We start from the raw sequence: 115343 nt of genomic DNA on the forward strand, positions 1-115343 counted from the left end.
CAAATTGCAAACGGAATCTATCTCCATCCGCATGAACTGCCTGCTATTGGTTTGGGAAGCCAAATTATTTATAACTAACGGGAGGACTTATGGAAGGGAAAAATAAGAAGAACAGACCGGTGTCTTGGTTTTGGCGCTGGTTTTTAAATAATCAAGTGGTCACAGCTTTACTTGTTGTATTGTTAATATTGCTGATCGTCTTTTTATTTACAAAAGTTTCTTATTTGTTTGCACCGATCTGGCAATTTTTAGCAATCGTAGGACTACCTATCATTCTAGCAGGCATCTTGTATTACTTGATGAATCCAGTAGTTGATTACTTTGAGAAGCGAAAAGTACCAAGGCTCTATAGTATCATTGGGCTGTTTGTTTTGGTCGTTGCATTAATCGTATGGGGAAGCGTAGTGATCATACCTAAGATCCAGGAACAAACAGTCAGCTTTATCAGTAACTTTCCTCAATACGTTGATACGATCGATAATAAATTGACCGAGATCTTGAGAGACCCGCTGTTCAACCAATTTCGAGAACAGTTGGAAACAGCAGGTGATAAGTTCATGAATTCAGCAGGTGATATGATCCAAGACATATCTAAGAGTACAGTTCAGAGTCTTGGGAGTTTTGTTGGTGCGGTAGCGACTATTTTAGTAGCTTTGCTGACGATGCCGTTTATCTTATTTTATTTATTGAAAGATGGTAAGCGATTAGCCCCTTATTTCGTCAAGTTTTTACCAACACGCATGCAAAAACCGACGTTGAATGTGCTGAGTGAAATGAATAGTCAAGTTTCCTCATATATAAGAGGGCAATTAACTGTGGCTTTTGCTGTGGCAATCATGTTTATGATTGGTTTTGCAATCATTGGTTTAGAATATGCTGTCACGTTGGGAATCATTGCAGGGTTCTTGAATCTGATCCCATACTTAGGCTCATTTTTAGCAATGATTCCAGCCATCTTTTTAGCTATTGTGGCAGGTCCATTCATGATCATCAAGGTACTGATCGTTTTTGCAGTAGAACAGACAATAGAAGGACGCTTGATCTCTCCGTTAGTATTGGGAAATCAGTTAGCAATTCATCCAGTAACGATCTTATTAGTTTTGCTGACGTCAGGGAAATTGTTCGGGATCGTTGGTGTGATCTTGGGGATTCCTGTTTATGCAGCAGCTAAAGTAGTGATCACTCATGTTTTTGAATGGTATACAACGATTTCTTCTCTTTATGAAGAAAATCCGTTGAAAAAGCAGAAAGAATAACAAAAAGAGACAGAGGAAAATATCCAAAGCACAAATGTTGCTTTGAAGATTTTTCCCTCTGTCTCTTTTATATACATTTACCTCAATTTTAAAATGATTTACCTAAAGCAGCAGCTTTATCTAATGCATTTTGCATCAACTCATCTGCACGGTCAGGGTCATAATCGATTCCTTCGATGAATAGTTGATCTACTTGATCGATGCCTACAAAGTTCAAAATACCTTTTACATATTGAGAGGCAAAGTCTTGTCCGTTGTATACACCGCCGTTAGATTGGATGTGCAGTGCTTTTTTACCTGTCACTAATCCTTCTGGCCCGTTTTCTGTATAGCGGAACGTTTTTCCAGCTACATTGACAGTATCGAACCAAGCTTTTAATTTTGTTGGGATATTTAGATTCCATAAGGCGTTTGCGATAACGATTTTATCAGCAGCAAGGAACTGCTCAGTCAATTCATTGAAACGAGCGATTTTTTGTTGTTGACTTTCTGATAAGGAAGTGAATTCTGCACCAGCACGTAATGCTTCCCAACCTGATAATAATTCTTCATCGATTTCTGGAATATCATCGCGATAAAGTTCCAAAACAGTCACTTCATCATCTGGATGATTTTCTTTATAACTTGTTAAAAAAGACGTTAATGCCTTAACTGTACGTGATTCTTCTGCAGTTAGGGGATGACCTTTGACTACTAAAACAGATGCCATATGCTTACCTTCTCCTTTTATTGCTATGATTGTTATAACTATGACTAACAAAATCAGTTTACTCGAAAAAGAAAAGGCTATCAAGTCATATTGATAAGGTTGAAGAATAAATAACTAAAAAAACAGGATATAAAAGAGGCTGTGACACGACTTTTGTCACAGCCCCCTTTGAATCTAACAAGCAATGTTCAAGCAACGCTTGACTGAAGAGCTTCCATCCCACCAATGATATAAACAGCACGAAATCCGCTAGCAGTAAGTTGATCGGCTAATGCTTCTGATCGTCTGCCTGTGTAGCTTAGAATATAATAAAGTTTTTTTGGATCTAGATTTTTTAATTGTCTTGGCAAGATAGCAGCGGGGATAGAAAGCGAGTGGCTTAAGTGTTTTTTTGTGTAATCTAAAGTATTTCTTGTATCTAAAACGATGCTGTCAGCATCGAGAGGCAATTTATTGAAGTCTTGGACACTAATTGATTGGGCCATTTATCTCATCCTTTGTTTAGTATGTGGCTATTTTAATGGGCAGCTCTCATTAATTCAAATGGAAGGATTCCTCTTATCATTTTTTTAATGTATCGGATAATAATGAAAAAAACTATGCAAATGTCTTGCAAAACAGGTGGGAGGTGTTATAATGACATAGCGTCATATGACAATGTGTCATCTTAGAAGAAAGGAGGATCCATATGCCGACACAGACATTTTTCCATTTGCCGAAAGAAAAACAAAAAAGGTTAATTGAAGCGGCGAGAATCGAGTTTTCTAGAGTACCTTTGAAAGAAGCCTCGATTGCTAATATCGTCAAATTAGCGGATATCCCTAGAGGCAGTTTCTATCAGTATTTTGAAGATAAAGAGGATCTTTATTTTTATTACTTTGAGACAATGAGACGTGACAGCTCTAAAGATATGTTGCAACTAATGAAAGAATCCGATGGTGATCTATTCAAAGGATTCGAATCCTATTTTTCTAAAATGATTTATGAGATTTTGGAAGGTGAGAATGCTTCTTTTTATCGTAACTTGTTTATGAACATGGATTACCGTGCCTCAAGAAAAGTCGCTCCTCATACGAGTCGCCAAAAAACGCCTCATGATCCACATAAAGAACACAAACAAGATGCAAAAGAGTTGCTTGAATTGATTGATCGGACGAAGTTGAAAGTAAAAAATGATCATGAATTGGAGTTACTGATCCAATTAGTCATGAATACTGTATTTACAACAATTGCGCATTCGTATCGCTTATTTTCAACATCCGAAGATTACTCAGCAGAGCAAGCAATCAGTGAATTCAATTTGAAACTTTCTTGGCTGAAAAACGGAGTATATAAATAGAAAGAAGGGAACTAGATGCTAAAAATCGTAAAACGGATCTCCTTGACTTCAGCAATTGCAGCTGCAGTTTTCATGGTGATCCAAGTACTGGCAGATTTATATTTGCCTACACTTACCTCCAATATCATTGATAAAGGGGTAGCGCAAGGAGATGTCGATTATATTTGGCATACAGGTTTTGTGATGATCGGTTTTTCTTTGATCAGTATCTTAGCCGCTATTGCAAATACATTTTTTGCTACTCGAGAATCACAGAAACTGGGTAAGCAATTGCGTACGGATGTCTATAAAAAATCAGAGAGCCTGACAAAAGATGCGTTTGACAAATACGGAACGGCCTCTTTGATCACAAGAACAACCAATGATGTGACTCAAATCCAAATGGTCACACAAATGTTTTTACGTATGATGATCAATGCACCAATCACGTTGATTGGCGCGAGTATACTTGCTTATCAAAAAGATCATCAGTTGACAAAAATCTTCTTAGTCGTCATCCCAGTAATGATTATTTTGATTGGCGGAATCATGTATTTTGCTGTTCCATTATTCAAAAGCATGCAAAAGAAAACTGACCGTTTGAACCTGGTATTTCGAGAAGGGTTGACAGGTGTCAGAGTCATCCGCGCATTCGATAAGACGCGCTTTGAAGAAAATCGTTTTGATTTAGCGAATAAAGACTATACAAATACGGCAATCAAAGTGAATACGATCGTCGCATTGATGATGCCGATGATGACATTGATCATGAGCGGTACAAACGTAGCAATCACTTGGTTTGGTGGACACTACATAGCAGATATGACCTTAGAAGTCGGTAATCTGATTGCATTTATGACTTATGCGATGCAGATCTTGATCAGCTTTATGATGCTTTCCGCTATTTTCATCATGGTACCTCGTGCACAAGCTTCAGCTGACCGTATCAATGAGGTGTTGGATGAAAAAATCGGTATCCATGACCCTGAAAATCCTAAAACCGTTTCTTTTGCTGGAAAAGAAGCAACATTGGCCTTCAATCATGTCAATTATCGATATCATGGAGCAGAAAAACTTGCATTGGAAGATATTGATTTTCAAGCTAAGTCGGGCGAGATTGTCGCAATCATAGGAGGAACTGGTTCAGGTAAAACGACCTTAGTCAATTTGATCCCCCGATTATATGACATCGAATCTGGTTCGATCCAAATAAACGGAACGGACGTCAGTGAAATGACTCAATATAATTTGCGGGAGCTAATGGGCTTTGTTCCTCAAAAAGCAGTTCTTTTCTCTGGAACGATCCGAGACAATATGCAGTATGGTAAGCCGGATGCAACAGATGAAATGATTTGGAAAGCATTAGAAATCGCACAAGCTAAAGATTTTGTTTCAGAGATGGAAGATGGCTTAGACAGCCATGTGGAACAAGGAGGAGGAAACTTCTCCGGCGGACAAAGACAGCGTCTAGCAATTGCACGGGCATTAGTCAAAACAGCAGACATTTATGTGTTTGATGATTCCTTCTCAGCATTGGATTTCAAAACGGATGCCAATCTTCGCCAAGCATTGAAAACGAATATGAAAGAAAGTATCACGGTTTTAGTTGCTCAACGAGTAAGTACAGTAATGGATGCAGATATGATCCTTGTACTAGATGAAGGAAAACTAGTTGGCAAAGGAACACATGAAGAACTATTGGCAACAAATGAAACTTATCAAGAAATCGTTCATTCACAACTAAGAGAGGAGGACTTAGCATGAGTAAAACAAACACACGTCCCTCTCACGGACCAGCAGGCGGTCCAGGACACGGCGGACCTGGCAGGAATCTCGGTGTAAAAGGGGAAAAGCCTAAAAATTTCTGGGGAACAGTACGCCGATTGTTTGGCTATATGTCTAAACGTATGGTTGCAATCATCGCTGTATTTGTACTAGCAATAGCAGCCGTGATTTTCCAAATCCAAACACCAAAAGTTTTGGGGAAAGCAACTACAGAAATATTCAAAGGTGTAATGGCTGGCGCGCAACAGATGCAACAAGGGCAACAAGTAACAAAATTTCCGATAGATTTTGATAAAATTGCGCAAATCATTGCAACAGTAATCGTGATGTATTTGATCTCAGCTGTATTCAACTTTTTACAGCAGTTTATTATGACACGTGTTTCACAGCGGACAGTTTATGAGTTGCGTCATGACTTGGAAGCCAAAATGAATCGTGTACCGATTTCCTATTATGATACACATACAAATGGCGATATCATGTCTCGAGCAATCAATGATATGGATAACATCGCAAGCACGCTGCAACAAAATTTGACTCAATTTGTAACTAGTGCAGTCACATTGATCGGGGTCATCGTGATGATGCTTTCAATCAGCTGGCAATTAACATTAGTCGCGTTATTGATGATTCCTTTAAGCTTGATCATCGTTATGGTCGTTGCGCCAAAATCACAAGTGTTTTTCGCAGATCAGCAAAAAAGTTTAGGTTTATTGAATAACCAAGTAGAAGAAACATATGGTGGTCATACGATCGTTAAAACATTCAATCATACTGAAAAAGATCAGGAAGTATTTGAAAAAGAAAATCAGAATCTGTATGCCGCTGGTTGGAAAGCTCAATTTATTTCGGCAATCATCATGCCGTTGATGAATTTCGTTAAAAATCTAGGCTATGTGTTCGTCGCTGTACTAGGCGGAGTAAAAGTTGCAAATGGGAACATGACATTAGGGGATGTTCAAGCATTCTTACAATATACGACACAGTTCTCTCAACCAATCACTCAACTTGCAAGTTTGATGAACACTATCCAATCAACAGTTGCTTCAGCCGAACGGGTATTTGAAGTGTTGGATGAAGAAGAGATGTCCAATGAAAAATCTGGCCTTCCAGAAGAAAAAGATACACCATACAAAGTTCGTTTTGAAAATGTTCAATTCGGCTACACACCAGATAACTTGCTAATGACTGATTTCAACTTGGATGTCAAACCTGGTGAGATGGTCGCTATTGTAGGGCCAACCGGTGCAGGAAAGACGACACTGATCAACCTTCTTGAACGGTTTTACGATGTTTCTGGAGGCAGTATTCGTTACGATGGTGTAGATACCCGTGACCTTTCACGTGATGAATTGCGCGCACAGTTTTCAATGGTACTACAAGATACTTGGCTGTTTACAGGAAGTATCTATGACAATATCAAATATGGGAACGACGATGCAACAGATGAACAAGTCATTGAAGCTGCTAAAGCCGCTCACGTAGATGATTTTGTTCGTAAATTGCCAGAAGGATATAACACTGTATTAAACGAGGATGCAAGCAATATTTCGCAAGGGCAGCGTCAGCTGATCACTATTGCGCGGGCATTCTTAGCAAATCCGGATGTCCTGATCCTTGATGAAGCAACATCTAGTGTAGATACACGAACAGAAATACTGATTCAAAAAGCGATGAATCGCCTATTGGAAAACCGAACAAGTTTTGTTGTCGCTCACCGCTTGTCTACAATACGCGATGCAGACAACATTATTGTGATGAATCATGGTTCGATCGTAGAAACTGGAAACCACGATACATTGATGGAAAAAGACGGATTCTATGCAGATCTTTATAACAGTCAGTTTTCTGAAGAAGAAGCTTCATAGAAACGTACAAATTTATTATTTTTCTTTACCGCATGAAGCACATTTCAAGAAAATGAGTTTCATGTGGTTTTTTACTCATTTATTTATAAAAAACAAGTAAAATGCGAAGTTTCTCACACTTTTTTTAACAAAATCAAAGTTATTGCTTGAAAGAAGAAGAATCCATCGTTAAAATAAAGCTTGACGTAGAGGGGAGCAAGAAATATGAGAGATTTTCAATTGGGGGCTGCCACCTATTTAAAAAGTGTAGCCATTCGGGTGAAAGACCGAGATAAAATGATTGATTTTTACAAGAACGTTGTTGGCTTTGATTTGAAAAGAGAAGAAAACGAATTAGCCATTTTAGGAACAGAAGAAGCTGGAAGTGAAATGTTGCTGCTGGAAGAAAGTCCTAGAGCGAATGATCACATGGGGGAGATCAAAAAGCTGAACCGTTTCTCATTGATTATCCCTAGCACAGAAGAAATGGCAGATATTCTTTGCCGTATTCGTAAAATGAATTATCCAATCAAAGAAGCTTTAGAAGATCATGGACGTATGGGGATCTTACTCGTAGACCCAGAAGAGAATGAATTAGAAATTTACCATGAAGAGAATAAGAATCACCAAAGAGAAGTTCCAGAGACGATGGATCAAGAAGCGTTGTTAAGAAAATCTGAAGAAAAATTCAGTAAACTAACAGCAGGATCTTATTTTGAAAAAATCCATTTAAATGTTACTGATTTAGCAAAAGAACGCCAATTTCTTAATCGTGTCCTTGGTTTGAAGGTACATAATGAAGAAGAGGGCATCCATGTATTGAATGAAGGAGATTTCCATGTTGGATTGACAGAAGCAAGTGGTGGTGCCATCGATTTGCCTACAGATGAAGTGATTGGCCTTGATTTTCTGAAATTCATGATTGATACTGAAAGCATGGAAGGACTGATTGCTCACTTGCAGCAATTATCAGTCGATTTCTTCTTGGACAAAAAGCATACAGTACTCACAATCTATGATGCCATAGGAATCGAATGGTGGTTCGTCAGTGAGCCAAAAGAAAAGAATAAAACTGACATTCGATGCGACGCTTAACTTTTTCTTTCTTAACGATTGTCGCATGTCTCGTCATTTTATAAACGGTCATACTATTACTTGTTCTAGAGATAGAAAGAGCAAACGGTATACCGAATGAAACTGCGTGGTTTTCCGCGCAGTTTTTTTTGTGTAAAAAGGTTGATTCCTCATAGATTAAGCTTTAAGCTTGGACTGTAAGAATTTGACAGAAAAGCAGGAGAAGAAGATGTACCCACAAACGAAACAGCTTATTTTGAAAAAAATGGAAGAAGGATTTTATCCAGGTGTAGCAGCCGCCTTCATCAAAGAAAATCAAGTAGAATCATTTACAGCTGGCTTTGCCCAAGTCGTTCCTGAAAAACAGCCGATGACAGAAGATCTGTTGTTTGATGCAGCATCACTGACGAAAGTCGTTGCAACCACTTCATTAGTTTTGCGTCTATTAGAAGATGGAAAAATAGAACTCGATCAACCACTGCATAAATATCTTTCTGAATTTGAAAATCAGACAATCACTTTGCGTCATTTACTGACACATACTTCTGATATCAAAACATGGATACCAAACAGAGATGAGCTATCTCAGGAAGAATTGATTGCCGCTTATTTGAAGCTAGAACCAGGTGAGCAACTAGGAAAAGAAGTGAAATATACAGATGCCGGAACGATTCTTCTTGGATTGATGCTGGAAAAAATTTACCAAGAAACTGCAGTGGAAATCTTTCAAGAACAAGTATTGGAACCATTAGGAATGATGAACAGCTTATTTCTTCCTTTTCCTTCCAAAAAAATCGTTCCCACAGAACAACTGCCTTCGGGTGAGGTTTTGTGTGGACAAACTCATGATCCGAAAGCAAGAGTTTTAGCTGAACATGCAGGAAATGCTGGGCTCTTTATCGATTTGAACGACAGCATTACTTTTGTCCAAATGTATTTGAACAAGGGAAAAATCAGTAATGGTCGGTTTTTAGAAGAAGAAACGATTGATTCTTTGCTACAAGATCAAACTCCAGAAAGAAATGGCTATCGTTCTCTAGGGTGGGATCTAAAAAAAGATGTAGGAGACGGTCATGCGATTCTTTTTCATACTGGTTATACAGGTACGTTTTTCTTGATTGATATAAAAACACAAGAAGCGTTGATATTTCTGTCCAATCGCGTACATCCTGTCGATCATCGTGCGGAGTATCTCATATGTCGAGATGAAATTGTTGAAAACTTTTTGAAAGAGAAAGCGGTATTACAGAAATAATGCTATAATAGCTATGAAAAATGAGAGGAGTTTGAATTATGCAGGAACCTATGTTTTTAAAACCAGTTTTTCAAGAAAAAATTTGGGGAGGAAGCCGTTTACGTTCAGTCTTCGGTTTTGATATCCCTAACGATAAAATCGGAGAAGATTGGGCGATCAGCGCGCATCCTCATGGTGTCAGTGTAGTAGAAAATGGCGAATTCAAAGGGAAAAGATTAGATGAACTATGGTCAGAACACAAGGAATTGTTTGGCCATCCTTCAGAACCAGTGTTTCCATTGTTGATCAAGATCTTAGATGCAGAAGATGATCTATCTGTACAAGTACATCCAGATGATGCCTATGGGATGAAACATGAAGGTGAATTAGGAAAAACTGAATGCTGGTATATCATCGATGCTGAACCTGGTGCAGAAATTATCTACGGTCATCATGCAAAGACAAGAGAAGAACTAGCTGAGATGATCAAAGAGGGGCGCTGGGATGACCTTTTGAAGAAAGTACCAGTTAAAAAAGGTGATTTCTTTTATGTACCAAGCGGAACGATCCATGCTATTGGTAAAGGGATCATGATTTTAGAAACACAACAAAGCTCCGATACGACTTATCGCGTGTATGACTATGACAGAAAAGATGCGCAAGGACAAACAAGAGAGCTGCATATCCAACAATCGATTGATGTAACAACTGTCCCTGCCAAAACACCAGAATTACAAATCAAAGAAGTCCGAAAAGGGAATTCATCGATCGTCACTTATTTAGAAACTGAGTTTTTCAATGTATATGAGTGGGATATTAAAGGAATCACATCTTTCAAAAAACAAGCCCCTTATACGTTGATGACAGTGATTGAAGGAGCAGGAGACCTTGTTGTTGACGGAAAAACATATCCATTAGAAAAAGGAACAAGCTGTATCATTCCAAGTGGCGTTTCTGAGTGGACGGTTCAAGGTGAACTAGCAATCATTGCGTCTGAACCAGGCAAATAGTTCCCAGATAGCTGAAAGCGGCAGACGGTTTTCGTTTGCTGCTTTTTCTACATAAAATCCGTCTATCAATAAATAGAAGTATGGTGAAAAAGATGGAATACAAATGGAAAGCAAACGGCAGCAGTCGAGTGTTTACGAAACAACTGAGAAAAGCCGGACACCACTTGAATGAAATGATCATGCCAAACCTAAGTCTGTTTATTGCTTGGGGAATCTTATCATTAGTAATAAAAGGTGTGTCTGGCGATTTGCACGCCACGTTGGAAGAGGTATGCCACTGGATGATTCAACTGCTTTTACCAATCTTGATCAGCTATTCAGGCGGAAAATCGGTAGGGGGACAAAAAGGGGCAGTCGCGGGCGCAATCGCTTCTTTAGGGTTGATTGCTCGTTCCGATGCCCCGCAAATCGTAGGAGCGATGATTATAGGCCCGCTTGCCGGCTTCTTGTATGAACAATTTGTTTCTAGATTTCATGCGAAATTCAAAGCTGGGTATGAAATGCTTGTCAGCAACTTACTAGTAGGGCTGATTGGTAGTGTCATTTGTATAATTGGAATCGTTTTTATTGAGCCAGCTTTAAATAGTTTCCACCTGTTGCTTGTCTCCGTCGTGTCTTGGCTAGTCAAAATGAATCTGTTGCCGCTTGTCAGTTTGATCCTAGAACCTCTAAAAGTATTATTTTTTAATAATGCAATCAACCATGGTGTGTTGACACCTTTAGGAATCGAATTCTCACAAGCAGTCGGACACTCTTACCTGTTTTTGATGGAGGCAAATCCGGGACCTGGTTTAGGGATCTTACTTGCTATCCTTTGTTTTGCAAAAAGACAGGAAAAAGTAAACGCAAGTGGAGCGTTGATGATCCATGCGATTGGTGGGATTCACGAAATTTATTTTCCGTTTGTCTTGTTGCGTCCATCTCTGTTTTTAGCTGTAATGGTTGGTGGAGCAAGCGGCACGTTGATATTCCAATGGTTAGATGCGGGATTAGCTACTCCTGTATCGCCCGGGTCACTACTCGTGATTTTTGCCAATACGCCTTATCCGCAACTAGCTGGGGTAAGTATAGGGATAGCAATCAGTACATTTGTAACCTTCATTTGTGCAACGCTGCTATTGAAATTACCGAAAAAAGAAAAAGGAGACAACACGGTCAAAGAAAGGGGAGAAATCTTGGAACTATCTACCATTCATTCTGTCGTTTTTGCGTGTGACTCAGGCATGGGATCAAGCGCTATGGGAGCCGCCTTGCTGAAGAAAAAATTAGCAGCGGAAAAAATTGATCTCGCTGTTGGATACAGCTCTGTCTATGAATTGAACAATCAAGTAAATCAGCTTGTTATCGTCCAACATGAATTAGCGGATCTTGCAAGAGAAAAAGTACCTCAAAGTCAAATTTTCGTACTGGATCACTTTTTGGAAACAGATATCTTGCTGTCACGAATAAAAGAAGCGATCCACGAACCAAATTGGAAAGAAAAAAAAGAGAGAGTAGAAGTAGTAGAACAGAAAAAGTCGCCCGTTAACGTTGTGTTTTTGTATAAAAATAATAGACGTGGTTCACAAACCATGGGCATGGCGATTTTAAGTCAATTAGCAAAAAAAGAGAAAAAACAGTTTGTTATCTTAAAGGAACCAATCGAACAGCTCAAAATCCAAGAAAAAACGATTTATATCGCCCAAAGAGAACTAGCTGTAAATGAACAGCTAAAAGAAACGATCCCTCAGCTAGTCCTAGTGGAACATTGGGTAGCTACGAATGAATACGAAAAACTCGTGAAGGGAGAAAAATAAGATGTACTTATCGCCCAGAGAAAAACAATTATTAGCAGAATTTCTCAGCAGTCCCTCACCTGTGACTATCCAAAAAATGATGAATTTATTGAAAGTCAGCAAGCGGACCGTTTACCGCGAATTAGATAATCTTGAAGTCTCATTGAAATCGGTAAATGCTTCTTTGAAAAAAGTAGCAAGAGGTTCGTTTGTCATTGAGGCATCGGAAGAAGTAATGGAGCAATTAAAAGAAAATACAGATGGGAAAAGCGAGGATTTGCCTACTGCTAAACGACAGCACGCAATTTTAGCCGAGCTGTTACTAACGACAGAACCGTTGAGTCTTGCCCATTTTATGGAATTATACCGCATCAGTAATACTACTTTTTATGCAGATATCAAACAGTTGGAAGAAAGTACCCGCCAACTGCCTTTGGAAATCATTCGGAACCAAGGATATGAGATCGTAGGACCGGAAAAATACCGTCGGCTTCTAACAGCGAATGTATTAGAATTAGAAATCAATGAATATGAACTTTTTCATAGTATTTCTTTTGATTCATCGCTGAATTACTTTTTTCGATTCGTTGATCCGCAACATCTGTCTCTTGCACGCCAAGTAGTCGGGGAAGAATTGATCCAAAAAAAGACCAATCTAAGTGATAGAAAACTTGAACATTTGGTTTTGATGCTGACATTGACGATGGATCGTGTAACGAAAAATCATTTACTGACAAATGAGACGTATAATGGTCTGGCAAACAAAGAATTGCTTCAGACCGCTAAACGATTATTCTCACGGATTGCTTCTGAGACAAAACAACTTTACCCAGTAAATGAGATCGTCTTTTTTGCAGGATTATTAAATGACTTCACGAACTCATTTGATCAGAATTTCTTTGAAGAAACGTTCGATACACAGCTTGCTTATTTAGTAAAACAACTGATTCAAGAAGTAAGTGAAGAGACGAATGTCCATTTTTATGAAGATGAAACCTTGTACAAAATGCTTTTGACCCATTTGTCTGGTGTGTTTTCAAGAGCCGTTTTACAAGAAGAGACACTGACTAATCCGATTTTAGAAAAAATCATGGTTCAATATGAGGAAATTGCCAATGCAATCCGCCAAGCAGTAGAGCGGATTTTTCAAGAAAAGAAATTATCAGAAGAAGAGATCGCATATATGGTCCTTCATTTTGCAAATTCATTGGAAAAAAGTCCGAAAGAAAGCAATATCAGTATTGCAGGATTCTCACCAAGCGGCTTAGCTTCTACTAGCATGTTGGAACTGCGTTTGAAACGGTATTTTCCTTTCATTCAACAGATTCATTTCTATCGGATCGCTGATTTGAAAAAAATTGATTTACAAGAAGAATATGATATTGTTATTTCTACATCTATTCTACCAGGATATGATGGAACATATATTTTAGTCTCCCCGCTACTGCTAGAAGAGGAAGTCAAGCAGCTAAAAGAAGCTTTTTCGCATATTGAGAAGAAAAAAAGGCAAAAAAATACGTATAACAGCAATAACGAGTGGATGCTAGAAGATACTTATGAGGAAACGATGCATTTCATGGAGCAAATCAATCAATTACTTGATCGTTTCTTTATTCAAGAACTAGATAACCCTGATACGGTCTCCGAAACGATTCGCAGCTTATTTCCTTATTTTCCTGAAGGACTAGTAACGGATGAAGAGGTGGTTCATCGCCGATTGCTTAAGCGATACGAACAAGCACCTATCGGAATTCCTCATACAAATATGGGGTTATTCCATACATCCAGCTCATTGGTTTCTAAACCGATCTTTTGTATTTTTAATTTGAAACAACCGTTGACAATTGACGGGATGGATAGACAGCCAGTCGAATTGTCCCGTATGTTAGTTATGCTGGCGCCTTCGCCAATCCAAGAAAAAGACGGGATTCTTTTAGGAAAAATCAGTGGAGCAATCATCATGAACGATTTGAACACCGAGATCTTCCGCTCAGGAAATAAAGAAATTGTTTATCAATTGTTAGCGAAAATCCTGATTGAAGAAATAAAGAAATGAGGGTGAAAAGATGATCCAGCTACCAGCAGAAAAAATATTGCTCGATCAATCCTATCAAAATTGGAAAGAAGCGTTGACCGAGATCGGCCAGTGGATGACCCAACAAGGGGGAATCAAAGCGGCATATATCAAATCAATGATCGAAAGACAAGAAAAATCGAGTGTCTATATCGGGAATTTCGTAGCCTTGCCACATGGGACTGACAAAGATGAAGAAGTAATAGAAGAAGGGATCTATTTAGTCCAAGTGCCTGATGGTGTGGACTTTGGAACAAAAGAGGAACCAAAAATCGCGACACTCTTATTTGTAGTGGCTTTAAAAAGAGAACATCAGTTAGCTGTGCTCCAAGATTTAGCCTTTTTCTGTTCAGACATCGACCAAGTAATGGCACTCAGTGATGCGGAAACCATTGAAGAAGTCCAAATGATTTTTGAACATGGAGATATATAACCAATGTTCTCAGTAAAAAAGCTGCCTTGCATCAAGTAATAACTTCAACCAAGTGAAAAATAGGAGACGGTGACAAGATTTTTGTCACCGCTCCTATTATTTTTGTGTTTTAATAGCTCTTTTTTATATAGATAGCGCCCATACCTATGAATAATAGAACGATACTCCATGTACCAAGTGTCAAGATACCATTCATGAAAGTAACCTGTTCTGAAGCTAGTGGCGAGAACATATCTCCTCCTACGATCACATTTTGAAAATCAACATAAGAAGTTGGCAAGTAATGACTGATTGATTCTATCCATTCAATCGAAGAAAACAAGCGATACTCTGCTAAGAAAAGACAAAGAAGTGTACCTAAAAGATTGACTAGAGAATGTTCAAATAAAGCAGATAGAAGAAAACTGATTGTACTTAAAAAGAGTACCCACAACAACAGGAACAGAAAACTCTGGAAAAGATACGCATACATCGGAAGGATTCGTATCTCCTGACCAATGATCGTTCCTACAGGATAACGGAAGTCGCCCAAACCATTTTTGATTACTACTAGTATAGAGACGAACAAACATGGAATCACGAGACTTAGCATAGCTGCACCATAATAAACGGTGAAACGGATGCTATGTTTCTTTACCATACTATCCGGTAATAGATTGACTAGAGAGATTACCTGCTTTCTTTTTTCATAAGAGATGATCGAGGAAAGAAACAAGGCGGTTATACATAAAATCAAAAAACTAGAAATTATTCCTGAAAAAATATTTTCGTAGTAATTCGCTAAAGGGAGATGCGCTGGCAAGTCAAAAATAGAATATCTTTGGATCTGATGTTCTTTCATATAATGGAGCAACTCGACACGTTTTTGTTGTTCAATGATTGGAATTCCTTGTCTTTGACCAGAAATCAGTCGATCCAGTATATCTTTTTCATAATGATAAGTTGCTTCGACCATTTCCTGGACGTTCCCTGTGTTTTTTGCATGTAACATTGCTTCGATCAGTTTGTTGCTTTTCTCTAAACTTTCCACAAATTCTTTCTCATTCTCATCTTCTTTCAACGTTTCAATCAAAGTTTGCGTCTCTTCATAGTTATGATTCAGTTCATCGAATTCTGTATAAGCAAGTTCATGATCAAAAAAAAGTGGGAATGCAAAGAGCACGATCAACAATAGAGGGAATAAAAAGTTTACTTTGTTTTTTAGTAAGAGATTGCGTTCAAATGTAAATAAAGTCATAGTTACACCTCATACAATTGACGATAAATAGCTAAAATCTCTTCCATATTTGAGGATTCTGTGACGATTTCTCCATTTTTTAGAAAACATGCTTTAGAACAAATCGATTGGATATTCGCGATAGCGTGGGAAGAAAGAAGAATCGTTTTCCCCTCTTCCTGCCATTGTCTGATCAGCCTATTCAAGATATCAATACTTCCTGGGTCTAACCCGTTCAACGGTTCATCGGTTCATCGAATAACATGACAGATGAATCACTGATCAAGTAAGCAGCAAGCAAGACATGTTGTTTCATTCCTAGAGACATTTTTCCAATCGGCAAAGTAAGGTACTCAGTCATCTTCAATCGTTGGAAAACAGTTTGGCATTCTACTTTGCTCTGCCAATAGTATTTGATCAAAGTCAAATAATCAACAGCCGTTAGATAGTCGGATAACTGATTCGTTGATTCTAGAAAAAAGAAAGACCGGCGATAATCTGTATAAGCAGTAGGAGAGATGTTGTGAAGGGACAATTGATCATAAGTTGTTGGCAGCAGTTGGGCAATGCCATTCAGCAAAGTTGTTTTGCCAAATCCGTTCGGGGCAATCAAAGCAGTTACTTCTCCTGATTCTACTAAAAGATCCAATTGTCGAATCACACGTTTTTTACCACGTTTCATGTTCATGTTTTTGATCAGTAATGTCATAGATAGGCCTCCAATATAAATTTTAATATCATAATAAAACAAAAAACATCCAAAAAAATGCTGACAAAAGTTATTATTTACATATTATAAAAAAGTTAAAATAACATGTTTATTTAAAAGTGAAGTTTGCTGATCCCGAAATTTTTTTATTTTGCTGATATCCTCAAACCTTTGGCACAAAGTTTCGTGCCAAAGTACGACTATTTCTCTTTTTAGTAAGCGGATACAATTAGAGTATCAAAAGGAGAGAGGAAGAGACAAAATGGAACGGACGATTCCCAAAAACAACATTTCGCTAAAAGTGAAGGTACAAAAATTAGGCAGTACCTTATCAAGCATGGTCATGCCAAACATTGGAGCACTGATTGCTTGGGGTGTGTTAACGGCTTTATTTATCCCAGATGGGTATTTGCCAAATGAAGCTTTCGCTACCATGGTAAGCCCGATGCTAACTTATCTGATTCCTTTATTGATCGGCTATACTGGCGGAAAAGTAATTGCTGGTGACCGCGGATCAGTTGTGGGAGCAATTGCAACGATGGGTGTGATTGTCGGAACAGATATTCCAATGATGCTAGGTGCGATGATCATGGGACCTCTTGGTGGATATGCCATCAAGAAATTTGATCAGCTGTTCCAAAAACGGATCAAATCCGGTTTTGAAATGTTGGTCAATAATTTTTCAGCAGGTCTTATCGGTTTTGGATTAGCGTTATTAGGTTTTTCTGCGATTGGTCCAGTTGTCGATGCATTGACTCAAGCAATGGCAAAAGGTGTAGAGATCATTTTATCTGCCCATTTGATTCCATTGACAAGTATTTTTATTGAACCAGCAAAAATCTTATTTTTGAATAATGCAATCAACCATGGGATTTTGACACCATTGGGAACTGAACAAGTAGCAGATGCAGGAAAATCTATTCTATTCTTGCTTGAAGCAAATCCTGGTCCAGGACTTGGCGTATTACTTGCTTTTACTTTGTTTGGCAAAGGAGCAGCAAAATCTTCAGCACCAGGTGCTATGATCATTCACTTTTTAGGTGGTATCCATGAAATCTATTTTCCTTACGTCATGATGAAACCGTTATTATTCTTATCAGTTATAGGCGGAGGAATGTCAGGAAGTTTCATTTTCCAATTGATGGATGCTGGACTAAGAGCACCAGCTTCTCCAGGATCAATCATTGCGATTCTAGCAATGACACCGTTCAATTCTTACCTTCCTGTTATTTTGGGCGTGATTGTTGCCGCAGCTGTTTCATTCGGTATTTCTGCAGTGATTTTGAAAGCGGATGCGAAAGATACAAATGAAGACTTTGAAAAGTCTGTGCAAGAGACAAAAGCAGCTAAACAAGCATCTAAAGGTGCCCAAGGTATTCCTCAAGGAACTGCGCTATCTGGCGTACAAAAAATCATTTTTGCTTGTGATGCAGGGATGGGATCAAGTGCGATGGGCGCTTCGATCTTGAGAAAAAAAGTACAGGAAGCAGACTTGCCTCAAACGGTGACTAACCAAGCAATCAGCCAACTGACAGATGACTCGAATACATTGATCGTTACTCAGGTCGAACTACAAGAAAGAGCAAAACAAAAAGCACCGAACGCGCGTTTTGTCTCAGTAGAAAACTTTTTGAATTCACCTCGATATGATGAAATCATTCAAGAATTGAGTAGCAAACAGGAACCATCAGCTTCTGAAACTAAGAACGAGCCAACAGAAGAGTTTCTTTCAGCAAACATCAAACAAATCAAAGAGATCCTACTTGTCCACGATGATCGTTCGGGGTCGGCAACAATGGGGATGACCGTGCTCAAAGATATATTAGACAAGAACCATTTAACTATCCCGTTACGAAAAGTAAACATCCAGGAGTTAAAAGGGGAACCTGATTCACTGATCGTAGCCAAAGAAAGTTTAGCAGAAAAAGCACGGATGGCTGCGCCTCAATCCATTCATTTATCGGTCAATAGCATGGTCAACCCACAAAAATTTGAATCGATTGCACAATATTTGAAACAGACAGCTTAAGGGAGGAAAACAGCATGCAAAGTTTGCCATTCGACATGATCGAGCTCAATCGATCATTTAAAACCAAAGAAGAAGCGATCCGCTATTGCGGTCAGAAGCTTGTAGAAGCAGGATGCGTTGATGAGGAATATATCGATGCCATGGTAGAAAGAGACAACATGTTATCTGTTTACATGGGGAATTTTATCGCGATTCCTCATGGAACAGATGAAGCAAAAAAATATGTGAAAAAATCCGGCATCTGTGTCGTACAGGTGCCAGACGGTGTCAATTTTGGTACGGAAGAAGAAGAAAAGATTGCGACTGTTTTGTTCGGTATAGCAGGAGTCGGCGATGAACATCTGCAGCTTGTACAGCAAATCGCACTTTATTGCAGTGATATGGACAATGTTGTCCAACTAGCAGATGCGCTCAGCAAAGAAGAAGTAACGGAAAATCTAGCAATTGCTTAAGGAGAGAGAAAAATGAGAGCAGTACATTTTGGTGCAGGAAATATCGGTCGAGGATTTATTGGAGAAGTTTTGGCAGCTAATGGATTTGAGATTACTTTCGTAGATGTGAATCACACGATCATTGATGCTTTAAATGAAAGAAAGGAATACGAAATCGAATTAGCAGATGAATCAAAAGAAAGAATCACTGTAAAAAATGTCAAAGGAATCAACAATCAAACAAATCCAGAAAAAGTAATCCAAGAAATCGCTGAAGCAGATTTAGTCACTACCGCCATTGGCCCGAATATCTTACCTTTTATTGCCGAGTTGATTGCAAAAGGGATCCAAGAAAGAGAAATGGAAGGAAACACAACACCTTTAGATATCATTGCCTGTGAAAACATGATTGGCGGTTCAGCATTTCTAGAAAAAGAAGTGTATAAATATCTTCCAGAAACATCATTTACTGACAAATATATCGGCTTTCCAAATGCAGCAGTCGATCGAATCGTCCCATTACAACACCATGAAGATCCTTTATTCGTCCAAGTAGAACCTTTCAAGGAATGGGTCATTGACGATAGCCAAAGAAAAAATAAAGAAATCCAATTAAAAGGGGTTTTATATGTAGATGATCTAGAACCATATATCGAACGCAAATTATTTAGTGTCAATACTGGTCATGCGACTGTCGCTTATACAGGTGCCTTGTTAGGTTACCAGACCATTGATGAAGCAATGCAAGATGCGTTAGTTGTGGCACAATTAAAATCAGTTCTGCAGGAAACAGGAAGTTTGCTGATTGCCAAATGGGGGTTTGATTCAGAGCAGCATCATGCGTATATTGAAAAAATTATCCATCGTTTCCAAAACAAATATATCTCTGATGCGATCACACGTGTCGCTCGGACACCATTACGTAAGCTAGGTTATCAAGAACGGTTTACACGGCCAGTGAGAGAACTGCAAGAACATAACTTGACTTGTCCACATTTGACGGCAACAATGGGGATTATTTTTAATTACTATGATCCTGAAGATGAACAAAGCCGTCAACTGCATGAAATGAAGATTCATGAAAACTTGGAACAATTGATCCAAGAAGTCACAGGAATCAATGATCCGAAAACAATCGGGAATATCAAGCAAAACGTGAACCGTTATGCCAAGCAAGTCGCTTAAAATAGGATACGAAAAAGGGGAATGTGACGCAACTTTTGTCACATTCCCCTTTTTCGAATAACTAGGCTGTTTGTCCTTCAAGATAGGGCAGGTCCAACTCTTTACCGTAACGTTGTTCTAAAGCTAGGCGGATCAAGCGAGCTGCTAATTTCTCATTTCTTGCAAGGATAGGTCCGTGGAAATAAGAACCGAAGACATTTCGGTAAATGACACCTTCGGATTGATCTTCCCCATTGTTTCCTTGACCTTGTACCACTTTCCCCAAAGGCCGTTCACCTTCACCTAAGAAAGTCCGACCATTGTGGTTTTCAAATCCATAATAAGTTTCATTGAATTCTTCATTATGGATGACAATGTCACCGATAAACCGGTTATTTTCCTGACTTAATGTGTAGTGATCCAGGGCACTGATACCTTGGATCTTTTCTCCGTTGGCTCCCATGTAGTAGTGACCTAGCAATTGATAACCACCGCAAATGGCTAACATGACACCATCATTTTCGATATAGTTGATCAAAGAATCTTTCTTTTTCTGGATGTCTTTTGAAATGATCAGTTGCTCAAAGTCTTGACCACCGCCAAAGAAAACCAAGTCATATTTATCAGCATCAAAAGGTTCATGTATACTAACGATCTCCGTATGGCAAGAAACCCCCATTTTTTCTGCTACATATTTCAACATCAAAAGGTTTCCGTTATCGCCATATGTGTTCATCAAATTTCCATAAAGGTGGGCGATATTGAGTTCATAATTAGCCACGATTCATTCCTCCTTTGATAAATCCTTGAGCCGCTAGTTCTTTACGTAGCTGCAATACAGCAGTGTAAGTAGCTAAGATATAGACATGTTCAGTTGGCAATTCTTTGATTTTTTCGATTACTTCTGGTAATTCTTTTGTTTCTGTCAATTTATTTTCTGGAATCCCGGCAACTTTCAGACGTAAAGTCATATCTGTATGACGGTCTCCTCCAGAAATAACGGCTGGGATATCCATATCGGCAAAGTTTTCAAAATTACCATCCCAAATCCAGCTGACATCAATTCCGTCTGCGTAATTGGCATTCAATAAAGCCACTAAAGAAAATGGATAAGGAGCTAGACCAATCATATCGATTACTTGATTGATACCTACAGGATTTTTGACAAGTACTAATGTACATTTTTTTCCATTGATATTGATGACTTCTTGTCGGCCGAACACTTTCTCGTCATATCCTAACCCTTGTTTGATTTTATCAGGATCGACATTGAAGTACTCCGCCACTGCAGTAGCTGCTAAAGCGTTGTAGACGTTATACATACCACCAACTTCGATTCCATATTCATGACCATCGATCACAAAATCTGCTGAAACATTGTCCATCCGTACCATATCAGTCAATCGGTAATCCAGTTCAGGACGTTTGAAGTCACAATTTGGACAGTAATATTTTCCTAAGTTTGCATAAGTGATCATTTTATAATGCAGGATGTGATGACAATTTGGACACAAGACACCGTCTGTATTGTAATGCGCCATTTGTTCACGATCTTCTTCATGATCAAAGCCATAATATTTTCTAGGATTAACTGTTTCGATCGAATTGAAGATCGGTGAATCACCGTTACTGATAATCGTTGCATTTGGTGACTTTGCAGCACCGTCTACAATCATTTTATAGGTCGTATAAATTTCTCCATACCGATCCATTTGATCACGGAAAATATTTGTAAATAAAAATAGTTCTGGTCTCATATATTCTGTGACTTTGCTCAAACTTGCTTCATCTATTTCTAGGACAGCAAATTTTTTCTGTCCTTTTTTTGGTTTTGCCTGCAAGAAAGTCGATACAATTCCCTGTACCATATTCGCACCAGTAGGGTTGGTTAGAACTTCATCGAATTGCTGGCGCAAAATATTGACTGTTAAAGCGGTAGTCAATGTTTTACCGTTTGTTCCGGTAACAACGACGACTTGGTAGTCTTTTGCCAAGCTATCTAATATATGTGGATCGACTTTCAGCGCTAGTTTACCTGGTAAACTTGATCCGCCTTTAAAAAAAGTTTTTAATGCCCATTGCGACGTTTTCCCAACTGCAATCGCAAAATGACTGCGTATTCCCATTATGTAACCTCCAAAAACGATTTGCTGACGAATAAATTCAACTAATCATACCATATGTTGAAAAAAAGGTTAAATTGCTTTTCTTATTCTTAAGAAAAGGTTACGGCTGAAAGTGCATGAAATCGGACAAAACCGCATGATTTAACAAAAAAACAGCTTGAAACAAAATGATTGTTTCAAGCTGCTGTGATTTTATTCCTCCTCATCGGTCTTTTCATTATTAACCAATAATGATTTTCTCACTTGGATATTCATAGCCCAGATCTCGGGTTTCTTTTGGTACGAACAGCATCAATGTATACAGCATTCCAATCCGCCCAATAAACATCAGGGCAGCAATCGTGATTTTCCCTACAACAGACAAGTCGCCGGTAATCCCTAAGGACAAACCAGTTGTTCCAAAAGCAGAAGTTACTTCGACGATGATCGAGATCAGTGTTTGTTCCTCTGTAGCAGATAAAAAAACGATACAAAAGAAACACATACCAAGAGAAAGCATAAAGACAACGACTGACTTTCGCACATCATCTTGTTCGATTCTTCGTCCAAAAATATTGATATTATCCTCACTCTTGAGGAAGGAGTATAGATACAAACCGATGATCGCTACAGTAGTTGTTCGAATCCCGCCTCCTACAGAACTAGGACTGCATCCGATAAACATCAGTAAAGAAAAAATAATCAGTGTCGTGATCTGAAAATCACCCAAATCGTGAATCTGGAGACCGGCATTACGAGTCGTAATCGAATAAAACATCGAATTGATCCATTTGACACTCATACTGGAATCTTGGAATAAATGGTCCTTTTCCAATAGATAAATTAAGATAGTTCCCGAAACGAACAAGATGACAAAAGCCAACACAGCTAATTTGGTAAACAAGGAAAAACGAAATGGAAGCTTTGCACTGGAACGTTTATATAACAGCCACTCCCGGCACTCCATCAATACAGGAAAACCAATTCCGCCGACAAAAATCAAAAACATGATCAGAATCAAGAAAAAATAGTCATGTGCAAAGGGCTTGATGGAATCCCCAGTGACGTCAAATCCAGAGTTCGTGACAGCCGATATCGCCTGATAAAAACCATAAAAAACGGCATCACGCCAACGATCAAAATAGCCTCTATAATAAAAATAAATAGAAAAGAATGTCCCAAAAAGTAATTGAAACCAGATTAAAATAGCAAAAGTGATCCGAATCAGACGGACGATACCAGACAAACGCGGTTGATTCATATCCGTCATGATCAGCTGCCGCTGTTTCAATGTGATTCGTCGTTTAGAAAAAATGACAAAAGCAGTAGAAATCATCATGATCCCCAAACCACCAACTTGAAATAATATTTCCAGCAGTATAATGCCGTTATCATTGAATACAGAATTGATATCAAAAGTCGATAGTCCAGTCACACTCACTGTACTGATTGCCATGAACAGCATGTCCACAAAAGAAACATGGCTATCTGGTTCGCGAAAAATCGGCAGATAAAATAGAACGAGTGATAAGACCGTCATCAATATATAATAAAAAACGATGATTTGGATCGATGAGAAATGATTGGCAGCAAACTTTTGTCCTCGCCGCTGCAGCCTTTGAAAGAATAAATCAACATGCACAGTACTATCCTCCTGACAATAGTCGTTTCTACCAGTATACAAGGGGAATCAGGAATACTCAAAGAAATTATTGAACAGATAACAATACAGCTTTCGATTAAAATAGAAATGGCTTATAATAAAGCAAATCCTAGAAAAAAGAAGGAGGAGGAATAACAAATTGATCAATGCCCAACAAATCGTAGAAAAAATGAAAAATCAAAAAATAAATTATGATACAGTTCTGAAAAAAATGATCATGCAATGGGAGAAAGAAGAAGTAAAGCCTAAGATATTAATACATACATGCTGTGCTCCTTGCAGTACGCACACGTTGGAATTCATGTCTCAATATGCAGATATCACGTTATTTTTTTCAAATTCGAATATCCATCCTAAAAGTGAGTATTTGCGGAGATTACATGAACAAAAACGATTTGTAGACCAATTTAATGAGAAAACTGACCATCATGTAGCGCTGATTGTTGATGAATACCGTCCAAGTGAATTCACCAAAATGGTTTTAACAAACCATCTTGAAGACGAAAAAGAAGGTGGTGCTCGCTGCAGTGCATGCTTCAATATGCGATTAGATCTTGTTGCGCAAAAAGCGCAAGAACTAGGATACGATTATTTTGGAAGTGCCCTGACGATCTCACCAAAGAAAAATGCAGCCTTGATCAATCAAATCGGAATGGATATCCAAAAGATTTACGGGACACAATATTTGCCAAGTGATTTCAAGAAAAACAAAGGCTATGAACGCTCTTTGCAAATGTGCAAAGAGTATGATATCTATCGCCAATGCTATTGTGGTTGCGTGTTCGCTGCCAAGCAGCAAGGATGTGATCTGAAAAAAATCAATCGGGAAGCAAAAGCTTACTTAAAAACATCGACCGTAGTTTTTGATGAAAATTAAAGAAATCTTTCGGAAAAACGTAAGAAAAAAATAAAGAATTTATGATAGAAATAAGGTAGACTGTATAATTTGTCCGTAGTAAAGTAAGGAAACAAGAATAAATTTCAATGAAGGAAGAGATAAGATGCGAAAAGTAGCACCTATTTTGAAGCCAATCGCTGTATTAACAATCTCGACGATTGTCGCGACTACTACAGGTATTGTGAATAGTTCCAGCTACCGTGCACCAAGTTCAAGTTCTAGTACTGTAGAAGAAACAACACCAACTACTTCAGTCTCGACATCTGAACCAACAACAACGGAAAGTTTGAATGAAACCACTACGACAAGTACATGGGACGATACAACAACTAGTTCGTCGTATGATGAGACATATACAACTGACAGCTCAAGCGAAACAAGTAATACGATACAAGATGGCACTCCATCGGATTCAACCAATCCAAGTACAAGTCCGGATACAAGTGCTAGCTCCGAAACGATACCAAGCAGTACGACTGTAGATGATAACACGCAAAATGATGATGCAGCACGTACAGCACAGCAAAACCAAGATTCAGGAAATACCCAAACGTATAACCAGCAAGCAGGTGATTCTCAATGACATTTTTACTAGACCTTATCAACGGGGTGCATAAATTCCTTGGCTATTTAGACATCAGTCCTAAATATCTTAACCGTGGATATACGATTTTAAGTGTGATTCCCACGCTTTATTTATTGAGAATTGTTTATGGACTTTGGCAAAACCAAAACTATCTTCAATTTTTCTTATATGGACTTGCATTTCTAGTGCTTGTTTATTTTACTGTTTTAAATGTATTTTATTACTTTTTAGATAAAAACACGAAAGCCGATGTCACGCAGCTTTTTGTGAAGTATTTGCCTGATGAAGCGTTCAACATCCAGACAGAAGAAACGATCAATAATGGAAATTCGATCGATAAAGTGAATACACAAGAGGTCATGGTTTCGTATGACGAAGATTACCAATTGAAATTAGCCGAGAATATGCGGTATTTGATTGGAAATGGTGAGATCAAAACAAATGAACTCGGTCGCATGGATGGATTTTTGGTCGATAGAAATACGTTGTATCCTTATTACTATGTCAAGAAAACAGGTGAGAAAGAGTATGTTCTAAATATTGGACGAAGCTACTCGGACATGGAAAAAGTAGGGACCATTCGACTGAGTTCAACAGAAGACACATTGGAACCTGTCGGATTGTTCATCGTTGGCGGTGATTTTGTCAAAGACGGGTTGCGTTATCATGAGCCTTATCGCCTGAAATTAATTGCAAAAAAAGCACAATCACAAGAAGAACAAGTTGTTTATAGTCGGAGCCAAAGAAGAAGACATTCATAAGGGGATGTGACATGACTTTTGTCATGCCCCTTTTTTATATAACGAGAAAAATAGAACGAACACGTCACTTATTCTTTCCTTTCATTTATAAACATTGTAGAATAAAGAGAGTACAACGAAATATCGTAAAAAAATGTAATAAATAACGAGGAAATATAAGTAGGAGGTAAGCTGTGAAAGAATTTTTGAAAAATTGGGGGATTCTGATCCTTGTATTAGCGGCTATTTTATTAGCTAGAGTGTACGTGTTTACACCAGTCACTGTAAACGGACATTCGATGGACCCTACATTAAGTGATGGACAACGACTGATTTCATCTAAAATCTCGAACTATGAACGAATGGATATCATTACTACGAAGGAACCAGGGGATGAAGAACGAATGATCGTTAAACGAATCATTGGTATGCCTGGGGACACAGTCAAGATGGAAAATGACCAATTGACCATTAATGGCAAAAAGTATGATGAGCCTTATCTAGATAAGTTCAAAAAAGAATTTTCAGAAGATAAGTTACAAGGAGAGTATGCTTATAGTTCAGGGTTCCAAGCACAAGCAGAAAGCGCCTCTACCTTTACGAGCGATTTTGAATATACTGTGCCGAAAGGAAAGTATCTTGTTCTGGGGGATAACCGTTTGATTTCAAAAGACAGCCGAATGTTTGGGTTAGTCGACAAAGATATGATCCAAGGCAAAGTTGTTTTCCGCTACTGGCCTCTTTCAGAAATCAAAATCATTTGATGAAAAAATAAAAAGAAGAGGTTGTGACAGAAGTGGTCAGCTTCAAGAAATAAGAAGCTGCTTTTGGAACACCGTTTAAACGAAAAAAGAAGCTGTGACATATTTTTGTCACAGCTTCTTTTTAAGCTTTTTGGCTGATGGATAAGAAAAGCGACGCATGTTTATTCATGAATAGCTTTTCTCCACGATGAAAAGTATGACTAGCAGTAGAGACAAAGCCAGTTTTTTTCAATCGATCGTTCAATTCTTCTTGAATAAAACCATTATGGACTTTCGGATGACTGATTTGTTCATTCTTGTCAAAATCTACAATAATCAGTTGACCGCCAGGAGCTAAAAGTTCGAAAAGTTTCATGAGAATAGTCTCTGTATCAGGAATGTGCAAAAGTACGAGTGATAGAAGGATCACATCTGCTTGGACAGCAGGAAATTCGACAGAGGCATCAGCGTGGATCGTGCGGACATTTTTCAGATCTGCTGCTTGGATCTTTTCTTCTGCCATTTTCAACATAGTTTCTGAAGCATCGGCAATGATCAGTTCTTTGAATCTTTCCGCAAGCGGTAAACTCACAAGCCCAGTTCCGCCTCCGTAATCCAGCAGGACTTTTTGGTGGCTGTCGCGCGGTAGATAAGTAGCTAGTTCTTCGCGAATAATCTTGGCTAATGCTTGACGGTCAGGGGAATCATAATGGTTAGCGATGGAATCAAAAATATTTTTTGTCATCAAATAGCTCCTTACATAAAACTTTGGAATTTTAACTTATTATAGCACGTGAAAAGAAAGAAAACATGCTATACTCAATTCAAAAAGAAAGTATTTAGCGGATGTACTTATTTTTATAACTCCTAAGAATTTTCAAGGACAGAAATTTTTCCAGAAAGATGAGAGAAATGGATCGCCTTATTTAGTTCTTGTCAAAAAGTTGGAACAAAAGTAAGCAAGGGATTTGAACGATAATCTGTGCTTGATGAAAATTCTCACTGTAAAAAATGTTGAAAATCAAGTATAATACCATAGGAACAAACTGGAAGGTGAAAAAGAGCATGGCACAACTATTTTTTAAGTATGGCGCAATGAATAGCGGCAAGACGATCGAGATCCTAAAAGTCGCTCATAATTATGAAGAACAAAACAAACCAGTTGTCTTGATGACAAGCGGTATTGATACAAGAGATGGTTTAGGCGTTGTTTCAAGCCGAATCGGACTGAAACGTGAAGCAATGCCGATATTTGAAGAAACAGACGTATTTGACGTGATTCAGAACATGGAAAGCAAACCCTATTGTGTGCTGATCGATGAAGCGCAGTTCTTAAAAAAGAAACATGTCATTGCTTTTACGAGAATCGTGGATGAATTGGATATTCCGGTTATGGCGTTTGGTTTGAAAAATGATTTTCGAAACGAGTTATTTGAAGGATCAAAATATTTATTGCTTTACGCAGACAAGATTGAAGAAATGAAAACGATCTGTTGGTTCTGCCACAAAAAAGCAATCATGAATTTACATTATATTGATGGGAAACCTGTTTATGAAGGCGATCAAGTGCAAATTGGCGGAAATGAAGCTTATTACCCCGTTTGTCGAAAACATTACTTTCATCCATCAATGATTACAGAAGGAGAATAAGCATGTACGATCAATTACAATCAATTGAAGACCGTTATGAAGAGCTTGGAGAACTTTTAAGTGACCCAGAAGTGATTTCTGATACAAAGCGCTTTATGCAGCTTTCAAAAGAAGAAGCAAACACGCGCGAAACAGTCGAAGTTTATCGTCGTTATAAAGAAGTAGTACAAGGAATCACCGATACAGAAGAACTGCTTGGTGAAAAACTGGATGATGAAATGGCTGAATTAGCAAAAGAAGAATTATCTGAGTTAAAAAAAGAAAAAGAAGTCTTAGAAGAAAAAATCAAGATCCTGCTTTTACCAAAAGATCCAAATGACGATAAAAATATCATCATGGAAATCCGTGGAGCAGCAGGTGGAGACGAAGCAGCCTTATTCGCGGGTGATCTTTTCAATATGTACCAAAAGTATGCTGAAGCGCAAGGTTGGAAAACAGAAGTGATGGAAGCGAACGTTACCGGAATCGGTGGATACAAAGAAGTGATCATGATGATTACCGGAGAGAATGTTTATTCGAAATTAAAATATGAAAGTGGTGCACACCGTGTCCAACGTGTTCCTTCAACTGAATCGCAAGGGCGTATCCATACTTCCACAGCAACAGTTGTCGTGATGCCAGAAGCTGAAGAAGTAGAGATCGATATTGAAGACAAAGATATCCGCACAGATATCTATCATGCTTCAGGTGCTGGCGGACAGCACGTCAATAAAACAGCATCTGCTGTACGTTTGACTCACTTACCAACAGGGATTGTCGTTGCTATGCAGGATGAACGTTCTCAGATCAAGAACCGTGAAAAAGCAATGAAAATCTTGCGTGCTCGTGTGTATGATAAGATCCAACAAGAAGCACAAAGTGAATATGATGCCAATCGAAAATCAGCAGTCGGAACTGGGGATCGTTCAGAACGGATTCGGACATATAATTTCCCGCAAAATCGCGTGACTGATCACCGTATCGGATTAACTATCCAAAAATTAGATCAGATTTTAGCAGGGAAATTAGATGAAATCGTTGATGCATTGATCATGTATGATCAAACATCAAAACTGGAAGCTATGCAAAATGGGTAAAATGACCTATCGAGAAGTCCTGTCACGGGCTTCTTCTTTTTTAGAGGATCATGGAAAAGAAGCATACAGTATCCAATTTTTATTTTTGGAACGGAAACAATGGAAAAAACTTGATTGGCTCCTTCATATGAACGAAGAGATTTCAGAAGAAGAACAACAGTTGATCGAAACAGATCTGCGACTTCTGCTTGCAGATCATCCGCCTCAGTATTTGCTAGGATATGCAGATTTTTATGATCATCGGTTGAAGGTAACCGAAGCAACACTGATTCCTCGACCAGAAACAGAAGAGTTAGTGGAGTGGTGTTTAGACGAGACGCCTGATGTACCATTGGAAGTGATAGATATTGGGACAGGTACTGGGGCGATTGCTATTAGTTTGAAAGCAGCAAGAAAAAATTGGCATGTATCTGCTGTAGATCTTTCTGAAGAAGCGTTAGAAGTCGCGAAAGAAAATGCTCAGCACGAAGGAACGAAAATCAGTTTTTACCATGGGAATACATTGGAACCAGTACAGGATCGGCGATTTGATGTGATTATTTCTAATCCGCCGTACATCAGTCGGAATGAATGGGAACTGATGGATGAAAGTGTCCGGTCATTCGAACCTAAGATGGCCCTTTTTGCGGAGAACGATGGATTAGCTGTTTATGAAAAAATAGCAGTTGAAGCACCAAGCGTACTAAAACCAAATGGAACGATTTTTTTAGAAATCGGATTTCGCCAAGGTGAAGCAGTAAAAAAAATATTTCAGCAAGCATTTCCAGATAAAAAAGTAGCGATAAAAAAGGATCTTTTTGGTAATGAACGAATGATCCAAGTCTACAGTTGAAGTTGTGGATGAAAAAATTTTTATTTGTTTTTTTATTATAAAAAAACACTAATTTGACAAGGATGTAAACGACTTTTTGGCTTATCAACAAGTTTATCCACTATTGACAAATGGATTATCCACAGACAGTGGAAAACTTGAGGATAAAGTTGGATAAAACAAGAATGTATGAAAAAGGGGTTGTGGATAAACTGTGGAAACGAAACGTTATGATGAAACTGAATTAAAAGAGGCAGCCAAAGCACTGAAAGCAGGAGAACTTGTTGCTTTTCCTACTGAAACAGTGTATGGATTGGGCGCCAATGCTCTATTGCCCAATACTGTCAAGAAAGTGTTTTCTGTAAAAGGAAGACCTCAAGACAATCCATTGATCGTCCATGTCGCCTCTTTTGAACAAGTAAAAGAGTATGTGGACAACTTTCATCCAGAAACAGAGAAGATTGTGAAGAACTTCTGGCCTGGACCACTAACTTTGATATTTAAAATCAAAAAAGACACCTTGCCCTCAGTTGTAACAGGAGGATTATCCACAGCTGCATTTCGTATGCCGGATAACAAAAAAACACTAGAAGTAATCGAACTTTCAGGGGTTCCGCTTGTCGGTCCAAGTGCAAATACGTCGGGAAAACCAAGTCCGACAACTGCAGATCATGTATTCCATGATCTACAAGGAAAAATTACCGGGATCATTGAGGATGGAGCTACGCGAATTGGTGTAGAATCCACTGTTCTTGATTTAAGTAATCCAACAGCCATGCCTATGATCTTACGACCAGGTGCAGTAACGAAAGAACAAATCGAAGCAGTCATCGGATTTCCTGTTGCTGTTGATCAGCATCTTGTAAAAGAAAATGAAACACCAAAAGCGCCTGGGATGAAATACAAACACTACTCACCCGATACACGTGTTCTGATGGTCAGAGATGGCGATTGGTCAATTGCAGTTCAATGGGCAAAAAATAAGAAGATCCGTGCAGGTGTCATAGCAAGCCCCGAAATTGCGGATCAAGTGCGGACAGATACTGCAGCTGTTTATATGTATAACGACAACTCAGTAGAAGCGGCGGCTAAAGGATTGTTTGCAGGTCTAAGAGGATTAGATGAACCAACACTTGGATTAGATTTGATTTTTGTACAAGTATACCCAGAAACTGGATTGGGGAATGCTTATATGAATCGCTTGAAAAAAGCAGCTGGGCAAAATTATTTTGAAAAATGATCAATTGGTTATTGCCGCATTCTTTTAGTATGATACAATGCTATCAAGTAAATCTTCTATCAGTGAACGAAAAACGAAGTGTAAATAGAAGAGATACGAATATTTGGCAATTTGTTTTTGATGGGAAAAATAAAATTGTAGGAAAATAAAAAGGAGCTGTTGTTTGTGGTAGATTACAAAACGTTTGACCCTGATCTTTGGGCTGCGATCGCCAAAGAAGAAGAAAGACAAGAACATAATTTGGAGCTGATTGCCTCTGAAAACTTTGTCTCCGAAGCAGTGATGGCTGCGCAAGGAAGTATTTTGACAAATAAATACGCAGAAGGTTATCCAGGGCATCGCTATTATGGTGGATGTGAATTTGTCGACATCGTTGAAAATTTAGCGATTGACCGTGCAAAAGAATTATTCGGAGCAAAATTTGCGAACGTCCAACCTCACTCCGGCTCTCAAGCCAACACGGCTGCTTATCTCGCTTTGGTAGAACCAGGGGACACGATCTTAGGAATGGATCTTTCCGCAGGCGGACATCTAACACATGGATCACCAGTCAACTTCAGTGGCAAAACCTATCACTTTGTTGCTTACGGTGTTGATCCGACAACAGAAGTTATTGATTATAATGTGGTACGTATTTTAGCTAGAAAACATCAACCAAAATTGATTGTAGCAGGTGCCAGTGCTTACGGACGAACGATCGACTTTGCGAAATTCAGAGAAATTGCAGATGAAGTAGGCGCAAAACTGATGGTAGATATGGCACATATCGCAGGATTAGTAGCAGCAGGACTTCATCCTAATCCAGTTCCTTATGCAGATATCACAACGACTACCACTCACAAAACATTGCGCGGACCTCGAGGCGGCATGATTTTGACAAACGATGAAGCATTAGCGAAAAAAATCAATAGTGCGGTCTTCCCTGGTATTCAAGGCGGACCTCTAGAGCATGTGATTGCTGGGAAGGCAGCGGCATTCAAAGAAGCACTAGATCCTGCATTTAAAGAATATAGTGAACAAATCATTGCCAATGCAAAAGCAATGGTCAAAGTATTCAATCAAGCAATCGGAACAAGAGTCATTTCAGGAGCGACAGATAATCATCTGATGCTGATCGATGTTCGTGAGTTAGGTATAAATGGAAAAGAAGCAGAGAGTATTTTGGACAGTGTGAATATCACGGTAAATAAAAACTCGATTCCTTTTGAAACACTAAGTCCATTCAAAACAAGCGGCATCCGAATCGGTACACCAGCAATCACTACTCGCGGATTCAAAGAAGAAGATGCTGTAAAAGTGGCTGAATTAGTTGTCAAAGCATTACAAGCAAAAGGCGACAATGCTCAACTAGACGAAGTCAAAACAGGTGTACGCGAATTAACTGAAAAATTTCCATTGCACAAAAAATAAAAATTTAAATTCCATATAAAACAGAAAAGTTCAATGCTGGACTTTTCTGTTTATTTTTTTGGAGAAAACGGATTCTTTGACAATATCGATGATGCTCTCTAGTATATGAGATGTAATTTTAGTCTTCACATTAAATCTCAGGGAGGAAAAGTCATGACTGATCGTATCTCGTTAGAAAAGGAAGCCATAGCATTCAGTGATGCAAATGCACCTCATCCGCGAATCTATGAACTAGCACCGGAAGAAGGAAGAGCATTACTGGAAGAAGTACAAGAATCACCTGTGAACAAATATTCCGTTGATATTGAAGACTTGATGGTAGATACTGGCGAATGGGGAAAAATCAATATTCGTTTTGTACGACCAGAAGGAAATATAGATAAATTACCAGTTATTTTTTATATCCATGGAGCTGGTTGGGTCTTTGGCAGTGCTCAAACCCATGATAAATTGATCAGAGAACTTTCGGTCCGCACGAATTCTGTCGTTGTCTTTCCAGAATATAGTCGATCACCTGAAGCGAAATATCCAACAGCAATTGAACAAAATTATGCTGTGTTGCAACAGCTGAATAAATTAGCCAAGTCAAAAAATCTGGATCTCGAGAATCTAATTGTTGCAGGAGATTCAGTAGGTGGTAACATGGCTACAGTCATGACGATCTTAACAAAAGAACGAAAAGGGCTCCCAATATCTAAACAATTGCTGTATTATCCAGTTACCAACGCTGATTTTGATACAGATACCTATCATGAATTCGGAGAAAACTATTTTTTGACGAGAGATGGAATGAGATGGTTTTGGGATCAATATACGACGAATGAAGAAGAACGTGCTGAAATCACAGCTTCGCCTTTGAGAGCAGACCTGAATGAACTAAAAGATCTACCTCCAGCAATGATTTTGACAGGAGAAGCGGATGTATTAAGAGAGGAAGGCGAGGCTTATGCACGCAAACTTCGTGATGCAGGGGTTCCTGTTACACAAGTACGCTTCCAAGGAATCATCCATGATTTCGTCATGGTAAATGCTATGGATCAGACAAAGGCAGCGCGTGCAGCAATGGCATTATCTACTTCTTGGATCATGGAAAAAGAATAAGCTTTGCTTGTCAGCAGGAAAACTTCTTTTCAAAAAAGGATTTTCTTAGGAAAAATGGCGAGTTTGACTAGTCAATCACTTGATTTTGTTTTACAATTAAAAAGAAACGACAGAACAAAGGAGAGCTTAAAAAATGGGCAAATTTCAAGTGATCGATCATCCATTGATTCAACACAAACTAACTATTATTCGGGACAAAAACTGCGGAACAAAGGTTTTTCGTGAAGTAGTCGATGAAATCGCTATGTTGATGGCATATGAAGTATCACGGGATATGCCGTTGGAAGACATCGTGATCGAAACACCGATCACTGAAACAACACAAAAAACGTTGTCCGGTAAAAAAGTAGCGATTATTCCAATCTTGCGTGCAGGTATCGGAATGGTTGATGGTATCTTGGAATTGATTCCAGCTGCTAAAGTGGGCCATATCGGTCTTTATCGAGATGAAGAAACATTTGAGCCACATGAATATTTCGTCAAACTTCCAGAAGACATTGATGCACGTCAGTTGTTTGTAGTAGATCCAATGTTGGCAACAGGCGGATCAGCAATCATGGCAATCGATGCATTGAAAGAACGTGGCGCGTCGAACATCAAATTCGTTTGTTTGGTAGCAGCACCTGAGGGAGTAAAAGCTTTGCAAGAAGCGCATCCTGATATTGATATCTATACAGCTTCTCTAGATGAAAAATTGAATGAACATGGTTATATCGTTCCTGGACTAGGGGATGCGGGTGACCGTTTGTTTGGTACAAAATAAGTGAAAATGAAAAAGGATGTGACACAACTTTTGTCACATCCTTTTTTGGTCATTTTTAATGTTTGAGGCAGAGCAGCTTTTTCACAGCTTTCGTTTGTATATAAAAAAACCATCCCAAAAATGCAGAGATGGTCAAATTCAAATCTTTTTAAGTTCTTTGTAGTTAACGATTACTACACCCTTGCTTTGCGTCATCAAGTTCGCATTTTCTGCAGTTTCATCAATCTCAACAACAGCGGAATTTTTCAATTGTTTTGAAATCGTTCCAGTTTGCGGCTTGCCGTGAATCGTGAACATTACGTGAGTATTGATCTTGAATTTTTCACCAATTTCCGATGGTACGATAGTTGTATCAAATTTTCCAAAAGTTGCCATTTTCATAAAACCTGCCTTTCACATCAATTATACCACGTTTTATGAAAAATATCATGAAATTAAACTAATTTTCCATCGAACTCTTTACAATCAGCCAAATAGAGTATATAATTTCTTTTGGATAAGGCCAGCTTAGCTCAGTTGGTAGAGCAACGCACTCGTAACGCGTAGGTCGTAGGTTCGATCCCTATAGCTGGCATAAAGCAAAAGACAGATACCCTGATCGGGTATCTGTCTTTTTTCTTTATGTCTGTGTGATTTAAAAACCATTAAAAATAGCGTATACTTTGTTTATAGAATGTAGTGGGGAGAAATATATTTCTGGGAGGAAATCGTGATGTCTAAAAGTGAAGAAATAGAAAACATGGTACTAAAATTATATGATCTCGTTTTAAATCCAGAGATCAATGAAAAGGAACGTATACTTCTGATAGAAGCAAAAACAGGCTTAGAAAAAGGTCAGTATTATCCTAAAGTCATGAATAATTTGGAACGTAGTTTACGTCCGTTAGCAATCAAGGGAGAATTGTCTAAACCAGTCTCACCGTTTTATATGGAGATATCAACAATAGGAAAATTTGAAAAAGAATTAGGTCGAGGAATGGCTTCGGCACCGATTACTTTTGGGCATTTATAAAAATGGATTATTCATCTCAATGAATTAAAAAGTAGCGTCAATCACAGAATACAGGCTAAGTTCGTTTATTTGAACAAAGTCTGTATTTTTTATATTGTGTTTTATTCTTTATTTAACATAAAAAACAGCTGTTATAAAATAATAATGCTAATTAAAAGAATATTTTATGCAACTATAGTTATTTATGCACGTTGCATTTTTGTAAGTTAAAAATTGGAAATATAGATTGAAAAAATGAAAGCAATAAGTAAAATAAAATGAATATATGCGAAAAAATAATTTACATTAGGAAAAACCTTGTAAAAACAGTTTTTTGGCATATTTATTTTTTATAAATATTTGTAAAATAACTATCAATTTTTTAGTTAAAAGATTGGAAATGAGTGGGGGAGGAATTGAAGAAAGGATTTTTGAGAGATGATATGGTAGGTTTTATTTTTAGTTAAAATAGGGGAGATAGAAAAAATGAAAAAGTGTAGAAATATTATTTTATCAATGTTATTTATTATTACTAATATAACATCACTGATTCCTGTTCATGTCTATGCGGATGCAGGCAGAGATATCAGCAGTAATGTCACTTCGTTGACCGTGGATCCAACGAATATTACAGATGGAGGAAACATAAAAGTAAAATTCTCGTTTGACGAAAAAAAACAAGACATCCAGCCAGGTGATTATCTTTGGATCAATTGGCCAAGTGAAGGAAATATTCGCGGTGAAGGATTTCAAAAAGAAATCCCATTAATGATTGAAAATAAAAATGTTGGAACTTTAACGGTCAGAAAAGATTCTGCACAGGTTGTATTTAATGAAAATATTAAAAACATAGACTCAGTAGAAGGTTGGGGGCAATTTGAGATACAGGCCAGAAACGTAACCGATACTGGTGAAGAAAATACGGGGCCATTCACCGTGATGAGCGGTGACAAAACGGCTACTGTAAATGTGACAAAGCCAGCTTCTGGTTCTTCTTCTAGCGTTTTTTATTATAAAACAGGAGACATGCTTCCTGAAGATACTGAGCACATTCGATGGTTTTTGAATATTAACAATAACGGCACTTACGTTGAACAACCAGTTAAAATCAGTGATGAAATCCAAAGTGGACAAAGATTAGATCCAAGTACGTTTGAAATTAATCAAATACACTTAGGTGAACAGAAAGTTTACAGAGGAGAAGAGGGAATCCAACAATTTTTACAAGATTTCCCCGGTGCTACATTTGATTTTTCAGTAAATGATAATTACATTGAAATAACTATACCAAAAAACTTTGTCAATCTTAGAACAATAATGGTGAGTTATAAGACGATTATAGAAAACCCAGAACAAACAAGTTTTGAGAATCATTCGAAAGCTTGGTATAAAGAAGTTAATAAACCTGCTGTTGATGGAGAAAGTTTCAATCATACAGTTAAAAATATTTCAGCTTCTGGTGGAGTCAACGGTACAGTTAGAGGCGAATTGAAGATTTTCAAATATATCAATGGCACAGAGATTGGTATCCCAAATGTGACTTTCGAATTAAGACGAGCAGATGAACAGCCTATTCAAGGACAGTCTAGTATCCTATTGACTTCGAATGAACAGGGAGAAGTTAGTATCAAAGGTCTGCAAGTAGGAGATTATGTTGTAAAAGAAAAAGAAGCACCCAATTGGATTGATTTTGATCCACTAAGTTCAAATGAGCTCAAATTCTCCATAAACGAAAATGATACAGAGGGAGTCAGTTTACCTATTTATAACAAGAAAAAGGTTACGAACATCACAGCAACTAAAATTTGGAACGGTGGAACCACTCCCAGACCAAGTATTTATTTTAAATTATTCAGAGCAAGTACAAACAATTGGGAACCAGTTCCTGATGCAGAAACAAAACGATTAGACAATGGAATAACTTCAGTGACTTGGGAAGATATCCAACAGTATGATGATAGCGGAAACGAATATACGTTTAAAGTGCAAGAAGTAGACCAAAACGGAAATGATTACGTCCCTTCAGGTTATCAAAAAATTGAAAACGGGCTAGTCGTTACCAATGAGAATAAAGAAGTCATTTCGGTCTCAGGACAAAAAACATGGGAAGACAATGAGAATCAAGACGGCAAACGACCGACAACAATCACAGTGAATCTATTAGCCGATGGCCAACCGATCCAACACAAAGAAGTCAGTGAAAAAGATGATTGGCGCTATCATTTCACAAATCTGCCAAAATACCAAGACGGGCAAGAAATCATCTATACTGTAACGGAAGACAACGTGCCAGAATACAGTACGACGATTGAAGGGTATAACATCAAAAACAGTTATACACCGGGTAAAACTAGCCTAAGTGCTACTAAAGTATGGGATGATGGAAATAACCAAGACGGGCTACGACCTCAAAGTATCCAAGTCCAGCTGTATGCTAATAACCAAAAAATAGGCGAAGCAGTAGAACTGAGCGAGGAGAATCACTGGACAACCACGTGGAACGAATTGGCGGAAAAGGCGAAAGGTCAAGCTATCACTTATCGAGTGGAAGAGCTGACCAAAGTAGCTGGCTATACCAGTGAAGTTAAACAAACAAAGGATGGAAACATCATTATTACCAATACCCATGTGCCAGAAACCAAAGAGGTCTCAGGACAAAAAACATGGGAAGACAATGAGAATCAAGACGGCAAACGACCGACAACAATCACAGTGAATCTATTAGCCGACGGTCAACCGATCCAACACAAAGAAGTCAGTGAAAAAGATGATTGGCGCTATCGTTTCACAAATCTGCCAAAATACAAAGACGGGCAAGAAATCATCTATACAGTAACGGAAGACAACGTGCCAGAATACAGTACGACGATTGAAGGGTATAACATCAAAAACAGTTATATACCGGGCAAAACAAATATAGCTATACCAGGTAACCACATAAAACCGTGGAAAAATTTTCCAGAGAAGACAGAGAGAGAAAAAATTAGAAATCTATTCTCTCAAAAATTGCAAATATTTGCTCATACAGGGGAATCTAGCGAACAAAGAACCAATTATATTAGTAAGAGAGCTGTACCTAAACAGATAACAAATAAATCAAAAAGCATTCTTCCTAAAACAAGTAGTAAAAAATCTAGTTTTGCTGTAATCATTGGTTTATTGATAGTAACTATCTGTACAGGGATATTCTTACAAAAATATAGAAAAGTTTAGTTAGAATAATTTTTGTTATTCAGAATATAATATTTCTTGTTAAATATGACTGAAAGCAAAAGAATAAAATTCCGCTTTATAATTGAAAAGAGCGTGGGACAAAAGCAAAGAACACTTTTGTCTCACGCTCTAGACACGTATAAACGGCGGAAGCAGAAGCAACTCCTTCGGAAATAAGCTGAAATTCACAAAAATTTGAAAAGCAATTTTCGTGAATTTCTTCTTATTTCTTGGAGTTAAACGCTTCTGTCCCAGCCTCTTTTCGTAGAATCAATAAATATGGATTTGGCTAACTATGGAAGAATACTCTAGTTTTCAGCGTCCATACTAGTTGTTACATTGTTTGATTGGCTAAAAGAATTTCTGATATATTTTGTACTAAATAAAGAAAAAGACGCTTGGATTGGGAAATAAGAAAACTACTCTATCATTACAAATTTTCATAAACTGGCAGATGTTCTAAGTAAACAAGTATCTTTTCAAAGTCGGAAAAATCCATGATCAACGTAGTGGTATTGATATTTGGATGAAAGCCTACGGTATCTTGACGATCAATAGCAGCATCGATCACGACTTGGATTTTTTTCTCTTTGTCGTGCATCAATGCTAATGGAGTCACTGTACCTGCTGGAACGCCTAGGAGGTCAGGAAGCTGTTCTTCAGAAACAAAAGATAAGCGCTTTTCTTTTAATTGTTCAGCTAGTTGTTTTAAATCGGCATGCTTTTCATCAGGCAAGATGACAAGATAGATTTTTTTTCCTTTTCTTGATTTCAATAATAGATTTTTTACTTGCGGACCAGGTAGGGAAAAAGGGACATTTTTGACTGACGTAATCGCAGGATGATCGACTTTTTGAAAAGAGATATCCAGTTTTTTTAGTAGTTCATAAGCTTCTTGTTCGGTTGCACGACTCATCGCGCATCACCCTCCTTTTTTTATTAGTGTATCATAAAAAAGAGTTGACAAATGAAAAATAATCATGTAAATTACACGTAAAGTTAAAACAAATGACATCGAAAAGAAGAGTAGCAGTTAGGTGTTTTTAGAGAGTCTCTGGTTGGTGGAAAGAGGCAGCAGTTAACCGTGAAACACATCTTGGAGTCGATTTTCTGAAGCGTATAGTAGGAAAATCCGGGGAGCCCGTTACAGCTGCGGTCGTTGCTAGATGACCAGATAAGGCTGGCTTTTCCGTGAGGAGCCGGTAAAAAAAGGTGGAACCACGTGATTAACGTCCTTTGATCTTCGGATCAAAGGACTTTTTGTTTTCATCTGATTTGCAACGACTGTGTGAGGTTTTTTCTGCAAGGAAAAAATAAACAGAGGTGGAACCACGTATAATACGTCCTCTTGGCATTTGCCAAGAGGATTTTTTTATTTTAAAGGAGGAAAAGAAGATGGAGTATTTAATTGAAGTTATGCCGCAATTATTAGTAGGAGCACTCACAACATTGAAATTATTTTTATTTACCTTGATTGGCTCGCTGCCATTAGGGATTATTTTAGCACTAGGATTGTCCTTGCATTTTAAGCCCCTACGCTACTTTCTTCAAACATATGTATGGATCATGCGGGGAACGCCACTATTGTTACAGCTGATTTTTGTTTTTTATGGTTTGCCGACGATTGGGATCGTTTTTGATCGATTCGAAGCAGCACTCATTGCTTTTATCTTGAACTATGCCGCTTATTTTGCAGAGATCTTCCGTGGAGGGATACAATCGATTCCTCAAGGTCAATATGAAGCAGCGCAAGTTTTGCAATTAAGTCCCTTCCAAACGGTGACGAAAATCGTCATCCCGCAAGTAACAAAGATTGTTTTACCTTCTGTAGGTAATGAAGTTATCAACTTGGTCAAAGATTCTTCCTTGATCTATATATTAGGTTTAGGTGACGTAATGCGTGCCGGGAAAATCGCGATGGAACGCGACGCGACTTTACTGCCTTTGCTAGGCGTGGCAATCATCTATCTTACATTGACTGGTATTCTAACAATCGTAATGAAACAAGTTGAAGGAAAATTAAATTATTACCGCTAACTGATAGGAGGAAGAAATATGATTGAATTGAAGAAAGTGAACAAAGCATTTGGTGAAAAAGAAATAATCAAAGATTTGGATCTAATCATTCCAGATGGGAAAACATTAGCTATCGTAGGTCCTTCCGGTGGCGGTAAAACCACACTTTTACGTATCTTGGCTGGCTTAGAAAGCTCTGACAGCGGAGAATTTTATTTAGACGGTGTACCGTTCAATCCATTCGAACTTAAAATGAAAGAACAAGTTGTAGGAGTCGTATTCCAAGACTTCCAGCTATTTCCACATCTGAATATTTTTGAAAACATTACCTTAGCACCGAAAATGGTATTGAAACAGACAAAAGAAGAATACACCAAAAAAGCAGAAGAATTAGCGGCTTCATTAGGGATTAGCGATTTATTGAATAACTATCCTTATCAGCTTTCTGGCGGACAAAAACAACGGGTAGCGATTGCCAGAGCATTGGCCATGAATCCGAGGGTATTGGCTTATGATGAACCAACGAGTGCTTTAGATCCTGAGTTGCGTCAGCAAGTCGAGCGTTTGATCCTATCATTGAAAGAAGACGGGGTAACCCAAATCATTGTCACCCATGATCTCGTATTTGCAGAAAATGTCGGTGATCAACTATTAAAAGTTTCCCCAATTCGTTAAGAAAGGAGAAGATAGAGATGAAAAAAATCAGTTTTCTATTCGCTTTTCTCGTAGGTCTTCTTCTTTTTGCAGGCTGTTCGAATAAAAAGGCTTCAGCAGATAATTGGGCGGCTATCAACGAAGAGAAAAAAATCGTTATAGGTTTGGACGATACATTTGTTCCTATGGGATTTAGAGATAAAGACGGGAAGCTTACAGGATTCGATATTGATTTAGCCAAAGCAGTCTTTGAACAATATGGGATTACGGTAGACTTTCAGCCTATTGACTGGTCAATGAAGGAATTTGAATTGAACAATGGAACGATCGACTTGATCTGGAATGGCTATTCCAAGACACCGGCAAGAGAAAAGAAAGTGCAGTTTACAAAACCTTATATGGAAAATGATCAAGTACTGATCACACCTAAAGAATCAGGAATCACAAGCTTTGAGCAAATGAAAAATAAGAGATTAGGTGCGCAAAATGGGTCATCTGGTTATGATGTATTTACAAAACAACCAGAAGTGTTAAAAGAGATAGTCAAAAACCAAGATGCTGTTTTGTACGATAGTTTTAATGAAGCACTGATTGATCTGAAAAGCGGACGGATCGATGGTTTGCTGATGGATAAAGTATATGCGGACTATTATTTGAAACAAAGAAACGAGCTAGAAGACTTCAACATGACAAAAGGTTCTTACGAAAGTGAGGATTTTGCGGTTGGCGTGCGTAAGTCAGATGATACGTTAGTGAAGAAGATAAATGAAGCATTTGATCGATTAGAAAAAACAGGGGAATTCCAAAAAATCTCCAATAAATGGTTTGGTGAAGATGTCACGCCGAGAAATTAACAAAAACATACTAAGATTAGAGGGGAACATCATTGACGAATGATGTTCCCCTCTAATCTTAGTATGTTTTACATAATTTTATTTTGTTATGGAAGGGGTTTCGTGTTATTCTAAAAAGAGGAACGATTGAAGGTTATAGGAAAGGAAGAGATGAATGGAACACAAAGAACTTACCTCATTTCCAAAAGATTTTCTGTGGGGCTCTGCTTCTGCAGCGTATCAAGTAGAAGGAGCTTGGCAAGAAGATGGGAAAGGCGAATCAGTCTGGGATCGATTTGTTCGAATTCCAGGAAATACATTTAAAGGAACAAACGGTGATCTGGCAGTAGACCACTATCATCGTTATAAAGAAGATATTGCTTTAATGAAAGAACAAGGTCTAAAAGCTTACCGCTTCTCTGTAGCTTGGACACGGATTTTTCCTAATGGGCGCGGAGAAGTCAATCAAGCTGGGCTCGCTTTTTATGAGAGATTGATTGACGAATTGATTGAAAACGGTATCGAACCTATGTTGACTTTGTATCATTGGGATCTTCCACAAGTGTTGCAAGATGAATATAATGGTTGGGAGTCACGTCAGATCATTGAAGATTTCACTCATTATGCAGAAACATTATTTGAGGCATTCCGCGGGAAAGTCCATTACTGGATTAGTTTGAATGAACAAAATATCTTCACTTCATTAGGCTATTTATTAGCAGCACATCCGCCAGGCGTGACGGATCCAAAACGAATGTATGAAGTCAACCATATCGCAAATCTAGCAAATGCATCTGTCATCAACAAATTCCATGAGTTAGAAATGCCTGGGAAAATCGGACCAAGCTTTGCGTATACGCCAAATTATCCAATCGACAGTAATCCTGAAAATGTTCTGGCAGCCGAAAATGCAGAAGATCTAATGGCCAATTACTGGATGGATGTCTATATGTGGGGAAAATATCCTATTGCTGCTATGAGATTCTTAGAAGAAAAAGGATGGGCGCCAACGATTGAAGCGGGCGATGCAGAATTGCTAGAATCAGCCAAGCCAGATTTCCTTGGGATCAATTACTATCAAACAGCGACGAATGCATTCAATCCATTAGATGGGGTTGGAGCAGGAAAAATGAATACGACCGGGAAAAAAGGTTCATCAGAAGAAACAGGGGTTCCTGGAATGTATAAAAAAGTTGAGAATCCATTTGTCGAACGAACAAATTGGGACTGGGAAATCGACCCAGAAGGCTTAAGGATCGGATTGCGTCGTATCACGAGCCGTTACCGCATGCCGGTGCTGATCACGGAAAATGGCTTAGGAGAGTATGACAAGTTGACAGAAGACAAACAAATCCATGACGACTATCGAATCCATTACTTACAAAGCCATGTCAAAGCAATCAAAGAAGCAATTTCAGATGGAGCAGAAGTATTAGGCTATTGTACATGGTCTTATACAGATTTGCTGAGTTGGCTGAACGGTTATCAAAAGCGATATGGATTTGTATATGTCGATCAAGATGAAACACAAGAAGGAACTTTGGAACGATACAAGAAAGACAGTTATTACTGGTACCAAAAACTGATCGAAGAAAATGGAGAGAACCTTTAGTTCTCATGCTTAAAACAAGAAGGTACGGCTGGATATGGCCGTGCCTTTTTTTGATAAAATCATTTAGAAATTAAGAAAAACTGTAAAATAAGCTGAAAAATAAAAGAAAGCGTCAGTTCTTTCAAACAAAACTTTAGTTCCCTTGCTTTTTTTTGTATAATGAAACTTGATGAAATGAGGGATAATAAATGGCACAAAAGAAACGGCCTACTAAGAAAAGGAAAAAGACGAAAAAAACGAAAAAGCAAAAACAGCAGCAAGAACAAATGCTGACGATTGGTGTTGGATTTGCCTTGATTCTATTTGCTGTATTCGGCTTTTTAAAATTAGGTTTTTTAGGAATATTGATTGCAAACGGCTTTCGGATCATTGCAGGAAATACTTACCAAATCCTCTGTCTTTTATTAGCCGTATTAGGATTTTGGATTGTCATTAAGAATACAGAGTTTTCAATTGGCAAAAACCGACGCTGGTTTGGCGGTATACTCTTTTATTTCGGTATCTTATTATTGCTACATGCCCATTTATTCGGCAAACTCCATACTGGGGAACCAAATATCATGGGAACGACATGGGACTTATTAGCTAGCGATATAAAACAAAGTCAAGTAGATAATAACGTTGGCGGAGGAATGATCGGAGCAATTCTTTATCATTTCACTTATTTCTTGATTGCACAGCCTGGAAGTTATTTAGCAGCTGTTTTATTACTGGCGGGTGGAGCATTCTTGTTCAGTAATTTGGAAGGCTATCAGCTGCTGAATGGTATCCAATCAATTGGAGAACGGGTACAGGAATTATTAGAAGGTGATCCTGCCAAGCAAGCTCAAAAGCAAGCGGCAAAGGAAGAAAGAATGAAACAGCGTGCAGAAGCGAAAGAAGCCAGACGCTTAGCGGCACAAGAAGCAGCAGAAAAAGAAGCTGCAGAATATGAGAAGAAAAAAGCTGTGAACCAGCAAAGGAAAAATACTCCTGATGAATGGCAGGAACCAGAAAATGCCGAACCTGAGCAGTTAAGTTTTGTTCCAATTGACAGTTTTCAAGAAAATATCCATCCTGCGAATCTAGAGAAACCAGTACCAGATACACCAAAACAGACCAATACAGCGGAAGGTTTAGCTGATGAGTTGCCAGAGGATGACGGTACTTCATTAGAATTTGAGATCGAAGCAGAACAGGAAAATCAAGATTATGAATTGCCGACAGTTGACTTACTTGATTCTATACCAACTGTGGATCAAAGTGATGAGTATAAAAAAATTGAAAAAAATATCGGTGTATTGGAACAAACTTTCCAAAGTTTCGGTGTGGATGCTAAGGTCGTCAAAGCTAGTTTAGGCCCATCCGTCACAAAATTCGAAGTCCAACCAGCTGTAGGGGTAAAAGTAAGTAAAATCGTGAACTTAACAGATGATATCGCACTTGCTTTAGCGGCGAAAGATGTTCGGATGGAAGCGCCGATCCCAGGTAAATCACTGATTGGTATTGAAGTACCAAATGGAAAGATCAGTATGGTTTCCTTTAGAGAAATCATCGAAGCTCAGCCAAACCATCCAGATAAATTACTGGAAGTACCTTTAGGACGTGATGTTTCTGGACGAGTACAAACGGCTGACCTTTCGAAAATGCCTCACTTACTTGTAGCTGGTTCGACTGGTAGTGGGAAGTCAGTAGCAATCAATGGAATCATTACAAGTATATTGATGCGTGCTAAGCCCCATGAAGTAAAACTGATGATGATCGATCCGAAAATGGTTGAATTAAATATGTACAACGGGATACCTCATCTGTTGACGCCGGTCGTGACGAACCCTAGAAAAGCGGCACAAGCCTTACAAAAAGTAGTACAAGAAATGGAAGAACGATATGAAAAATTTGCGGCAACTGGTGTAAGAAATATTTCTGGTTACAATGAATTTGTTCAGCAGAAAAACTTAGAAAACGGAACGAAACATCCAACCTTACCATTCATCGTAGTAATCGTAGATGAATTAGCTGACTTGATGATGGTAGCTAGCAACGAAGTCGAAGATGCGATTATTCGTTTAGCGCAAATGGCTCGGGCAGCGGGCATCCACATGATCCTAGCTACTCAACGTCCAAGTGTGGATGTTATCACAGGGATCATCAAAGCAAATGTACCTTCCAGAATGGCATTTGCTGTATCAAGCGGTACAGATTCTCGGACGATCATCGACTCTAATGGAGCAGAAAAGCTCTTAGGGCGAGGAGATATGCTGTTCTTGCCAATGGGTGAGAATAAACCTATCCGTGTGCAAGGAGCATTCATCTCTGACCATGAAGTGGAGCGGGTCGTTCAATTTGTTACAGATCAGCAAGAAGCTCACTATGAAGAGAAAATGATGCCGACAGATGAAGTTGAAACGGCAGGTGCCCCAGAACAGCCACAAGATGAACTGTTTGAGGAAGCAAAAGCACTTGTTGTTGAAATGCAAACAGCAAGTATCTCCCTTCTCCAAAGAAGGTTTCGAATCGGTTACAACCGAGCCGCTCGACTCGTAGATGAACTGGAAGCTCATGGAGTTGTTGGCCCATCAGAAGGAAGTAAGCCTCGGAAAGTATTCATTGAGCAAGAGGAAACACCAGAACCACTGCCGGAAGATAATGATATGTAAAACTTGTTCGATGAACGGTTGAAAAACAAGTAACTATGTAAAAAAGACAAGACATGATGATACCAAGAGAAAAAATGGCTTTTTTCCCATCTTTTCTAATACGGTAGGATGTCTTGTCTTTTTTGCTTTTTATGAGATGAAAGTTCTATTCGATTTATTTGTGAAGTATTGCATTAACTAAACGAATCATGTATAGTATGTAGCGAAACTTTGAGAAAAAGAGGGAAAATACTTTGGAAAAACAATCCATCTATGGCTTGACGAATGAAGAATTAATCAATTGGTTTATAGAAAACGGTGAGAAAAAATTCCGAGCTGCCCAAGTTTGGGAATGGTTGTATCAAAAACGTGTAAGTAACTTCACAGAAATGACGAATCTATCAAAACAATTGATAGAAAAATTATCGGCGCATTTTATCATCAATCCTCTGAAACAAATGGTCGTCCAAGAAGCTTCGGACGGTACAGTTAAATATTTGTTTGAACTTCCTGATAAAAATATGATCGAGACCGTACTAATGAGACAAGAATACGGCTTGTCCGTTTGCGTGACGACACAAGTAGGATGTAATATCGGCTGTACATTTTGTGCAAGCGGGTTGCTTAAAAAGAACCGTGATTTGACCGCTGGAGAAATTGTTGCGCAGATCATGATGGTTCAACATTATTTTGATGAGCGCAATCTTGGTGAACGTGTTTCCCATGTCGTCGTAATGGGAATCGGTGAGCCATTTGATAATTACGACAATGTAATGGACTTTTTGCATATTATTAATGATGCCAAAGGATTGGCGATTGGTGCGCGACATATTACAGTTTCTACTAGTGGCTTAGCACACAAAATCAAGGAATTCGCTAATAACGGCTTGCAAGTCAATCTGGCTATTTCCTTGCACGCGCCGAATAATGAGGTGCGAACATCGATCATGCGGATCAACCGAAGTTTCCCAATTGAGAAATTGATGGAAGCTGTGGATGAGTATTTAGAGAAAACAAACCGTCGAATCACGTTTGAATATATCATGTTGAATCAAGTAAATGATAGACCAGAGCATGCGCAACAATTAGCAGATCTATTAAAAGATAAGAAAAAGTTAGCATATGTCAACTTGATTCCATATAATCCAGTCAGTGAACATGATCAATATTCTCGCAGTCCAAAAGCTGATGTATTGAGATTTTATGATGTATTGAAGAAAAACGGCGTAAACTGTGTGATACGTAAAGAACATGGTACAGATATTGATGCAGCTTGCGGACAATTGCGAAGCAAGCAAATGAAAAAAACAGCTGCCAAATAATCGTAGCCTACTTCGTTTTTTCAATTACCATAAAAGGAGCAGTTTTCTTAATTAAGGAACTGTTCAACTTAAATAAGTGAAAAGATTCTATAGCGAAAGTTATAAAGCGTTTTTTGACAAGAAAAGCCCTCATTAAGCAAAGAAATGTCGTCAATTTGATGACAACCTGCTTGATGGGGGTTTTAGCAATTATTTAACTGATTTTCTTATATCCTTGCTGGCTTTCTTGTGTAGCATGATAAGTTTCTACGTCAAGAATGGCCTGTTTAAATTTTTCTCGGGTGATTTCATAAGGCACATGTTTGATATCATTTGTGGTCATGGCTTTATCTAAGATTGCTTCTAAATCGGTCGTGACATTGAGATTCATGTCGGCTAACGATACTGGAAGTTGGTTCTTTTTCATAAACACATAGATTTTATCAAACAAATCGAACTGCTGATCCATCATCAATAAGGTCAGTACACCATAACTGACAGATGCTCCGTGAAGGTATCCCTCCATTTTTTCTAGAACAGTCGTACCGTAATAGAATGAGTGTGCCATAGCAGAATTATAGTTATTGTTAACTAAAACAGAAACCAATCCGGTAGTAACAATGATATCCGAAACGACTTGTTCAATTGCATATGAGGGACGATCGTCGGCACTATCTTTCAATGCTTGCGTACCATAAGTCAAGAGGCGATCAATGCACATTTTTCCAATTTGGATTCCTAATCTATCCGTGTAGCCTAGATCATCGCCACGAGCAGAAAAAGTAGATTCGACTTCTTTGGATAAAGCATCGCCAATACCTGCCCATAAGTATTTATCAGGTGCTTCGGCAATAATTGCTGTATCAATGAAGGTGTGTACAGGTGGTTTTGAAGGAAAGAAGAGTCCGTCCATTACGCCTTCTTCGTTATAGATGACACATACCGCCGTGACGGGCGAACAGTTCGAACCAATAGTGGGGAAGGTGAAGACTGGTTTAGCTAGTTTTTCACCAATGACTTTTACAGTATCGCAAGCACGGCCACCGCCGACTGCAAACAAGACGTCTGCTTTTTGGACACTTTCATGTTGGATCAACTGTTCAATATTTCCATAAGTTGAATTACCCCCGTACCAGAGACTGGCGATAACTTCTATTTCCTGAGTCAAAGCTGCTTTTATTTTGTTTTCTGCCTTTGAAAGTGCAGTCTTCCCTCCAATCAGCACTACTTTTTTCCCATATTCTTTGACGATTCCATTTGCTTTTTCATACGCATCTGTTCCAATGGTATAATTTGGTAAGAAAACACTTTGACTCATATTCTTTTCCTTCTTTCTTCGTTGAAACGGGTTAAAATTTTAAAGAGTGATCTTTCTGACGGCGGTTGTAGATGGAGTAGAGGCGAATCTAAGACAGGATAAGTAATGAATAAGGTGGCATGAACACCTTGAAATCATCAATAAGTATCCTAAAAATAAAATAAGTACATAAACATTGAAAACGAAAATAATGAATTTTTGTTCCTCCTAGTATTTCTACCGATTCCTTTTGCTTTTTTGTAATTATCTAAAAATTCTAAAAATTAAGATTATTATATGAAAACAGGTTTTATTTGTCAATTCATAATTGTTTTTTTTAAAGCGAAAGATAATCTATATCATGATGAACAAACAGAGTTTTTCCCTCCAATTGATGGCTTTCCTGATCTTTCCTATTTTGAATAAAGTGTTTCTGTATAATTTTTTTATTTTATAAGTAAGGTAAATAATGAAAGAATAGAGATACTGATTGGTAGCTAAAGATTTTTGAGCGAGAACATTTCGTTTTTTCAAAAGGACTGTTAGAATAAGCAAGAACAAGGGGGAAGACGTATGATAATCAGTGAATTTGACCGTAATAATCCAGTATTGAAAGATCAGCTTTCTGATTTACTGAGACTGACTTGGCCGGAAGAATATGGAGACAGCTCGGCAGAAGAAGTAGAAGAAATGATGAATCCAGAACGAATCGCGGTAGCAGCGGTTGACCAAGATGAGTTAGTAGGATTTATTGGTGCAATCCCTCAATACGGTATCACAGGTTGGGAATTGCATCCATTAGTTGTAGAAAGCTCCCGACGAAAGAACCAAATAGGTACTCGATTAGTCAATTACTTAGAAAAAGAAGTAGCTTCCAGAGGAGGAATAACGATTTATTTAGGTACGGATGATTTAGACCATGGAACAACGTTAAGTCAAACAGACCTGTATGAGCATACGTTTGATAAAGTGGCCTCCATCCAGAACCTTCGTGAACATCCCTATGAGTTCTATGAAAAATTAGGTTATAAAATCGTAGGTGTCTTACCAAATGCAAATGGCTGGGACAAACCGGATATTTGGATGGCAAAAACGATTATTCCTCGACCAGATTCTCAATAATAAAAAGAGATTGTGAAATCAGCGACCTGACCTGAGTATTAGAGAAACAAACGGAAAAATAGTTCTTCATATTTTGCCGTTTGTTGAGCTAATATCGAGGGTCAGCTGATTGAACACCGTTTAAGGAAGAGGTTGTGAAAAAGTCGCTTAGTTTCGAGTATTAAGAAAAATTTTGTGAAAATGGCTTTCTACATTTTTGCATAAATTTGGCTTAATACCGAGAAACTGGCTTTTGAACACCGTTTAAGAAAGAGGTTGTGAGCCTGCCGTTCAGCTCCGAGTCACAAGGAACAATTTCAAAAAACAGCTTCTCATGTTTGATGAATATTGTGACTTGTGACCGGGGAGTTGGCAGGAGAACACCGTTTAGTGGAGAGGTTGTGAAAAAGCTGTCCTTCATCAAGTAATAAGAACAGCCAAACAAAAATAGCTCCTCCTATTTTTCGTTTGGTTGGGCTTATTACCGCAGATGCAAGCTTTTGAACACCGTTTATTCGGATAAGGAACTGTGACAAGACTTTTGTCAGAGTTCCTTTTTGTTTATTCTTTTTTATCTTTGTATGGCAATAATAGACAATATAACAAAAATTATTTAATGGCTACTGAAAGACAATAGAAAACCTTGTACAAAGCTATTTTTTCTGAAAAATTCCTTGAAACCTCACGAAAAAATCATTATTTTATGAAAAAGACAAAAAAAGTGTTGATTTTTTAATAATTATTCATTAAACTCTTAAACAACTTCAGAAAATATTAATTATTCTGAAAATTCAAATAAAGGGGTACGTAAAATGAAAAAGAAATTTACATTTGGTTTGGTTGCGGTATGCGGCCTTGTACTTGCTGGATGTTATGGCGGCAGTTCAGCCACAAGCAGTAGTTCAGCAAAAAGCGGTTCAGCAGATGGAGGAGGCGTATTTAACTTAGTCGTGCCTCAAGAAATGCCTACAGCTGACTTATCAGTTGCAACAGATACAATCAGTTTTACAGCATTGAATAACGTTTATGAAGGTATTTACCGTCTTGATGAAGATAGCAAACCACAGCCGGCAGGAGCTAGCGAGTTGGCAGAAGTCAGTGAAGACGGATTAACTTACAAAATCAAATTACGAGAAGACGCAAAATGGTCAAATGGTGATCCTGTTACAGCAGCGGATTACGTTTATGGCTGGCAACGAACAGTAGATCCAGCTACAGCTTCTGAATATGCTTACCTGTATGCGCCAGTTGAAAATGCAGAAGACATCACAGCTGGAAAGAAAGATAAATCAGAACTAGGGATCAAAGCAGTTGGCGACTATGAATTAGAAATCAAATTGACGAAACAAACACCATATTTCCAATACCTGCTTGCTTTCCCATCATTTTTCCCACAAAAACAATCCGTAGTGGAAGAAAATGGGGATGCCTATGCATCTGCAAGTGATAAAGCTGTTTATAATGGACCATTCACATTAGAAGATTTCGATGGACCAGGAACAGATACAGAATGGACTTATAAGAAAAATGACCATTACTGGGACAAAGACACAGTAAAACTTTCTGAAATCAAAGTCAGTGTAGTAAAAGAATCTTCTACTGCTTTGAACTTATTCAAAGATGGCCAAGCAGATGATGTGATCTTGTCTGGTGAATTAGCACAGCAAAACGCAAACGATCCAGCTTATACTTCTGTTAAAGAAGCACGAACAAGCTATATCGAATTCAACCAACGCGAAAAGAATTCACCATTCAACAATGTGAACCTAAGAAAAGCTATTTCTTATTCTATCGATCGTGAAGCTTTAGTAAAACAAGTACTAGGTGACGGATCAGTTGTCTCTACAGGATTGATCCCATCAGATATGGTAAAAAGTCCAACAACGAACGAAGACTTTGCAAAAGAAGCTGGAAAATTAGTTTCTTATGACAAAGACAAAGCAAAAGAATATTGGGAAAAAGCGAAAAAAGAATTGGGCGTTGATTCTTTAGAATTTGATTTGATGGCTTCTGATGATGATTCATCGAAAAAAGTAATCGAATATGTTCAAAACTCAATCCAAGAAAACTTGGATGGCGTAACAGTCAAACCAACACCTGTTCCATTCTCTGTACGTCTTGACCGCTCAACTTCGGGTGATTTTGACGCAGTACTAGGTGGATGGGCTGCTGACTATGCAGACCCAAGCAGCTTTACTGATTTGTTTGTCACAGGTAATTCATACAACCGTGGTCGCTGGAGCAATGCAGAATATGACGAAGCAGTTAAAGCAGCTTCATCAACAGATGCTGGCGATGAACAAGCACGTTGGGATGATTTCCAAAAAGCAATCAAGATCATCTCTGATGATATGGGTGTCGTTCCGGTGTACCAAAAAGCAGAAGGTCACCTAGTGAATGAAAAAATCAAAGGTATCGTTCACCATGCTGCAGGCGCTTCATGGGATTACAAATGGACATACGTTGAAGAATAATCGTTAATACCGTGAGCATGAGAAAAAACGAGGCTGCGGCAAATGTCGCAACCTCGTTCTCATATTTACTTATCCTAACAAAGAAAAAAGCATGAAAATAGCAGAAAGAGCAATTAGTATTCCGGCAATGATCAGCCAAAAGCTGTACATACCGTAGCTGGCAGACGAGAGCGAGGAAAATTCTGGTTTTTTCTTTCGGTTCCTTGTTCGTGCAAGATGGACCGATCGCTGAAAATGATCGAAGAAACCCGAAGAAAAGACCCATAAAAAACCGCCGATAATCAGAAACGGCAATGACCATAAGAATAGATCATTAGATAATTGAATGAGTGTAAAGGAATGGTTGATGACGTTTTTTATTAAAATAACCAGAATCAGTAGAAAAGCTACTGCGTAGGGGATAGATTTTTTTTTCATTTGATTGCTCCTTTATTTTTGGTTCATTATCTAATAATGTAGCGAAACATCTGTCAGAAGTCAAAAGCTAGGGGGAAACATTAGTGAATAGTTATATCAAATATGTATTAAAACGTGTCTTTTTCATGATCATCACGCTTTGGTTAATTGCAACAATCACCTTTTTCTTGATGCAATTGCTGCCGGGCACGCCATATACGAATCAGGAACGTTTGAGTCCTGAAACAATCGAGATGCTAAATAAACAAGTCGGTTTGGATAAACCAGTTATCGTACAATATGGGATTTATCTTTCTAATTTGCTTCAAGGAGATTTTGGAATTTCCTTCCAATTTAAAAACCAGCCAGTCGCACATTTGTTAGCTGGAAGAATCGGACCATCTTTGCAATTAGGGTTACAGGCAATTATCTTTGGAACAGTCCTAGGAACGATTTTAGGAACGATTTCTGCCATGAAGCAAAATACATGGGCAGATACATCTTCTACACTTGTAGCGATATTAGGTCGTTCCATTCCAAACTTTGTATTTGCTGTTTTACTACAATATATCTTTGCAATCAAATTACAAGTTTTACCAATCGCAAAATGGGATGGCTTTGTGTACACGATCTTGCCGACAATTGCATTGGCCATGTCGCCCCTTGCTGATTCTGCTCGATTTATCCGGACGGAAATGGTGGAAGTACTGCATAGTGATTACGTGGAATTAGCAAAAGCAAAAGGGTTGAGCCGTTGGGAAATCGCCTTTAAACATGGTCTTCGAAATAGTTTGATCCCATTGATGACTTTATTAGGACCCTTGGCTGTCGCATTGATGACCGGATCACTGGTGGTAGAAAATATCTTTGCTATTCCTGGTATCGGGGAACAATTCGTTAAGTCGATCACAACAAATGATTATCCTACGATCATGGCTGTAACGATCCTTTACTCATTTATGTTGATTTTTGTTATTTTGATCGTTGATTTGTTGTACGGTCTAGTTGATCCAAGAATTCGTGTTTCAGAAGGGAGCCGAGGATAAATGGAAATGACACCAAAGCGTTATGAAACAGTCGCAGATATTCCTGCGGATGAGTTTCTTCCATTACAAAAAAATACCGAAGAAGAACGTGAGCAGATTACTGCGCCTTCTTTGAATTTTATCCAAGATTCATGGCGCCGTTTAAAGAAAAACAAAGCTGCCGTTATTTCAATGTTTTTACTGTTGGTCATCATTTTGATCTCTGTGGTCACGATCTTTGTTTCTCCACATGATCCAACTGCCCAAAATGTGGCTTATATCAATCTGCCTCCTCGTATTCCGGGAATCAATATCGATGGATTGAATGGAAAAGCAATGGTCGGCGGTGAACTGGTGGATAAATATGCTCAAGCAAACGTTCCTTCAAACGTAAGTTTCTTTTTAGGAACAGACGGTTTGGGCCGTGATGTATTAAGCCGTTTATTTATGGGAACGAGAATCTCGTTGTTGATCGCATTTATTGCTGCATTACTAGATGTAACGATTGGTGTAGCTTACGGGTTAATATCTGGTTTGTTAGGCGGACGTGTCGATAATGCGATGCAACGTTTTTTGGAAATCTTGTCAGGAATTCCAAACCTCGTTGTCATGATCTTGATGTTGGTCGTTTTTGAACCAGGAATTTTTTCCATCGTGGCTGCTATGGCCATCACAAACTGGATACCAATGGCACGTATCGTTCGTGCACAAACAATGAAATTAAAAGATCAAGAATATGTTCTAGCTGGATTGACATTAGGTGAATCAAGAATGAAAATTGCATTCAAACATATTTTGCCGAATATCTCCAGTGTCATTATTATTCAAATGATGTTTAGCATCCCATCTGCTATTTTCTTCGAAGCCTTTTTAAGTTTTATCGGTTTAGGTCTTACGCCTCCGTCAGCTTCATTAGGAACGATGTTGAGCGAAGGGTACAAGACATTCCTGTATCTGCCTTATCTGTTATGGATTCCGGCAGTAACTTTATCGGTTATCATGATTGGCTTTAACTTACTTGCTGATGGATTGCGTGATGCCTTTGATCCTAAAATGAAAGAGTGAGGACGATGACGAAAATTTTAGAAGTGAAAGACTTAGAAATCTCTTTTGATACGTATGCTGGAAAGGTACGAGCGATTCGCGGTGTCAATTTTCATTTGAATAAAGGAGAAACATTGGCGATCGTTGGGGAATCTGGAAGCGGAAAATCAGTGACGACCAGAAGCATCATGCGCTTGCTGTCGAGCAATGCCAATATAGATGCTGGGCAAATCCTCTTTAAAGGTAAAGACATCGTTGAAAAGACAGAAAGAGAGATGCAAAAAATCCGCGGAAAAGAAATAGCAATGATTTTCCAAGATCCAATGACCTCTTTAGATCCGACGATGCCTATTGGGAAACAAGTTGCTGAGTCTCTTAGAAAGCATAATAAAGTTTCGAAAAAAGAGGGACAAAAAGCTGCATTAGAACTGCTTAAATTAGTTGGTATACCTGAAGCTGAGAAACGTATCAATAGTTATCCCCATCAGTTTTCAGGAGGTCAACGCCAACGGATCGTGATTGCGATCGCACTGGTATGTTATCCGGAAATACTGATTGCTGATGAACCCACAACAGCACTTGATGTGACTATCCAAGCACAAATTTTGGAACTGCTGAAAGAAATTCAGACAAAAATCGATACATCAATCATTTTTATCACTCATGACCTTGGTGTAGTAGCAAACGTTGCTGACCGTGTAGCTGTTATGTATGGGGGAAGAATCGTTGAAGTTGGAACATCCGAAGAGATTTTCTACAACCCGCAACATCCCTATACTTGGGGACTGCTTGGCTCAATGCCGACATTAGACAGTGCGAACGACCGATTGTACGCCATTCCTGGTTCTCCACCGGATTTATTGAACCCGCCAAAAGGAGACGCATTCTACCCAAGAAATGAATTCGCGATGAAAATCGATGCAGAACAAGAACCGCCATTTTTTGAACTATCAAAAACGCACAAGGCAGCAACTTGGCTACTTGCTCCACAAGCGCCTAAAGTGACGCCACCAGAAGAAATCCAACGTCGCTGGGCTATTTTTAAAGAGAAACAAAAACATACTTATGGTCAAGGAGGAATTGCTGATGCCAAATAAACTACTTGAAGTTAAAGGACTGAAACAGTATTTCAATGTAGGAAAAAAGAATGAAGTACATGCTGTAAATGACATCAGCTTTCACATTTATGAAGGAGAAACATTTGGTTTAGTAGGAGAATCTGGAAGCGGAAAATCCACTACTGGCCGTACGATCATTCGTTTGAATGAACCTACTGACGGTGAGATATTATTCGACGGTCAAGATGTAACGAAGATCAAAGACAAAAAAGGATTGACGAAATTCCGACATGATGTTCAGATGATCTTTCAAGATCCATACGCTTCGTTGAATCCTCGGATGAAAGTCAGAGATATCATTGCGGAAGGAATTGATGTCAATGGGTTAGCTAAGTCACCAGAGGAACGTGCCAAAAAAGTCGATGATCTATTAAGAACCGTTGGATTGAATCCGAGCCATGGCACTCGTTATCCCCATGAATTTTCAGGAGGACAACGCCAGCGTATTGGTATTGCACGAGCATTAGCAGTAAAACCGCGATTTATCATTTGCGATGAACCGATTTCTGCATTAGATGTTTCCATTCAAGCCCAAGTTGTCAATTTATTGCAAGATCTCCAACGAGAACATCAATTGACCTATCTATTTATTGCGCATGATTTATCAATGGTTAAACATATCAGCGACCGAATCGGTGTAATGCATAACGGTTTGTTATTAGAAATGGGAAAAAGTGATGAAATCTATAATCATGGTGTCCATCCTTATACAGAAAGTTTGTTATCTGCTATTCCTTTGCCAGATCCAGATCATGAGAGAAAGCGCAGAAGAATCAAATATCAACCCGAACCAGATGACGGACAAGTACGTCAGCTTCGTGAAATCGCACCAGAACATTTTGTTTATGCAACTGAGCAGGAAGTCCCATATTATGCAAAAAAATTAAAACGACAAAAGGAATCTCTTCTGGTTGCTAACTAGGAGGGACATAGATGCTAAAAGCTTTTAAATTCCGTATGTATCCGACAGAAGAACAAAAACAGCAATTGATCCGTACTTTTGGCTGTGTTCGATTTACCTATAACCATTTGCTGAAAGAACGGCAGAAAAGTTGGCAACAAACAGGAGTGGCCGATTTTTCGCTCACGCCTGCTACGTTAAAAAAAGAATACCCATTCTTAAAAGAGGTAGACAGTCTTGCTTTAGCAAATGCACAGCTTAATTTGGACCGAGCTTTTCGCAATTATTTCAAGGGACGTGCCAGCTTTCCAAAGCTTAAAACGAAAAAAAGTATGTGGCAATCTTATACGACGAATAATCAAACCCATACGGTCTATCTGAAAAACGGTCATTTAAAATTACCAAAACAAAAAGAACTGATCAAGATAAACCAGCACCGTCCAGTCGAAGGCACGATTCGTTCCGCTACGATTTCTGCTCGATATAATGAAGAGTTCTATGTCGCACTACTTTGTGATGTTTCATCAATAAAAAAAGAATCTTCAGCTAAATGGATTGGGATTGCCTATCATCCAAAAACATTGATCGAAACATCGCAGCCCATAGAAGTAACTTTGCCAAAATTTGACCAGACAGAAGAAAAACTTCAGCATGCACAGCGGAAATTAAGCGTAAAAGTCCGCTCCGCTCACCATAGAAAGACCAGGTTAGATAAGGCAAGCAATTATCAGAAACAAAAGAGAAAAGTAATGGATCTTTATCTGAAACAAAAGAACCAGCGAGAAGATTATCTTGAACAATTATCTGGGAAATTGGTCAAACAATATGACTACTTATTTGTAGAATCTTTTCCAAAAGAAGAGGCACATGCTGATTTTTCTATTCATGACTGGCATAAATTAATAACAAAATTGCGTTATAAGTCTCAATGGTATAATAAAAAATTTCTTTTGATCAATACCGACGGAGCAGAAGAAAGCAATTCTGTAAGAAAGAGCCAAGTGTTAGAACAACTAGGCAGGCATTCGGTCATCAAGGAATAAAAAATGAATGAAACTGACAGGAGCGTTAGGGTTCGCCTTGTTAATAAAAAGTCTGATTGACTTTTGTTTCTAGGAATTTTCTTTTGAAGAAAAGCTCACTAATTATGACAAACCAATAAAACAATAGCAGAAAAAATTCGTACGAGTTTTTTCTGCTATTGTTATTTTTTTATTCGAAGAATTTTACTGACACGCCAAAGTATAGAGCAAAAAACGCAAAACACAAAGAGCGTCTTTCCATTTTTCTTGAGTGTTTAGAACGGAGCCCTTTCTTCACAATCCTTACTCATGATGCCCCGGCTTGAGCTGATAGATTTTTGAAGGGCGACCGATTCCTACAGGACGTTCGCCAATCTCGTCGAAATATTGGAGCATAGCTTTCTTAAAATTGGAATGATCGATCGTTTTATAATCGATTCCTAAGAACTTTGCAAATACTTTTCGAGCTTCTGTAATCGTGAAATCTTTACCTAAAACTTGCAAAACTTGCGGTTCGTGTTCCATTTTATTGACTACACGGTTGAATGCTTTCAAAATGATTTGACTATGGTCAAAAGCTAAAGTATCTTTGCCAGAAGACTCTCCAGTGACTAAGTCAAGTGAGATAGCCACTTCTCCGCTCGATAAATTGATTTTGTTGCCGTGACGTTCCAATGTGAACCAGCGTACTTCTTTAGCATCATCTCCGGCGATCAGCGGTTCTTCTCCAATAAAAGCTAAGTAGCTGACTGTGACGACCCAACCTCGCGGATCTCGATTAGGCGTACTGAATGTATGCAGTTGTTCAATGTTTTCTTTAGAGATAACTACACCAGTTTCTTCTTTTGTTTCTCTTAAGACACTTTCTCCAGTTGACTCATCCTTTTGGACAAAACCACCAGGTAATGCCCATGAATTTCGATAAGGATGCCCTTTTCGTTGGATCAGCAATACTTTCAGCTGATCTTCTTCTTTGTTATAGCACATCAGTACGATATCGACAGTCAAAGAGGGCTTGTCATATTCTGGACGTTCCTGTTTTTGATACCAGTTAAGAAAATCTTCTTCACTTGCTTCATGTTCATAATATAATTTTTCTTCTTCTTTAGAAGCAAATCGGTTCATCAGACCACCTCCGTTGACATTAAAAGTACTTTTTACCTTATTGTAGCAGACTCTGAAAAAAAACCAAGGATTTACTTGAAAAATCCTTGGTTCTCCCTTAAATATGAAAAATAAATGGAAGTACTAGATTGAATAAAAAGAAAAGCAGATAAAACGGTAATACTTTATACCGCTCTTCACGAACGGCAAAGAAGCCGCAAATAACGATATATGCGTCAATGACAAAACGTAAAAGCCATGCGACTGTCATGAAACTGTTCAAATGCCCATGAAGGTTAAAATAACCATACATACGAATATAAAAATAGCTGAATATCAAATGTGCTAATGAAAGAAAAGCAATACTAAGTGTAAAAAAAAGATGTTTCTTCTGCATGATCGTTCCAGTCCCTTACTAAAATAGATAGTCTTTATTATACCACGAGTCAGAAGAGAAATAAAAAGCCGTCTCCAACTAAACATGAAACAAGATGAAAAATAGCATTTATTCCCTCTGTCCTTCCTTTTGAAGGAGAGATTCATCATAGAGAAGAAGTCATTTATCCAGACTTTTTCATTTTGAAAAAAAGCTAACAGCTTGCTTTTTTTATGGTATACTAGCAAGGAAACGAATTCGCATCATGCGATAAAGGAGGAAGAGCCCCGTGGCAGAAAAGGAAACTTTTTATATCACTACGCCAATCTATTATCCAAGCGGCAAACTTCATATCGGCAACTCATATACTACGATTGCATGTGACGCAATTGCTCGTTATAAACGGTTGATGGGCTTTGATGTGTTTTATCTCACTGGAGTGGATGAACATGGTCAAAAAATCGAAACAAAAGCAGAAGAATTAGGTGTAAAACCGCAAGAATACGTAGATAAAATGGCGGCTGATGTCAAAAAACTATGGAAAACGCTTGATATCAGTTATGACAAATTCATTCGTACGACAGATGATTACCATAAAGCAGCTGTTCAAAAAATATTTGATCGTTTATTAGAACAGGGAGACATTTACTTAGGTGAATATGAAGGCTGGTACTCTGTTTCTGACGAAGAATTCTTTACGGAAACACAACTTGCAGAAGTGTACAAAGATGATGAAGGCAATGTGATCGGCGGTAAAGCGCCAAGCGGACACGAAGTAGAATTGGTAAAAGAAGAATCTTACTTCTTCCGCATGAGCAAATACGCAGATCGTCTGTTGGAATACTATGAAGAACATCCTGAATTCATCCAACCAGAATCTCGTAAAAATGAAATGATCAATAACTTTATCAAACCAGGATTAGAAGATCTTGCAGTTTCAAGAACAACCTTTACTTGGGGGGTACCAGTCAAGAGTGATCCGAAACATGTGGTGTATGTATGGATCGATGCATTGTCCAATTACATCACTGCACTAGGCTACGGGTCCGAGGATGAAAGTCTATTCGAAAAATACTGGCCTGCAGATGTTCAGATGGTCGGTAAAGAAATCGTTCGCTTCCATACGATCTATTGGCCAATCATGCTGATGGCTCTTGATTTGCCTCTACCTAAAAAAGTATTTGGTCATGGCTGGTTATTGATGAAAGATGGAAAAATGTCTAAATCAAAAGGAAATGTCGTTTATCCTGAAATGCTTGTGGAACGTTATGGTTTAGATGCACTCCGTTATTATTTGCTTCGTGCTGTGCCATTTGGGTCAGATGGCGTCTTTACGCCAGAAGATTTTGTTTCTCGTGTCAATTATGATCTGGCAAATGATCTAGGTAACTTATTGAATCGTACGATCGCTATGATCAACAAATATTGTGATGGTCTCGTTCCTGATTATGCCTCACTTGTCACTCCATTTGACAGTGAACTGTCTACGACGGCTGCTAACGTTGTCGGACGTTACCATGATGCAATGGAAAAAATGGAATTCAATACAGCGTTAGCTGAAATCTGGGTGCTGATTTCTCGTGCAAACAAATACATTGACGAAACAGAACCATGGGTATTAGCAAAAGATGAAGAAAAGAAAGCTGAATTGAATAGTGTCATGATCCATTTAGCTGAATCCTTGCGTATCGCCGCAATTTTACTTCAACCGATCATGACAGAAACGCCAGAGAAGATCTTCAATCAACTAGGGTTGGATCCTGAAACGATGAATCTTGAAGGATTGCACTTTGGCGAATTCCCTTCAGGAACAAAAGTAGTTGCAAAAGGTACACCAATCTTCCCACGTTTGGATATGGAAGAAGAAGTTGCTTTTATCCAAGAAAAAATGTCTGAAGGTACTCAAACAAACGAAGATACAGTCAAATGGGATCCAGAAGAAACAGAACTTGTTTCAACGAAAGAAAAACAAATCAAATTTGATGTATTTGAAAAAGTTGAACTAAAAGTAGCAGAAGTCATCAACTGCCAAAAAGTAGAAGGGGCAGATAAGTTGTTGCAATTCCGACTAGATGCTGGAGACAGCCAAGATCGTCAAATTTTGTCAGGAATCGCTGAATTCTATCCTGATCCAAGCGAACTGATCGGGAAAAAAGTAGTGATCGTCGCAAATCTGAAACCACGAAAGATGCGTGGACAAATCAGTCAAGGAATGATCCTTTCCGCAGAAGCACCAGATGGCTCTTTACAAGTGATTGAAGCACCAAAATCCATGCCGAATGGCTCAGAGATCGCATAAAATCATAAGAAAAACTCGCAAGACAATGCTGCTTGCGAGTTTTTTTAATTCCTGTCAATTGCCCCAATGGTGATTATGGAAGCCAATCATATAATAAACACATGTAACTATACAAAATGTATCCTAGAAAAATTACCCACCGATGGAATCTGCAGCTTCCTAAAAACAAAAGAAAAAGTGGCTGCGAATAGTTGAATAAAATATTTGTGATCCTTTCCTCTGTCTGCCAATTAAGAAAAAGGCTAATAGGAATCGTAAAGACAGAAAGAAGCAACGTAATGATAAGTGGACGGGCGGTTTTTATTTGATTTTATGGTAACCTTTTATTTTTGTCTTCAAACGGCTTGGTAAGAGCGCAGTAAGCAGTGCAAATGGAATCGAAAAGACATACCAGAAAATCGTTCTTCCAATACCATAACGCTGATACAGTTTCGTCAACATCACATGAAGCAAGATCAATCCTAAAAGTAAGGCACCAGCTGAAAACCAATGATTATTCCAATGCATGACTTCACGAAGTGCCATCACTCCGAAGGGATAAAAATAAAAATAGATCCCTACTAAGGTCATCCGCCAGTTCTTTGTAAATGTTCCAATGTTCAATAAAAAGAAAATCGCTGAAAGCAAAATACCGATAGGTGGGAATAGCCCCACTAGAAAGGAATACAACATCCCCCACAAAATCATCACGGGACCTTTGATCAATGCAACGATTGCGATGAACACAGTCAGCAATATCAATTTTTGTGATAACGTTGCAATGGTCAATAATCCAAATAAAATCAACGTGAACCAATGCCAACGGGACTGCTGCTGTTCTTTACGAGAAAAATCGATTCGGTTGGATAAATAATCTGCTAATTTCGGATAAGAACGCTTAAAATCCATAAACTGTTCCTCCTTCGTGGAAAAGGTAGGTTTAGTATACGCAAAATAAAGAGGAAATACATCCGTCTTAAGAGGGAGTTTTTCATTGAAAGTGGAGAAAAAAGAATGGTAAATTAAAATATTCTCAGTTATACTGAAAATTATACCAAATTTCAAAGAAGAAAGAGGATGGGAATGAAAGGCAAACTAAAACGAGAAATCAATCTGTTTGGCGCATTAGCTACCGTTATGGGAACCGTGATCGGCGCAGGGGTCTTCTTTAAAACCGCTGCTGTTACTGCAAGCACGCAGTCTACAAGTTTGACATTACTAGCTTGGCTTTTGGGTGGTTTCTTAACGATCTGTGCTGGATTGACAGTGGCTGAATTAGCTACAGCGATCCCAGAAACTGGTGGAGCTGTCAAATATATTGAAGCAGCTTATGGAAAGCTGCCCAGCTTTTTATTAGGATGGGCGCAAAGCTTGATTTATTTCCCCGCTAATATTGCTGCATTATCGATTATCTTTGCGACACAATTGACGAACTTATTACAATTATCTACCGACTACCTTTTGTTGATTGCAGTGATTACCGCTGTTTCTGTGACAGGATTGAATTTATTAGGAACAAAAGTCGGTGCGTCTGTACAATCAGTGACGCTGATTGTTAAATTGATACCAATTGCCGTGATTGTCGTATGGGGATTATTGACACCAGGACAAGGAACTGTCCAGCTATTTCCAATCGAAGCTGGAAAAGAGGTTACTTTTGTCGAAGGCTTGAGCAGTGCGTTGCTAGCAACATTGTTTGCTTATGACGGCTGGTTAGGCGTCGGCGCAATGGCTGGTGAAATGAAACGGCCGGAAAAAGATTTGCCTAAAGCGATTATACTTGGGCTGAGTTTTGTCACTGTCGTTTATTTATTGATCAATTTTGTTTTCTTGAAAACTCTGCCGATTGATCATCTTGCCGGTAATTTGAACGCAGCTTCTGAAGCATCAGACGTCATTTTTGGAGAAATCGGCGGAAAACTGGTCACTATTGGGATTTTGATTTCGGTATACGGGGCATTGAATGGGTATACCTTAACTGGGATTCGTGTGCCTTATGCGATGGCTTTGGAAGACGAGCTACCTTTCAGCAAACAGCTGACAAAGCTTTCAAAGAAATTTACGGTACCTTATGTTCCTGCGATTTTCCAGTTAGCAGTAGCTTGTATTATGATGAGCCTTGGTTCTTTCGACTTTTTAACCGACATGTTGATTTTTGTGATGTGGCTATTCAGTTTACTGATTTTTATCGGTGTCTTTATTTTAAGAAAAAAAGCGCCGGAATTGCCACGCCCATATAAAGTACCACTTTATCCAATCGTTCCGATTATTGCGATTCTCGGTGCTATTTTCATTTTAGGTATGACGATGATGACGCAAACGAAATTAGCATTGATCGGTATAGGTGTTACCTTGATTGGTATCCCAGTCTATTATCAAAAAAAGAAAAAACGCTCAGAAGAGTAAAATATTTCAACAACAGACAGAAAAAGTACGAACTAAGTCCTCTGGATTTTCGTGCTTTTTCTGTTTCAACAAAACAAGTTCTTCTATTTTGATTTTTGCTACTTCTGCAAGCAGTGCTAATGTGCTAAAGTAAGAATGAAAAGGAGAGATAAACATGATATTTGATTCTCATACCCATTTAAATGCGGAACAGTTCAATGAAGATATTCCAGAAACGATTCAGCGAGCACAAGAAATGGGGGTAACGAAAATGGCGGTCGTGGGCTTCGATACGCCAACGATTGAAAAGTCTTTGCAATTAAGCCATGACTATCCAAATATATACAGTATTATCGGCTGGCATCCGACAGAGGCTGGCAGTTATACGAAAGAAATCGAAAATAAATTACAAGAACAATTGACTTTGCCAAAGGTTGTAGCATTAGGAGAAATTGGCTTGGATTATCATTGGATGGAAGACCCGAAAGAAGTCCAAGATAAAGTATTTCGCAGACAGATTGCTATCGCAAAAGAAATGAACCTTCCAATCAGTATTCATACTAGAGAAGCACTTGAAGACACGTATCAAATCCTAAAAGAAGAAGATGTTCGAGATATTGGTGGAATCATGCATAGTTTCAGCGGTGATTATGAATGGGCAAAACGATTTCTTGACTTAGGGATGCATATTTCATTTAGTGGTGTCGTCACTTTCAAAAAAGCATTAGACGTCCAAGAGGCTGCAACAAATGTACCAATCGAACGATTACTTGTGGAAACAGATGCCCCTTATTTGGCACCAGTTCCTTTTAGAGGAAAGCGAAATGAACCAGGCTATACTCGTTATACAGTAGAAAAGATTGCTGAACTTCGGAATCTGCCAACAGAAGAAGTGGCTGCCCAAACATGGTCAAATGCGCACCGATTATTTGGTCTAAGCGAACATGGATAAGATGAGGATCCAAGAGATTATAGTCGTTGAAGGAAAAGACGATACAAGAAGGCTACGGGAAGTAGTTGATGCAGATACGATAGAAACGATCGGTTCTGCTATCAATGAAGATATCCTGATGCAAATTGAACATGCCCAAGAAACACGAGGGGTGATCGTTTTTACCGATCCTGATTTTTCAGGAGAAAAAATAAGAAAAATCATTATGGAAGCTGTTCCTCAGGCAAAACATGCTTTTTTGCCGCGTACACAAGCTAAACCAAAGAAAAAGGGAAGTCTTGGTGTTGAACATGCAAGTGATGCTGCTATTTTAGAAGCATTGAAAAAAGTTGTGACGCCAGACATTTCCCAAACGGCTGTTTCTGAAATCACTAGACAAGACCTTTTAGACTATGGTTTAATAGCTGGAGCACAAGCAAAAGAAAAACGAGAAAAACTAGGTGATGAGTTGCGTATCGGTTATACGAACGGCAAACAATTGGAAAAACGTTTGAAGATGTTTCGTATCACGCCGAAAGAGCTCGCACAAGCAATGAAAATAGTGGAGGAACAACATGAGTGAATATCGTGAAATCGCGACACCCTCTAGAACAAAAGAGATTTTATTGAAACATGGTTTTTCATTTAAAAAAAGTTTAGGACAAAATTTTCTCACTGAACCAAATATTTTAAGAAAAATCGTAGAAACTGCGCAAATAGATGAACGAACGAACGTGATCGAAGTTGGGCCAGGAATCGGCGCATTGACAGAACAATTAGCGATGCATGCAAAGCAAGTCGTAGCATTTGAGATTGATGATCGTTTGATCCCTGTATTGGCTGATACGATGCAACCCTATGACAATGTGACCATCATACATCAAGATATTCTGAAGACGGATTTATCAACAGCCGTAAGAGAAACATTTCATGAAGAGCTTCCGTTAAAAGTCGTAGCAAATTTACCTTATTATATTACGACGCCCATCATGATGCATTTTCTTGAATCGGATTTGGTCGTGGATGAATTAGTCGTCATGATGCAAAAAGAAGTAGCTGATCGAATCTCTGCTGAACCAGGAACGAAAGCATACGGTTCATTATCGATTGCTGTTCAATATTATATGGAAGCCAGTTTAGCCTTCATCGTACCAAAAACAGTATTTGTCCCTCAGCCAAATGTAGATTCAGCGATTTTGAAACTGACAAGAAGAGATACACCGGCAGTAGAAGTGACGGACGAAAAAGCATTTTTCCGATTGACAAAAGCTGCATTTCAGCAAAGAAGAAAAACGCTTTGGAATAATTTGCAGCATTCGTATGGCAAAGATGATCAGACAAAAGCATGGTTAGCAAAAAGCTTGGAAACGGCTGGAATCGATCCAAAACGTCGTGGAGAGACGTTGTCATTACAAGAATTTGCCGCATTAAGCAATGCGATGTCAGAAAATAAGCAGTAAAAAAAGAGGTTGTGACAGAAGTGATCAGCTTCAAGAAATAAGAAGAAATTTACGAAAATTGCTTCTCCTATTTTTGATTTGGTTGGTCTTATTTCCGCAAAGGCAAGCTTTTGATTCCCATTATGAACAAGGAGATGTGACACAAATTTTGTCACATCTCCTATTTTTGTCTCTTGATCAAAAAATTCTTATACTGGATACTCACACTCGTTTTGTATGGATTTAGAAAAGAATATGTGTCTTGACAGTTATTGATAAGTGAGTTATACTAAGTCGACATTTATGTGTCAAGACATATTAGGAGAGGGAAAAAATGAGAAAAAATTCAGTTCGAAAACTAACGATTTCTGCTTTATTGATTGGGATGGGGGTCATTATCCCAATGGTTATGCCTAAAATCATGATCCCACCTGCTTCTTTTACATTAGCGTCTCATGTGCCATTATTTATTGCGATGTTTTTTACACCAGGAGTTGCAGTGGCTGTTGCACTAGGTACGACATTCGGTTTCTTTTTGACAACACCAGTTATCATTGCATTGCGCGCATTGTCACATCTTGTATTTGCATTGATCGGGGCATGGTACTTGCAGAAGCATCCGAGTATCGTTTTAAAGAATGGACAGTTTACTTTTACTAATTGGCGTTTCCAAGGGTTCAATTTTGTGATAGGTGTGATTCATTCTTTAGTAGAAATGCTAGTAGTCAGCATCTTTTACTTCATCGGTAATATGCCTGACACGTATTACTCTCAAGGATATTTTTATACAGTGTTCATCTTGATGGGAATTGGTGGACTCATCCACAGTTTGGTTGATTATAATATTGCTTATTTTATAGCAGGAACACTCAGCAAATACTTTGATATCCCGGTATTTACGGCAGCAAAAAAAGGAAATCGGAAAGAATCGATTCAAGGATACGCGAAGAAAACGACATACTAATGATCTATCAAAGAAAAACTCTCATCTGCTAACGGATAATAAATCCGCTAAGATGAGCGTTTTTTGTCCTAAAAAGAGCTACACCACTATTTTCTGGCGTAGCTCTGAAGGGGGCAGATTAGGGAAGTTTAGGGAAGTTTGATGACTTGTTCGGTTTCTTTATCAAAGAAGTGCCCTTTATTGATGTTGAAGGCAAGGTCAACCATTTCACCTGGTTTATGGAAATCTCTTGCATCTACTTTTGAGATGAACTCAGTAGAACCAGTTTTTGTGTAAAGCATCGTTTCAGCACCAAGTAATTCGGAAACGACAACTTCTGATTTCACTACGGCTTCAGGTGAAGCTTCAAGGGCTACTTGTTCACTGTGGATGTCTTCTGGACGAATGCCGAAGATGACTTCTTTTCCTTCATAACCTTTTTCGACTAATACTTTGTTTTTCCCTTCAGGAATACGAAGCTTAAGCCCATGTCCATCTGTGATGACACCGTTTTTCAATGTCACATTAAAGAAGTTCATGGCAGGAGATCCAATAAAGCCGGCAACGAACATATTGACTGGTGTATCATAAACTTCTTTCGGTGTACCGATTTGCTGGATAAATCCGTCTTTCATGATAACGATTCGGTCAGCCATAGTCATCGCTTCTGTCTGATCATGAGTAACATAGATTGTCGTTGTTTCAAGACGTTGGTGAAGTTTGGCAATCTCAGCACGCATGGCTACACGTAATTTAGCATCTAAGTTTGACAATGGTTCATCCATCAAGAAGACTTTGGCATCCCGAACGATTGCACGTCCTAATGCTACACGTTGTCTTTGTCCACCAGATAAAGCAGCTGGTTTTCGTTTCAAGTATTCTGTCAGTCCGAGGATCTCTGCTGCATTGTCCACACGCTTTTTAATGTCTGCTTTATCATATTTACGTAATTTCAAACCAAAAGCCATATTATCATAAACAGTCATGTGAGGATACAATGCATAGTTTTGGAAAACCATGGCAATATCACGGTCTTTAGGTGCCACGTCATTCATGACTTTTCCGCCGATATTTAGTTCTCCTTCAGAGATATCTTCCAGTCCCGCAATCATTCGCAAAGTAGTTGACTTTCCACAACCGGAAGGACCAACAAAAACGATAAATTCACGGTCTTTGATTGATAGATTAAAATCAGTCACAGAATAATTTTCTGCATTATCATATTTTTTATATACGTTTTTCAGAGCCATTTCTACCATAATACGTTCCACACTTTCTTTTTTAGTTTTATTAACTGATTAAAGTATAAATGAAAGCGTTAACTAAGTTCAATGTCATGTTGAACAAGAATTTTTTCTTTTTTTTGTCAATGTGCTAGTTTTAAGCTTCAATAAATATCCATAAGAAATAAAAACTGATACACTGGAGTAAATAAGTATGTTAACCATATCAAAAGGAGTGTCTCTTATGAAAATCGCTTTGATCGCTCATGACCGAAAAAAACCTATGATGGTGAAATTAGCAACAGCGTATAAAACAATATTGGAAAAACATGAACTTTTTGCTACCGGGACGACTGGACAACGGATCACGGAAGCGACCGGCTTGCCCATTCATCGGTTTAAATCCGGACCGTTAGGCGGAGATCAGCAAATTGGAGCAATGATCTCGGAGGACCAGTTAGATTTGGTGATTTTTCTTCGAGACCCCCTAGCTGCACAGCCGCATGAACCAGATGTAACAGCACTTATCCGTTTATCTGATGTTTATGAGATTCCGTTGGCTACGAATATCGGAACAGCTGAGGTGCTGCTAAGAGGACTGGAAGCCGGCTTCCTAGATTTTCGAAGAATCGTCCATGAAATAGACAAACGTCCACTTTCATTTTGATGGATAAGTGTATAGAAAAATAACGTTTAATGTTCGCCTATATGTAGCTATAAAAGCTAAACGAACTGAGAATATGCGATATAATACGAACGTATTGTATAATATAACCAATAATATTAGTTTTTCGTGTTTGCAGTAAATGTGAAAATATGCTATAGTTTCTGTGGGAAAAGATCCCAAAAATAATACAGAGTAGAAAATAAAGCGTTAAGTGCTAAGAGGATGGGATGTTGCCTCTTGGACGAAGGACGTAATGTTCGCGGTTTTATTTTCGCATTCGCTGCATGATACGATGTAGCAGCTCTTAAAGGAGATGCTAAAAATGAAGAAACACCGGTTAGACGCACGTATGATTGCTATTATGGGCTTACTGATTGCATTGATGGTCACGTTGTCCCGTCTGGTAGCAATCGAGACCCCATTTATTAAAATCAGTGTCACATTTATTCCACAAGTGATCATGGGCATTCTTTTTGGTCCTTTTTGGTCAGGGATAGGTGCAGTTTTAGCTGATTTAGTAGGAATGGCTCTCTTCTCGAAATCTGCATTTTTTATTGGATTTACATTGAATGCATTTATTGAAGGAGCAATCTACGGATTCTTTTTCTATCGAAAAGAAATCACTTGGAAAAATGCCATTTTGGCTACGCTTAGTGTCACGCTGATCATAAACTTATTTTTGACACCATTATGGCTTGCGTTGATGTACCATGTGCCATTGTTCAGCTGGGTCGTTTGGGCGCCCCGCCTGTTAAAAACAGTGATATGGTTACCGATTCAATCAATTGCCATTTATTACGTAGGACGTAGTGTTCCTTACAAAAAAATTTTAAGAAGTTTAGCGATCCACGCTAAATAAAAAACAAGCAGTCTTCCCATCCCAGAAGACTGCTTGTTTTTATTGTGCTGTGAATTGTGCTTGATAGAGCCGTCGGTAATAACCATCTTTTTGAAGCAACTCATCATGGGTGCCCATTTCGACAATGGCTCCCTGATCCATCACTAATATCTGGTCCGCATTTTTGATTGTGGACAGGCGATGGGCAATAACAAAACTGGTTTTTCCCTCCATCATTGCTAAGAAAGCTTGTTGGATTTTTTTCTCTGTCAATGTATCGACTGAGCTGGTAGCTTCATCTAAGATCAACATAGGCGGATTACTGATCATCGTTCGAGCAATCGTCAACAGTTGGCGTTGGCCATCTGATATCTTTAACCCTTGACCGCCAATCTTAGTATCTAATTTTTCCGGCAAACGTTCAACAAATTCATACATATAAGAGGCTTTTAGGGCATCATTGATTTCTACGTCACTTGCTTCCGGATTCCCAAAACGAAGATTTTCTCGCAATGTACTGTCAAATAGCCAAGTATCTTGTAACACCATTCCAAAACTTTTACGTAATGTATCACGTTGGATAGAGCGGATGTCATGGTCATCGATTGTAATCGTTCCTTTTGTTGTGTCATAAAAACGCATCAGCAAATTAACAAGTGTGGATTTTCCGGCCCCTGTTTTTCCTACTATAGCAATGGTTTGACCTGGATAAGCAGTAAAATTGAAATCTTCGATCAAACGCTGTTTGGGGTCATAAGAAAAAGAAACATGATCAAAAGAGACTTTTCCTTTGATATTTTTGGGTTCCAAGGCATAGGCATCTGGCAAATCAGGCTTTTCTTCTGGTTGATCGATCAAATCAAATGCTCGTTCTAGACCAGAAAAAGCGGTTTGCAGTTGTGTCGTGATTCCAGAAAGTTCGATAAATGGTTTAGAAAACTGACTTGAGTAGATCGTAAAGCTGGAAATCACACCAACAGTGATTGACGAACCACTCTTCAATGCCAATAGGCCGCCAACTAAACCAATCGATAAATAAGCAAGGTGATCTACAAAACGAGAAGACGGGTTTGTCAAGGAAGAAGAAAATTGTGCCCGTTGTCCTTTTTGATATAGATCAGCATTTAGCAGTTCAAATTGCTGTTGACTAGCTTCTTCTTGCTGAAAAGCTTTCACGATTTTCTGATTACCGATTCGTTCGGTCACAAAGCCCGAGATCTCCCCAATGATTCTTTGCTGTCTATCGAAATTTGTTTGCGAAGCACGAGCAACGATCCAACTCACAAGGAAAATAATCGGTGTGGAACAAAGAACGACCAATGTCAGAAGTGGACTTAGACGCATCATAAAAATAAACGAAAGAAGGATGATCGCAACTCCGGAAAACAATTGATTGAAGGCAGCAGAAATCGCAATAGAAATGTTGTCCATATCATTTGTAAATCGACTGACGATATTTCCATGAGAATTTTGATCATAATAACGAAGTGGCAATCGATTCAGTTGAGCAAAAGCATCTTTTCTTAATGTTGCAACGGACAAGTAAGCTAACCGATTGCTTAATACTTGGATGAGCCATTGACTGACTACGTTGATCAAAACGATCCCACCGAACAGAATCAGTAAATGGAATAGTCGATTGAAGCGAACTTGTCCTTCTCCGATCATTTGATCGATACTTTGGCCAATTTGTAACGTCATCACAACTGTTGCGATCCCGTTGATGATCCCTAGTAATACAGCTAGCCAAATGTCTTTCGCATAAGCAGTAAGATAAGGGATGAAGCGACGGAGTGTCTGCAAGGATAATTTTTTTACTTTCATAACTATTCTTCCTCCTGTGATGCGACGATTTCCTGATATTCCGCTGATTGAGCAAGTAATTCTTCATGCGTACCTTGAGCAGCGATCTTTCCTTGATCCATCACTAAGATATGGTGGGCTTCTTGAATGGAGCGGACACGTTGGGAGATAATGATCACTGTACTGCCAAGATAAGTCTGCAGCGCCTTACGCAAATCCAAGTCAGTCTGATAATCCAACGCACTCAAAGAGTCATCTAAAATCAGTAATTCTGGCTTGGCAATCAAAGCTCTTGCAATCGTTAGTCGCTGTTTTTGACCGCCGGAGAAATTTTTTCCGTTTTCCATGACTTTTGTATCTAAACCATTTGGAAGCTGACGTACAAATTCTTCTGCCTGAGCGATTTTCAGGGCTTCCCAACACTCATCTTCTGTGGCATCTTGCTTACCCCATTGAAGGTTTTCACGAATAGTCCCAGTAAATAACACGGAAGTTTGGGGAACAAGGGCGATTTGCTGACGAAGATGATCCAGCTGCCAAGAACGAACGTCCATTCCATCCATTATGACTGTACCGGAACTGACATCATAGAAGCGCGGAATCAATTGAGTCAAAGTCGTTTTCCCGCTTCCCGTTGGACCAATGATTCCAAGGACCGTATTTCGCTTCAGCTGAAATGTAATCCCTTGAAGAGAAAGCCCAGAATCAGGAGTATAACGGAAGTCAACGTGATCAAAAGCGAGAATCGATTCAGAAGAAAAATCGGGAGTAGTACTGATCTCGGCTTCAAGAATCGAATTCTCTGTGTCTAGAACCTCTTTTACTCGATTACCTGAAGCTTCGGCACGTGTGAAGATCACGACGAGGTTTGAAACAACGATCAGTGCCAAAAGCATTTGATTCATATAATTGATCAAAGCAAGAACTTGTCCTTGTTGCAAACTCCCAATGTTTACTTTGATCCCGCCGACTGTTAGCAAACAAATGATTCCGACATTCATAATCAAGGTCGTAGCAGGTGATAAAAGGGCAGAGATATTGGAAACACGTAAATAATTGTTCGCTAGATCATTTGTGCTTTTATCAAACTTTTCTGTTTCTTTTTTTGTCTGTGCAAATGCACGTATGACACGAACGCCGCTAAGATTCTGGCTGACGTGTTCATTGAGCTGGTCTAGTTTTTCTTGCACTTTTTGATAGAGAGGAACAGTTTTTCTGATGATAAAAAATAAGATGATGGAGAAAATAGGCAATAATGCTAAGAAAAACAGACCTACTTCCCAGTCGATCACAAAAGCCATGACTACTGAACCGATGCTTAAAAATGGTGCTCTAATCAATAAACGAATGACCATTGCTAAAGCTAGTTGAAGCTGATTGATGTCGTTTGTCATTCGAGTGATCAAGGTATCTGTTCCAAAATGATTCAACTCGTTGTGAGAGAAAGTATTGATTTTTTTGATCAGCTGATTTCGCAACTCTGTACCAAATCCTTGTGAAGCTACTGAAGCGTAGTATTGGCAAATGATAGCACAAATCAGACCAATCACAGACATAGCGACCATCCATAAGCCCATTTCAATGATTTTTCCTCGGTCATTCATTTTTAGTCCATTATCGATCAAGGAAGCCATCATTAAAGGTAGGACAAGTTCGAAGACAGCCTCAAGAAACTTGAAGAACGGACCCAAAATGATTTGCTTACGATAATCTTTTGCATAACGTAATAACTGAATCATATGATTCCTCCTATTATTTATTTGTCTACAGTTGAAAAAACAAGTACTACCACATTGTAGCTTAGGAAATTTAGAATGAAAAGAGAACAAGCCTTTTCATAAATGAAAGTTTTATTATGAAGAGATTTTAGAGATTGAATAGAATATTTTTTAGAAAAAAAGAAAGAGAACGGGAAATTCATCCCGGTCTCTTCATTCCTCCAAACGTCTATTTTGTCCGATTTTTTATAAATGAATCGTGTGCAAAAGGTGGATCAGGTACAGAATCATCAATGGAGCGCTATTTATTTTTTGAAAATAAAAAAGTAGTGATTCCATGATTTAAGTAAAAAACAGCGAGTATAAAGCAAATGATCTTAGTAATGAATAAAATCTCATAAAATGGAGAGGGCGAAGCTTCATTTTCCATAAAAACCATCGTTATTTTTGGCGAAAAAATTAAAAGTAACGATGTTATTAAATCTAATAACAGCTTTGTTTTCATAGTTTATTCTCCTTTTTTAAAAGTTGTTGAAATCGTTTTCTTTTTATGCTGTAAAGTTATTGTAACAAATTGTTTGTGGGAAAGCTAATTAATGTTGAAAGAAGGGATATGAGAATGAAAAAATCGTTGATTGGTTTATTATGTGTGGCAGCTTTAGGGGGGGGAAGTAATATCGGACAGCCTGTGTTTGCTGTAGAAGTGGATGCATCAGTGATCGACATATCAAATGAAAAGAAAGAGATAAACATAAGTCCCGTACTCACTTTTGATGAAATGGTGCGAGAAGTAGCAAAAGAAAACGGCATCCCTATTATCCAAGCACAACAAGAGCTTGGATTCACAGATGAAAGTGCAAGACAAGCACGTACAGCAAGAGCAACATACAGAACATTATCGCAATCTTTCACAGTCAATGCTAGTTATAGACCCACGATGCGCTTTTATTGCGAGACCAGTGAAAGTGGAAATTTTAGGGCTATCAAAAGAATCGTACGAGTTGAAATGATCCGCGGATATAATGGTTTGTCGAAACAATTTGGTGGAACTGTTTATGTTCATTTAGAAGATGCTAACCGTATTTTTTACATTGTAAATGGCGACTTCTTCAATAATGGTTCAACAACTTGGAATGCAGGGGTGAACATCGGAGTAGGAAGAAACGCTTCTATTAAGTTTGGTGTAACGAATACAACCTCTCATTATCAATATCGCTATGTAGAAAGTCGTTTGCGATTTTGATATCAAAACAGCATACGAAAAAGAAAACAAGGCAGGAACAGTGATGTTTCTACCTTGTTTTCTTAATCAATGGGAAAAAACTAAGAGTGGTGTACGTAATCAATAAAAAGGATGGTGACAACAGTACCTCTTTACTCTCTGAAAGCATCATAACTCGTTTTTCCTCGTTACGCCAATAAATTGTTGTTATACCAGATATAAGGATTTGTAATAACAAAAAGCAGACAGAAAAATTGAGAGCTGTGCCTCCTATTTTGTGTGGAAGGATTTATAGAACGCAAAAATCAAGATAAAGATAAATAAAAATCCTGTTTCGGCTATATATTGCGTATCTACATCAATAAAACGGGTTTGTTCTGTCATAGCCATATAAAGCAAAGGTAAAAACACAACCACAGCGAGATAAGATCCGATGATTTCGCGAAAAGTTTTCCAAGAAGTATACTTCCTCTTTTTAGATTTATCCGATTTCATTGAATAGTCATAGCCTCCTTGTTCTTTCTTTATTGTTTGGAAATCCCAGTATAAAAACCGGAAGGAACTGTTCTTTTTTAGAATAAAAATTATAAGGGATAAGTGAGCTGCTGTCTATAACAAGACATATTTTTCAACCCTTTATTAAAGATTTTATTGACAAAATGAATCCGTTTTCTATGATGGAGTAGGGGTGGATAAGTTGTTAAAACACGAAATTTTATGCTACTTAGAGAACCAGACAGCCTTTTTCGATCTCAACCATATGAATGAGGTTTTTACAGCAAAAAGATTGGCTGAACATTTTGGGGTAAAAAGAAACACAGTCAGTCATTATTTGAACCAGTTGAATGAGGAGAAACTACTAGTCAAAATCAATTCTCGTCCAGTGGTTTATTTCCACAAAGAAGCTTTTGAAAAACAATTTTTTAAGTTACGTACGAATTTTTATTTTTCTATCAATGATCTTAAAGAAGAACAGCCTTTTTTCGCACAACCAAAAGATTTATTCTCTTTTATGATCGGACACGACGCCAGTTTGAAAGAAAGTATCGAACAAATCAAAACAGCTCTTTACTATCCAGATGGCGGACTGCCACTTTTGATCACAGGTGAAAGCGGCACAGGTAAAAGTTATTTAGTCCATTTAGTCTATCAGTATTGTCTGCTTCATGATTTACTAGAGGACTCTGCACCATTCATCACTTTCAATTGTGCACAATATGCAGATAATCCTGAACTGTTGACTAGCAATTTGTTTGGTCATGTCAAAGGAGCTTACACTGGAGCAGAAGAAAATAAAAAAGGGGCTTTCGAAGCAGCAGATGGTGGAATCTTGTTTTTAGACGAGGTACATCGCTTAACACCAGAAGGGCAGGAAAAACTATTCACCTATCTTGATCAAGGTGTGATTTATCGTATGGGAGAACCTAATTTGTCACGGCGGATCAAAACACGTCTTTTTTTTGCCACAACAGAAGAGGCCACTAGTCATTTCTTAACCACTTTCATTCGAAGAATACCTATCCGAATCGAACTACCTGCACTCAATCAGCGTAGTCGAAATGAACGGCTAGAACTGGTTTACTCTTTTTTTATCGAGGAACAAAGAAAAATGGGGAGCCCTTTGTCAGTCAGTGGCCCAGTTTTGTCACTTCTAGCAGGTCAAAAATTATCTGGAAACATAGGAGAGCTGAAAAATATTGTCAAAGTTTCAGCAGCAAAAGCGTATGCTGAACAACGTGAACAGTCGGAGATTCATGTCACCATCCATCATTTGCAAAAAGAACTACTCGCTGAGCCCATTACCAAAAATACAGCACAGCAAGGAATCTATATCACGCAAGACCAGACCTTAGAACAATTGATGGAAAAGCAACAACCAGAACAGCAACGAATCGTTAAAAGTTTTGAGCAAATCCTGCTTGATTTCAAAAAAAATAAGTGTCTTCTATATTCTTGCGAAGGAAAACTAAAACAAGAAGTGATCCAATTATTTGATTTTTTGCTATTTGAGACCAGTAGACAAGAAAAACACGAGCTGTTGGTTTATTGGACTCAATCTATCCGTGAGACCTTTCGACAAATGGAGTCTGCCTATCAAATCAAGTTCGATGGAAACAGTGTCTATGCCTTGAGTTACTATCTTTATCAGCGAAGCACTGTCAAATGGTTACCGGAAGAACATGCGATTATCCAACTAATCAAAGAATTAGAAAAACAGGTTTCTCAATCTTATCCATCTAGTTATCATTATGTCCAGCGAATCTTGGAACTGAGTAAGATTAAATTAGATATTGAAGTCACTAGTATGGATCGGATTTTACTGACGATCTATCTAAAAAAAGCAAAATGGTCAAAAGAAAAACAACTGCCAAAAGCAATGATTGCTGCGCACGGTTATGCAACTGCCAGCAGTATGGCAAATGTGGTCAATCGTTTATTACAAGAAGATCTATTTGAATCATTTGATATGCCACTAGATGTCACACCACAGCAGATTGCTGCAGAAATCGTGGATTATTGCGAAAACAGCGATGTTTCAAGTGGGTTGATCATATTAGTAGATATGGGATCTCTGAAAGAAATCCATCAGTTTTTTAAAAAACAATTATCTGTACCACTTTTGATTTTGAATAATGTGACGACACCTTTAGCCATCACAGTAGGGGAATGCTTGAAAAAAAATGCAGCTTTAGAAGAAATAGCAGAAGAGGCCGTTCGTCAAATCCAACCAGAATGGCGGCTCCTCTATCCACAAGAAAATAAACCCAAAGCACTCATTACTACCTGCTTCACTGGAATCGGCACGGCGGCTCACCTAAGTGAACTGCTAGAGAAAAGTTTGCCTACGACTTGTCAGTTGAAAATCATCCCATATGAATATCAGCGATTAAAAGATAAGAAAAACAGTGAACCATTGTTTTCCATATACGAAATCGTAGGGATCATAGGTACCGCAGATCCTGCTATCACCGATATCGACTATCTTTCATTAGAAGACCTCATCTCAGGAGAGAAGATGTCTGTACTAGCAGAATGGTTGGATTCTGCTATGAATGTTTCAGATAAGGAAACATTCAACCAGAACATCATTCGCAATTTTTCATTGGAGAAAGTACTGGACTCTGTGACTATTCTAGATACAGAAAAGGTGATGGAGGAAATCGATCATTTTATGCGAGAATTAGAGGTGCAGTTGAATCGAAGAATCAGTAATCCCAAAAAACTAGCGTTATATGTCCATGTGAGCTGTCTAATCGAACGTTTGATTCGACAAATGCCAATTGAAACCTATCAAGGATTAGAGAAATGGGAACAGTGTCAAAAAGAAGAGGTATCTGCTCTTAAATCTGCGTTTAGTGTCATTGAAGAGCATTATAGTGTCATGATCCCTCATTCTGAGATTGCCTATATCTGTGATATTTTGAGTGAAAGTACAGAGTTACTCTCGATAGAAGAAGAATTTTGAACATAAGCAAGTTGTGGCCACTAACTTTGGCACGCAACTTGCTTTTTAGTATGTGTAAGTAAAAAGAGGAGATGAAAAAGTGGACAGAGAAATTATCTTAGCTTCCCATGGGAAATTTGCTTCAGGGATACTAGATTCATTAGAGCTAATCTATGGGAAAAATCATTCTATTACTGCATTGGACTGCTATACTGATGAGAATTTTGATTTAACGGAATCAGTAAGTCAGCTGTTTATGAGGTACAAAGATAAAGAAATCATTGTTCTGACGGATCTTTTTGGCGGAAGTGTCAACAATGAATTCTTACAATATATCAATCAGGATCATGTCTATCTTGTTGCCGGATTGAATTTGCCACTCTTGATTGAGCTAGTATCTCGGTTGGACGCTGAAGTAGAGACAACTGTTTTGATCCAACAGGTGCTAACTGATTCAAAAAAAATGATCCAGTTTTGTAACGAACGGATCAATCAAAAAATAGAAGAAGACGAATTTTAGGAGGAAGAAGAATGATTGTATTGACAAGAGTTGACCATCGGTTATTACACGGACAAGTCGCTTTTTCTTGGACACAAACAATAGGCGCAGATTGTATTTTGATTGCCAATGATGATGTGCCTACTAATGAGATACGAAAGACAACAATCAAATTAGCCAAGCCGCAAGGAGTCAAACTAGTAATCAAATCCATTGATGACTCGATTGCCGCATTGAAAAGCGGTGTGACAGATAAATATAAGCTATTCATCGTAGTGGAATCAATCGAGGACGCATATAAGCTGGCAGAAGCGTATCCAGAAATCAAAACCATCAACTTAGGAGGGATCAAGGCGAAACCTGGTACTCGCAGTATTGGAAAAGCGGTGAATATTTTACCAGAAGAGGAGGAACGATTGAAAAGATTGATTGACAAACAAATAGAAGTGGAGATCCGTCAAGTACCGGCAGATAAAAAAGTGGACGTAAGGGAAGTTTTGTAAGAAAGGAAGAAACTCAATGATTGTACAAGCAGTCTTATTAGGTATCGTTGCATTTATCGCACAATCAGAATATGCATTAGGGACATCACTGCTTTCTCGTCCAATTGTGACGGGACTGTTTACAGGAATCGTGTTGGGTGATGTAAAAACTGGGATTGTCATGGGTGCCACTTTGGAGTTAGCATTTATCGGATCATTCTCAGTAGGTGCTTCGATCCCCCCTGATGTGGTGACCGGAGGAATTCTAGGCACAGCTTTTGCTATCACAGCTGGAGCTGGTACGGAAACGGCACTTTTACTAGGTTTACCAATTGCTACGTTGACATTGATATTGAAAAATATTTACTTAGGTCTTTTGATTCCAATTATGAACCATAAAGCGGACAGTTATGCAGAAGAAGGAAACTATAAAGGAGTCGAGCATATGCACTTGCTTGCCGGTTTCGGTCTTTCTTTGATGCTTGGTGTTGTGGTAATGGTTTCGTATATGGTGGGAAGCAATACGATCGGAAATCTACTCAATAAGATTCCTGACTTCGTTCAGAATGGCTTGTCAGTAGCTACAGGGTTGATTCCAGCTCTTGGTTTCGCGATGCTCGCTCGATTGCTGATTAACAAACAAGTTGCGCCATACTTTTTCTTAGGTTTCGCTATAGCTTCTTACTTAAAGATTCCTGTGACCGGAGTAGCTATTTTTGGTGCAATTTTAGCCGTTGTGGTAGTCAATATCATGAATGTCCGTCAATTGCCACTTCAAACCACTGCAGGGGAGGTCGAAGAAGATGAAGAATTCTGAGAGTAAAAACAGCAAAATAACGAAAAAAGAACTGAATCATGTATTCTGGCGTTCTTTTCAAATGGAGTTTTCTTGGAACTATGAACGACAGATGAATATGGCTTATGTTTACGCAATGATTCCGATTTTGAAAAAGTTATATCAGTCGAAAGAAGAAATGGCAGCAGCTTTGAAACGGCATCTAGAGTTTTTCAACACGACCCCACATATCGTTACATTGATTTTAGGAATCACGGCTGCAATGGAGGAAGAAAATAAGGATGATCCTGAATTTGATGTGACCGCAATCGACAGTATCAAAACATCTTTGATGGGACCACTTGCAGGGTTAGGGGATTCTTTCTTTTGGGGAACTTTGCGATTGATTGCCACAGGTGTGGGCACCTCTTTAGCTATGCAAGGAAATATTTTAGGACCTATCTTGTTCATTTTGATTTTCAATATTCCGCACATTCTGTTCCGCTATCTAGCAACAGGTTGGGGTTATCGCTTAGGAACGGGTTTTTTGAAAAAGATTCAGGCAAACGGGATGATGGAAAGTTTGACATTAGGCGCGTCTATCATTGGGTTGATGGTCGTGGGAGCAATGACTGCCACGATGATTACTATCAATATTCCTTTAAAAATCGGTTCAGGAGAAAATGCTGTGACTGTTCAAAGTATTTTTGATGATATTGTCCCAAATATCTTATGTCTGGGTGCATTTGGTGCAGTGTTTTATCTATTGAAAAAAGAAGTAAAACCATTGACGATCTTGATCGGATTAGCTTTCTTTGGGATTTTTGGTTCGTGGATAGGGATTTTTTAGAAAAGGAGCAGAGAAAATGGTTACGATGCAAGATTATATTTATGAAGAAAAGGAAGTACTAAGTACGATCTTGAAAAAGAATGATTTTTCGACAAGAAAACAAATGAAAAAAACAACGAATCTGCTGATGCTAGCAACGGGTTCTTCTTACAACGCTTGTTTAGCAGCGAAGCTGGCATTGGAATCTTATGGCGAGCTAACTGTCGATATTCAAGAACCTTTTCATTTTGCTCATTATGGAAAACTTTCTCCATCAATCGATACTGTGATTGCTGTGTCACAAAGTGGGAAAAGTGCTTCTACTGTTGAAGCAGTAAAAATGATCCAAAAACAAGAAATACCGATTATTGCTGTCACAAATGACGTACAAAGTCCACTTGCTTTAGAAGCTACACAGATTATTGATTTAGGTGCCGGGATAGAAACAGTTGGCTTCGTTACAAAAGGCTATTCTGCTACTGTCTTACAGTTACTACTCTTAGGGCTAGGAATTGGGATAAGTAAAAATAATATCAGCAAAGAAATAGAACAAAACTACATGCAACAGTTACAAAAAATAATCGATCATTTACCAGTGATTATTCAAAAAACGGAAGAATTTTTTGATGAGTATCAAAGTTTGTTTCGTTTAACACAACGCTTCATCACTATTGGCTATGGTCCAAACTGGGGAACAGCGAAAGAAGCAGAAACGAAATTGACGGAAACAATCCGTGTCCCGTCACAAGGATTTGAGTTAGAAGCTTACATGCATGGCCCATATCTAGAGGCTGATGCTTCCCATTTGCTGTTCTTTATTGAAGGGGACAATGAAAATAAGGAACGTTCACAAAAGTTGCGGAGATATATGAGTCAGTATGTTGGAGAGGCTCTCACAATTACCACAAAAAAAGCAAGAGACGAGAAAACACTTGGATTAGCAATAGAATGTGATGAATATCTGTCTATATTAGCACTTGTCGTTCCATTTCAACTATTCGCTTATAAAATCGCAGCAGCTAAAGGAATCGACTTGAACAAAAAGATCTTTGAAGACTTTGATACAGTCTTGAAAAGTAAATTATAAGAGGTGGAAATCATGTTGAAATTCAATGAAGAAGAACAAATCAAAGCAATAAAAGGTGCACTAGCTTTACGTCCGCAAGTAGAAAAAATCATCGATAAACTTTATACGGAACAATTCGATGCTGTCTATTATTTAGGAATTGGTGGAACATATGCTTCTTCGATGCAAGCTGTCACTTATATGAATGGGAAAAGCAACTTGCCTGTCTTTGTACAGCATGCTGCAGAATATTACACTACTGGGAACAAAAGATTAACAAAAGATTCTATTGTCGTCGTGTCCTCTGTTACTGGGACAACCCAAGAAGTAGTGAAAGCAGTAGAAGAAATCAAGAAAGTAGGAGCGACACTGATTGGATTTATCGATAAAGCGGAGAGTAAGTTGTCTCAACTATGCGATTTTGTGGTTACTTATCCAGCTCCCGGAACAGAACAAATCAAATTTTTTATGGTAGCAGATCGATTGATGTATTTGCATGGGGAATTCGAAGATTACTCAGAGTACTATGAACAGCTCGAACATTATTTGCCAACAGGGTTAGTTGAAGCAGAGAAAAAAGCAGATGCATTTGGCTTATCATTTGCAGAAAAGCATCGACGTGATAGCATGCATTATTTTATCGGAGCAGGGAATCAATGGGGAGCTGTTTATTCATATGCCATGTGTTATTGGGAAGAACAAAGCTGGCTCCCATCGAAATCTATCCATGCTGCCGAGTTTCTTCACGGGACGTTAGAGATCGTTGAAGAAACGACCCCAGTCACTTTATTTTTAGGCGAAGATGAACAGAGAGTGTTATCTGAACGTGTAGCTAAACTTTTGCCAAAAATTTGTAGTAATTATACATTGATAGATACAAAAGACTATCCAGTAGAAGGTATCAGCGAAAAATATCGCGGACGTGTGTTGTCTTTCTTATTGATGCATGCAGTGACACAGCGTATCGATGCACATGTCGAACAGCTGAATTGTCATCCATTAGAGATACGCCGCTACTATCGTCAGTTTGATTATTAGGATCGATTGGATGAAAAGAATATAAAAAATAAAGAGAGCAGCGACAACTGCTCCCTTTATTTTTTAGTTGTTTTCCAAGTCAGTTAATGCATTACGATTTTGAACATTGACATCGATTACATTATAAAATGCGTTATTTGTATCAGCTACATCCCAAACTGCTAAAATGACATGATACCCCAGACGATTGCTAGGAATATTGATTGTATGAGTCGGATTAGTAATAGACGAATTACCACCATTATTTACTTCACCAATGAATTCCAGGTCATTTCTATTCAATGGGGCATTTGGATTCCAACCATTTTTAGTCATGTAATAGTGCCATTTCGTCGTTGCGTGGTCAGCTGTGAAATGCCAAGTGAATCGGTTTGCCCCAGTAGTTAAGTTGTTTTTTGTCCATAACGTAGCTGTTTGTTTATCCAAAACAAAGTCACCTACTGCACCATTAGCAGAAGCAATCCGACCATTTGCAGGTCCAGCCGAAGGGAATCCTTTTGGTGCCTCTAAAGATTGTGGTTCGTTGATGATACGACCATACTTTTCAAAAGCACTTTGCCAATTATTCCTACTATCTAGAGCACCTTGATAGCCACGGCTGATAGGTTGTGAAACATAGCCATGAGCCGAGACATCTACAGAAGACAAAGCGGCGATTCCTGTTGTAGCAAGTAACATTCCTAATCCCAATAAAGTACTTTTTTTCATTTGATGATTCCTCCAGTTAGATAAAATATTTTAAGAAAAGGTTTCCTTTTCGTAAGATAGTATAAAATGTATTATTTAAATATTATTTTTTTGTATGGTATTGCAACAAAAATAAAAAACTAGAAGAATGACTATTGATAAATAGCCTTATCATTTTTATGTATAGTTTTTTTCAAAAGAGAATCTCTCAATTCAATGATCTCTTCTTTCACTTCCTCTAGTCCTAGCCATTCAAAGAAATGGATTGCTTCGTCAATTTCTTCTAGTGCTCGTTCATTGCCATCTGCTAATAGAGCTAAAGCAGTGAATGCTTTGTAACGGGCTAAGTCTAACGTATGTTTATAACGGTCACTTACTTTTTTCCATTCTCCTAAAAATAGTTTTCTAAGAAAAACAGAAGAACGATGAAAAGATAGATGTATACCGTTCAAAAGAAAATTTGATAATAATTCGGAATAATGAGCAGTATCGACATATGCTTTCATTTTTATGACACTACGCTGAAAAGAATGATAAATATACTCGTCATCGAATATAAATAAACAATTGGAAAAAATAGAAAGTTCATAGTGTCCCCATGTATCGATACCTTCCAAGTACTTTTTGATAATAGAAACTTCTGTCAAAGTTTCCGAACGAGTGAGCTTTCGGTTTCCCAGATATTGATCAATTAGTATACGTTGCGTATATAGCAGGCGATAATAAATATTCCCAGTTTTTTTATATTCTTTTAGCAGTTCATTCTCTTGCTCTTTTGTTAAATATTTTGTTGTGATCAGGTAATTAGAAAGTTTTTGTTTACTTGTAAGAGTATTGTTGTTCAGCAAAAATTGATATTCTTCAAGTGTAACATTCATCCGTTCAAGGTAATCCACTAACAATTCAAAACTGATTTTTGTTCCTCTAGATTCAAAAGCAGCTAATGTCCCTCGCTGAGAAAGCCCCTCTGTTAATTGAGCTTGTGTCAGTCCACGTTCTTTTCTTAGTTTTCGAATTAAAGAAGCATGTTTTATCATGTAAGTTACCTCCATACGTTTTTTATGAATATAAGATAACACAAGGCTGTTATCTAAGGACGAAAATGTCAATTATGTACTATTTTTGATAAAAAGTGCTCATGCTTTAAAAGCAATTTTTATTTATGTTGTAATAACATACAAAAAATGAAAAACAGATGTTGTTAAAATAAAATATATTTACCAAATACTAGGAGGTATGATGAATGAAAAAAATTTTTTGGCTGTCATTGGCAGCAATCGGCTGTTTCGCTGGAGGTGGACAAACTATACATGCTGCACAAGATTCCGCGGCATTGATGCCGGATATCTCAGAAAAGCAAATTGCTGTTGGATATTATCATAATTGGGTATCAGAGCAAGGTGCGGGATATAGAGGTGGGAAACCAGCAGAGACAGACTTAGGAAAGATCAATCCGTTTTACAATGTCATCGCAGTATCTTTTATGAAAGGCGAAGGAATCCCTACATTTAAGCCATTTAATATGAGTGATGAAGAATTCAGAAGCAAAGTGGCTGCCCTGAATGAAGAAGGACGATCAGTTATCATTTCTTTAGGCGGAGCTGATTCCCATATCGAATTGCACAGAGGACAAGAACAAGCATTTGCAGATGAAGTGATTCGGTTGGTAGAAACTTATGGTTTTGATGGTTTAGACATTGATTTAGAACAAAGCGCCATTACGGCAGGAGATAACCAGCAAGTGATCCCAGAAGCGTTGAAAATCGTACGAGATCATTATAAAAAGCAAGGAAAACACTTTATTATTTCTATGGCACCTGAATTCCCTTATTTGAGAACAGCGGGAGGCTATGTACCTTATATCACTGCATTAGAAAATGAGTATGATTTTATTGCACCACAACTATATAATCAGGCGGGCGACGGATTAAGCGTGGGAGACGAATGGATTGCTCAGAACAATGACAGTCGAAAATATGATTTCTTATATGGTATGTCAAAAGCCTTGCATAACGGAGAGAGTGGATACATTCGGATACCAGCAGATCGTCTGGCTTTGGGGATTCCAGCAAATAACGATGCGGCAGCCAACGGTTATGTGCAAGATCCATCCGTTGTCTATCAAGTATTCGAACAAATGGAAAAAGAACGTACACCTTTGAAAGGTTTGATGACTTGGAGCGTGAACTGGGACGAAGGGGTAAACTCAGCTGGTATTTCTTATAATGAATCATTTGCGAAAGCTTATCAAAATCTGTTTACGGAACAAGAACCAGATACAGAGAAACCTTCTAAACCGACCAATTTTCGAGGAACAGCAACAAGTACGACAGTCACATTGTCTTGGACTGCGTCAACGGATAACGTTCGTGTGTCACATTATAATATTTATGAAAACAATCGATTAGTAGGAACAAGCAACACTACGAATTATATACATACAGGTTTACAACCAGAAACGACTTATTCTTATACGATTGAAGCGGTCGATCCATCAGGAAATATTTCTGCACGTTCCGATAGATTGAATATCCGTACGCAAGAAGCAGCAGCTTTACCAGCACCTTCTATTCCAAACGGGTTGAGCATCAACCATGTGACACAATCAACAGTTCGTTTGGTATGGCAAGAAAATAGCTTATTGGAAGAAGTACTTTATTATGAAATATACAGAGATGGCAAGAAGATCGCTACCTCACAAACCGCTGTATTTGAAGATCAAAATTTAACAGCTTCTACTGTGTATCGCTATCAAGTTCGTGCAGTCAATCGGACAGGTGTTTCTTTACTAAGCCAGTCTGTCACAGCAAGAACCCTAGACGAGAACGGCCAAGGAAATTCTTGGACAGTCGGTACTTTTTATCAAGCAGGAGATATAGTCACATATAATGGTATTCAATATCGTTGCTTGCAAGCGCATATTGCAGCCGCACATTGGGCACCAGATACGACCTTCTCTTTATGGCAAAAAATAAGTTGATGATGAGGTCGTGATAGAAGCTACTTCTGTAACACCGTTTATCAAGCGGTTGTGAAATCAATACTTTGACCTAAGTATTACAGAAACAAAACGGCAAAATAGTTTTTCATATTTTGCCGTTTTTTAATCTAATATTGAGGGTGAGCTGATTGAACACTGTGTATCAAGAGATAATAAGCCTGATGTATAACTGCGTGTCACATCATTTACTCGGAATAAGGAGGATACGACTTTTATCAAAATTTCTACCATGTATTGATTTAAGCAAAGAGCGTGGGACAAAAGTAAAGAACACTTTTGTCTCACGCTCTAAACACGTATAACCGGCGGAAGCAGAAGCAACTCCTTCGGAAATAAGCTGAAATTCACAAAAATTTGAAAAGCAATTTTCGTGAATTCCTTCTTACTTCTTGGAGTTAAACGCTTCTGTCCCAGCCTCTTCTTGTATGTAGCTTCAATTAAGGGTTGTTAGGAGAAACTTCCCAGCCTCCCAATGGTAATGGTAATGGAAACATAGTCAAACCTCCTTTCTCTTAGTGACAAATAAAGTATAACAAGTGTAAAAAGAAAAAAATTAAAATGTACGCTATTGCAACATTTAATAGATTATTTCAAGTGAAAGTCGATAAAAGAATTAAACAAACACTTAAAAACAATGGAAATTAGTCCAAACTTTAAGAAATGTATACTATAATGGAAATTATCAATTATTTATTTGGAGGAATATCCATGAAACAAAAAATCGCAGTTCTTGGTCCTGGATCATGGGGCACTGCTTTAGCACAGACATTGGCAGAAAACGGGCATGATGTCCGGATTTGGGGAAATGTACCTGAACAGATTGACGAAATCAATACGTATCATACAAATCAACATTTTTTACCTGATTTGACGATCCCAGAATCGATTATCGGATATAAAGAATTGGCAGAAGCAGTGGATGACGCAGATGCTATTTTGTTTGTCGTTCCGACAAAAGCGATCCGTTCAGTCGCCCAGGAACTTATTGGTAAAATGAATACTAAGCCCGTCATTATCCATGCAAGTAAAGGCCTAGAACAAGATACGCATAAACGGATCTCAGAAGTTTTGGCTGAAGAGATTCCAGAAGAAAAACGACAGGCAATCGTTGTATTATCTGGCCCTAGTCATGCGGAAGAAGTAGCAGTTCATGATATTACAACGATTACAGCTGCAAGTATCGATCAAAAAGCAGCTGCTTATGTACAAGAATTATTCATGAATGATTATTTCAGGATTTATACAAATAATGATGTGATTGGTGTAGAAACTGGCGCAGCATTAAAAAATATCATTGCTATTGGTGCCGGTGCTATCCATGGGCTAGGGTTCGGAGACGATGCAAAAGCGGCCATCATGACTCGCGGATTAGCAGAAATTAGTCGTCTTGGTGTAGCAATGGGTGCCAATCCGCTGACGTTTATCGGTTTGAGCGGTGTTGGGGACTTGATTGTTACTTGTACAAGTGTTCATTCCCGTAATTGGCGCGCCGGTAACTTACTAGGACAGGGGCATAAACTGGAAGAAGTTTTGGAAAACATGGGAATGGTCGTTGAAGGTGTGGCAACGACAAAAGCAGCAGTCGAGCTAGCACAACAGCTAGGGGTTGAGATGCCAATTACTCAAACCATCTATAATGTTTTGTATAATGGAGAAGATATTAAAAAAGCAGCAAAAGAAATCATGCTACGTGACGGAAAAATGGAGAATGAATTTTCTCTTCGTTAAATAGATGATTAACAGGTAAGCGTCGTTTAGGAGGAACAGCAAGTGAAGGTCAAAAAAGCAGTTATTCCTGCCGCTGGGCTAGGAACACGTTTTTTGCCGGCAACAAAAGCCATGGCAAAAGAAATGCTTCCAATCGTGGATAAGCCAACGATCCAATTTATTGTGGAAGAAGCATTGGATTCGGGAATTGAAGATATCTTGATCGTAACGGGAAAAGAAAAGAGACCCATCGAAGATCATTTTGATGCAAATATCGAATTGGAAAACAATTTGCGGGAAAAGGAAAAAACAGAACTACTCGCTTTAGTTGAAGAAACGACTCATGTCAATCTTCACTTCATCCGTCAATCTCATCCAAGAGGACTGGGGGATGCCGTGCTTCAAGCAAAAGCATTCATAGGGAATGAACCATTTGTTGTCATGCTCGGGGATGATTTGATGAAAGATGATATCCCACTGACTCAACAATTGATGATGGATTATGAAGAAACACAATCTTCTGCTGTTGCCGTCATGCGTGTACCAGAAAATGAAACCTCTAAATATGGAATTATTGATCCTAAAACGGATAACGAAAAGGGACGTTGCAGAGTAAATGGTTTTGTAGAAAAACCTGAACTTGGAAAAGCACCAAGCAATTTAGCCATTATCGGACGTTATCTCCTGACTCCCAAAATATTTGAGATATTAGCAACTCAAGAACCAGGAGCAGGGAACGAGATACAACTAACGGATGCGCTCCAGACCCTTAACCAAACAGAAGCGGTCTATGCGAGAGAATTTAAAGGAAAAAGATATGACGTAGGCGATAAGCTAGGATATATGAAGACAAATATTGAATATGGACTTCATCATCCGGAAATCGGCGCATCGTTAAGCGCATATATTATCCAGTTGAGCAAAGAGCTAAGAACAGGAAATTAACTGGAAATAAGTGACCTGCTGAGAATAAAAATCAAATGGGTATTAAAGCGGCAGCTTGTGCGTCATTTGCGCAACTGTCGTTTTTATTTTTTGACGCTAAGTGAATGAAGACGAGGAAAAATGAAAGATAGAAAAAGACTTTCGTGAATATATTTAGGAAATTTTCTGCTAATGGTTTAATTTTTTTTTAAGTTACATAAAAGAAAATGATTACATAAGAGAAATGAAAGCCAATCCAGAAGATTCATAGTAGAATAAAAAGGCGAATTTTTTTAATTATAAAAAAGGTGTGTGTCCACTATGGGAAAATTAGTCGCTATTGCGCAGTCGCTACTTGATATACTCAAGTGGCTGATGGAAGGAAATAATTGGGTATTTGTGTTACCACTATTGCTCATTAGTCTATTTATCATGTTCAAAATGGTCAGAAAAAAAGAAAGATTCCTGATTTTTATCTGGTATGCAGCGTCTATTGCAGTTGCTAGCTTGATGATTGAACTGGCGTTAGGTAGTTGGGAAGCTTGCATATTTGCCTTATTTTTTGCTGTATTGTATCTGCTCATTTATATTCCTTATAGGAAAAGAAAGTCTCGGATCGGAAGAAAGGGTAGACATGCCACTACTTTTTCTAGTACAGATTCTCCAGAACAAAGCAGAAGAGCGAGAAGAAGACGGTAATATTTAGTATGTATACGCAAAAAAAGATAAAATAATGGACAAAATATTGAGTTGAGAGATTTATTTAATTGGTGAGAAAAAACTTTTTTCACTTATTTAAAAGAATCTTTTCAAAAAGGAATGCTTGCTACATAAGGACAAGCCATTCCTTTTTTTTATGTTATTTATTTGTAAAAAAATCATACCAATGTTTTTTTGTGTTTTCGTACTTGCACTTGAATAAGAGATTACTTACAATGAGTTCAGATAGAAACAGCTGAATAAAAAAAGGCTCCCTGACCCTTAGTTGGCGCTAAGAATCAGGGAATGACCAGTCACACTCATACACCCTGACCGATCATTTTGCCATAGTCAATGCAGTGCATCGACCTTATTTATTGTACCTAATCTAAGGGGAAAATTCTACCCCTATGTAGAGATTTTCTATGGTCTGCACGTTGTTTTATTTGCTATGTCAAGGTATTGGGCGTATTCGTTCAATACCTTTTTTGCGTTTGAAACAGCAAAGACCGCATGTATTACTGTTTATCTTCTGTTTTTTATGTATTTCCTTAGATTAGGCAGCTGTTTCTATTCATGTCAAGTATAGCTAGGCGGGAGAGAAAAATGAGTTTATGTTATTTTGACTATTATTACCAATTGGAAGAGAAATTAAGGATAGAAGAGCCGTTGATGGTTCAAGCAGGAACTTGGATTGCGAAACAAATCAATCAAGGCGGCAGATTGCAGATATATGCTAGCCGCACACTAAGTGGTGTAGCATTTGAATTTTGGGATCAAACACCGGACCTTGTGCCAAGTATATTGATTGAAAACCCAGCCGGAGGTGTCTATGAAACGCTAGAAGGGGCAGGACAAGCGATTATTGATGAGCTTTCTGTCAAACCAGAAGACATTTTTCTACTTCTTTCGAATGAAGGAAGAAATCCAGCAATCATTGAGTTGGCTCAATGGATCAAAGAAAATGGACATCCTTTGATCATTGTTACTGGATTTGATTTGTCACGAAGCATCAAGTCCCAGCATAGCAGTGGTTTGAGATTATTTGAATTTGCTGATTTAGTTTTGGATAACCATGCCAATCTGCATGATGCAGTCTTGACTTTGCCGAATTTAGATCCAGCAATCTGTGGAACAGCCTCTCTTGCAACGATTTTTTTGCTTCAACAAGTATTGTATTTTACAGCAAAACAGCTAGTTCAGGAAACAAGAGGAAAATAGTTTTCCACATAATGACCAAAGTTTCTTTAAAAAAACGGTGTTCCACGTAAACATGGAGTGTTTGAAACAAAGAAAACGATTTTTAAAGAAAAGCAGTAATAATCATTTTTTGTTTTATGTTATTTTAAATTTGTTTAGCTCTAGAGGTCAGCCTTTTTTTTTGAAGGTGCGTTATTTTTATAAGTTGTTTCACAATGAGAAGAAAAGAGCTACAAAAATATGCAATGCTAGATAGAAAAAAATAGCGGAAAAAGAGACAAGAAAGAATCCGCATGGATCCTTTCTTGCCTCTTAATACACGTTGATGAAAGAGTCTTCCCCAAAACTCTTTACAATGTAATTATAGTACATTTGTTATCATTATTGCAATGAAGTTTACCTGATATAACAAAATTGTCGAAGAAGATTCCTTTTTCTAATAGAAAGAAAATATACAAAAAATGAAAGATATGAGATGAATATTTATTATTATTTTTTGCTTTTTTGCAATGAAATACAATTTATTCACGATTATAAAATGAAAAAATCAGGACGGGATTTCTGCTAATCTAAAAATAAAAAAAGAATTTTAAGGAAAAACAGAGAAATAAAATACTCAATATAAATGGAAAAAGAAAAAAATAGTCATACATATGAGAAAAAAAGCAAAATAGAAAAAAGTGATTTTCTAATAAATTATTCATGTGGAATTGACATTTTTACTGTATAATTCATTTGATTATCCATTTTTTATTCATCAAAATTACTGATAAAAGAAAGGAAGAAATAAATTTGAAGAAAACAAATTCTTCAGGAAAACCGAAACGTGACTTCACTAAATTATCGACACCCCATACGTATGTCATTATTTTTGGTGTAGTCATCTTTGCATGGATACTGACTTTTGTCGTACCAGCAGGAAAGTTCAGCACGCAAGACATTGAATATAAAGATGCGAATGGCGAAACAAGTACTCGTGCTGTTTTACGCCAAGATTCCTTCCGTTATGCTTACGAGCTGGATAAATCGTATGTATTTGATCAATTAGAAGAACTGCAAGACCATCCAGCAGAACGTGAAAAACTGGATGTTCCTGAAAAAGGATTGGAAAAAGTCATTGCTGACGGAGAAAAAAATCTTACGCAAGAAAAACTAGATGAAATTTCCTTAACAGATGATGTTCTTTACGATGAGTATGGCGAAAATATCTATGATACTTCTAAAAAATTGCATAAAACAGCCAAAATATGGGGAACAGACGATTTTGGTGGCTTTGGCTTCTTAAATTTCGTTTTTGAAGGTCTAGTATCTGGAGATAAATATGGATCTGCTGTAGGGATTGCTGCATTGATCCTTGTTGTCGGAGGTGCTTTTGGTATTATTATGCGTACCGGAGCGATTGATGCAGGAATCTATGCGTTTATCAGTAAAACGAAGGGACTGGAGCGTTTAGCTTTACCGCTATTATTCTTTGCTTTTTCATTCGGGGGCGCTACATTTGGGATGGCAGAAGAGGTAATTCCATTCTCAATGGTGATGGTTCCATTCGTCATTGCCTTAGGATATGACTCGATCGTAGCAGTAACCGTGACTTATGTCGCATCTCAAGTCGGAAATGCGACCTCTTGGATGAGTCCGTTTAGCGTAGCTGTAGCTCAAGGGATTGCTGGAATCCCAGTGTTGTCTGGTGCGACATTCCGATTGATTATGTGGGTAGTTGTTACTGCCTTAGCAGCTGGTTATATGATGATATATGCAGAAAAAATCCGTAAAAAACCGGAAAGTTCGTTGACTTATAAATCAGATGATTATTTCCGTTCTCATATCAAAAAGACATCTGATGAAAATAAAAAATTCATGCTTGGGCATAAACTGATTTTAGTAGAGATGTTAGCTGTTCTTGTTTGGATCGTTTGGGGCGTGACTCAAAAAGGCTATTACATCCCCGAAATCGCTTCTCAATTCTTTGTGATGGGATTAGTTGCCGGAATCATTGCTGTTCTTTTCAAACTAGATGGAATGAAAGTCAATGACATCGCTTCTTCTTTCCAATCTGGTGCAGCTGATTTAGCTGGTACAGCAATCGTAGTAGGGATGGCCAAAGGAATCCTTCTCGTCTTAGGTGGATCCGATGCGTCTGTTCCTTCAGCTTTGAATACGATTTTGCATGGAATCGGGACGGCATTGACCGGTGTGCCAGCTGTCATTGGCGCTTGGGCGATGTATATCTTCCAAAGTTTGTTCAACTTGGTTGTTACATCAAATTCAGGACAAGCAGCTTTGACCATGCCGATTATGGCTCCATTGGCAGATTTAGTCGGTGTATCCAGACAAGTAGCAGTTCTTGCTTATCAGCTTGGTTCTGGTTTCATGGATGCTTTTACGCCCGTATCAGCTAGCTTGATTGGTGTGTTAGGTGTTGCACGGATCGAATGGGCAAAATGGGCAAGGTTCCAAATCAAGATGCAAGGATTCCTGTTTGTTTTGGGAACTATTTTCATCATGATTGCTATTGCGATCGGTCTGCAGTAGTACTGGAGATATAAGTAAATAAAAAAAGTAATCCAAACAGTAGATAAATGACTCCAAGAACCGTCATTTTACGGTAAAATCAAAGGAGTAAAGATTCTATCGTTTGGATTATTTTTTAAGATCCTATCATCAGTTATACTTAAAGAAAGAGGAAAAATGTATGAAGATCATCCGACAAATTGAAGTGTTTGCACCAGATTACTTAGGAAAAATGGACGTATTGATTGCCGGTGGGAAGATTTTGGCTGTAGAAGAACAGCTAGAAGGCGGCTACGAAGGAGTGGAAGTAGAAGAACTTTCAGGTGAGGGAAAAGTACTGACTCCAGGTTTCATTGACTGTCATTTCCATATTTTAGGCGGAGGAGGAGAAGGCGGTTATCAAAACCGAACACCAGAAGTTACATTAAGTCAATTGACTACAGCTGGTGTAACGACAGTTGTCGGTTGCTTGGGAACAGACGGAGAAGGTCGAGATATGACTGCTTTGATCAGCAAAGCGAAAGGACTTGAAGCAGAAGGAATCTCCACTTATGTGTACGAGGGTTCGTACCGATTGCCGGTAAAAACAGTAACAGATTCGATCATCAAAGACTTTTTAACAATCGATAAAATCATCGGAATCGGAGAAATCGCAGTATCCGATCACCGTTCTTCTCAGCCAAGTTTTGAAGAATTCGCCCGTGCAGCAGCAGATGCTCGTGTAGGAGGCATGTTGTCGGGAAAAGCTGGGATCATCAATGTCCACTTAGGCGGAGGAAAAAGAAAGCTAGAGTTATTGACACGAATTGTAGAAGAAACAGAAATTCCGATCACACAGTTTTTGCCTACTCATGCGAATCGTACACCAGAATTATTTGAAGCTTGCGTGGCATTTGCTAAACGTGGCGGCACGATTGACTTCACCGCTAGCGAAGACCCTGATTTTTGGGAGAAGACAGATGGGGAAGTGCGCTTCAGTAAAGCATTGAAACGATTGATTGAGGAAGATGTTTCTTTAGATAATTTCACGATGACCTCAGATGGACAAGGAAGCTTGCCTTATTTTGATGAAAACAATCATTTCCTAGGGTTAGGAGTAGGAAGTGCTAAGGCATTGCTAGTAGGGATCAAAGAAGCTGTGCAAAAAGAAAATATTCCTCTGGAAATCGCCTTGCGAGCTATAACCAGTAACCCAGCACGTATATTGAAATTGGATAAAAAAGGAAAAATTGAAATTGGCGCAGATGCAGACTTGTGTATCTTGGACAAAGAAACGCTTGATATCGATACAGTTATTGCTAAAGGAGAAATAATGGTCCAAGAAAAAGAAGTCAAAGTATGGGGAACTTTCGAAAAAAGTTTTTGATCCACTATCTGTCTCATCCTTTTTTAGAAAACGAGCGTTCTGTTTGTCTGTATCTGTTGTTGATGTTACCCTGAAAGTAGATCAATAAACAAATTAAGAGGAGGAAACACAATGGCAGATTTAAAAGGGCGTTCTAAAGACATGAAAGACAAAGTAGTCGGTAAAGGAAAAGAAGCATACGGCAAAGCAACAGACGACAAGAGCAAAGAAACAGAAGGAAAAGCACAATCACTAGGTTCTGATATCAAAGAAAAAGCTCGTGATTTGGGCGATGAAATCAAAGACAAATTCTCTCGAAAAGATGAAAACAAATAAACAACGTTCATTACTAAATGAATCAAGCAAATAAAAATCCGAACCGTATCTGCTTCATAGATATGGTTCGGATTTTTTGTTTGAAAGTTATCCTGTTTTTTAAACTTCTATTTTTTGAAATTCTTTATTTTTTAGTTCAAAGACTTCATCGCAGCTTTTTGCTACTTCGACCTCATGGGTCACGATGATAATACAGCGATTTTGTTCATGGGCGATTTCTTGGAAAAGTTTGACGATATCTTGTGATGCGGTCTCATCCAGATTCCCAGTAGGTTCATCAGCTACAATCAGTTGATGTTCGCAACAGATAGCACGAACGATAGCGACTCGCTGTTGCTGACCTCCTGAAAGTTTGGTCACCTGTTTTTTTGCTAATACTTCATCAATTCCTACACGAGCCAGTCGATCTAAAGCAACTTGTCGATAATTCTCTTGTTTGGTTTTAGTGATCTCCATTGCTGTTATGACATTGTCTAGAGCTGATAAATAAGGAAGCAAGTTATAAGCTTGGAAAATAATCGAGACATCATTTTTACGATAACTTCTTAACCCGATTTTGTTCAGTGAGCGATCTTGATAGTATACCTTTCCTTCTTTTGGTGTATCTAATCCGGAAATAAGCGAAAGAAAAGTCGTTTTTCCAGAACCACTTGCTCCTAAAATAGCGTACATTTTTCCAGCTTCGAAATTCAGTTCTACATCTTTATAAAGCGCATCTTGCGGATCTTGATACCAAAATCCCAATTGTTCTGTCCGTAACATCAAATTCCTCCTTTAATTTAATAGGATTTTTCTTGGGTTTAATCTTAATATCCCTATAGAAGCTAAAAAGACAGAAAGCAGGCTGATTCCAAATGCTACTCCGGCTAGTAGTCCTAATTGTGTAGGTTTGACATTGATTTCCAATTCGCTGACTTGATCAGAAACAGCAAATGGATTATTCATGTTTCCTTGTTGACCCCCACGTTGACCGCCTTGTCCGTTACCTGGCATTTGTCCACCGCCAGGAGCTTGTTGGTTTTGTGTCGTGGTTTCTGTCTGTTGGTCAAGTAGCTGCTGCCCCACGGCATTCGCGACGACGTTCCCGCTAATCGAAGCAACTCCTAATGCAAGAATCATACAAATAGCAACTTCGGTAAACAATTGGAGAATGATTTTACTTCTGGATTCTCCTAAAGACAACAAGACGCCTAATTCATGCCGACGCTCCCGGATGGTAATCATGATAATCAGAGTAAGTATGATAATACCGGCTACGGCCACTAGTAAAACAACATTTTTAGAAAAACTTGCCACATTGTTTAAAGGTTCCAACATTGACTGATACATGGAATCATTTGATTGTAAGCTAAATGTATCTGTGTCGATCAGCTTCTCTGCTTCTTCGAGAAATTTATCCATTTCATCTGGATCAGATAGAGTGTAAACAGCAGAATCTATCGTGTTATCGTCAGATGTCCCATTTAATTCATTTGCAAAAGTATAAGAGGTGTAAAGTGTATTCGACGGATTCATGAAGTTGAATTTCATACCCATACTGCTACTTGTTTCGCTAGATTCATAAATTCCTTTGACCGTCATTTCATAAGTGGTATCTTCATCTTCAGTACTCGTGATTGTGAAAGTATCTCCGACTGTCAGGTCATTTGCTTCTGCTAGCGTAGAATCAATGACTACGTTGTTTGTGCCTTTGTCGCTGTCATCTATTCCTTCACCATCCGTGATTTTTGCTGTCCCATCAGAAAAAGTACTATTTTGTGCAGTTGCTGACACACCGCTGATTTGAAAATCTGCTTGAGTCATTTGCGGATTTCCGCCCATTCCTCCGGCAGGTCCACCGCCTGCATCGGTAGTTTCTGAACTGTCTTCACTTGAATCAGAACTAGTGATGGCAGTTATTCCATCTTTTGCCATAGCTGAGGCGGAACTTTCAAAGGAATAGCTCTTTACATTATCTAATTTAGCTATTTTTTCCGCGTCCGTTAAGGATACTGGGGTAAGAGAAAAACTGCCCGGATCTGGACGTTCTTCAGCGGTAGAATTGCTTGAAGAAGTTTGTTCCTGTTTTTTAAATGAAGCTTCTCGATTGGCACTTAAAGTCACTGTTGCTCCAACTTCTTTTTGTGCTTGATTCGCTGCTTCTTCTGCAGCGCTTCGAATCGTGAGGCCAGCTAGCACAAAAATAAGAATGGCTGTGAACACGGCAAACAATAACAATGAACGTCCCCATTTTACTTTTGTACTTTTCCATGCACGTTTCATAAAATTCATATCTTGCATCCCTCCTAGTAGATGCTTTTGATAATAGACAACCTATCTTAAAACTAGCTTAAATCTTATGCTGTTTGCATATCATCAACTCGAGGTTCTGTATATATAAAAAGTCACTATAGTTATTGCAAAAAATGTGGTAAAATGAAAAAAGTATGTTTCAAACCGACGAAGAAGAGATGAAAGAGAAACAGCAAAAGAAATCCTAGATGTTACAGAGGAATTTTCATTTACTTAGTGATTCTAACAATTGCTGATACTAGCGATTTAGTTCATTTGTTGTATAATAATGGGGAACAGCCGAATACTTATATAAGGATTCTGGCTATAGCGTTTCGCAAAAGATCCATTTTGTTAATGAAGTATATCCAAAATAAAATGCCCATCCAACTGTCAGAACGCGGATGTGCTGGTAATTTTCCTGCTGATTCTCCATAAGTTGAGAACTAGTGATTTTGCATGTGCTTCATTGGAATGGCTCGTAAATTTAGATAAAGAAGAAAATCGACATCTTTAAACTTGGATGTCATAAGAAGAGGTGAAATTTGTGAGTACCATTAAAATTATCCCATTAGGCGGCGTTCGCGAAAATGGAAAAAACATGTATGTCGCAGAAGTGGGCGAGGATATTTTCATATTAGATTGTGGGCTAAAATATCCTGAAAATGAGTTGCTGGGAATCGACGTCGTCATCCCAGATTTTACGTATTTAGAAGAAAACATTGATCGTGTAGCTGGTGTCTTTTTAACACATGGGCACGCAGATGCGATCGGGGCGCTTCCTTACTTGTTGTCGAAAATTTCTGTACCAGTATTTGGAACGGAGTTGACGATCGAGTTAGCAAAATTGAATGTCAGTCGTAACGAAGCAGCCAAAGGATTTAAGGATTTCCATGTGGTAGATGAGCATACAGAAATCGACTTTGGTGAAACAGTAGTGAGCTTTTTCCGTACCACTCACACGATACCAGATTCAGTGGGGATCAATCTGAAAACAAAAGAAGGTAGTATCGTTTATACGGGAGATTTTAAATTTGATCAAACGGCTATCCCGATGTATCAAACAGATTATGCACGATTGGCAGAAATCGGCAAAGAAGGAGTCTTAGCTTTACTGAGTGAATCGGCAAATGCAGAGAATCCTCAACCTGTAGCTTCTGAAGCTCAGATAGCTGATGAAGTATTTGATACGATCAAATATTGGGAAGGACGCATCATCGTCGCCTGTGTAGCAAGTAATTTGCAACGAGTGCAACAAGTATTGGACGCAGCAGAAAAAGCACAACGAAAAGTTGTCTTGACTGGTCAAGATTTCGAACGAATTATTCGAACAGCGATGCGTTTAGAAAAACTTCAATTACCAAGTGAAGATTTGCTTGTTACATTGAAAGACATGAAAAACTATGATCCAGAAGAACTGATCATTTTAGAAACTGGCCGAATGGGTGAACCCATCAAGTCTCTGCAAAAAATGGCAAACGGCACACACCGTAATGTCAAGATCGAAGAAGGCGATTTGGTTTATATCACTACTACGCCAAGCATCGCGATGGAAACAATCGTGGCGAAAACGGAAGATATCATTTATCGAGCTGGTGGAACAGTGAAATTGATTTCTGAGAATATGCGTGTTTCTGGTCATGCCAATCCTAATGATTTGCAATTGATGATCAATTTGATGAAGCCGACATATTTTGTGCCAGTTCAAGGGGAATATCGGGAATTAGCTGCTCACGCAGATTTGGCTCATGCAGTAGGGATGCCTTACAAAAATATCTATATTACTGGACGCGGAGATGTGCTGGAATATAAGAATAAACGTATGAGTGTTGCAGGAACTACAAGTGCAGAAAATGTAATGATTGATGGTTTAGGCATAGGCGATATCGGAAACATTGTTTTACGTGATCGGAAAATCTTATCAGAAGATGGGATTTTCGTAGCGGTTGTCACTATCAGCCGAAGAGAGAAGAAAATCATCTCAAAACCTCAAATCACTTCACGAGGATTCGTTTACGTAAAAGCTAGCCGTGATCTGATGAAAGAAAGTAGCAGTATGATCGAAACGATCGTTGAGAAACATTTAGAAAGCAATGATTTTGAGTGGAGCAAATTAAAGCAAGACATTCGTGATCAATTAGGTCGTTACTTATTTGAACAAACAAAACGACGCCCTGTGATCTTGCCAGTCATTATGGAAGCTACTCAACGTCGAAATAAGAAATAAATAAATAAGAGTAAGATGGCTCTCTCTATAGAGTGCTCGTCTTGCTCTTTTTTTGAGGGAAACAAATGATTTTTGAATACAGTATCCCTCGTTTTATAATAAACGATAGAATAAAGGGAGTGGATCCATGATGAGTCAAACAAAAGTCGAACGTTATTTAGAAGAACAAAAAATCAGCTATCAACCACTTGATTTTAGTCATATAGTAGAGGGATCTTTCACAGAAGAACTACAAAAAAGAGGGATTGATCCAGCTTTGATATGTAAAACTCTCGTAGTAAAAGGGAACAAAACCGGGGTGATCATCGCATTGATTCCTTTGGATGATCATTTAGATTACAAAAAAACGAGACAAGTGACGAAAGATCGTAAAGTCGGTTTTCCTGGAATGGATTTTGTATTAGCACATACAGGCTATCCTCACGGAGCGAATACCCCTATTGGAATAAAACTCGCACATCCTGATTATTGTTTTTTAGCAGACAGTTCTTTAAAAGAAAAAGAAGAAGTGATTGTGTCGAGCGGTGAAATCGGGAGAAGCCTCCAGATAAAAGTAGCTGATTTAGAAAAAATCGTCCATCCTATTTACGCTGATTTAATTAGTTAAGTGACGAGAAGAGGAGCCAAGCAGAGAGCTCAAACTTGAGATTATATCTGCTTGGTACTTGGTGCATCCTGTATTATCTGTTACAATTACTTTGTGCATACTGTACTATCAATCCAATGAAAATATATTTAGTAACTATATTTTTTCATTGATGTGCAAGTAATGAAATCGGTTTTAATAAAAAAGATACAGAGAAAACGTGAGGTGTAGAATATGAAAATTACGTATCATGGACATTCTTGTTTAACGATTGAAATGGAAAATGGCCAACGTGTGATGATTGACCCGTTTATTACAGGAAACCCATTGTCAGATTTAACTGCAGAAGAAGTAAAGACAGATTGGTTGCTGATTACTCATGGACATAGTGACCATATAGGAGATATGATCCCTATTGCAAAAGAAAATCAAGCCACGGTTATCAGTATTGTTGAGATCGCTGATTATGCAAATAGCAGAGGAGTAGATTCATTCGGTATGAATATCGGCGGAAAACATGCATTTCCATTCGGCACAGTAAAATTCGTCCATGCACAGCATAGTTCAAGCTATGAAGTAGATGGTATCGTTCAGTATATGGGTGAGCCTAGCGGAATCATTATCCAAGCAGAAGGCAAAACGATTTATCATGCAGGAGATACAGCTTATTTCAGTGATTTAGGATTGCTTGCAGAGGAATTCGATATTGATGTTGCTTTCTTGCCGATTGGTGATAACTATACGATGGGACCAGAGGATGCGGCTCGGGCTGCACAAACAATTCGTGCCAAGAAAGTCGTTCCAATCCATTACAATACGTTCCCTGTTATTGAACAAGATCCTGAATCTTTTGTAGCATTACTGAAAGATAGCGAAGGAAAAATAATGAGCGTCTCGGAAACGCTGGAAGTGTAGGCAGAAAATGGCGACAAAACATGATTTGATTTTAGAATATATTGAAAGTTTACCTGTGGGCAATCGAATTTCTGTAAGAAGCATCGCAAAAGAATTGAATGTCAGTGAAGGAACAGCGTACCGTGCAATCAAAGATGCGGAAAATGTCGGACTAGTTTCAACGATTCAACGAGTAGGTACGATTCGTATCGAACGTAAATTAAAAAAACATATTGAACGTTTGACATTTGGCGAAGTCGTCAGGATCATTGAGGGGGACGTTTTAGGTGGCTCGGCAGGATTAGACAAGGTCTTGAATAAATTCGTCATTGGTGCGATGACTAAACATGCCATGGAACGCTATATTACACCAGGCTCACTGATGATCGTCGGCAATCGGGCGGAAGTCCAAAAATTAGCATTGGAAGATGGCGCTGCAGTATTGATCACAGGCGGATTCAATACGACTGCTGAGATTGCAAAGCTAGCCGATGAACTTGAAATGCCAATCTTGCGCACTTCTTATGATACATTTACAGTCGCTACCATGATCAACCGAGCATTAAGTGACCAATTGATCAAAAAAGATATTATGCTTGTTAGCGATATCTACATGCCGGCAGAAAAGACACATTATTTGCATCAGATGGATACGATATCTGATTATCAACGTTTGTCAGAAGAAACGCAACATTCACGTTTTCCAGTCGTTAACCGCCATCACCGTTTGATGGGGATCGTTACGGCAAAAGACGTTTTAGGGAAATCACCAAATCAGATCATTGATCGAGTGATGACGAAAGAACCAATCAGTGTAAAGAAAACAATGAGTATTGCTTCTGTTAGCCATCAAATGATCTGGGATGGGCTGGAAGTCATGCCGGTCGTTTCCGATGACTTGACATTGGAAGGCTTGATTACCCGGCAAGATGTAATGAAAGCGATGCAGCTTGTCCAGCGACAACCGCAGATTGCAGATACGATTTCAGATCAGATATCTGGAAATATCCATACGATTGATACCGATCGTGAAGGGAACCGTTTGGAAAACCCTAAGTTCAAATTTGTAGTGACACCACAAATGGTCAATGGTGTTGGAACCATTTCTTTTGGTGTACTTAGCGAAATCATTTCTGATGTCGCACAAAAAACAATGGTGATGAACCAAAAACGAAATATCTTGATTGAACAAGTGAACCTACATTATTTGCGGCTGATCCAATTGGAAAGCGAGTTGGACATTCGTCCACGTGTATTGGAAATCGGCAGACGTTCCGCTAAATTGGATATCGAAGTATTTATTGAAAATACCATCGTTTCCAAAGCAATCGTTGTTTGTCAAGTAATGGAACGTTCTTAGAAAGCAGGAGTGAAATGACAGTACAGCAAGAAATAGTAGATACAATAAAAAAATACGATAAAATCATTATCCACAGGCATTTGCGCCCTGATCCTGATGCGTTAGGATCACAAGTAGGATTAGCTGAACTATTACGGGAAAGTTTCCCAGAAAAAGAAATACGACAAGTAGGTGAAACGATTGAAGGTCTTCGCTTTTTAGCAGAAATGCAAGAGGTTGAAGATGCCTTCTATCAAGGAGCACTAGTCATCGTGACCGATACAGCTAATTCACCCAGAATCAGTGATCAAAGATATCAGTTAGCAGAAAAGCTGATCAAAATCGATCATCATCCCAATGATGACCCTTATGGAGATCTTGTGTGGGTAAATACAAAAGCAAGCAGTTGTAGTGAGATGATTGCAGAATTTGCTTTGATGTTTCCTGAATTATTTAAGATGAACGTGGAAGCTGCACGGTTACTTTATGCGGGAATCGTCGGAGATACAGGGCGCTTTTTGTATCCCTCCACGACGTCCCGTACATTAGAGATTGCATCGATATTGAGAAATTATCCATTTGATGCAAGTGCTTTGAATAGAGAGATTGAGCAAATGCCGATGAAAGTCGCTAAACTTTCCGGTTATCTTTATCAAAATATCCAGGTGGATGAAAATGGTGCAGGAAGAATAATCCTTCCGCAAGAAATTCTTGATAAATATGGAATCGATGATTCAGAGACGGCTTCAATCGTTTCTCTTCCTGGAGTGATCGACGAAGTACTAGCTTGGGGTATTTTTGTTCAGCAGCCTTCAGGACATTACCGCGTACGCTTACGTTCTAAGGGACCAGTCATCAATGAATTAGCGAAACGCCATCATGGGGGAGGCCACCCATTAGCAAGTGGTGCGAATGCAAAAGATTTAGCAGAAGTAGAGGAAATCTATAAAGAGATTCAAGACATTTGCCGATCGTATAAGAGTAGAGAAACGAAGTAACAACTTCATTCGAAAACGTTCCTTTTGTGGTAAAAATCACAAATGTATCTTTTCAACATCTTCTTTTTCCGTTACAATAGTGCTCACTAAAGATTTTAAAGGAGAAAGAAGATGACATTACCAAATTGCCCAGAATGCGGCTCAGAGTACACATATGAAGATCGAGGTCTGTTGATTTGCCCAGAATGCGGGAACGAATGGAGCAAAGAAGAACAAAAAACTGTCATAGAAGATGGATTAGTGGTATTAGATGCAAATGGAAACCGTCTGTCAGAAGGCGATAGCGTGACAGTGATCAAAGATTTGAAAGTAAAAGGTGCATCAGGTGCCATTAAACAAGGAACGAAAGTCAAAAACATCCGCTTAGTAGAAGGCGACCATAATATCGATTGCAAAGTAGAAGGATTTGGACCGATGAAACTGAAATCGGAATTTGTGAAAAAGAATTAAAGAATATTCAAGGTCTTTTCACATTCTTTTCTTGCTACTAATGATAAAATAAAGGAAACAAAAAGGAGTGAAACGACAATGTATGGTTATGGAATGTATGGTTTTTTAGATCCGACATTTCTTTTGGTCATTCTTGGATTAGTCATTTCCGGAATTGCGTCTGCTTATGTCAATAGTACTTTCCGCAAATATGATCAAGTGAGAAGCAAAAACAACGTGACTGGTACACAAGCAGCACAATATATATTGCAAAGCCAACAAATAAATAATGTTGGCGTTCAACAAATTGCCGGAGATCTCACAGATAACTACAATTCAGGTAATAAGATGCTGAGCCTGTCTCAAGCGACTGCGCAATCTACTTCAGTTGCTGCGATAGGTGTAGCAGCTCATGAATGCGGACATGCGGTGCAAGATGCTTCGGGGTATGTTCCATTGAAGATCCGTGCGGCACTTGTTCCCGCAGCTAACTTTGGTTCGATGATTTCGTTCCCATTGATTATGGTAGGTGTATTGCTTAGTTGGAACTCTACGTTGATCAATATCGGGATTTTTGCTTTTTCTTTAGCGTTACTCTTCCAATTGGTGACATTACCAGTTGAATTCAACGCATCTCGTCGAGCAATCCAAATTTTGAGTGAAGGCGGACTGCTGACGGAAGAAGAAGTACCGATGGCAAGACACGTATTGTTTGCAGCGGCATTGACTTACGTTGCAGCGGCGCTTTCGACATTCTTGCAACTACTGCGTCTGATTTTATTGTTTGGCGGTAACCGAAGAGATTAACATAAAGAGGCTGGGACAGAAGCGTTTTACTCCAAGAAATAAGAAGGAATTCACGAAAATTGCTTTTCAAATTTTTGTGAATTTCAGCTTATTTCCGAAGGAGTTGCTTCTGCTTCCGTCGTTTATACGTGTTTAGAGCGTGAGACAAAAGTGTTCTTTACTTTTGTCCCACGCTCTTTGTTTTATTCTCATATCTTTTTTTCATATACAGTTCTTGAATCGCTTTTATCAACTCACCGAATAATACTGTATCGTGGTTTGTATCTAGATAGAAAGTTTCCGTTTCAGCTGATATTTTCTCATGCTGATCTGTAATAATCAAATCAGCATGTTCAGGATATTCGATAATCTTGATTGCTTCATTGCGAAATAGTTTCTGTAAATGACTTTGCAGATGGTAATTCCCTGTGAATGGTTTGGTTATCTGCAAGTGGATGAGTAATTGTTCTTTCATTTCTGTTTGTAATAAGTGTTGGATCAATTGACTAAGGTATTGACTTAATTGAACTTTTTTTCTAGAGTTTGAAAAAATTGTGTCGATTTTTTCTCTTAATTTTTTTTCCTGTATAAAAGAAGCTGTTTGATTGGAGGTAGTTTCTGGAAAGCAGAGTGTAGAAAAGCTACTGCTAGATTCACCTAACAGTTCCAAAAGAATAACTGCTAGTACGAGAAAATAAAAATAGATCGGTTTTTTGTCTTCCAAATGATTGATAGGAAACTGTTGAGTTAAGTAAGTCATCAATTGATCGACTTGTTGGCAAATAAGGTTTTTGCTTGTGGAAAATAAGAAACCAATCACCTGTTTTTGTTGGAATGAAATTTGATTTGGAAAAAAACAATAGAAAAAATAATTGAAGTAGGCTCTTTCCGTTTCTACCTCTTCACAGGGATAAATCGCTGAAAAAGAAGTAAAGCATTCTGAATAATCATGTGTACGCTGCAACAAATCCATTAATTCAGTAATTTCAGGAGAAATTTTCGAAAAACGTGCCTGTTGTCTGTTACGACATATGAATAAAGCAAGTAATAAATAGATGTTTTTTTCTTGTTTTGGATTTTTTTCTCTGTGCTCATCCTTACTTTTCTTTTTTAGTGTATTTAATTCAAGAGAGGAAAACGGCCAATCGTCTCCTTCGAATGTATCTGAAAGAAAAAAATAAAGATAAAGGCGGATAGATAATTCGTTTCCTTCAAGAACACAGCAGTTTTGTACAGATACGATCCTTAAATGGAATTTATTTAATGAATGATTGAGCTGTTTTGTCAGCTTTTCGAGATAGGAGGGCGATATATAAAGTTGTTCAAGTAAATACTTTTTTGGTACAGCAGATTGTGGATAATTGATCAGCAACATTAAATAATTAAAACGATTGGATTCTTGTAGGTAGCGTAATCTTAACTTATAAAAAACAGCTAGCTTTTTAGGCTGATCGGTTTCTTTGGTGTAGATCTCTCCTTTATGGTTAGAATAAATAAATTCCTCCATCAATAAAAATTGCTTGAGCGAAAAATTTACTTTCCGAATCAACTCTTTGATTGTTCGTTTTGGAATATGCAATTCATTGGCTAATTCCTGTAAAGAACAATTTTTTTTTTGAATGACCCTGTGCAGAACAAGCAACTCTTTTTTTCTTGCTTCAATTAACATAATAGCCTCCTTTTATTCTGTTTTTGTATATAGTTAGACAAAAACTGTGAGTGGAAAGTCATTTCAGTGTGTGTTATTCTCACAGAGTACCGCCTTTTGTTTGTATATATTGTTATTTAAATCTTGTTATCACCTTGTTTATTCTATTGTTTATTTCATAGGATGTTTTGTCAAGGCTTTCTTGTATAAGAAGTAAATATACTTGATTTTTAATGGATATATCTAAAGTGATTATGAAGGTTATCAGTGATTATTTCGCTATTTTTTTAATTTTGTATGTTATTTATTAGAGGGTAGTTGAAGAGGGAAGGAGGTAAGAATAATGGGGAGAGTAACGAATTATAGTAAAGAATACTTGCTGTTCAAAAGTATGGTATATGTGGAAGAATATGGAATGAAATCAATTACTGCAAGAGATCTGGCGGATTTCTGCGGGTGCTCTACATATCCGATTTATACACATTTCAAATCGATCAGCGGGTTAAAGGAGAAAATATTAGAAGAAATCACTGTTTGCTTTGAACGATACTTAGCTGAATGCAATTCCAATGATGTTCTAAGCACAGTCTACTTGCTGAAAGATTTTTTTTCTATCCATGAAAGTATCCGTGGAATCATTGCAAAATCTGAATTAGACATGAATTCGCTATTTAAACGGCCATTTTTCTCATACATCAAAAGCCACACGAAAATCAAAGAAGAAAAGTTGCTTGAATTGCTTTGGCTTAATGCATTGGGAAGTTTAAGCTCAGATAATTTTTCTCAAGATTTTTTTGAAACGATGAACGCTGTTTGGGATAAAAACGAGGTGACGGATGAATACTTGGAAAGTATCTTAAAGGACCAGTTATCTTAGGAAGCAACATGAAAAAGTAGATCAGCCACCTTTATTTTTCGTAAAAAAGATTGTAAAATGTCTAACGAAACATTTGAATGAAGGAGGAAGCTACAACGTTACCACAGCAATTTATCAAAAAATACCGTCTTCTTTTAGGCGAAGAATCAACTGAATTTTTTTGCGCACTTGAGCAAGGAAGCGCAAAAAAAGGATTTCGGTGGAATCCACTAAAACCGGCAGGATTGGCTATGGTTCAAACTTACCATAGCGAAGAATTGCAACCCGCTCCCTACAGCAATGAGGGATTTCTTGGCACTGTGAATGGAAAGTCTTTCCTCCATCAAGCTGGGTACGAATATAGCCAAGAACCAAGTGCAATGATCGTTGGAACAGCTGCTGCAGCAAAACCCGGAGAAAAAGTGTTGGATTTGTGTGCGGCTCCCGGCGGTAAATCGACCCAATTAGCTGCTCAAATGAGAGGCAAAGGGTTATTAGTGTCAAATGAGATATTTCCGAAACGCGCGAAAATCCTATCAGAAAATATAGAACGATGGGGAGTTTCGAACGCAATAGTGACAAATCATGCACCTGCAGAGCTTGTTCCTCATTTTTCCGGTTTTTTTGATCGGATCGTGGTTGATGCGCCTTGTTCAGGGGAAGGGATGTTCAGAAAAGACCCGAATGCAGTAAAAGAGTGGACAGAAGAATCTCCGCTACACTGTCAAAAACGTCAGCAAGAGATTTTGTCTTCAGCAATAAAGATGCTAAAACATGAAGGGCAGCTGATCTACTCTACTTGTACGTTTGCACCAGAAGAAAATGAAGAGATTATTAGCTGGCTTGTAGAAAATTATCCAGTAACAATTGAAGAAATCCCTTTGTCTCAAACCGTTAGTTCAGGACGTCCTGAATGGGGAAGCGTAGATGGTTTGGACAAAACAGTACGTATATGGCCTCATGAAAATCAAGGAGAAGGGCATTTTGTCGCAAAGTTGACTTTTCATGGACAAAACCCGACGTGTAAAGAAAAGAAAGTACGTAAGAAACGGAAAGAACAATTGACAAAAGAACAGGAAAAACTTTGGACGGAATTTTCAATGGATTTCCATTATGAAATCACTGGGAGACTTTTAGTGTTCAACGATCATCTTTGGGAAGTTCCTGAGTTGCTCCCTTCTCTTGATGGTTTGAAAGTCATGCGTACAGGTTTGCATTTAGGAGATTTCAAAAAGAATCGATTTGAACCTAGCTATGCCTTAGCACTTGCTATGAAAAAGACAGAAAACATCCCTTGTTTGTCGATCACTCAAAAGGAATGGCAATCTTACACAGCAGGAGAAACATTTCAACGTGATGGGGATCAAGGATGGGTTTTATTAGTATTGGATAAGATACCTGTCGGTTTTGGTAAACAAGTAAAAGGAACAGTAAAGAACTTTTTTCCTAAAGGATTAAGATTTCGCTGATTTCGATGAGTGGATTAGTTCGTTTATTTTTTTGTCTATGCTATGATTGAAGTAGATAAAAAGGAGCTGATACTTATGAAAACATCAACAAAAGTAACAATTGGATTAAGCGTAGCAGCCGCTGCCAGTGTAGCGACAGCAGTCGTCGTATCGGGAAAAGTAATGGAAAAGATCCATCATATGACTACTCGGACAAAAGTAAAAAAATTCGTCCATGACAAATTCGATGGAAATGAAAAATTGATGGAAATCGTAGATGATCTGTCAGATAGTGACTTGGATTCTTTGATGGGGATGTTAGCAAAAATAAAATCAGGAAAAAAGAAAATCTCTGTTTACGGTGATTCCATCAAAGACTCAACCGAAGACGTAAAAGATCGCCTTATGCATTTTGTTGAAAAAATGATGTAAGAGAAACTAGCTTTTGAACACTATTCATTCGAAATAAGGGGTTGTGACAAAATTTTTGTCATAACCCCTTTAACTTATCTTTAATCATGTTCATGAATCAATAAAAGGTAGCAAAACAGTAAATCATTGGCTTTTTTTAGATTGAAACCTGATTGTTCTTGAAATTTTTCGATTCGATATTTTAGCGTATTCCGATGAAGAAACAATGTTTTTGCAGCAGAGCTGACATTACCTAATTCATTCCATAATTCTTGAATGATCTCTTCCATTTCATTTTGTTTGATCAGTTCTATGTAACTTTTGATCAACGCACTATCTTTCATGACATCTTTTGTATAGTAATGTAAAGCAACATCTTGCATAGAAAAAGTACGGCTGTGAGTATAGAGATTGTTTTGCTCTGTTAAAAAAATTCTTCTTTCTTCAGCAAACAAAGGGACAAGGTCGCTACCTGGTGAATGAAAAGAACCAACGAATACAGACGTTGTCGTATCAAAATCAGCATCTAAAGATAGAAAAATACCATTGATCTCAGCAGCATCAAGATAATCACAATTTTTTTGTTCGATCAAGAGAGCATCAGTATCTGTATAAAAGAAGAAATCAGCAGAATAGCGAAATAATTCCAAAATAGTATCTTGCCATTCTTTTTTTAAGAATTCTCCTTTCGATTCGACGTGAAGCTGGATCAAGCGAAAGCTTTTTTCTTGGATGCAAGAAGCATCTTTAAAAAGATAGTGATACCATGGATGTTTTTTTTGATCGCTGACTATAGGGAATAACGCTTTCAAAAGACTAGTTTCTTGTTGGGATAGTGAATCGCTTTTGATCCAAATAAAAGCATCATCAACTGCAAAAGAAAGGATATCAGCTTCTGACGCTGGACAGCTTTTTTTCTGTGCTTGTGGGTAAAGAGCAAGTAATTTATTCATTTTCATCTTGTTCACCTCTTGTATTTATTTTACCATAGAAAAAAAAGTTAGTTACAGCCTTTTTGTCATATGCTAAAGTAAAACAAGAAAAAACAAAGGCAGGGAAGAATAATTGGTTAATACAAATCTTGATGCAGTAGATAAAGAAAAATGGATGCGCCTTGCATTGGCAGAAGCAAAAAAAGCAGAAGTGCTCCATGAGGTTCCGATTGGAGCAGTGGTTGTATTAGAGGGAGAAGTAATTGGAAAAGGATATAACCTTAGAGAAACGACACAAGATGCTACTACACATGCAGAAATGCTTGCAATCAAGGAAGCCTGTGAAAAAGTTGGAAGTTGGCGCTTAGAAAATGCGTCTCTTTTTGTTACCTTGGAACCTTGTCCTATGTGCAGTGGCGCGATGATTTTGTCTCGTGTAGCAGAAGTTTATTTCGGTGCATATGACCCGAAAGGCGGAACAGCCGGCACTTTGATGAATCTTTTGGAAGACGAACGATTCAACCATCAAGCGTATGTAGAAGGTGGCATTTTAGAAGACGAATGCGGGATGATTTTGACTGACTTTTTTCGAAAGCTACGTCAGCGAAAAAAGAAATTAAAAAAAGACTAGTCAACGAATGAAAAATAAGGTATACTATTCTTTGCCGAAAGGCTAGGACAATGGTGGGCTTGTGAAGCGTGTCAGGTCTGGAAGGAAGCAGCACTAAGCAGGTTCCGCCATGTGTCTGATTATAATAAAACGACGACAGACTTTCGGGTCTGTTTTTTTTTTATTTCTAGAAATAATTAGGCTATAAAACTGAATGGTTTTTCGTTCTTTTAGCCAGACTATTTTATCGAATATTATACTTATGTAATTTGCTTTTAGGCAGGAAAAGCTCTGAAATGGAGCTTGTTTCAATGGAAGAAAAAGCTGCCTGTGGTATGATGAAGATAAAGAGAGGCGAGAGGACACATGGAAAAAATAGTGATTTTACATACGAATGATCTGCATTCACATTTAGAAAATTGGCCAAGGATCAGAAGATTCTTAGATCAGCGTAAACGAGAAAACGAAAAGAAAGAAAATACGACAACGATTGCAGTCGATCTAGGTGATTTTGTGGATCGTTGGCATCCATTATCAGAGGCAACGAATGGACAGGCGAATATCTTGCTGATGAATGAAGTTGGTTATGATGCAGCGACGATAGGAAACAATGAAGGCGTAGGAAATTCCAAAGAAGATCTAAATCATTTATATGATCATGCTGAGTTTGATATCATCCTTGATAACTTGTTCGATAAAAATACGTTGCAGCCACCGATATGGACGAAACCGTATAAAATCATTACAACGAAACACCAGACAAAAATTGGCTTGATTGCATTTACTGCCCCGTTCCCGCTTACGTATAATCCAAATGGCTGGGACATACGCAATCCATATGATATTTTGCCGGAATTAGTCGAAGATTTACGTCCACAAGTGGATGTTTTAGTTTTGATGAGTCATCTCGGGATTCAAGATGATTTACAAATTGCAAAAGAAATACCAGCAATTGATGTTATTTTAGGTTCGCACACCCATCATTTATTCAGAGAAGGTCATGTAGTCAACGATGTCCAAATAGCAGCAGCTGGCAAATACGGTCAGTATGTGGGAGAAGTCCATTTAACCATCGATGAAGAAAAAAAAATCCTTAAGCATTCGGCCAAAGCCATCCCTACAGAAACAATGACAGCTTTTACAGAAGATGAACAAGAGGTAAACGGTTACTTAGAACAGGGGCATGAGCTGTTAAAAGAAAAAGAAGTAGCGGATTTGCCGTTTTCTTTAAGCCTAGATATCTTCAGTGAGCATTCGTTTATCCAAGTAGCCCTTGAGGCGGTGAAAGAACGAGGAAAGACGGACGCCGCAATATTAAACAGTGGTCTGTTTTTAACTGAAATTCCAAAAGGACGGGTCAATCAAGATCAGCTTCACACGGCATTGCCACATCCAATGCACTTGCTGAATGTCACATTGGGTGGAAATGATCTGATTCGTTTAGTTTTAGAAATAGAAAAAAATCGTCTTTTTTTACGTAACTATCCGATGAAGGGAATGGGATTTCGCGGCAAGATTTTTGGACAGATGGTCTATAATGGAATCACGTATGATTCTGTTAACCACCAAGTATTTTGGAAGAACAAGCCAGTCGATCCGACTAAAAATTATACTTTTACTACCGTCGATCATCTAATGTTTGTCCCATTTTTTCCAACGATCGAAATTGTTGGAAAAAATGAATTTTTGTTTCCTGAATTTATCCGAAGCGTGGTAGGAGATTACTTGAAAGCTCACTACCCAATCAAATAAAAACAAGGTATAATAAAAAAGATAGGTGGTGAACGCATGTCTGCAAAACAAAATGAACAGCAGAACGTTGAGCATAAAACAGAAATTGCTAAGAAAAAGTCGTCAGCTGAACAGGAAAAAACAGTCACAGAAGAATTGACAGCTGCTTTGGAAGAAATCGTCGAGGAGCCGAAAGCAGAAAAAGTCAAAGGTGAATTAGTGACGCTGTTAGATGACAGTAATTTTTTGGTAGGCGAAAGACATTATCGGCTTGTGTCCGATTATCGTGAAGGATTTAATGCAGAAAAACTGGGAGAACGATACAGTGATGTATTAGCCCGATATGATTATATCGTAGGAGATTGGGGTTATGAACAACTACGTTTAAAAGGATTCTTCCGAGCGGATAATCGACGGGCACATCCGGATCAGCGAATTGATTCATTGGAAGACTATCTTTACGAATATTGCAATTTTGGTTGTGCGTATTTTGTCATCGAAAGAATCGGCGGTAAAAAAGAAAAGACAACTCAGCGCCGAAAAAAGAAAAAAAACCATAATCGTGCGTATATCGATGAGAAAAAAGGACCAGTCACATCGAATCGCAAAAAACCGGTTATTAAAAACCGAAAAACAGAGTCAGCAAAAACCTCTGAAAAAGTAAAAAAACAGGAACAATCTAAACAAGTGGAAAAAACAAAAACAGCATTTACGATAAGAAAAAGGGAAGAGTAGTGGATGAATGGATTATAAAGGATATTTAATTGATTTAGACGGGACGATTTATCGCGGGACGGAACCTATACCGGCAGGAAAACGGTTTGTGGAAGAATTACAAAAAAGGAAATTGCCTTTCTTATTTGTTACGAATAACACGACTAAGTCGCCAGAAACAGTGGCTAATCGTCTAGCAGATGAGTTTGACATTCATGTAGCACCAGAAACAGTTTATACAGCTACTTTGGCTACAATTGATTTCATGAAAACAGATGGAAAAGGAAAAAAAGTGTATGTTATCGGAGAAGCCGGATTGATTGACTTGATTTTAGCTGCCGGATTTACATGGGAAGAAGAGGTTCCTGACTATGTAGTAGTAGGGCTAGATAATTATTTGACCTATGAAAAGGTCGTCAAAGCAACTCTTGCTATTCAAAAAGGGGCTACTTTCATTGGAACGAATCCGGATAAGAATATACCTACAGAACGAGGTCTTCTTCCTGGAGCTGGGTCAGTCATCTCTTTCGTCGAGACAGCAACCCAAACTCCACCAATTTATATCGGAAAACCAGAAGCAATCATTATGGATAAAGCCGTTGAAGTATTAGGTCTGCAAAAAGAAGAAGTAATCATGGTTGGAGATAACTATGAAACAGATATCCAAGCAGGGATACGTAATAATATCGATACTTTGCTCGTTTTATCAGGTTTCACAAAAGAAGAAGATGTACCTGGGCTGCCTATCCCAGCTACCTATGTGAAACGATCATTGGATGAATGGAGCTTCTAATATGAAAAATTCGAGATGGCGGTGGTTGGAATATGCCGGATTATTCAGCCTGTTTCTGACGCTGATCAGTTTGGCAGTTGGAGTGACGATCAATTTTCGACCGCTGTATGTATTTGATATCGGACATTTGCATATTTTGGATTATACTTCTTTAGACCAAGAGACATTACTGAAAAATTTTGATCACCTGATGAATTATCTTAATAATCCCTTCCAAACAGTCCTCAGTTTGCCGGACTTTCCAGTTTCTGCTAGCGGCGCTCATCATTTTTATGAAGTGAAAATTTTGTTTTTAGTGGATTATGCTGTATTTTTCATCACTCTGATCCCAAGTATTTTGTTTATCAGATATTTGCAAAAGAATGATCGTCTTTGGCGATTGATTCGTCCGTTTCAGATTGGCATGTTGCTGCCAGTTATTTTCGGTTTTTTCATGATGATTGGATTTGATCGCTTTTTTATCCTTTTTCATGAAACGTTTTTCAACAACGATGACTGGTTATTCGATCCTGTAACTGATCCAATCATCAATGTACTTCCAGAAGAATTTTTCATGCATAGCTTTATCTTGTTCTTTGTAGTATTAGAAGTATTTTTTGCTATTTTTCTTTTCTTAGGGAAAAATAGTTTGAAACAAACAAAAAAGAAAGAACTCGTCTAAATAGACGTTTTCTTTCTTTTTTTGATTTATTGAGTAAGTCGACTTCTTTTTTCTGGTTCTTTGTGTGCTAATCGA

At 38.3% G+C, this 115343-nt stretch carries 104 protein-coding genes, 1 tRNA gene, 1 other RNA gene, 4 pseudogenes, 1 riboswitch and 1 other annotated feature (2 of these 112 cut by a window edge); of the genes and pseudogenes, 84 read left to right on the top strand and 26 right to left on the bottom strand.

Annotated elements, in window-relative coordinates; translation table 11 throughout:
* Both AB3I00_RS10065 and AB3I00_RS10070 read left to right on the top strand, forming a co-directional pair.
* Positions 1-78 carry the end of a PTS glucitol/sorbitol transporter subunit IIA gene (locus tag AB3I00_RS10065; RefSeq protein WP_002291472.1) on the top strand. The gene continues 276 nt to the left of window position 1, outside the view, so the window shows 78 of its 354 coding nt (coding positions 277-354); its start codon lies off the left edge, out of view; the stop codon is at positions 76-78.
* An 11-nt stretch (positions 79-89) separates the two neighbouring features.
* The gene (locus AB3I00_RS10070; RefSeq protein ID WP_002291475.1) at positions 90-1256 is read left to right on the top strand and encodes an AI-2E family transporter; all 1167 of its coding nucleotides are present in this window, start codon (positions 90-92) and stop codon (positions 1254-1256) included.
* 88 nt (positions 1257-1344) lie between these two features.
* Here the strand turns inward: AB3I00_RS10070 and AB3I00_RS10075 are convergent, their stop codons facing one another.
* Both AB3I00_RS10075 and AB3I00_RS10080 read right to left on the bottom strand, forming a co-directional pair.
* Complete coding sequence (locus AB3I00_RS10075) at positions 1345-1965, bottom strand: NAD(P)H-dependent oxidoreductase (protein WP_010732941.1); 621 nt, start codon at positions 1963-1965, stop codon at positions 1345-1347.
* Between the two features lie 188 nt (positions 1966-2153).
* Positions 2154-2450 (bottom strand): rhodanese-like domain-containing protein, encoded by a 297-nt coding sequence (locus tag AB3I00_RS10080; RefSeq protein ID WP_002291478.1) that lies wholly within the window; start codon positions 2448-2450, stop codon positions 2154-2156.
* Positions 2451-2653: 203 nt separating this feature from the next.
* Between AB3I00_RS10080 and AB3I00_RS10085 the strand changes: the two genes are divergently transcribed.
* The 9 genes from AB3I00_RS10085 (at position 2654) to AB3I00_RS10125 (ending at position 14515) form a co-directional block, all read left to right on the top strand.
* Positions 2654-3304 (top strand): TetR/AcrR family transcriptional regulator, encoded by a 651-nt coding sequence (locus AB3I00_RS10085; RefSeq protein WP_024635844.1) that lies wholly within the window; start codon positions 2654-2656, stop codon positions 3302-3304.
* Between the two features lie 15 nt (positions 3305-3319).
* Positions 3320-5047 (top strand): ABC transporter ATP-binding protein, encoded by a 1728-nt coding sequence (locus AB3I00_RS10090; protein ID WP_002315729.1) that lies wholly within the window; start codon positions 3320-3322, stop codon positions 5045-5047.
* Complete coding sequence (locus tag AB3I00_RS10095; RefSeq protein ID WP_002291484.1) at positions 5044-6936, top strand: ABC transporter ATP-binding protein; 1893 nt, start codon at positions 5044-5046, stop codon at positions 6934-6936. The genes AB3I00_RS10090 and AB3I00_RS10095 overlap by 4 nt, the downstream gene beginning before the upstream one ends.
* 204 nt (positions 6937-7140) lie before the next feature.
* A complete protein-coding gene (locus AB3I00_RS10100) occupies positions 7141-8010 on the top strand; it encodes a VOC family protein (RefSeq protein ID WP_002315730.1) in 870 nt (289 codons plus the stop codon).
* Positions 8011-8218: 208 nt separating this feature from the next.
* Positions 8219-9244, top strand: coding sequence for a serine hydrolase (locus AB3I00_RS10105; protein WP_002291488.1), 1026 nt, complete (start codon positions 8219-8221; stop codon positions 9242-9244).
* A gap of 38 nt (positions 9245-9282) precedes the next feature.
* Positions 9283-10233, top strand: coding sequence for a mannose-6-phosphate isomerase, class I (gene manA / locus AB3I00_RS10110; RefSeq protein WP_002291489.1), 951 nt, complete (start codon positions 9283-9285; stop codon positions 10231-10233).
* Positions 10234-10325: 92 nt separating this feature from the next.
* On the top strand, positions 10326-12029 hold the full coding sequence (locus tag AB3I00_RS10115; protein WP_368025158.1) for a PTS transporter subunit EIIC: 1704 nt from the start codon (positions 10326-10328) through the stop codon (positions 12027-12029).
* Between the two features lies 1 nt (position 12030).
* Positions 12031-14064, top strand: coding sequence for a BglG family transcription antiterminator (locus AB3I00_RS10120; RefSeq protein ID WP_104764150.1), 2034 nt, complete (start codon positions 12031-12033; stop codon positions 14062-14064).
* A 10-nt stretch (positions 14065-14074) separates the two neighbouring features.
* On the top strand, positions 14075-14515 hold the full coding sequence (locus AB3I00_RS10125; protein ID WP_368025159.1) for a PTS sugar transporter subunit IIA: 441 nt from the start codon (positions 14075-14077) through the stop codon (positions 14513-14515).
* 109 nt (positions 14516-14624) lie between these two features.
* Here the strand turns inward: AB3I00_RS10125 and AB3I00_RS10130 are convergent, their stop codons facing one another.
* Positions 14625-15752, bottom strand: a complete 1128-nt coding sequence (locus AB3I00_RS10130; protein WP_368025160.1) for an ABC transporter permease — start codon at positions 15750-15752, stop codon at positions 14625-14627.
* 2 nt (positions 15753-15754) lie between these two features.
* A pseudogene (locus tag AB3I00_RS10135) lies at positions 15755-16440 on the bottom strand (ATP-binding cassette domain-containing protein).
* 262 nt (positions 16441-16702) lie between these two features.
* Between AB3I00_RS10135 and AB3I00_RS10140 the strand changes: the two are divergent.
* The 3 genes from AB3I00_RS10140 to AB3I00_RS10150 are packed head-to-tail and all read left to right on the top strand — an operon-like array spanning position 16703 to position 20085.
* The gene (locus AB3I00_RS10140) at positions 16703-18469 is read left to right on the top strand and encodes a PTS mannitol-specific transporter subunit IIBC (RefSeq protein WP_368025161.1); all 1767 of its coding nucleotides are present in this window, start codon (positions 16703-16705) and stop codon (positions 18467-18469) included.
* A 14-nt stretch (positions 18470-18483) separates the two neighbouring features.
* Entirely contained in the window at positions 18484-18921 is a 438-nt protein-coding gene (locus AB3I00_RS10145; protein WP_002291499.1) for a PTS sugar transporter subunit IIA, read from the top strand.
* Positions 18922-18933: 12 nt separating this feature from the next.
* Positions 18934-20085: a mannitol-1-phosphate 5-dehydrogenase gene (locus AB3I00_RS10150; protein ID WP_368025162.1), complete on the top strand. Its 1152-nt coding sequence runs from the start codon at positions 18934-18936 to the stop codon at positions 20083-20085.
* Between the two features lie 61 nt (positions 20086-20146).
* Here AB3I00_RS10150 and AB3I00_RS10155 read toward each other — a convergent pair whose 3' ends face one another.
* The 3 genes from AB3I00_RS10155 to AB3I00_RS10165 form a co-directional block, all read right to left on the bottom strand.
* Positions 20147-20845, bottom strand: coding sequence for a type 1 glutamine amidotransferase (locus AB3I00_RS10155; protein ID WP_002315738.1), 699 nt, complete (start codon positions 20843-20845; stop codon positions 20147-20149).
* Positions 20838-22190, bottom strand: coding sequence for a MurT ligase domain-containing protein (locus tag AB3I00_RS10160; protein WP_368025163.1), 1353 nt, complete (start codon positions 22188-22190; stop codon positions 20838-20840). Before AB3I00_RS10160 ends, AB3I00_RS10155 begins: the two co-directional genes overlap by 8 nt.
* Before the next feature lie 220 nt (positions 22191-22410).
* The gene (locus tag AB3I00_RS10165) at positions 22411-23811 is read right to left on the bottom strand and encodes a TrkH family potassium uptake protein (RefSeq protein ID WP_070703963.1); all 1401 of its coding nucleotides are present in this window, start codon (positions 23809-23811) and stop codon (positions 22411-22413) included.
* Between the two features lie 160 nt (positions 23812-23971).
* Between AB3I00_RS10165 and AB3I00_RS10170 the strand changes: the two genes are divergently transcribed.
* From AB3I00_RS10170 to lepB, 4 genes are all read left to right on the top strand, one after another.
* Positions 23972-24709, top strand: a complete 738-nt coding sequence (locus AB3I00_RS10170) for an epoxyqueuosine reductase QueH (RefSeq protein WP_070770169.1) — start codon at positions 23972-23974, stop codon at positions 24707-24709.
* 124 nt (positions 24710-24833) lie between these two features.
* Positions 24834-25313, top strand: a complete 480-nt coding sequence (locus tag AB3I00_RS10175; protein WP_368025164.1) for an A-agglutinin attachment subunit precursor — start codon at positions 24834-24836, stop codon at positions 25311-25313.
* Complete coding sequence (locus AB3I00_RS10180) at positions 25310-26077, top strand: DUF6681 family protein (RefSeq protein WP_002291511.1); 768 nt, start codon at positions 25310-25312, stop codon at positions 26075-26077. Before AB3I00_RS10175 ends, AB3I00_RS10180 begins: the two co-directional genes overlap by 4 nt.
* Positions 26078-26250: 173 nt before the next feature.
* Entirely contained in the window at positions 26251-26820 is a 570-nt protein-coding gene (lepB, locus tag AB3I00_RS10185) for a signal peptidase I (RefSeq protein WP_002316795.1), read from the top strand.
* 121 nt (positions 26821-26941) lie between these two features.
* Here lepB and AB3I00_RS10190 read toward each other — a convergent pair whose 3' ends face one another.
* Positions 26942-27544 (bottom strand): class I SAM-dependent methyltransferase, encoded by a 603-nt coding sequence (locus tag AB3I00_RS10190; RefSeq protein WP_002315741.1) that lies wholly within the window; start codon positions 27542-27544, stop codon positions 26942-26944.
* Between the two features lie 320 nt (positions 27545-27864).
* On the opposite strand from AB3I00_RS10190, the gene AB3I00_RS10195 reads away from it, so the two are divergent.
* The 7 genes from AB3I00_RS10195 to upp all read left to right on the top strand — a co-directional run bounded on the left by AB3I00_RS10195 (position 27865) and on the right by upp (position 34850).
* Positions 27865-28449 carry a thymidine kinase gene (locus tag AB3I00_RS10195; RefSeq protein ID WP_002291517.1) on the top strand — a complete coding sequence of 195 codons (585 nt, stop codon included), beginning with the start codon at positions 27865-27867 and terminating at the stop codon, positions 28447-28449.
* A 2-nt stretch (positions 28450-28451) separates the two neighbouring features.
* The gene (gene prfA, locus AB3I00_RS10200) at positions 28452-29525 is read left to right on the top strand and encodes a peptide chain release factor 1 (RefSeq protein WP_002291519.1); all 1074 of its coding nucleotides are present in this window, start codon (positions 28452-28454) and stop codon (positions 29523-29525) included.
* Positions 29518-30357 (top strand): peptide chain release factor N(5)-glutamine methyltransferase, encoded by an 840-nt coding sequence (gene prmC, locus AB3I00_RS10205; protein ID WP_002291522.1) that lies wholly within the window; start codon positions 29518-29520, stop codon positions 30355-30357. The genes prfA and prmC overlap by 8 nt, the downstream gene beginning before the upstream one ends.
* A gap of 193 nt (positions 30358-30550) precedes the next feature.
* Complete coding sequence (locus AB3I00_RS10210; protein WP_368025165.1) at positions 30551-31576, top strand: L-threonylcarbamoyladenylate synthase; 1026 nt, start codon at positions 30551-30553, stop codon at positions 31574-31576.
* Between the two features lie 165 nt (positions 31577-31741).
* On the top strand, positions 31742-32986 hold the full coding sequence (gene glyA / locus AB3I00_RS10215; protein ID WP_002291533.1) for a serine hydroxymethyltransferase: 1245 nt from the start codon (positions 31742-31744) through the stop codon (positions 32984-32986).
* Between the two features lie 153 nt (positions 32987-33139).
* Positions 33140-34087: an alpha/beta hydrolase gene (locus tag AB3I00_RS10220; RefSeq protein ID WP_033650198.1), complete on the top strand. Its 948-nt coding sequence runs from the start codon at positions 33140-33142 to the stop codon at positions 34085-34087.
* A gap of 133 nt (positions 34088-34220) precedes the next feature.
* Positions 34221-34850 (top strand): uracil phosphoribosyltransferase, encoded by a 630-nt coding sequence (upp, locus tag AB3I00_RS10225; RefSeq protein WP_002291540.1) that lies wholly within the window; start codon positions 34221-34223, stop codon positions 34848-34850.
* A gap of 138 nt (positions 34851-34988) precedes the next feature.
* On the opposite strand, the gene AB3I00_RS10230 is transcribed toward upp, so the two are convergent.
* Complete coding sequence (locus tag AB3I00_RS10230; protein WP_002291542.1) at positions 34989-35231, bottom strand: hypothetical protein; 243 nt, start codon at positions 35229-35231, stop codon at positions 34989-34991.
* A 120-nt stretch (positions 35232-35351) separates the two neighbouring features.
* On the opposite strand from AB3I00_RS10230, the gene AB3I00_RS10235 reads away from it, so the two are divergent.
* The 5 genes and pseudogenes from AB3I00_RS10235 to AB3I00_RS10255 all read left to right on the top strand — a co-directional run bounded on the left by AB3I00_RS10235 (position 35352) and on the right by AB3I00_RS10255 (position 39054).
* Positions 35352-35424 (top strand) — tRNA-Thr (locus AB3I00_RS10235).
* Positions 35425-35562: 138 nt separating this feature from the next.
* Positions 35563-35862 carry a bacteriocin immunity protein gene (locus AB3I00_RS10240; protein ID WP_002291543.1) on the top strand — a complete coding sequence of 100 codons (300 nt, stop codon included), beginning with the start codon at positions 35563-35565 and terminating at the stop codon, positions 35860-35862.
* Between the two features lie 465 nt (positions 35863-36327).
* Positions 36328-38202 (top strand): annotated as a pseudogene (acm, locus tag AB3I00_RS10245) (collagen-binding MSCRAMM adhesin Acm); the annotation flags it as partial.
* Positions 38203-38211: 9 nt separating this feature from the next.
* Positions 38212-38724 (top strand): annotated as a pseudogene (locus tag AB3I00_RS10250) (Cna B-type domain-containing protein); the annotation flags it as partial.
* 123 nt (positions 38725-38847) lie between these two features.
* Positions 38848-39054, top strand: a complete 207-nt coding sequence (locus AB3I00_RS10255; RefSeq protein WP_368025185.1) for an LPXTG cell wall anchor domain-containing protein — start codon at positions 38848-38850, stop codon at positions 39052-39054.
* Positions 39055-39484: 430 nt separating this feature from the next.
* On the opposite strand, the gene AB3I00_RS10260 is transcribed toward AB3I00_RS10255, so the two are convergent.
* The gene (locus tag AB3I00_RS10260; protein ID WP_002293342.1) at positions 39485-39970 is read right to left on the bottom strand and encodes a prolyl-tRNA synthetase associated domain-containing protein; all 486 of its coding nucleotides are present in this window, start codon (positions 39968-39970) and stop codon (positions 39485-39487) included.
* 89 nt (positions 39971-40059) lie between these two features.
* Positions 40060-40405: a binding site (T-box leader), on the top strand.
* 44 nt (positions 40406-40449) lie between these two features.
* Here AB3I00_RS10260 and AB3I00_RS10265 point away from each other — a divergent pair.
* The 7 genes and pseudogenes from AB3I00_RS10265 (at position 40450) to AB3I00_RS10295 (ending at position 48303) form a co-directional block, all read left to right on the top strand.
* Positions 40450-41091, top strand: a complete 642-nt coding sequence (locus AB3I00_RS10265) for an amino acid ABC transporter permease (RefSeq protein WP_002293344.1) — start codon at positions 40450-40452, stop codon at positions 41089-41091.
* An 18-nt stretch (positions 41092-41109) separates the two neighbouring features.
* Positions 41110-41745, top strand: coding sequence for an amino acid ABC transporter ATP-binding protein (locus AB3I00_RS10270; RefSeq protein WP_002293345.1), 636 nt, complete (start codon positions 41110-41112; stop codon positions 41743-41745).
* A 17-nt stretch (positions 41746-41762) separates the two neighbouring features.
* Positions 41763-42578 (top strand): amino acid ABC transporter substrate-binding protein, encoded by an 816-nt coding sequence (locus tag AB3I00_RS10275; RefSeq protein ID WP_368025166.1) that lies wholly within the window; start codon positions 41763-41765, stop codon positions 42576-42578.
* A gap of 154 nt (positions 42579-42732) precedes the next feature.
* Positions 42733-44169, top strand: coding sequence for a glycoside hydrolase family 1 protein (locus tag AB3I00_RS10280; RefSeq protein WP_368025167.1), 1437 nt, complete (start codon positions 42733-42735; stop codon positions 44167-44169).
* A 188-nt stretch (positions 44170-44357) separates the two neighbouring features.
* Positions 44358-46805, top strand: coding sequence for a DNA translocase FtsK (locus AB3I00_RS10285; protein WP_368025169.1), 2448 nt, complete (start codon positions 44358-44360; stop codon positions 46803-46805).
* A 233-nt stretch (positions 46806-47038) separates the two neighbouring features.
* A complete protein-coding gene (gene rlmN / locus AB3I00_RS10290) occupies positions 47039-48106 on the top strand; it encodes a 23S rRNA (adenine(2503)-C(2))-methyltransferase RlmN (protein ID WP_002293564.1) in 1068 nt (355 codons plus the stop codon).
* Positions 48096-48303: pseudogene (locus tag AB3I00_RS10295) on the top strand (hypothetical protein). Before rlmN ends, AB3I00_RS10295 begins: the two are co-directional and overlap by 11 nt.
* Here AB3I00_RS10295 and AB3I00_RS10300 read toward each other — a convergent pair.
* The gene (locus AB3I00_RS10300) at positions 48300-49403 is read right to left on the bottom strand and encodes an iron-containing alcohol dehydrogenase family protein (RefSeq protein WP_002293566.1); all 1104 of its coding nucleotides are present in this window, start codon (positions 49401-49403) and stop codon (positions 48300-48302) included. The pseudogene AB3I00_RS10295 and the gene AB3I00_RS10300 sit on opposite strands and share 4 nt — an antisense overlap.
* A 552-nt stretch (positions 49404-49955) precedes the next feature.
* On the opposite strand from AB3I00_RS10300, the gene aac(6') reads away from it, so the two are divergent.
* Together aac(6') and AB3I00_RS10310 are read left to right on the top strand one after the other, a co-directional pair.
* Positions 49956-50504 (top strand): aminoglycoside N-acetyltransferase AAC(6')-Ii, encoded by a 549-nt coding sequence (gene aac(6'), locus AB3I00_RS10305; RefSeq protein WP_002293989.1) that lies wholly within the window; start codon positions 49956-49958, stop codon positions 50502-50504.
* A gap of 791 nt (positions 50505-51295) precedes the next feature.
* Positions 51296-52957 carry a peptide ABC transporter substrate-binding protein gene (locus AB3I00_RS10310; RefSeq protein ID WP_002289796.1) on the top strand — a complete coding sequence of 554 codons (1662 nt, stop codon included), beginning with the start codon at positions 51296-51298 and terminating at the stop codon, positions 52955-52957.
* Between the two features lie 69 nt (positions 52958-53026).
* Here AB3I00_RS10310 and AB3I00_RS10315 read toward each other — a convergent pair whose 3' ends face one another.
* Entirely contained in the window at positions 53027-53374 is a 348-nt protein-coding gene (locus tag AB3I00_RS10315) for a DUF3899 domain-containing protein (RefSeq protein WP_002293571.1), read from the bottom strand.
* Between the two features lie 83 nt (positions 53375-53457).
* Here AB3I00_RS10315 and opp3b point away from each other — a divergent pair, with 83 nt between their 5' ends.
* The 5 genes from opp3b to AB3I00_RS10340 are packed head-to-tail and all read left to right on the top strand — an operon-like array spanning position 53458 to position 58484.
* Positions 53458-54399, top strand: a complete 942-nt coding sequence (gene opp3b / locus AB3I00_RS10320; RefSeq protein ID WP_002293573.1) for an oligopeptide ABC transporter permease — start codon at positions 53458-53460, stop codon at positions 54397-54399.
* A complete protein-coding gene (locus tag AB3I00_RS10325; protein ID WP_002293574.1) occupies positions 54400-55443 on the top strand; it encodes an ABC transporter permease in 1044 nt (347 codons plus the stop codon).
* Positions 55444-55448: 5 nt separating this feature from the next.
* The gene (locus tag AB3I00_RS10330; protein WP_002315752.1) at positions 55449-56519 is read left to right on the top strand and encodes an ABC transporter ATP-binding protein; all 1071 of its coding nucleotides are present in this window, start codon (positions 55449-55451) and stop codon (positions 56517-56519) included.
* Entirely contained in the window at positions 56509-57462 is a 954-nt protein-coding gene (locus AB3I00_RS10335) for an ABC transporter ATP-binding protein (RefSeq protein WP_002310132.1), read from the top strand. Before AB3I00_RS10330 ends, AB3I00_RS10335 begins: the two co-directional genes overlap by 11 nt.
* 11 nt (positions 57463-57473) lie before the next feature.
* Positions 57474-58484, top strand: a complete 1011-nt coding sequence (locus AB3I00_RS10340; RefSeq protein ID WP_002293578.1) for an RNA-guided endonuclease TnpB family protein — start codon at positions 57474-57476, stop codon at positions 58482-58484.
* A gap of 282 nt (positions 58485-58766) precedes the next feature.
* Here the strand turns inward: AB3I00_RS10340 and AB3I00_RS10345 are convergent, their stop codons facing one another.
* Complete coding sequence (locus tag AB3I00_RS10345) at positions 58767-59588, bottom strand: NUDIX hydrolase (protein ID WP_002293580.1); 822 nt, start codon at positions 59586-59588, stop codon at positions 58767-58769.
* A gap of 97 nt (positions 59589-59685) precedes the next feature.
* Positions 59686-59964, bottom strand: a complete 279-nt coding sequence (locus tag AB3I00_RS10350) for a hypothetical protein (RefSeq protein WP_002293582.1) — start codon at positions 59962-59964, stop codon at positions 59686-59688.
* A 268-nt stretch (positions 59965-60232) separates the two neighbouring features.
* On the opposite strand from AB3I00_RS10350, the gene metG reads away from it, so the two are divergent.
* Positions 60233-62242, top strand: coding sequence for a methionine--tRNA ligase (metG, locus tag AB3I00_RS10355; protein WP_002293583.1), 2010 nt, complete (start codon positions 60233-60235; stop codon positions 62240-62242).
* Positions 62243-62542: 300 nt separating this feature from the next.
* On the opposite strand, the gene AB3I00_RS10360 is transcribed toward metG, so the two are convergent.
* On the bottom strand, positions 62543-63130 hold the full coding sequence (locus AB3I00_RS10360) for a hypothetical protein (RefSeq protein ID WP_002315757.1): 588 nt from the start codon (positions 63128-63130) through the stop codon (positions 62543-62545).
* Positions 63131-63304: 174 nt separating this feature from the next.
* On the opposite strand from AB3I00_RS10360, the gene AB3I00_RS10365 reads away from it, so the two are divergent.
* The 5 genes from AB3I00_RS10365 to AB3I00_RS10385 all read left to right on the top strand — a co-directional run bounded on the left by AB3I00_RS10365 (position 63305) and on the right by AB3I00_RS10385 (position 67940).
* Entirely contained in the window at positions 63305-64627 is a 1323-nt protein-coding gene (locus tag AB3I00_RS10365; RefSeq protein WP_002293587.1) for an APC family permease, read from the top strand.
* 154 nt (positions 64628-64781) lie between these two features.
* Positions 64782-65558: a TatD family hydrolase gene (locus tag AB3I00_RS10370; protein ID WP_002315759.1), complete on the top strand. Its 777-nt coding sequence runs from the start codon at positions 64782-64784 to the stop codon at positions 65556-65558.
* A complete protein-coding gene (gene rnmV / locus AB3I00_RS10375; protein WP_002315760.1) occupies positions 65551-66120 on the top strand; it encodes a ribonuclease M5 in 570 nt (189 codons plus the stop codon). Before AB3I00_RS10370 ends, rnmV begins: the two co-directional genes overlap by 8 nt.
* Positions 66113-66997 carry a 16S rRNA (adenine(1518)-N(6)/adenine(1519)-N(6))-dimethyltransferase RsmA gene (gene rsmA / locus AB3I00_RS10380; protein ID WP_002293596.1) on the top strand — a complete coding sequence of 295 codons (885 nt, stop codon included), beginning with the start codon at positions 66113-66115 and terminating at the stop codon, positions 66995-66997. The genes rnmV and rsmA overlap by 8 nt, the downstream gene beginning before the upstream one ends.
* A 313-nt stretch (positions 66998-67310) precedes the next feature.
* Positions 67311-67940: a hypothetical protein gene (locus tag AB3I00_RS10385; RefSeq protein ID WP_002291071.1), complete on the top strand. Its 630-nt coding sequence runs from the start codon at positions 67311-67313 to the stop codon at positions 67938-67940.
* 128 nt (positions 67941-68068) lie between these two features.
* On the opposite strand, the gene AB3I00_RS10390 is transcribed toward AB3I00_RS10385, so the two are convergent.
* On the bottom strand, positions 68069-69178 hold the full coding sequence (locus AB3I00_RS10390; RefSeq protein WP_002291070.1) for an ABC transporter ATP-binding protein: 1110 nt from the start codon (positions 69176-69178) through the stop codon (positions 68069-68071).
* A 208-nt stretch (positions 69179-69386) separates the two neighbouring features.
* Here AB3I00_RS10390 and mgsA point away from each other — a divergent pair, with 208 nt between their 5' ends.
* A complete protein-coding gene (mgsA, locus tag AB3I00_RS10395) occupies positions 69387-69809 on the top strand; it encodes a methylglyoxal synthase (RefSeq protein ID WP_002291069.1) in 423 nt (140 codons plus the stop codon).
* A 186-nt stretch (positions 69810-69995) separates the two neighbouring features.
* Positions 69996-70094, top strand: a riboswitch (THF riboswitch).
* A 37-nt stretch (positions 70095-70131) separates the two neighbouring features.
* Positions 70132-70668, top strand: coding sequence for a folate family ECF transporter S component (locus AB3I00_RS10400; protein WP_002291062.1), 537 nt, complete (start codon positions 70132-70134; stop codon positions 70666-70668).
* Between the two features lie 39 nt (positions 70669-70707).
* Here AB3I00_RS10400 and AB3I00_RS10405 read toward each other — a convergent pair whose 3' ends face one another.
* The gene (locus tag AB3I00_RS10405) at positions 70708-72471 is read right to left on the bottom strand and encodes an ABC transporter ATP-binding protein (RefSeq protein WP_002291060.1); all 1764 of its coding nucleotides are present in this window, start codon (positions 72469-72471) and stop codon (positions 70708-70710) included.
* A gap of 2 nt (positions 72472-72473) precedes the next feature.
* A complete protein-coding gene (locus AB3I00_RS10410; RefSeq protein WP_002310151.1) occupies positions 72474-74189 on the bottom strand; it encodes an ABC transporter ATP-binding protein in 1716 nt (571 codons plus the stop codon).
* Positions 74190-74787: 598 nt separating this feature from the next.
* On the opposite strand from AB3I00_RS10410, the gene AB3I00_RS10415 reads away from it, so the two are divergent.
* Positions 74788-75411, top strand: coding sequence for a hypothetical protein (locus tag AB3I00_RS10415; protein ID WP_086286505.1), 624 nt, complete (start codon positions 74788-74790; stop codon positions 75409-75411).
* Between the two features lie 249 nt (positions 75412-75660).
* On the opposite strand, the gene AB3I00_RS10420 is transcribed toward AB3I00_RS10415, so the two are convergent.
* Positions 75661-75885 (bottom strand): hypothetical protein, encoded by a 225-nt coding sequence (locus AB3I00_RS10420; RefSeq protein ID WP_002315767.1) that lies wholly within the window; start codon positions 75883-75885, stop codon positions 75661-75663.
* A 193-nt stretch (positions 75886-76078) separates the two neighbouring features.
* Here AB3I00_RS10420 and AB3I00_RS10425 point away from each other — a divergent pair, with 193 nt between their 5' ends.
* The 7 genes from AB3I00_RS10425 (at position 76079) to AB3I00_RS10455 (ending at position 83524) form a co-directional block, all read left to right on the top strand.
* Positions 76079-78856, top strand: coding sequence for a sigma 54-interacting transcriptional regulator (locus AB3I00_RS10425; protein WP_368025171.1), 2778 nt, complete (start codon positions 76079-76081; stop codon positions 78854-78856).
* 79 nt (positions 78857-78935) lie between these two features.
* Positions 78936-79355: a PTS sugar transporter subunit IIA gene (locus AB3I00_RS10430; RefSeq protein ID WP_002328951.1), complete on the top strand. Its 420-nt coding sequence runs from the start codon at positions 78936-78938 to the stop codon at positions 79353-79355.
* 11 nt (positions 79356-79366) lie between these two features.
* The gene (locus tag AB3I00_RS10435; RefSeq protein WP_002287114.1) at positions 79367-79837 is read left to right on the top strand and encodes a PTS sugar transporter subunit IIB; all 471 of its coding nucleotides are present in this window, start codon (positions 79367-79369) and stop codon (positions 79835-79837) included.
* 16 nt (positions 79838-79853) lie between these two features.
* A complete protein-coding gene (locus AB3I00_RS10440; RefSeq protein ID WP_002335477.1) occupies positions 79854-80633 on the top strand; it encodes a PTS sugar transporter subunit IIC in 780 nt (259 codons plus the stop codon).
* Positions 80620-81441, top strand: a complete 822-nt coding sequence (locus AB3I00_RS10445) for a PTS system mannose/fructose/sorbose family transporter subunit IID (RefSeq protein WP_368025172.1) — start codon at positions 80620-80622, stop codon at positions 81439-81441. Before AB3I00_RS10440 ends, AB3I00_RS10445 begins: the two co-directional genes overlap by 14 nt.
* Positions 81442-81457: 16 nt before the next feature.
* A complete protein-coding gene (locus tag AB3I00_RS10450; RefSeq protein WP_368025174.1) occupies positions 81458-82507 on the top strand; it encodes an SIS domain-containing protein in 1050 nt (349 codons plus the stop codon).
* 12 nt (positions 82508-82519) lie between these two features.
* The gene (locus tag AB3I00_RS10455; RefSeq protein WP_070769763.1) at positions 82520-83524 is read left to right on the top strand and encodes an SIS domain-containing protein; all 1005 of its coding nucleotides are present in this window, start codon (positions 82520-82522) and stop codon (positions 83522-83524) included.
* Positions 83525-83587: 63 nt separating this feature from the next.
* On the opposite strand, the gene AB3I00_RS10460 is transcribed toward AB3I00_RS10455, so the two are convergent.
* Both AB3I00_RS10460 and AB3I00_RS10465 read right to left on the bottom strand, forming a co-directional pair.
* Entirely contained in the window at positions 83588-84232 is a 645-nt protein-coding gene (locus AB3I00_RS10460) for a lytic polysaccharide monooxygenase (protein WP_002315774.1), read from the bottom strand.
* Between the two features lie 131 nt (positions 84233-84363).
* Complete coding sequence (locus tag AB3I00_RS10465; protein ID WP_070769762.1) at positions 84364-85248, bottom strand: helix-turn-helix domain-containing protein; 885 nt, start codon at positions 85246-85248, stop codon at positions 84364-84366.
* Between the two features lie 206 nt (positions 85249-85454).
* Here AB3I00_RS10465 and AB3I00_RS10470 point away from each other — a divergent pair, with 206 nt between their 5' ends.
* From AB3I00_RS10470 to AB3I00_RS10505, 8 genes are all read left to right on the top strand, one after another.
* Positions 85455-87191, top strand: a complete 1737-nt coding sequence (locus tag AB3I00_RS10470) for a glycosyl hydrolase family 18 protein (RefSeq protein WP_368025177.1) — start codon at positions 85455-85457, stop codon at positions 87189-87191.
* Positions 87192-87920: 729 nt separating this feature from the next.
* Positions 87921-88940: an NAD(P)H-dependent glycerol-3-phosphate dehydrogenase gene (locus tag AB3I00_RS10475; RefSeq protein WP_002291040.1), complete on the top strand. Its 1020-nt coding sequence runs from the start codon at positions 87921-87923 to the stop codon at positions 88938-88940.
* Positions 88941-88982: 42 nt separating this feature from the next.
* Complete coding sequence (galU, locus tag AB3I00_RS10480; RefSeq protein ID WP_002315776.1) at positions 88983-89864, top strand: UTP--glucose-1-phosphate uridylyltransferase GalU; 882 nt, start codon at positions 88983-88985, stop codon at positions 89862-89864.
* A gap of 300 nt (positions 89865-90164) precedes the next feature.
* Positions 90165-90542, top strand: coding sequence for a hypothetical protein (locus tag AB3I00_RS10485; RefSeq protein ID WP_002328959.1), 378 nt, complete (start codon positions 90165-90167; stop codon positions 90540-90542).
* Between the two features lie 606 nt (positions 90543-91148).
* On the top strand, positions 91149-91763 hold the full coding sequence (locus tag AB3I00_RS10490) for an SIS domain-containing protein (RefSeq protein ID WP_002291034.1): 615 nt from the start codon (positions 91149-91151) through the stop codon (positions 91761-91763).
* Positions 91764-92534: 771 nt separating this feature from the next.
* Positions 92535-94274, top strand: coding sequence for a putative basic amino acid antiporter YfcC (gene yfcC, locus AB3I00_RS10495; RefSeq protein WP_368025178.1), 1740 nt, complete (start codon positions 92535-92537; stop codon positions 94272-94274).
* A 160-nt stretch (positions 94275-94434) separates the two neighbouring features.
* Positions 94435-95619, top strand: coding sequence for a beta-aspartyl-peptidase (gene iadA / locus AB3I00_RS10500; protein WP_002315780.1), 1185 nt, complete (start codon positions 94435-94437; stop codon positions 95617-95619).
* A 111-nt stretch (positions 95620-95730) separates the two neighbouring features.
* The gene (locus tag AB3I00_RS10505; RefSeq protein WP_002291027.1) at positions 95731-95934 is read left to right on the top strand and encodes a CsbD family protein; all 204 of its coding nucleotides are present in this window, start codon (positions 95731-95733) and stop codon (positions 95932-95934) included.
* Between the two features lie 99 nt (positions 95935-96033).
* Here AB3I00_RS10505 and AB3I00_RS10510 read toward each other — a convergent pair whose 3' ends face one another.
* Both AB3I00_RS10510 and AB3I00_RS10515 read right to left on the bottom strand, forming a co-directional pair.
* Positions 96034-96696: an ABC transporter ATP-binding protein gene (locus AB3I00_RS10510; RefSeq protein ID WP_002315781.1), complete on the bottom strand. Its 663-nt coding sequence runs from the start codon at positions 96694-96696 to the stop codon at positions 96034-96036.
* 12 nt (positions 96697-96708) lie between these two features.
* Entirely contained in the window at positions 96709-98205 is a 1497-nt protein-coding gene (locus tag AB3I00_RS10515; RefSeq protein WP_002341208.1) for an ABC transporter permease, read from the bottom strand.
* A 547-nt stretch (positions 98206-98752) separates the two neighbouring features.
* Between AB3I00_RS10515 and AB3I00_RS10520 the strand changes: the two genes are divergently transcribed.
* From AB3I00_RS10520 to AB3I00_RS10550, 7 genes are all read left to right on the top strand, one after another.
* Positions 98753-100432 carry a ribonuclease J gene (locus AB3I00_RS10520; RefSeq protein ID WP_010732994.1) on the top strand — a complete coding sequence of 560 codons (1680 nt, stop codon included), beginning with the start codon at positions 98753-98755 and terminating at the stop codon, positions 100430-100432.
* Between the two features lie 127 nt (positions 100433-100559).
* On the top strand, positions 100560-101039 hold the full coding sequence (locus AB3I00_RS10525) for a YbaK/EbsC family protein (protein ID WP_368025179.1): 480 nt from the start codon (positions 100560-100562) through the stop codon (positions 101037-101039).
* Positions 101040-101252: 213 nt separating this feature from the next.
* Complete coding sequence (locus AB3I00_RS10530) at positions 101253-101933, top strand: metal-dependent hydrolase (protein WP_368025180.1); 681 nt, start codon at positions 101253-101255, stop codon at positions 101931-101933.
* 7 nt (positions 101934-101940) lie between these two features.
* Complete coding sequence (locus AB3I00_RS10535; RefSeq protein WP_002291018.1) at positions 101941-103272, top strand: DRTGG domain-containing protein; 1332 nt, start codon at positions 101941-101943, stop codon at positions 103270-103272.
* Between the two features lie 14 nt (positions 103273-103286).
* On the top strand, positions 103287-104249 hold the full coding sequence (locus AB3I00_RS10540) for a bifunctional oligoribonuclease/PAP phosphatase NrnA (protein WP_002328963.1): 963 nt from the start codon (positions 103287-103289) through the stop codon (positions 104247-104249).
* 111 nt (positions 104250-104360) lie between these two features.
* Positions 104361-104699: a zinc ribbon domain-containing protein YjdM gene (locus AB3I00_RS10545; RefSeq protein WP_002291014.1), complete on the top strand. Its 339-nt coding sequence runs from the start codon at positions 104361-104363 to the stop codon at positions 104697-104699.
* Positions 104700-104777: 78 nt separating this feature from the next.
* Complete coding sequence (locus AB3I00_RS10550; RefSeq protein ID WP_002287139.1) at positions 104778-105485, top strand: zinc metallopeptidase; 708 nt, start codon at positions 104778-104780, stop codon at positions 105483-105485.
* A gap of 157 nt (positions 105486-105642) precedes the next feature.
* Here AB3I00_RS10550 and AB3I00_RS10555 read toward each other — a convergent pair whose 3' ends face one another.
* The gene (locus AB3I00_RS10555; RefSeq protein WP_070704724.1) at positions 105643-107133 is read right to left on the bottom strand and encodes a helix-turn-helix domain-containing protein; all 1491 of its coding nucleotides are present in this window, start codon (positions 107131-107133) and stop codon (positions 105643-105645) included.
* A gap of 319 nt (positions 107134-107452) precedes the next feature.
* Here AB3I00_RS10555 and AB3I00_RS10560 point away from each other — a divergent pair, with 319 nt between their 5' ends.
* From AB3I00_RS10560 to AB3I00_RS10570, 3 genes are all read left to right on the top strand, one after another.
* On the top strand, positions 107453-107989 hold the full coding sequence (locus AB3I00_RS10560; protein ID WP_025477330.1) for a TetR/AcrR family transcriptional regulator: 537 nt from the start codon (positions 107453-107455) through the stop codon (positions 107987-107989).
* 77 nt (positions 107990-108066) lie between these two features.
* Positions 108067-109437 (top strand): RsmF rRNA methyltransferase first C-terminal domain-containing protein, encoded by a 1371-nt coding sequence (locus AB3I00_RS10565; protein ID WP_002335488.1) that lies wholly within the window; start codon positions 108067-108069, stop codon positions 109435-109437.
* Between the two features lie 75 nt (positions 109438-109512).
* Positions 109513-109848 carry a hypothetical protein gene (locus AB3I00_RS10570; RefSeq protein ID WP_002291007.1) on the top strand — a complete coding sequence of 112 codons (336 nt, stop codon included), beginning with the start codon at positions 109513-109515 and terminating at the stop codon, positions 109846-109848.
* An 80-nt stretch (positions 109849-109928) separates the two neighbouring features.
* On the opposite strand, the gene AB3I00_RS10575 is transcribed toward AB3I00_RS10570, so the two are convergent.
* Positions 109929-110786: a helix-turn-helix domain-containing protein gene (locus AB3I00_RS10575; RefSeq protein ID WP_002315790.1), complete on the bottom strand. Its 858-nt coding sequence runs from the start codon at positions 110784-110786 to the stop codon at positions 109929-109931.
* 106 nt (positions 110787-110892) lie between these two features.
* On the opposite strand from AB3I00_RS10575, the gene tadA reads away from it, so the two are divergent.
* From tadA to AB3I00_RS10605, 6 genes are all read left to right on the top strand, one after another.
* A complete protein-coding gene (gene tadA / locus AB3I00_RS10580; RefSeq protein ID WP_002291003.1) occupies positions 110893-111390 on the top strand; it encodes a tRNA adenosine(34) deaminase TadA in 498 nt (165 codons plus the stop codon).
* A 40-nt stretch (positions 111391-111430) separates the two neighbouring features.
* An RNA gene (ffs, locus tag AB3I00_RS10585) (signal recognition particle sRNA small type) lies at positions 111431-111515 on the top strand.
* A 220-nt stretch (positions 111516-111735) separates the two neighbouring features.
* On the top strand, positions 111736-113121 hold the full coding sequence (locus AB3I00_RS10590) for a bifunctional UDP-sugar hydrolase/5'-nucleotidase (protein WP_002328965.1): 1386 nt from the start codon (positions 111736-111738) through the stop codon (positions 113119-113121).
* A gap of 36 nt (positions 113122-113157) precedes the next feature.
* Positions 113158-113835 carry a YutD family protein gene (locus AB3I00_RS10595; RefSeq protein ID WP_002328966.1) on the top strand — a complete coding sequence of 226 codons (678 nt, stop codon included), beginning with the start codon at positions 113158-113160 and terminating at the stop codon, positions 113833-113835.
* 7 nt (positions 113836-113842) lie between these two features.
* Positions 113843-114607: a TIGR01457 family HAD-type hydrolase gene (locus AB3I00_RS10600; RefSeq protein ID WP_002290999.1), complete on the top strand. Its 765-nt coding sequence runs from the start codon at positions 113843-113845 to the stop codon at positions 114605-114607.
* A 1-nt stretch (position 114608) separates the two neighbouring features.
* On the top strand, positions 114609-115268 hold the full coding sequence (locus AB3I00_RS10605) for a TIGR01906 family membrane protein (RefSeq protein WP_002310190.1): 660 nt from the start codon (positions 114609-114611) through the stop codon (positions 115266-115268).
* Between the two features lie 26 nt (positions 115269-115294).
* Here the strand turns inward: AB3I00_RS10605 and AB3I00_RS10610 are convergent, their stop codons facing one another.
* Positions 115295-115343: the 3' portion of a phosphatidylglycerophosphatase A gene (locus AB3I00_RS10610; protein WP_002290997.1), read on the bottom strand. The gene runs 461 nt beyond the window's last position; the window shows 49 of its 510 coding nt (coding positions 462-510); its start codon lies off the right edge, out of view; its stop codon occupies positions 115295-115297.

Source organism: Enterococcus sp. C76 (genome assembly GCF_040886985.1).
Classification (GTDB): domain Bacteria; phylum Bacillota; class Bacilli; order Lactobacillales; family Enterococcaceae; genus Enterococcus_B; species Enterococcus_B lactis.

What these genes read in the sequence shown, in the direction of transcription:
- AB3I00_RS10070 (WP_002291475.1), top strand. Translation starts at nt 90, where the DNA reads ATGGAAGGGAAAAATAAGAAGAACAGACCGGTGTCTTGGTTTTGGCGC.
- AB3I00_RS10075 (WP_010732941.1), bottom strand. Translation starts at nt 1,965, where the DNA reads ATGGCATCTGTTTTAGTAGTCAAAGGTCATCCCCTAACTGCAGAAGAA.
- AB3I00_RS10080 (WP_002291478.1), bottom strand. Translation starts at nt 2,450, where the DNA reads ATGGCCCAATCAATTAGTGTCCAAGACTTCAATAAATTGCCTCTCGAT.
- AB3I00_RS10085 (WP_024635844.1), top strand. Translation starts at nt 2,654, where the DNA reads ATGCCGACACAGACATTTTTCCATTTGCCGAAAGAAAAACAAAAAAGG.
- AB3I00_RS10090 (WP_002315729.1), top strand. Translation starts at nt 3,320, where the DNA reads ATGCTAAAAATCGTAAAACGGATCTCCTTGACTTCAGCAATTGCAGCT.
- AB3I00_RS10095 (WP_002291484.1), top strand. Translation starts at nt 5,044, where the DNA reads ATGAGTAAAACAAACACACGTCCCTCTCACGGACCAGCAGGCGGTCCA.
- AB3I00_RS10100 (WP_002315730.1), top strand. Translation starts at nt 7,141, where the DNA reads ATGAGAGATTTTCAATTGGGGGCTGCCACCTATTTAAAAAGTGTAGCC.
- AB3I00_RS10105 (WP_002291488.1), top strand. Translation starts at nt 8,219, where the DNA reads ATGTACCCACAAACGAAACAGCTTATTTTGAAAAAAATGGAAGAAGGA.
- manA (WP_002291489.1), top strand. Translation starts at nt 9,283, where the DNA reads ATGCAGGAACCTATGTTTTTAAAACCAGTTTTTCAAGAAAAAATTTGG.
- AB3I00_RS10115 (WP_368025158.1), top strand. Translation starts at nt 10,326, where the DNA reads ATGGAATACAAATGGAAAGCAAACGGCAGCAGTCGAGTGTTTACGAAA.
- AB3I00_RS10120 (WP_104764150.1), top strand. Translation starts at nt 12,031, where the DNA reads ATGTACTTATCGCCCAGAGAAAAACAATTATTAGCAGAATTTCTCAGC.
- AB3I00_RS10125 (WP_368025159.1), top strand. Translation starts at nt 14,075, where the DNA reads ATGATCCAGCTACCAGCAGAAAAAATATTGCTCGATCAATCCTATCAA.
- AB3I00_RS10130 (WP_368025160.1), bottom strand. Translation starts at nt 15,752, where the DNA reads ATGACTTTATTTACATTTGAACGCAATCTCTTACTAAAAAACAAAGTA.
- AB3I00_RS10140 (WP_368025161.1), top strand. Translation starts at nt 16,703, where the DNA reads ATGGAACGGACGATTCCCAAAAACAACATTTCGCTAAAAGTGAAGGTA.
- AB3I00_RS10145 (WP_002291499.1), top strand. Translation starts at nt 18,484, where the DNA reads ATGCAAAGTTTGCCATTCGACATGATCGAGCTCAATCGATCATTTAAA.
- AB3I00_RS10150 (WP_368025162.1), top strand. Translation starts at nt 18,934, where the DNA reads ATGAGAGCAGTACATTTTGGTGCAGGAAATATCGGTCGAGGATTTATT.
- AB3I00_RS10160 (WP_368025163.1), bottom strand. Translation starts at nt 22,190, where the DNA reads ATGGGAATACGCAGTCATTTTGCGATTGCAGTTGGGAAAACGTCGCAA.
- AB3I00_RS10175 (WP_368025164.1), top strand. Translation starts at nt 24,834, where the DNA reads ATGCGAAAAGTAGCACCTATTTTGAAGCCAATCGCTGTATTAACAATC.
- AB3I00_RS10180 (WP_002291511.1), top strand. Translation starts at nt 25,310, where the DNA reads ATGACATTTTTACTAGACCTTATCAACGGGGTGCATAAATTCCTTGGC.
- AB3I00_RS10190 (WP_002315741.1), bottom strand. Translation starts at nt 27,544, where the DNA reads ATGACAAAAAATATTTTTGATTCCATCGCTAACCATTATGATTCCCCT.
- AB3I00_RS10195 (WP_002291517.1), top strand. Translation starts at nt 27,865, where the DNA reads ATGGCACAACTATTTTTTAAGTATGGCGCAATGAATAGCGGCAAGACG.
- prfA (WP_002291519.1), top strand. Translation starts at nt 28,452, where the DNA reads ATGTACGATCAATTACAATCAATTGAAGACCGTTATGAAGAGCTTGGA.
- prmC (WP_002291522.1), top strand. Translation starts at nt 29,518, where the DNA reads ATGGGTAAAATGACCTATCGAGAAGTCCTGTCACGGGCTTCTTCTTTT.
- AB3I00_RS10220 (WP_033650198.1), top strand. Translation starts at nt 33,140, where the DNA reads ATGACTGATCGTATCTCGTTAGAAAAGGAAGCCATAGCATTCAGTGAT.
- upp (WP_002291540.1), top strand. Translation starts at nt 34,221, where the DNA reads ATGGGCAAATTTCAAGTGATCGATCATCCATTGATTCAACACAAACTA.
- AB3I00_RS10230 (WP_002291542.1), bottom strand. Translation starts at nt 35,231, where the DNA reads ATGAAAATGGCAACTTTTGGAAAATTTGATACAACTATCGTACCATCG.
- AB3I00_RS10240 (WP_002291543.1), top strand. Translation starts at nt 35,563, where the DNA reads ATGTCTAAAAGTGAAGAAATAGAAAACATGGTACTAAAATTATATGAT.
- AB3I00_RS10260 (WP_002293342.1), bottom strand. Translation starts at nt 39,970, where the DNA reads ATGAGTCGTGCAACCGAACAAGAAGCTTATGAACTACTAAAAAAACTG.
- AB3I00_RS10265 (WP_002293344.1), top strand. Translation starts at nt 40,450, where the DNA reads ATGGAGTATTTAATTGAAGTTATGCCGCAATTATTAGTAGGAGCACTC.
- AB3I00_RS10270 (WP_002293345.1), top strand. Translation starts at nt 41,110, where the DNA reads ATGATTGAATTGAAGAAAGTGAACAAAGCATTTGGTGAAAAAGAAATA.
- AB3I00_RS10275 (WP_368025166.1), top strand. Translation starts at nt 41,763, where the DNA reads ATGAAAAAAATCAGTTTTCTATTCGCTTTTCTCGTAGGTCTTCTTCTT.
- AB3I00_RS10280 (WP_368025167.1), top strand. Translation starts at nt 42,733, where the DNA reads ATGGAACACAAAGAACTTACCTCATTTCCAAAAGATTTTCTGTGGGGC.
- AB3I00_RS10285 (WP_368025169.1), top strand. Translation starts at nt 44,358, where the DNA reads ATGGCACAAAAGAAACGGCCTACTAAGAAAAGGAAAAAGACGAAAAAA.
- AB3I00_RS10300 (WP_002293566.1), bottom strand. Translation starts at nt 49,403, where the DNA reads ATGAGTCAAAGTGTTTTCTTACCAAATTATACCATTGGAACAGATGCG.
- AB3I00_RS10310 (WP_002289796.1), top strand. Translation starts at nt 51,296, where the DNA reads ATGAAAAAGAAATTTACATTTGGTTTGGTTGCGGTATGCGGCCTTGTA.
- AB3I00_RS10315 (WP_002293571.1), bottom strand. Translation starts at nt 53,374, where the DNA reads ATGAAAAAAAAATCTATCCCCTACGCAGTAGCTTTTCTACTGATTCTG.
- AB3I00_RS10325 (WP_002293574.1), top strand. Translation starts at nt 54,400, where the DNA reads ATGGAAATGACACCAAAGCGTTATGAAACAGTCGCAGATATTCCTGCG.
- AB3I00_RS10330 (WP_002315752.1), top strand. Translation starts at nt 55,449, where the DNA reads ATGACGAAAATTTTAGAAGTGAAAGACTTAGAAATCTCTTTTGATACG.
- AB3I00_RS10335 (WP_002310132.1), top strand. Translation starts at nt 56,509, where the DNA reads ATGCCAAATAAACTACTTGAAGTTAAAGGACTGAAACAGTATTTCAAT.
- AB3I00_RS10340 (WP_002293578.1), top strand. Translation starts at nt 57,474, where the DNA reads ATGCTAAAAGCTTTTAAATTCCGTATGTATCCGACAGAAGAACAAAAA.
- AB3I00_RS10345 (WP_002293580.1), bottom strand. Translation starts at nt 59,588, where the DNA reads ATGAACCGATTTGCTTCTAAAGAAGAAGAAAAATTATATTATGAACAT.
- AB3I00_RS10350 (WP_002293582.1), bottom strand. Translation starts at nt 59,964, where the DNA reads ATGCAGAAGAAACATCTTTTTTTTACACTTAGTATTGCTTTTCTTTCA.
- AB3I00_RS10360 (WP_002315757.1), bottom strand. Translation starts at nt 63,130, where the DNA reads ATGGATTTTAAGCGTTCTTATCCGAAATTAGCAGATTATTTATCCAAC.
- AB3I00_RS10365 (WP_002293587.1), top strand. Translation starts at nt 63,305, where the DNA reads ATGAAAGGCAAACTAAAACGAGAAATCAATCTGTTTGGCGCATTAGCT.
- AB3I00_RS10370 (WP_002315759.1), top strand. Translation starts at nt 64,782, where the DNA reads ATGATATTTGATTCTCATACCCATTTAAATGCGGAACAGTTCAATGAA.
- rnmV (WP_002315760.1), top strand. Translation starts at nt 65,551, where the DNA reads ATGGATAAGATGAGGATCCAAGAGATTATAGTCGTTGAAGGAAAAGAC.
- rsmA (WP_002293596.1), top strand. Translation starts at nt 66,113, where the DNA reads ATGAGTGAATATCGTGAAATCGCGACACCCTCTAGAACAAAAGAGATT.
- AB3I00_RS10385 (WP_002291071.1), top strand. Translation starts at nt 67,311, where the DNA reads ATGAGAAAAAATTCAGTTCGAAAACTAACGATTTCTGCTTTATTGATT.
- AB3I00_RS10390 (WP_002291070.1), bottom strand. Translation starts at nt 69,178, where the DNA reads ATGGTAGAAATGGCTCTGAAAAACGTATATAAAAAATATGATAATGCA.
- mgsA (WP_002291069.1), top strand. Translation starts at nt 69,387, where the DNA reads ATGAAAATCGCTTTGATCGCTCATGACCGAAAAAAACCTATGATGGTG.
- AB3I00_RS10400 (WP_002291062.1), top strand. Translation starts at nt 70,132, where the DNA reads ATGAAGAAACACCGGTTAGACGCACGTATGATTGCTATTATGGGCTTA.
- AB3I00_RS10405 (WP_002291060.1), bottom strand. Translation starts at nt 72,471, where the DNA reads ATGAAAGTAAAAAAATTATCCTTGCAGACACTCCGTCGCTTCATCCCT.
- AB3I00_RS10410 (WP_002310151.1), bottom strand. Translation starts at nt 74,189, where the DNA reads ATGATTCAGTTATTACGTTATGCAAAAGATTATCGTAAGCAAATCATT.
- AB3I00_RS10415 (WP_086286505.1), top strand. Translation starts at nt 74,788, where the DNA reads ATGAAAAAATCGTTGATTGGTTTATTATGTGTGGCAGCTTTAGGGGGG.
- AB3I00_RS10420 (WP_002315767.1), bottom strand. Translation starts at nt 75,885, where the DNA reads ATGAAATCGGATAAATCTAAAAAGAGGAAGTATACTTCTTGGAAAACT.
- AB3I00_RS10435 (WP_002287114.1), top strand. Translation starts at nt 79,367, where the DNA reads ATGATTGTATTGACAAGAGTTGACCATCGGTTATTACACGGACAAGTC.
- AB3I00_RS10440 (WP_002335477.1), top strand. Translation starts at nt 79,854, where the DNA reads ATGATTGTACAAGCAGTCTTATTAGGTATCGTTGCATTTATCGCACAA.
- AB3I00_RS10445 (WP_368025172.1), top strand. Translation starts at nt 80,620, where the DNA reads ATGAAGAATTCTGAGAGTAAAAACAGCAAAATAACGAAAAAAGAACTG.
- AB3I00_RS10450 (WP_368025174.1), top strand. Translation starts at nt 81,458, where the DNA reads ATGGTTACGATGCAAGATTATATTTATGAAGAAAAGGAAGTACTAAGT.
- AB3I00_RS10455 (WP_070769763.1), top strand. Translation starts at nt 82,520, where the DNA reads ATGTTGAAATTCAATGAAGAAGAACAAATCAAAGCAATAAAAGGTGCA.
- AB3I00_RS10460 (WP_002315774.1), bottom strand. Translation starts at nt 84,232, where the DNA reads ATGAAAAAAAGTACTTTATTGGGATTAGGAATGTTACTTGCTACAACA.
- AB3I00_RS10465 (WP_070769762.1), bottom strand. Translation starts at nt 85,248, where the DNA reads ATGATAAAACATGCTTCTTTAATTCGAAAACTAAGAAAAGAACGTGGA.
- AB3I00_RS10470 (WP_368025177.1), top strand. Translation starts at nt 85,455, where the DNA reads ATGAAAAAAATTTTTTGGCTGTCATTGGCAGCAATCGGCTGTTTCGCT.
- AB3I00_RS10475 (WP_002291040.1), top strand. Translation starts at nt 87,921, where the DNA reads ATGAAACAAAAAATCGCAGTTCTTGGTCCTGGATCATGGGGCACTGCT.
- AB3I00_RS10485 (WP_002328959.1), top strand. Translation starts at nt 90,165, where the DNA reads ATGGGAAAATTAGTCGCTATTGCGCAGTCGCTACTTGATATACTCAAG.
- AB3I00_RS10490 (WP_002291034.1), top strand. Translation starts at nt 91,149, where the DNA reads ATGAGTTTATGTTATTTTGACTATTATTACCAATTGGAAGAGAAATTA.
- iadA (WP_002315780.1), top strand. Translation starts at nt 94,435, where the DNA reads ATGAAGATCATCCGACAAATTGAAGTGTTTGCACCAGATTACTTAGGA.
- AB3I00_RS10505 (WP_002291027.1), top strand. Translation starts at nt 95,731, where the DNA reads ATGGCAGATTTAAAAGGGCGTTCTAAAGACATGAAAGACAAAGTAGTC.
- AB3I00_RS10510 (WP_002315781.1), bottom strand. Translation starts at nt 96,696, where the DNA reads ATGTTACGGACAGAACAATTGGGATTTTGGTATCAAGATCCGCAAGAT.
- AB3I00_RS10515 (WP_002341208.1), bottom strand. Translation starts at nt 98,205, where the DNA reads ATGAATTTTATGAAACGTGCATGGAAAAGTACAAAAGTAAAATGGGGA.
- AB3I00_RS10525 (WP_368025179.1), top strand. Translation starts at nt 100,560, where the DNA reads ATGATGAGTCAAACAAAAGTCGAACGTTATTTAGAAGAACAAAAAATC.
- AB3I00_RS10530 (WP_368025180.1), top strand. Translation starts at nt 101,253, where the DNA reads ATGAAAATTACGTATCATGGACATTCTTGTTTAACGATTGAAATGGAA.
- AB3I00_RS10535 (WP_002291018.1), top strand. Translation starts at nt 101,941, where the DNA reads ATGGCGACAAAACATGATTTGATTTTAGAATATATTGAAAGTTTACCT.
- AB3I00_RS10540 (WP_002328963.1), top strand. Translation starts at nt 103,287, where the DNA reads ATGACAGTACAGCAAGAAATAGTAGATACAATAAAAAAATACGATAAA.
- AB3I00_RS10545 (WP_002291014.1), top strand. Translation starts at nt 104,361, where the DNA reads ATGACATTACCAAATTGCCCAGAATGCGGCTCAGAGTACACATATGAA.
- AB3I00_RS10550 (WP_002287139.1), top strand. Translation starts at nt 104,778, where the DNA reads ATGTATGGTTATGGAATGTATGGTTTTTTAGATCCGACATTTCTTTTG.
- AB3I00_RS10555 (WP_070704724.1), bottom strand. Translation starts at nt 107,133, where the DNA reads ATGTTAATTGAAGCAAGAAAAAAAGAGTTGCTTGTTCTGCACAGGGTC.
- AB3I00_RS10565 (WP_002335488.1), top strand. Translation starts at nt 108,067, where the DNA reads ATGAAGGAGGAAGCTACAACGTTACCACAGCAATTTATCAAAAAATAC.
- AB3I00_RS10570 (WP_002291007.1), top strand. Translation starts at nt 109,513, where the DNA reads ATGAAAACATCAACAAAAGTAACAATTGGATTAAGCGTAGCAGCCGCT.
- AB3I00_RS10575 (WP_002315790.1), bottom strand. Translation starts at nt 110,786, where the DNA reads ATGAAAATGAATAAATTACTTGCTCTTTACCCACAAGCACAGAAAAAA.
- AB3I00_RS10590 (WP_002328965.1), top strand. Translation starts at nt 111,736, where the DNA reads ATGGAAAAAATAGTGATTTTACATACGAATGATCTGCATTCACATTTA.
- AB3I00_RS10595 (WP_002328966.1), top strand. Translation starts at nt 113,158, where the DNA reads ATGTCTGCAAAACAAAATGAACAGCAGAACGTTGAGCATAAAACAGAA.
- AB3I00_RS10600 (WP_002290999.1), top strand. Translation starts at nt 113,843, where the DNA reads ATGGATTATAAAGGATATTTAATTGATTTAGACGGGACGATTTATCGC.
- AB3I00_RS10605 (WP_002310190.1), top strand. Translation starts at nt 114,609, where the DNA reads ATGAAAAATTCGAGATGGCGGTGGTTGGAATATGCCGGATTATTCAGC.